Origin of the sequence: Psychrobacter fulvigenes (assembly GCF_904846155.1) — a bacterium.
In the GTDB taxonomy this organism is placed as follows: Bacteria; Pseudomonadota; Gammaproteobacteria; order Pseudomonadales; family Moraxellaceae; genus Psychrobacter; species Psychrobacter fulvigenes.
Window position 1 is genome coordinate 2,940,479 of record NZ_CAJGZP010000001.1, and the last position, 115,343, is coordinate 3,055,821.

The 115,343-nt window shown below is 44.5% G+C and carries 91 protein-coding genes and 1 tRNA gene (2 of these 92 running past the window's edge); 32 read left to right on the plus strand and 60 right to left on the minus strand.

All coding sequences use genetic code 11. The features are described from left to right. Positions 1–872, minus strand: the 5' portion of a protein-coding gene (locus JMX03_RS12450) for an AbgT family transporter (RefSeq protein ID WP_320158306.1). 748 nt of this gene lie to the left of the window's left edge; 872 of the gene's 1,620 nt are visible here — the first part of the coding sequence; the start codon lies at positions 870–872; its stop codon lies beyond the left edge, outside the window. Between the two features lie 310 nt (positions 873–1,182). Beyond that, entirely contained in the window at positions 1,183–1,446 is a 264-nt protein-coding gene (locus JMX03_RS12455) for a hypothetical protein (protein ID WP_201597116.1), read from the minus strand. A gap of 232 nt (positions 1,447–1,678) precedes the next feature. On the opposite strand from JMX03_RS12455, the gene JMX03_RS12460 reads away from it, so the two are divergent. Further along, positions 1,679–2,815 carry an ABC transporter substrate-binding protein gene (locus JMX03_RS12460; protein WP_201597118.1) on the plus strand — a complete coding sequence of 379 codons (1,137 nt, stop codon included), beginning with the start codon at positions 1,679–1,681 and terminating at the stop codon, positions 2,813–2,815. Positions 2,816–2,927: 112 nt separating this feature from the next. On the opposite strand, the gene JMX03_RS12465 is transcribed toward JMX03_RS12460, so the two are convergent. From JMX03_RS12465 to JMX03_RS12515, 11 genes are all read right to left on the minus strand, one after another. Continuing rightward, the gene (locus tag JMX03_RS12465; protein WP_201597120.1) at positions 2,928–4,163 is read right to left on the minus strand and encodes an FUSC family protein; all 1,236 of its coding nucleotides are present in this window, start codon (positions 4,161–4,163) and stop codon (positions 2,928–2,930) included. Between the two features lie 231 nt (positions 4,164–4,394). Then, complete coding sequence (locus JMX03_RS12470; protein WP_201597122.1) at positions 4,395–5,816, minus strand: FAD-dependent oxidoreductase; 1,422 nt, start codon at positions 5,814–5,816, stop codon at positions 4,395–4,397. A 163-nt stretch (positions 5,817–5,979) separates the two neighbouring features. Beyond that, the gene (gltB, locus tag JMX03_RS12475; protein ID WP_201597124.1) at positions 5,980–10,443 is read right to left on the minus strand and encodes a glutamate synthase large subunit; all 4,464 of its coding nucleotides are present in this window, start codon (positions 10,441–10,443) and stop codon (positions 5,980–5,982) included. 653 nt (positions 10,444–11,096) lie between these two features. Next, positions 11,097–12,191 carry a hypothetical protein gene (locus tag JMX03_RS12480; protein ID WP_201597126.1) on the minus strand — a complete coding sequence of 365 codons (1,095 nt, stop codon included), beginning with the start codon at positions 12,189–12,191 and terminating at the stop codon, positions 11,097–11,099. A gap of 332 nt (positions 12,192–12,523) precedes the next feature. Next, on the minus strand, positions 12,524–13,618 hold the full coding sequence (aroB, locus tag JMX03_RS12485; RefSeq protein ID WP_201597128.1) for a 3-dehydroquinate synthase: 1,095 nt from the start codon (positions 13,616–13,618) through the stop codon (positions 12,524–12,526). Between the two features lie 278 nt (positions 13,619–13,896). Then, entirely contained in the window at positions 13,897–14,487 is a 591-nt protein-coding gene (gene aroK, locus JMX03_RS12490) for a shikimate kinase AroK (RefSeq protein WP_201597130.1), read from the minus strand. A gap of 181 nt (positions 14,488–14,668) precedes the next feature. Then, a complete protein-coding gene (pilQ, locus tag JMX03_RS12495; RefSeq protein WP_201597131.1) occupies positions 14,669–17,059 on the minus strand; it encodes a type IV pilus secretin PilQ in 2,391 nt (796 codons plus the stop codon). Positions 17,060–17,086: 27 nt separating this feature from the next. Then, a complete protein-coding gene (locus JMX03_RS12500; protein WP_201573672.1) occupies positions 17,087–17,617 on the minus strand; it encodes a pilus assembly protein PilP in 531 nt (176 codons plus the stop codon). Position 17,618: 1 nt separating this feature from the next. After that, a complete protein-coding gene (gene pilO, locus JMX03_RS12505; RefSeq protein WP_201573670.1) occupies positions 17,619–18,323 on the minus strand; it encodes a type IV pilus inner membrane component PilO in 705 nt (234 codons plus the stop codon). Further along, positions 18,320–18,958 carry a PilN domain-containing protein gene (locus JMX03_RS12510; RefSeq protein ID WP_201597132.1) on the minus strand — a complete coding sequence of 213 codons (639 nt, stop codon included), beginning with the start codon at positions 18,956–18,958 and terminating at the stop codon, positions 18,320–18,322. The genes pilO and JMX03_RS12510 overlap by 4 nt, the downstream gene beginning before the upstream one ends. After that, on the minus strand, positions 18,958–20,013 hold the full coding sequence (locus JMX03_RS12515) for a pilus assembly protein PilM (protein WP_201573666.1): 1,056 nt from the start codon (positions 20,011–20,013) through the stop codon (positions 18,958–18,960). The genes JMX03_RS12510 and JMX03_RS12515 overlap by 1 nt, the downstream gene beginning before the upstream one ends. Positions 20,014–20,205: 192 nt before the next feature. Here JMX03_RS12515 and JMX03_RS12520 point away from each other — a divergent pair, with 192 nt between their 5' ends. Next, positions 20,206–22,848: a penicillin-binding protein 1A gene (locus tag JMX03_RS12520; protein ID WP_201597133.1), complete on the plus strand. Its 2,643-nt coding sequence runs from the start codon at positions 20,206–20,208 to the stop codon at positions 22,846–22,848. Between the two features lie 282 nt (positions 22,849–23,130). Here JMX03_RS12520 and JMX03_RS12525 read toward each other — a convergent pair whose 3' ends face one another. The 15 genes from JMX03_RS12525 to JMX03_RS12595 form a co-directional block, all read right to left on the minus strand. Further along, positions 23,131–23,664 carry a DUF6586 family protein gene (locus tag JMX03_RS12525; protein WP_201597134.1) on the minus strand — a complete coding sequence of 178 codons (534 nt, stop codon included), beginning with the start codon at positions 23,662–23,664 and terminating at the stop codon, positions 23,131–23,133. Positions 23,665–23,830: 166 nt separating this feature from the next. After that, positions 23,831–28,048 (minus strand): DNA-directed RNA polymerase subunit beta', encoded by a 4,218-nt coding sequence (gene rpoC / locus JMX03_RS12530; RefSeq protein WP_201597135.1) that lies wholly within the window; start codon positions 28,046–28,048, stop codon positions 23,831–23,833. Between the two features lie 175 nt (positions 28,049–28,223). Continuing rightward, positions 28,224–32,342, minus strand: a complete 4,119-nt coding sequence (gene rpoB / locus JMX03_RS12535; RefSeq protein WP_201597136.1) for a DNA-directed RNA polymerase subunit beta — start codon at positions 32,340–32,342, stop codon at positions 28,224–28,226. 630 nt (positions 32,343–32,972) lie between these two features. Further along, positions 32,973–33,344 carry a 50S ribosomal protein L7/L12 gene (gene rplL, locus JMX03_RS12540; protein WP_201573656.1) on the minus strand — a complete coding sequence of 124 codons (372 nt, stop codon included), beginning with the start codon at positions 33,342–33,344 and terminating at the stop codon, positions 32,973–32,975. Between the two features lie 126 nt (positions 33,345–33,470). Then, a complete protein-coding gene (gene rplJ / locus JMX03_RS12545; RefSeq protein WP_201573655.1) occupies positions 33,471–33,998 on the minus strand; it encodes a 50S ribosomal protein L10 in 528 nt (175 codons plus the stop codon). 421 nt (positions 33,999–34,419) lie between these two features. After that, complete coding sequence (gene rplA, locus JMX03_RS12550; protein WP_201573654.1) at positions 34,420–35,121, minus strand: 50S ribosomal protein L1; 702 nt, start codon at positions 35,119–35,121, stop codon at positions 34,420–34,422. Next, positions 35,121–35,552 carry a 50S ribosomal protein L11 gene (gene rplK, locus JMX03_RS12555; RefSeq protein ID WP_201573653.1) on the minus strand — a complete coding sequence of 144 codons (432 nt, stop codon included), beginning with the start codon at positions 35,550–35,552 and terminating at the stop codon, positions 35,121–35,123. The genes rplA and rplK overlap by 1 nt, the downstream gene beginning before the upstream one ends. Before the next feature lie 94 nt (positions 35,553–35,646). Continuing rightward, entirely contained in the window at positions 35,647–36,177 is a 531-nt protein-coding gene (nusG, locus tag JMX03_RS12560; RefSeq protein WP_201573652.1) for a transcription termination/antitermination protein NusG, read from the minus strand. Positions 36,178–36,247: 70 nt separating this feature from the next. Further along, a complete protein-coding gene (gene secE, locus JMX03_RS12565) occupies positions 36,248–36,733 on the minus strand; it encodes a preprotein translocase subunit SecE (RefSeq protein ID WP_201573651.1) in 486 nt (161 codons plus the stop codon). Positions 36,734–36,786: 53 nt separating this feature from the next. Continuing rightward, positions 36,787–36,862, minus strand: a tRNA-Trp gene (locus tag JMX03_RS12570). Positions 36,863–37,245: 383 nt separating this feature from the next. After that, a complete protein-coding gene (gene tuf / locus JMX03_RS12575) occupies positions 37,246–38,436 on the minus strand; it encodes an elongation factor Tu (RefSeq protein WP_201573650.1) in 1,191 nt (396 codons plus the stop codon). Between the two features lie 221 nt (positions 38,437–38,657). Then, a complete protein-coding gene (fusA, locus tag JMX03_RS12580) occupies positions 38,658–40,784 on the minus strand; it encodes an elongation factor G (protein WP_201597138.1) in 2,127 nt (708 codons plus the stop codon). Positions 40,785–41,153: 369 nt separating this feature from the next. Continuing rightward, positions 41,154–41,627: a 30S ribosomal protein S7 gene (gene rpsG, locus JMX03_RS12585; RefSeq protein ID WP_201573646.1), complete on the minus strand. Its 474-nt coding sequence runs from the start codon at positions 41,625–41,627 to the stop codon at positions 41,154–41,156. Between the two features lie 202 nt (positions 41,628–41,829). Continuing rightward, a complete protein-coding gene (gene rpsL / locus JMX03_RS12590) occupies positions 41,830–42,204 on the minus strand; it encodes a 30S ribosomal protein S12 (RefSeq protein ID WP_201597139.1) in 375 nt (124 codons plus the stop codon). 380 nt (positions 42,205–42,584) lie between these two features. After that, positions 42,585–43,748 (minus strand): EcsC family protein, encoded by a 1,164-nt coding sequence (locus JMX03_RS12595; RefSeq protein ID WP_201597141.1) that lies wholly within the window; start codon positions 43,746–43,748, stop codon positions 42,585–42,587. A gap of 524 nt (positions 43,749–44,272) precedes the next feature. Between JMX03_RS12595 and JMX03_RS12600 the strand changes: the two genes are divergently transcribed. Together JMX03_RS12600 and JMX03_RS12605 are read left to right on the plus strand one after the other, a co-directional pair. Continuing rightward, positions 44,273–45,523, plus strand: coding sequence for a beta-ketoacyl synthase N-terminal-like domain-containing protein (locus JMX03_RS12600; protein WP_201597144.1), 1,251 nt, complete (start codon positions 44,273–44,275; stop codon positions 45,521–45,523). Positions 45,524–45,526: 3 nt separating this feature from the next. Next, entirely contained in the window at positions 45,527–47,236 is a 1,710-nt protein-coding gene (locus JMX03_RS12605) for an anthranilate synthase component I family protein (protein WP_201597145.1), read from the plus strand. Between the two features lie 27 nt (positions 47,237–47,263). Here the strand turns inward: JMX03_RS12605 and JMX03_RS12610 are convergent, their stop codons facing one another. From JMX03_RS12610 to JMX03_RS12650, 9 genes are all read right to left on the minus strand, one after another. Continuing rightward, entirely contained in the window at positions 47,264–47,785 is a 522-nt protein-coding gene (locus tag JMX03_RS12610; protein WP_201597147.1) for a DUF523 domain-containing protein, read from the minus strand. A gap of 9 nt (positions 47,786–47,794) precedes the next feature. Beyond that, a complete protein-coding gene (gene hisC, locus JMX03_RS12615; protein ID WP_201597149.1) occupies positions 47,795–48,910 on the minus strand; it encodes a histidinol-phosphate transaminase in 1,116 nt (371 codons plus the stop codon). Positions 48,911–48,999: 89 nt separating this feature from the next. Next, positions 49,000–50,295, minus strand: coding sequence for a histidinol dehydrogenase (gene hisD, locus JMX03_RS12620; RefSeq protein WP_201597151.1), 1,296 nt, complete (start codon positions 50,293–50,295; stop codon positions 49,000–49,002). 350 nt (positions 50,296–50,645) lie between these two features. Continuing rightward, positions 50,646–51,341: an ATP phosphoribosyltransferase gene (gene hisG / locus JMX03_RS12625; RefSeq protein WP_201573623.1), complete on the minus strand. Its 696-nt coding sequence runs from the start codon at positions 51,339–51,341 to the stop codon at positions 50,646–50,648. A gap of 168 nt (positions 51,342–51,509) precedes the next feature. Beyond that, positions 51,510–52,778 carry a UDP-N-acetylglucosamine 1-carboxyvinyltransferase gene (murA, locus tag JMX03_RS12630; protein WP_201597158.1) on the minus strand — a complete coding sequence of 423 codons (1,269 nt, stop codon included), beginning with the start codon at positions 52,776–52,778 and terminating at the stop codon, positions 51,510–51,512. Positions 52,779–52,892: 114 nt separating this feature from the next. Next, entirely contained in the window at positions 52,893–53,138 is a 246-nt protein-coding gene (locus JMX03_RS12635; protein ID WP_201598133.1) for a BolA/IbaG family iron-sulfur metabolism protein, read from the minus strand. A 196-nt stretch (positions 53,139–53,334) separates the two neighbouring features. Further along, the gene (locus JMX03_RS12640) at positions 53,335–54,327 is read right to left on the minus strand and encodes an alpha/beta hydrolase (protein WP_227695750.1); all 993 of its coding nucleotides are present in this window, start codon (positions 54,325–54,327) and stop codon (positions 53,335–53,337) included. 207 nt (positions 54,328–54,534) lie between these two features. Then, complete coding sequence (locus JMX03_RS12645; protein WP_201597160.1) at positions 54,535–55,416, minus strand: BON domain-containing protein; 882 nt, start codon at positions 55,414–55,416, stop codon at positions 54,535–54,537. Between the two features lie 160 nt (positions 55,417–55,576). Continuing rightward, positions 55,577–56,077, minus strand: a complete 501-nt coding sequence (locus JMX03_RS12650) for a YraN family protein (protein ID WP_201597162.1) — start codon at positions 56,075–56,077, stop codon at positions 55,577–55,579. Positions 56,078–56,266: 189 nt separating this feature from the next. On the opposite strand from JMX03_RS12650, the gene rsmI reads away from it, so the two are divergent. Continuing rightward, positions 56,267–57,217, plus strand: a complete 951-nt coding sequence (gene rsmI, locus JMX03_RS12655) for a 16S rRNA (cytidine(1402)-2'-O)-methyltransferase (RefSeq protein ID WP_406947749.1) — start codon at positions 56,267–56,269, stop codon at positions 57,215–57,217. A 57-nt stretch (positions 57,218–57,274) separates the two neighbouring features. After that, on the plus strand, positions 57,275–58,294 hold the full coding sequence (locus JMX03_RS12660; protein WP_201573581.1) for an adenosine kinase: 1,020 nt from the start codon (positions 57,275–57,277) through the stop codon (positions 58,292–58,294). Between the two features lie 155 nt (positions 58,295–58,449). On the opposite strand, the gene JMX03_RS12665 is transcribed toward JMX03_RS12660, so the two are convergent. Both JMX03_RS12665 and nfuA read right to left on the minus strand, forming a co-directional pair. Next, positions 58,450–59,748, minus strand: a complete 1,299-nt coding sequence (locus JMX03_RS12665) for an O-acetylhomoserine aminocarboxypropyltransferase/cysteine synthase family protein (RefSeq protein WP_201597172.1) — start codon at positions 59,746–59,748, stop codon at positions 58,450–58,452. 195 nt (positions 59,749–59,943) lie between these two features. Next, complete coding sequence (gene nfuA / locus JMX03_RS12670; protein WP_201573570.1) at positions 59,944–60,627, minus strand: Fe-S biogenesis protein NfuA; 684 nt, start codon at positions 60,625–60,627, stop codon at positions 59,944–59,946. Positions 60,628–61,082: 455 nt separating this feature from the next. On the opposite strand from nfuA, the gene JMX03_RS12675 reads away from it, so the two are divergent. The 6 genes from JMX03_RS12675 to JMX03_RS12700 all read left to right on the plus strand — a co-directional run bounded on the left by JMX03_RS12675 (position 61,083) and on the right by JMX03_RS12700 (position 66,897). Next, the gene (locus tag JMX03_RS12675; RefSeq protein ID WP_201573563.1) at positions 61,083–61,430 is read left to right on the plus strand and encodes a carboxymuconolactone decarboxylase family protein; all 348 of its coding nucleotides are present in this window, start codon (positions 61,083–61,085) and stop codon (positions 61,428–61,430) included. 234 nt (positions 61,431–61,664) lie between these two features. Further along, positions 61,665–62,645: an alpha/beta fold hydrolase gene (locus tag JMX03_RS12680; protein ID WP_201597177.1), complete on the plus strand. Its 981-nt coding sequence runs from the start codon at positions 61,665–61,667 to the stop codon at positions 62,643–62,645. An 83-nt stretch (positions 62,646–62,728) separates the two neighbouring features. Beyond that, complete coding sequence (locus tag JMX03_RS12685; RefSeq protein WP_201597184.1) at positions 62,729–63,379, plus strand: dual specificity protein phosphatase family protein; 651 nt, start codon at positions 62,729–62,731, stop codon at positions 63,377–63,379. A 178-nt stretch (positions 63,380–63,557) separates the two neighbouring features. Next, the gene (locus JMX03_RS12690) at positions 63,558–64,616 is read left to right on the plus strand and encodes a bifunctional nicotinamide-nucleotide adenylyltransferase/Nudix hydroxylase (protein WP_201597187.1); all 1,059 of its coding nucleotides are present in this window, start codon (positions 63,558–63,560) and stop codon (positions 64,614–64,616) included. Between the two features lie 32 nt (positions 64,617–64,648). Next, on the plus strand, positions 64,649–66,046 hold the full coding sequence (locus tag JMX03_RS12695; RefSeq protein ID WP_201597189.1) for a nicotinate phosphoribosyltransferase: 1,398 nt from the start codon (positions 64,649–64,651) through the stop codon (positions 66,044–66,046). After that, positions 66,040–66,897: an SGNH/GDSL hydrolase family protein gene (locus JMX03_RS12700; protein WP_201597191.1), complete on the plus strand. Its 858-nt coding sequence runs from the start codon at positions 66,040–66,042 to the stop codon at positions 66,895–66,897. The genes JMX03_RS12695 and JMX03_RS12700 overlap by 7 nt, the downstream gene beginning before the upstream one ends. Positions 66,898–67,080: 183 nt before the next feature. On the opposite strand, the gene JMX03_RS12705 is transcribed toward JMX03_RS12700, so the two are convergent. After that, positions 67,081–67,350, minus strand: a complete 270-nt coding sequence (locus tag JMX03_RS12705; RefSeq protein ID WP_201573543.1) for a type B 50S ribosomal protein L31 — start codon at positions 67,348–67,350, stop codon at positions 67,081–67,083. Positions 67,351–67,951: 601 nt separating this feature from the next. Here JMX03_RS12705 and JMX03_RS12710 point away from each other — a divergent pair. The 3 genes from JMX03_RS12710 (at position 67,952) to JMX03_RS12720 (ending at position 72,463) form a co-directional block, all read left to right on the plus strand. After that, positions 67,952–69,004: a peptidoglycan bridge formation glycyltransferase FemA/FemB family protein gene (locus JMX03_RS12710; protein WP_201597198.1), complete on the plus strand. Its 1,053-nt coding sequence runs from the start codon at positions 67,952–67,954 to the stop codon at positions 69,002–69,004. 72 nt (positions 69,005–69,076) lie between these two features. Next, positions 69,077–70,291, plus strand: a complete 1,215-nt coding sequence (locus tag JMX03_RS12715) for an IS256 family transposase (RefSeq protein WP_201597200.1) — start codon at positions 69,077–69,079, stop codon at positions 70,289–70,291. Between the two features lie 564 nt (positions 70,292–70,855). Next, positions 70,856–72,463 (plus strand): FAD-dependent oxidoreductase, encoded by a 1,608-nt coding sequence (locus JMX03_RS12720; protein ID WP_201597202.1) that lies wholly within the window; start codon positions 70,856–70,858, stop codon positions 72,461–72,463. A 266-nt stretch (positions 72,464–72,729) separates the two neighbouring features. On the opposite strand, the gene JMX03_RS12725 is transcribed toward JMX03_RS12720, so the two are convergent. Further along, positions 72,730–73,407: an LOG family protein gene (locus tag JMX03_RS12725; protein WP_201597204.1), complete on the minus strand. Its 678-nt coding sequence runs from the start codon at positions 73,405–73,407 to the stop codon at positions 72,730–72,732. A gap of 404 nt (positions 73,408–73,811) precedes the next feature. On the opposite strand from JMX03_RS12725, the gene JMX03_RS12730 reads away from it, so the two are divergent. Then, a complete protein-coding gene (locus JMX03_RS12730) occupies positions 73,812–74,795 on the plus strand; it encodes an alpha/beta hydrolase family protein (protein WP_265090481.1) in 984 nt (327 codons plus the stop codon). A gap of 195 nt (positions 74,796–74,990) precedes the next feature. Here the strand turns inward: JMX03_RS12730 and JMX03_RS12735 are convergent, their stop codons facing one another. Continuing rightward, positions 74,991–75,707 (minus strand): putative quorum-sensing-regulated virulence factor, encoded by a 717-nt coding sequence (locus JMX03_RS12735; RefSeq protein WP_201597205.1) that lies wholly within the window; start codon positions 75,705–75,707, stop codon positions 74,991–74,993. 210 nt (positions 75,708–75,917) lie between these two features. On the opposite strand from JMX03_RS12735, the gene JMX03_RS12740 reads away from it, so the two are divergent. Further along, the gene (locus JMX03_RS12740) at positions 75,918–76,508 is read left to right on the plus strand and encodes a M23 family metallopeptidase (protein WP_201597206.1); all 591 of its coding nucleotides are present in this window, start codon (positions 75,918–75,920) and stop codon (positions 76,506–76,508) included. On the opposite strand, the gene phoR is transcribed toward JMX03_RS12740, so the two are convergent. The 3 genes from phoR to dtd all read right to left on the minus strand — a co-directional run bounded on the left by phoR (position 76,505) and on the right by dtd (position 79,076). Next, positions 76,505–77,587, minus strand: coding sequence for a phosphate regulon sensor histidine kinase PhoR (gene phoR, locus JMX03_RS12745; RefSeq protein WP_201597207.1), 1,083 nt, complete (start codon positions 77,585–77,587; stop codon positions 76,505–76,507). The two genes, JMX03_RS12740 and phoR, sit on opposite strands and share 4 nt — an antisense overlap. A 160-nt stretch (positions 77,588–77,747) precedes the next feature. Next, positions 77,748–78,452, minus strand: coding sequence for a phosphate regulon transcriptional regulator PhoB (phoB, locus tag JMX03_RS12750; protein ID WP_201573518.1), 705 nt, complete (start codon positions 78,450–78,452; stop codon positions 77,748–77,750). Positions 78,453–78,620: 168 nt separating this feature from the next. Beyond that, complete coding sequence (gene dtd / locus JMX03_RS12755) at positions 78,621–79,076, minus strand: D-aminoacyl-tRNA deacylase (RefSeq protein WP_201597209.1); 456 nt, start codon at positions 79,074–79,076, stop codon at positions 78,621–78,623. A gap of 118 nt (positions 79,077–79,194) precedes the next feature. On the opposite strand from dtd, the gene asd reads away from it, so the two are divergent. Beyond that, positions 79,195–80,052: an archaetidylserine decarboxylase gene (asd, locus tag JMX03_RS12760; protein WP_201597211.1), complete on the plus strand. Its 858-nt coding sequence runs from the start codon at positions 79,195–79,197 to the stop codon at positions 80,050–80,052. Between the two features lie 211 nt (positions 80,053–80,263). Here the strand turns inward: asd and JMX03_RS12765 are convergent, their stop codons facing one another. From JMX03_RS12765 to fadB, 4 genes are all read right to left on the minus strand, one after another. Beyond that, on the minus strand, positions 80,264–80,866 hold the full coding sequence (locus JMX03_RS12765; RefSeq protein WP_201597213.1) for a DUF1287 domain-containing protein: 603 nt from the start codon (positions 80,864–80,866) through the stop codon (positions 80,264–80,266). Positions 80,867–80,971: 105 nt separating this feature from the next. Further along, on the minus strand, positions 80,972–81,550 hold the full coding sequence (locus tag JMX03_RS12770) for an isochorismatase family protein (protein WP_201597215.1): 579 nt from the start codon (positions 81,548–81,550) through the stop codon (positions 80,972–80,974). A gap of 275 nt (positions 81,551–81,825) precedes the next feature. Continuing rightward, positions 81,826–82,998, minus strand: a complete 1,173-nt coding sequence (fadA, locus tag JMX03_RS12775) for an acetyl-CoA C-acyltransferase FadA (protein ID WP_201597218.1) — start codon at positions 82,996–82,998, stop codon at positions 81,826–81,828. A 229-nt stretch (positions 82,999–83,227) separates the two neighbouring features. Continuing rightward, positions 83,228–85,387: a fatty acid oxidation complex subunit alpha FadB gene (fadB, locus tag JMX03_RS12780; RefSeq protein WP_201597231.1), complete on the minus strand. Its 2,160-nt coding sequence runs from the start codon at positions 85,385–85,387 to the stop codon at positions 83,228–83,230. 587 nt (positions 85,388–85,974) lie between these two features. Here fadB and JMX03_RS12785 point away from each other — a divergent pair. The 3 genes from JMX03_RS12785 to JMX03_RS12795 all read left to right on the plus strand — a co-directional run bounded on the left by JMX03_RS12785 (position 85,975) and on the right by JMX03_RS12795 (position 88,632). Further along, entirely contained in the window at positions 85,975–87,009 is a 1,035-nt protein-coding gene (locus JMX03_RS12785) for a polyprenyl synthetase family protein (RefSeq protein ID WP_201597233.1), read from the plus strand. Positions 87,010–87,046: 37 nt separating this feature from the next. Continuing rightward, positions 87,047–87,862: a DUF72 domain-containing protein gene (locus JMX03_RS12790; RefSeq protein WP_265090482.1), complete on the plus strand. Its 816-nt coding sequence runs from the start codon at positions 87,047–87,049 to the stop codon at positions 87,860–87,862. Positions 87,863–87,924: 62 nt separating this feature from the next. After that, a complete protein-coding gene (locus JMX03_RS12795) occupies positions 87,925–88,632 on the plus strand; it encodes a hypothetical protein (RefSeq protein WP_201597235.1) in 708 nt (235 codons plus the stop codon). Between the two features lie 74 nt (positions 88,633–88,706). On the opposite strand, the gene JMX03_RS12800 is transcribed toward JMX03_RS12795, so the two are convergent. After that, complete coding sequence (locus JMX03_RS12800; protein ID WP_201573479.1) at positions 88,707–89,336, minus strand: superoxide dismutase; 630 nt, start codon at positions 89,334–89,336, stop codon at positions 88,707–88,709. 524 nt (positions 89,337–89,860) lie between these two features. Between JMX03_RS12800 and rdgB the strand changes: the two genes are divergently transcribed. The 6 genes from rdgB to JMX03_RS12830 all read left to right on the plus strand — a co-directional run bounded on the left by rdgB (position 89,861) and on the right by JMX03_RS12830 (position 97,198). Next, the gene (rdgB, locus tag JMX03_RS12805; protein ID WP_201597236.1) at positions 89,861–90,502 is read left to right on the plus strand and encodes an RdgB/HAM1 family non-canonical purine NTP pyrophosphatase; all 642 of its coding nucleotides are present in this window, start codon (positions 89,861–89,863) and stop codon (positions 90,500–90,502) included. A gap of 393 nt (positions 90,503–90,895) precedes the next feature. Next, the gene (gene tig / locus JMX03_RS12810) at positions 90,896–92,239 is read left to right on the plus strand and encodes a trigger factor (protein WP_201597237.1); all 1,344 of its coding nucleotides are present in this window, start codon (positions 90,896–90,898) and stop codon (positions 92,237–92,239) included. Between the two features lie 329 nt (positions 92,240–92,568). After that, a complete protein-coding gene (gene clpP, locus JMX03_RS12815) occupies positions 92,569–93,201 on the plus strand; it encodes an ATP-dependent Clp endopeptidase proteolytic subunit ClpP (protein WP_201598143.1) in 633 nt (210 codons plus the stop codon). Between the two features lie 116 nt (positions 93,202–93,317). Further along, positions 93,318–94,592 carry an ATP-dependent protease ATP-binding subunit ClpX gene (clpX, locus tag JMX03_RS12820; protein WP_201573466.1) on the plus strand — a complete coding sequence of 425 codons (1,275 nt, stop codon included), beginning with the start codon at positions 93,318–93,320 and terminating at the stop codon, positions 94,590–94,592. A gap of 225 nt (positions 94,593–94,817) precedes the next feature. Next, entirely contained in the window at positions 94,818–95,840 is a 1,023-nt protein-coding gene (locus JMX03_RS12825) for an SDR family NAD(P)-dependent oxidoreductase (protein ID WP_201597238.1), read from the plus strand. Positions 95,841–96,247: 407 nt separating this feature from the next. Then, positions 96,248–97,198 (plus strand): c-type cytochrome, encoded by a 951-nt coding sequence (locus tag JMX03_RS12830; RefSeq protein WP_201597239.1) that lies wholly within the window; start codon positions 96,248–96,250, stop codon positions 97,196–97,198. 103 nt (positions 97,199–97,301) lie between these two features. Here the strand turns inward: JMX03_RS12830 and JMX03_RS12835 are convergent, their stop codons facing one another. From JMX03_RS12835 to argS, 3 genes are all read right to left on the minus strand, one after another. Further along, positions 97,302–98,393 carry a PTS transporter subunit IIC gene (locus tag JMX03_RS12835; RefSeq protein ID WP_201597240.1) on the minus strand — a complete coding sequence of 364 codons (1,092 nt, stop codon included), beginning with the start codon at positions 98,391–98,393 and terminating at the stop codon, positions 97,302–97,304. Between the two features lie 125 nt (positions 98,394–98,518). After that, complete coding sequence (locus JMX03_RS12840; RefSeq protein ID WP_201597241.1) at positions 98,519–99,328, minus strand: SPOR domain-containing protein; 810 nt, start codon at positions 99,326–99,328, stop codon at positions 98,519–98,521. 52 nt (positions 99,329–99,380) lie between these two features. Beyond that, positions 99,381–101,210 (minus strand): arginine--tRNA ligase, encoded by a 1,830-nt coding sequence (gene argS, locus JMX03_RS12845; RefSeq protein ID WP_201597242.1) that lies wholly within the window; start codon positions 101,208–101,210, stop codon positions 99,381–99,383. Between the two features lie 577 nt (positions 101,211–101,787). Here argS and JMX03_RS12850 point away from each other — a divergent pair. Next, positions 101,788–102,006, plus strand: a complete 219-nt coding sequence (locus JMX03_RS12850) for a DUF2788 domain-containing protein (RefSeq protein WP_201597243.1) — start codon at positions 101,788–101,790, stop codon at positions 102,004–102,006. A gap of 36 nt (positions 102,007–102,042) precedes the next feature. Here the strand turns inward: JMX03_RS12850 and cmoB are convergent, their stop codons facing one another. Together cmoB and cmoA are read right to left on the minus strand one after the other, a co-directional pair. Beyond that, positions 102,043–103,089, minus strand: a complete 1,047-nt coding sequence (gene cmoB / locus JMX03_RS12855) for a tRNA 5-methoxyuridine(34)/uridine 5-oxyacetic acid(34) synthase CmoB (protein ID WP_201573437.1) — start codon at positions 103,087–103,089, stop codon at positions 102,043–102,045. 62 nt (positions 103,090–103,151) lie between these two features. Continuing rightward, positions 103,152–103,937, minus strand: a complete 786-nt coding sequence (cmoA, locus tag JMX03_RS12860; RefSeq protein ID WP_201597244.1) for a carboxy-S-adenosyl-L-methionine synthase CmoA — start codon at positions 103,935–103,937, stop codon at positions 103,152–103,154. Positions 103,938–104,228: 291 nt separating this feature from the next. Between cmoA and msrA the strand changes: the two genes are divergently transcribed. From msrA to JMX03_RS12875, 3 genes are all read left to right on the plus strand, one after another. Beyond that, positions 104,229–104,750, plus strand: coding sequence for a peptide-methionine (S)-S-oxide reductase MsrA (msrA, locus tag JMX03_RS12865; RefSeq protein ID WP_201597245.1), 522 nt, complete (start codon positions 104,229–104,231; stop codon positions 104,748–104,750). Positions 104,751–104,867: 117 nt separating this feature from the next. Then, positions 104,868–105,548 carry a thiopurine S-methyltransferase gene (gene tmpT, locus JMX03_RS12870; protein ID WP_201597246.1) on the plus strand — a complete coding sequence of 227 codons (681 nt, stop codon included), beginning with the start codon at positions 104,868–104,870 and terminating at the stop codon, positions 105,546–105,548. After that, entirely contained in the window at positions 105,545–106,258 is a 714-nt protein-coding gene (locus JMX03_RS12875; protein ID WP_201597247.1) for a DUF1499 domain-containing protein, read from the plus strand. Before tmpT ends, JMX03_RS12875 begins: the two co-directional genes overlap by 4 nt. A gap of 70 nt (positions 106,259–106,328) precedes the next feature. Here the strand turns inward: JMX03_RS12875 and JMX03_RS12880 are convergent, their stop codons facing one another. The 5 genes from JMX03_RS12880 to JMX03_RS12900 are packed head-to-tail and all read right to left on the minus strand — an operon-like array spanning position 106,329 to position 114,606. Continuing rightward, entirely contained in the window at positions 106,329–109,151 is a 2,823-nt protein-coding gene (locus tag JMX03_RS12880; RefSeq protein ID WP_201597248.1) for a restriction endonuclease, read from the minus strand. 14 nt (positions 109,152–109,165) lie between these two features. After that, positions 109,166–109,831 carry a hypothetical protein gene (locus JMX03_RS12885; protein ID WP_201597249.1) on the minus strand — a complete coding sequence of 222 codons (666 nt, stop codon included), beginning with the start codon at positions 109,829–109,831 and terminating at the stop codon, positions 109,166–109,168. A gap of 30 nt (positions 109,832–109,861) precedes the next feature. Then, a complete protein-coding gene (locus JMX03_RS12890; protein ID WP_201597251.1) occupies positions 109,862–110,887 on the minus strand; it encodes a virulence RhuM family protein in 1,026 nt (341 codons plus the stop codon). A gap of 50 nt (positions 110,888–110,937) precedes the next feature. After that, positions 110,938–112,653, minus strand: coding sequence for a DUF262 domain-containing protein (locus JMX03_RS12895; protein WP_201597253.1), 1,716 nt, complete (start codon positions 112,651–112,653; stop codon positions 110,938–110,940). Positions 112,654–112,671: 18 nt separating this feature from the next. Beyond that, a complete protein-coding gene (locus tag JMX03_RS12900; RefSeq protein ID WP_201597254.1) occupies positions 112,672–114,606 on the minus strand; it encodes a site-specific DNA-methyltransferase in 1,935 nt (644 codons plus the stop codon). A gap of 295 nt (positions 114,607–114,901) precedes the next feature. Here JMX03_RS12900 and JMX03_RS12905 point away from each other — a divergent pair, with 295 nt between their 5' ends. Beyond that, on the plus strand, positions 114,902–115,343 hold the 5' end (the start) of the coding sequence (locus JMX03_RS12905; RefSeq protein WP_201597255.1) for a lytic murein transglycosylase. 1,019 nt of this gene lie beyond the right edge of the window; only the first 442 of its 1,461 coding nucleotides appear in the window; the start codon lies at positions 114,902–114,904; its stop codon lies beyond the right edge, outside the window.

Sequence of the window (115,343 nt, forward strand, 5' to 3'; positions counted from 1 at the left end):
AGCAGTCCCTTTTTCTCAACTGACGATACTTTTTCGATTTGCGTCTCTAATACAGAAGCATCGTCTGCATCGTTAGGATTATATTTGCCCAAGCTTGGCTCAACGATTTTTTCGGTGACAAAATAACCCAGACCACTGATCAAAAAGGTACTGGCGATCATAAAGTACCAGTTGGCCTCTGCGCCAACGGTGTAAGCTGGATCGATGATACGTGCCGCTTCTTGGGTAATCCCTGATAATAAAGGATCTACCGTACCGAGCAATAAGTTGGCACTATAGCCCCCTGATACCCCAGCAAATGCCGCTGCCAAACCTGCTAGCGGATGCCTACCAAGCGAGTGGAAGATAACCGCTGCCAGTGGTATCAATACCACGTAGCCAAGCTCTGCCGCTGTGTTTGACATGATGCCAGCGAACACAATGGTAAAGGTGACCATCTTTTTGGGCGCATTCATGACCAGACCACGCAGGGCGGCTGATATCATGCCAGAGTGTTCAGCGATACCGACACCGAGCAAGGCGACCAGTACCGTCCCAAGTGGCACAAAGCCCGTAAAGTTGGTGACTAAATTCTCAACAATACGTGCTAAGCCTTCACCGTTCAATAGGTTGACGACTTCAATCATACCATCGGCGCTACGACCACTGGTGCCTTCTGGTCTCGGATCAATCACCGATACACCAAAGTAAGACATGACTGCTGAGAGAACCAACAGCAGCACAGACATCCAAACAAACAAAATGACTGGATGTGGCAGCAAATTACCAAGCCACTCCACCCCTTTTAAAAACCGTTGCATGCGAGAGCTTTGCGCTGCTGTATCAAAATTATCCTGTGGCGGACTGCCATCTGGCGAATTACTTCCCTGCATAGCCATTACTCCATTCAAGACCTATGTAAAGTGAGTATGTTTCAAACATATGAAAACGTTAATAAAAGATTGCGATTGAAACATAGTTCAGAAACAGAAACAAACTTTTTTGGCTTATAAAACAAATTGTTTGCAATAGTCGTTAATGTATAAACCAAAGATTAAAGAGCCTCAGACTAAAATAAGAAAAAAAGCGATGGGTTGGAATAACTCCAAACCATCGCCAATCAACAGCATCTGAGAATTAAATCAGTAATAAATAGACATTATCTGTCATAAAACATAGAGCGGCACCTGAGTATTTTGGCATCTAGCGCTTATTTGCTATCAGGCCGTAAGTCCACCCACCGATTTTATAAAACCCTACGATCATGAGCATAAGTACCACAGCCGCCAGCACATAAGCCAACCAGTTTGGCATATTGCTAAGCCAACCAATGGTAAATGCCAGTCCCATGTAAGTCTCAACTGGCCAGTTCAAGATAGGCGTCGGTGAGCCAGAATTAAACAGTGCCATAAAGCCCACTACGCCAAGTAAAGCAGTCAAAACACCGGTACGTTTACGGTTATTCATCTCGTCTCTCTTATAAAATTAGGGTCTGTTGTCATTTTTGGGACATACCTTAGCATGATCAGCAAAAATAGAGTTAGCGAGGTCAATACTATCGCGTTTTTATACTAGGGCGTGTCATACAAGATTTTAGCCATTAAACCCCCAACTGTCATTAGCAAAACTGTATAATTACTCATATAGGGCGTGACTCATACGCCAGTTTTTTTCATCTTACTTAGTTAGGAGAGGTATTTTGCCCCATTTATCATCATCTCACTCAGTCTCACAAACTACCGTTACTCGTGTCGGCAGTCTGCTACCAAAAGCATTATTAGCCATGGCTGTCGGCTTGGCGCTTGCCAGCTGTAGCAACTCGGATAATGCCGCTACTGACAGTACGGCTAGCAGCAATGAAACCCTAAACCTGTATAACTGGTCTGAATATATGCCCCAAGAGATTCTTGACGGCTTTACAGAAGAGACAGGCATTCGGGTCAATTACACCACCTTTGACTCTAACGAAGCGATGTATGCCAAGCTCAAGCTGCTTGATGACTCTAGTCAATATGACTTAGCGGTTCCCTCAACTTACTATGTCGAAAAGATGGCTAATGAAGGCCTATTACAAGAGCTGGATAAATCCAAGCTTAGTAACTTTGAGAATTTGGATACCTCATTTACCAATACTAAAGTCGATCCTGAAAATAAATACTCAATCCCCTATATGTGGGGCAGCACGGGTCTGGCGATCAATGGAGATACTGTCGACCCTGCGACCGTGAATAGCTGGAATGATCTATGGCGTCCAGAGTTTAAAGGTCAAGTCATGCTGATGAATGACATGCGCGAAGTGTTTGCCATGGCACTACTCACCCTTGGCTATTCAGGTAATAGTACCAACCCTGACGAGATCGAAGCCGCTTACAACAAGCTCACCACTTTGATGCCCAATGTCAAAACCTTTAACTCAGATGCTTCACGTATGCCCTATATGGAAGGTGAAACTTCGGTTGGTATGACTTGGAATGGTGAAGCTATCACCGCCAATGATGAAGGTCTGACCAGCTTAGTCTATAAGTATCCTTCTGAAGGCGCCATCTTGTGGATGGACAACTTTGTCATTCCAAAGAACGCCAAGCAGGTAGACGCAGCACATAAGTTTATCGACTATCTACTGCGTCCTGAAAACTCCAAAATCGTCAGTGAAGAGATTGGTTATGCCTCACCAAACGTGGCGGCACGCGAGATGATGCCAGACGAGGTAAAAAACAACCCTACGATTTATCCTCCTCAGGACGTATTGGCCAAAGCTGAGTTTCAAGAAGATGTCGGTGATGATGCCTTACAAGTCTATCAGCAGTATTGGGATAAGCTAAAAACAGGGCGTTAATATATAACAACTATGTATTGACCCTAAATACTAAGATACATCTAAAAACGCTGATCTCATGGTCAGCGTTTTTTTATGGTTCAGAAGAGATGGCTCAGAAAAGTACACTTGGCTACAAACCCAAATCTGTATCTCCACCGTGCTCTTTGATCCTACGACGCTCACGGCGCTGATAACGCAGACCAGAAGCAGAAAACCATTGTTCATTAGTAGACTGTAATAAATCACTCAAGCGCTGCAATTGCGCTTGTAACGTCTGAGTCAACCAAAAATACCCTTGCCACTCAAAAGCCAAGTTTTGCACACTTGGGTAATCCGTCACGACAATATGAGTGATGGGGCAAAACGACTGATCGCTTGGGCTACGCAGTACTGCAGCCATATGTTGCATGGCTTCGGTGAGCTCTTTTTGATAGTGAGTCAGCAGCACATGATTGTTGTCATCGATTTCAATACTGGCTAAGCGCGGTGCCGCACTTAATAGTAAGTCAATCGTACCAATAATGTTTCGATGGGTACGTTGAATACTCTCAATCGTCTCTTTATCGATACCAGACTCACTCGTCGTCGCTGCCATATGCGGACGCACTGCCAGCAGGCGCTTGTTGATTTCCTTTAACTCTCGAATTAAGTCTTTATTAACCGGCACGTCAGGCATGTTACTACTGGCAGGATAAGTAATATCTGGAAAACTGGTGCCTTTGTCATTTTTGGAGGGCTCATACTCGGGAGTATCAGCCTCAATATGCTCACTCACCCCTGCATATAATTTACTACATGCCTCAAGGTTACTGGCTAATAAGAAACGCCACATCAGAGTGGATTTTAGCGGCAGTACTAAAGTGACAGCCACCGCCACCCCTGCTCCTATCAGAATATTAAATGCCCGATATAGACCATCTGTGACGACATTACTTTGATCAGGGCTAGACACAATCATCAGCATGGTAATGCCTGTCAGCAGACCGATATAACCAAGCTGCCTGATGGCGATATAACCGATAATACCGCTAATGATACCAATCAATAAATAGTACAACCACAGCCAGTTTCCTATGTCTTGACTCAGCCATAAGAATCCTAAGCCCACTATCACCCCAAGCAGCGTCCCTAATATGCGCTCCTTAGCTTTGGTATAAATCGCGCCTTGATATTGCAGCAGCCCTAAAATAACGAACACGGTAATGGTTGCCCACTCACCATAGGGTATATGAAAAAGACTGTTTATCAGTAACGCTGCTAAAACAGCAATGCCCAGACGTATCGCATGTAGTATATCTGCATGCTGATAGCGCGCATAAGGCTCAATAAGCGGTGCGGTAAATCGTTGCCAAAGTTTCGGTTTCACACAAGGTATCTCTTTTAATGGTTAGATAAAAATGCAGTCAAGTAATGATCAGCTTAATGTTCATTAGCTTAAACACTTCACTGGGTTTTATCAAAAAAATAACGCCTTTTATCTATTCATGAAGATAAAAGACGCTCAAAAGATAAGAGAAGTTACTCAGCAAAGCATGCTAGCACATATTAAGAAAAAAGCACTTATAAGCTAGCGCATGGCTATCGATAAAGCTGACTATTATACTTCTAAATAATCTAAGATACCCTCTGCCGCTTCGCGACCTTCCCAAATAGCCGTCACGACCAAATCAGAACCGCGAACCATATCGCCGCCGGCAAATATTTTGGGGTTATTGGTTTGGAACTTAAAAGTCTGTTCTTCCTCTGCTAATACCCGACCAGAGCTGTCCATAGTCACCTGTTGCGCCTCAAACCAGTCAGCAGGGCTAGGACGGAAACCAAAGGCCATGATGACCGCATCGCAAGGGATAATCTCTTCAGAGTTGGGAATTGGATCAGGACGACGGCGACCACGATTATCTGGTGCGCCCAAATGCGTCGTAACGACCTTTACCGCATTGACCTTACCGTTTAGACCTATAATTTCTGTCGGCTGACGATTAAATAAGAACTCAACGCCCTCTTCGCGTGCATTGACGACTTCACGACGCGAGCCAGGCATATTTTCTTCATCGCGGCGATAAGCACAAACCACTTTTTCGGCGCCTTGGCGAATACTGGTGCGGTTACAGTCCATCGCAGTATCGCCGCCGCCTAACACCACCACCCTTTTTCCTTTGAGATCGATATATTCTCGAACATCTTTTTCCCAGTCGTTGCAGCGGTTGACGTTGGCAATCAGGTAATCCAGCGCATCATAAACGCCTTCTAACTCCTCGCCTGCAAAGCCGCCACGCATATAAGTATAAGTACCCATACCCATAAATACGGCATCGTACTCACTTACCAGCTCATCAATACTAACGTCGGTACCGATTTCTGTCTCAAGGCGAAACTCAATGCCCATGTCTTCAAAGATGACACGGCGATTGCGCATGACATCTTTTTCCATTTTGAACTCTGGAATGCCAAAGGTTAGCAAGCCACCGATTTCAGGTCGTTTATCAAAAACGACAGGCTTGACGCCATTTCTCACTAAAATATCAGCGCAGCCAAGACCTGCCGGCCCTGCACCAATGATAGCGACTTTTTTGTCCGTCCAAACCACATCAGACATATCAGGTCGCCAGCCAAGTGCAAAGGCGGTATCGTTAATGTACTTCTCAACATTACCAATCGTCACTGCACCAAAGCCGTCATTCAAGGTACAGGCACCTTCGCACAAGCGATCTTGGGGGCAGACGCGCCCGCAAACCTCAGGCAAAGTATTGGTACGGTGACACAATTCTGCCGCTTGAAAGATTTGCCCTTCGGCGGCCATTTTGAGCCAATTGGGAATGTAGTTATGTACGGGACACTTCCACTCACAGTAGGGGTTACTGCACTCCAAACAGCGATGCGACTGCTGCGCGACCGCCTCACTCTCAAATGGTTTATAGATCTCCACAAACTCCGTTGAGCGCGTGGCGATGTCTTTTTTGGTCGGCTCAAGCCGTGGTACATCTAAAAACTGAAAACTATTATCTAAGCGTTTTGCCATGATGCTATCTCTCTATAGTGGGCAGTGACAGTTGACGATGCTTCATCAATCGTGCGCAAAATGTGTCTATTATTGATGAACCTATCATTAATGGATCTATCATTACTGTCACTTACCTGCTGAAAACCTATGTATTAAAACGTCTGTAAAAACCTATTATTGGCTACTGTGGATCAGCCATGGTGGTTTTTAGAAGGCTCGCAATATTTGCCGCTTTTGGCTTGACCAAATAAAACTTGCGAGCATAATGCTCAAAGTCAGCCAGTATGGTCTGACCCCAAGCACTGCCTGTTTTATCTACATGAGTTTCGATCACTTGTTGCAAATGAATCCGATGTTCCTCAGTTTGCTCACTTGAGATACGGTTCAAATCAATCAGCTCATGGTTGCAGCGATCAAAGAAGTCGCCTTCCATGTCAAGCACATAAGCAAAGCCGCCCGTCATCCCCGCACCGAAGTTAAGGCCAGTACGCCCAAGGACAGTAATAATACCGCCTGTCATATACTCACAGCAGTGATCGCCTGTGCCTTCGATGACCGCATGCGCGCCAGAGTTACGCACGCCAAAACGCTCGCCTGCCGTGCCTGCCGCGTATAGCTTACCGCCTGTTGCGCCGTAGAGACAGGTGTTGCCGATGATGGCTGTGTCTTGCGCGCTAAAGCTTGAATCTTTGGGTGGATAAATAACAATCTCACCGCCTGCCATGCCTTTACCGACATAATCGTTGGCATCACCTTCAAGCTCAATATTTAGACCGCCGGCATTCCAGACGCCTAAACTCTGCCCAGCAGTACCAGTCAGATGCAGCTTAATTGGCATATCACTCATACCAAGGTTGCCCCAGACCTGCGCAATCTCACCTGAGATACGGGCGCCGATAGAGCGATCACAGTTACCGACATAATAGCTATAGTCGCCGCCATTACCCTGACGAATATTGAGCAGCATATCATTGATCATCTGCTCCGCCAGCAAGCCTTTATCAAATGGCTCATTACGCTCAACCTGACAAGTCTGCGCTTTACCGCTACTGGCTGGATGGCTAAACAATAACGGCGTTAAATCAAGATGACGCTGCTTATCGGTATTACCTTCTAGCACTTCTAGCAGATCAGTACGTCCGACCAGCTCCTCCATACTACGTACGCCAAGTGCTGCTAGCCATTCACGCGTTTCGGTCGCTACAAACTTAAAGAAGTTAATGAGCATCTCAGCTTCACCGATGAAATGCTTGTCACGTAGTTCTGCTTTTTGAGTGGCGACACCCGTCGGGCAGTTATTAAGATGGCAAATGCGCAAGTATTTACAACCAACGGCAATCATTGGTGTGGTACCAAAACCAAAGCTTTCTGCGCCAAGAATGGCGGCTTTTACCACATCAAGGCCTGTCTTGAGACCACCATCGGTTTGCACACGCACTTTATCACGTAGACCATTGACTCTTAACGACTGATGGGTCTCAGCTAGACCTAGCTCCCAAGGCGAGCCAGCATGATGGATAGATGACAGCGGTGAAGCTGCGGTACCGCCATCATAACCTGAGATGGTAATCAAATCAGCGTATGCTTTTGCCACACCGGTTGCGATAGTACCAACGCCTGGACGAGAGACTAATTTAACTGATACCAAGGCATCTGGATTGACTTGTTTCAAATCAAAAATCAGCTGCGCCAAGTCTTCAATAGAATAAATATCATGATGCGGCGGCGGTGATATGAGCGTCACCCCAGGTACAGAATAACGCAAGCGTGCAATCAAAGCATTAACCTTGCCACCAGGCAGCTGACCACCCTCACCAGGCTTAGCTCCCTGCGCTACTTTAATTTGCATCACTTCAGCAGAGCGTAGATACGCAGGCGTCACACCAAAACGACCAGAGGCCACTTGCTTGATTTTTGAGTTGCGCAGCGTGCCATAACGGACGGGATCTTCACCGCCCTCCCCTGAGTTTGAACGCCCGCCGATGGTATTCATGGCCATGGCAATTGCTTCATGAGCTTCGGGTGATAGTGCCCCAAGCGACATACCAGCAGAATCAAAACGCGATACAATCTGCGAGACATCCTCAACCTCATCGACCGCAATAGCATTGTCAGTTTTGAGCTGCAGTAAATCTCGCAGCGTCGCCACCGGACGGCTATTGACCAAGTCGGCATATTGACGATAATTGTCATAATCGCCAGTACGAACTGCTGCATGCATGCTGTTAATCACATCGGGGTTAAAGGCATGATACTCTTTGTTAAACACAAACTTCAGCAAACCCCCTTGATCCAGTGGCACGCGGCGTTTAAAGGCATTAGCCGCTAGCTGTGCTTGGTCAGCAGCCAAGTCTGCAAAAGTAGCGCCCTTAATGCGACTTTGTACGCCTTTAAAGCATATGCTCACGACTTCTTCAGAGAGCCCAACGGCTTCAAATAACTGCGCGCCGCGATAAGAGACAATGGTAGAGATACCCATTTTTGATAAGATTTTTAGCAGGCCTTTATCCAAACCTTTACGGAAATTAACCCGTGCTTGAATCGGATCGCCAAGTAGCTCACCAGTGGAAACCAAGTCCTCAATCACATCATAAGCTAAGTATGGATAGATACAGGTCGCACCAAAGCCAATCAATACCGCCACTTGATGCGAGTCTCGCGCCAAACCTGTTTCAATGATTAAGTTGGCATCAGTACGAATACCTTGGGCAATGAGATAATGATGCACCGCACCCGTCACCATAATGGCGTTGGCAGGCACTTTATCTGCAGCGATATTTTTATCAGACAATACAATCAGTGTATGACCCGCACGAATGCTGCTCGCCACTTGCTCACAGATAGCAGTGATTGCATCAGATAGCTCTAGGTTGCGATCATAATTTAAGTCAATACGCGCCATTTGAAACGCTGGATCATCCAAGGCTTCAAGCTGCTGCATTTTGCTGGCTGATAGCACTGGCGACGACAAGATAATACGGTGCGCATCTTTTTCTGATGGTGCAAAGACATTGGTTTGAGCACCAAGACAAGTCTGTAGCGACATCACGATAGATTCACGCAGCGGGTCAATCGGTGGGTTGGTCACCTGTGCGAACTGCTGACGGAAAAAGTCACCGACATGGCGAATTTGCTGTGATAGCACCGCCATTGGCGTATCATCACCCATCGAACCAACTGGCTCTTGACCATTTTCGGCATTGGGGCGAATGATTTCGGTACGCTCTTCATTGGTGATGTGATACATTTTTTGCAGTGCTTTGAGCGGCTCACCGCGACATGCCTGCGCTGCTAGCTCTTCTTCTAGACGCTCATCATCGCGGATACGTTTCGCTTCTTCACGCAGCCATTTACGATAGGGATGAGCCTTCTTAAGTAAGGTGGCAATGGCTTTGGTATCTAAAATTTGACCCGTTAGCGTATCAATGACCAGCATTTGACCCGGGCCCACGCGACCTTTTTCCAGTACATCCTTTGGCGCGTAATCCCAGACGCCAACCTCAGAGGCAACAGTGATATAACCGTTCTTAGTCGTCACCCATCGCGAAGGTCGCAAACCATTACGATCGAGCATACAGACCGCATAACGTCCATCTTGAATCACCAAACCTGCTGGCCCATCCCACGCTTCCATATGCTGCGAATAAAACTCATAAAACGCGCGCAAGTCCATATCCATGCTATCGACATTTTGCCAAGCGGGCGGTACCAAAATCGACATCGCATGGAACAGATTCATACCACCTGACATCAGCACTTCAAGCATATTGTCTAAGCTTGATGAGTCAGAGCCAGTACTATTCACGAGTGGGGTTAATTCGTTTAAATTGGGCAATTTGTCTGATTTTAATTTTGGCGTACGTGCTTCAGACCAGTTACGGTTACCTGTGATGGTATTAAGCTCACCATTGTGTGCCAGATAGCGAAATGGCTGCGCGAGCGGCCAACGAGGCAGGGTATTGGTTGAAAAACGCTGATGGAAAACGACAATATGTGAGGCCAAACGCTCATCTTGTAAATCTAAAAAGAACGCTGGCAGATCTGATGGCATTACCAGACCTTTATAAATGATAGTCTGGCAATTCAAGGAGCACACATAAAACAGCTCATCAGCCGCCAAGCGCTGCTCAGCTTTTTTACGAGCGACAAACAACTTACGGTTGAAATCGTCTGCAGCTAGATCATCGGGAGCATTGACAAAAACTTGCTTGAAATCAGGCAGCGTCTCACGGCCAATCTCACCAACGATACTTAAATCAAGCGGTACATCGCGCCAACCAGCAACTTCTAAGCCTTGCGCAGTAATCTCATCGCTTAGTACTTGCTGGCTATGCTTGGCTTTAGCATCATCTAAATTGACGAACACCATGCCTACTGCAAAGTTATCCGTAATGGTTAATTGCTGTTCAGTAGCAATATTTCTAAAAAACTCAGTAGGCTTGGCAAGTAATAGACCACAGCCATCACCAGTTTTACCGTCAGCAGCAACGCCGCCGCGGTGAGTCATACAGCTTAAGCTATGAATAGCGGTTTTTACCAAGTCATGGCTGGCTTCACCCTCAATGTGAGCGATCAAACCAAAACCACAGTTATCAGAGAAGTCATCTGGCGTGGCCAAATGCGTATGGGAGGAAATCATTGACATGGCTAGTCCTTTTTAGTGAACGGGTAACTTATATATCCAATGCGGCACATAAGCTGATACCCGTAGGCAAAGCGGGCTAACTAAATATTCACACAACCGAATAAATAAATGGCGCGTTTAACCATAAGCGCTAGCGCTTAGAAAGTAATTAAATAATGGTCACTTTCTCATTTATTTTATAGCGAAGGGTCACTAGGTCGCTTAGCGTTCAGCGATGATTGAATGGCTAACGGCCTAGTTTTTGGTTGAATTTGAATATAGGACGCTCTATGTTCAAGCGCTTTAACGACCTTAAGAAAGAGAGTAATAAGAGGAGTTGTACCACTTGTCATACGTTCAATTTAAAAAGCAAGTAGGAGCGCTTGAGCAACGGCATCATAATATAGACGCCTTGTATAACTTGTAAGACCTTTTAAATAGATACTACAAATGCGGCCATTTACGATAATTATACAGAACGGCGCCCACAGTTATCTTAGTGAATACTTGACAAAAAATCTAGTCTTTTTTCTGACCTGCTTAGCAAGTGTATGTCCTTTTACTTTATTCGGTCACTCTTAGAAACCCCAAATAAGGGCGATTTTACATCATAAAAAAACCCGCAAGATACTGTCTTGCGGGTTCGCTATAAATCTATACAGGCTCATAAAAAGTTAATCAGTTTTTTGTTCAATCAACTCTTTAATACTGTCGTTGTTGCTTTTAGCACTGTTGTTTTTAGCAGCATCACTATTTGAGCTTTTCGTAGTCGGAGCAGCACTGGTTTTATTATTACTACTGTTATCGTTTGAGCTGTTGCTGTTTTTATCAGCGTTATTACCCGTACTCTTTGATGGTTTGGGTGCAGGTGGCGTAGGTACGACTGGTAGATTTTTTGTCTCTTGCTCAGTTTTACCAGATGCGTCTTCTTTCTTAGGCGCAGCGGGCTCTACTGTTTCACCTTCCGTAACCACTGTCCGTTCTTCATTGACGACTAAAGTGTCGGAAGTATCTTCTGATTCGCGAATGCTCTCAACACTCTTGTTTGTCTGGTTATTGGCTGTCGTATTCTCAACTGGCTCAGCTTCTTGACGGACAGGAACTTCATTCTTGGTAGGCTGCAACCTAACCGAACGCGAACGTCTGGTACTGAGATCCTTAATCGGCTTAGGACGCTCATAGTTATCGATAATACCGACATAGCGGTTGATTTCTTCTGGCAATACACGCACGTTTGCAGGTAAGCCAAAATCTACTAATTTGGCGGCTCCTGCTGCCTCTTGCGGGCTACTCATGAGTCCATAAGTCAGCATATAGCGTATTTGATTGTTATCATCACGATAACGGAAATACGAGAACTTCTTGCGATCATCACGCCCCTCTAAGTAGCTAACAATCACTTCATGTTCAGCGACGTTCATCACTTGCACCGTCCACTTACCTTTGTTAGCGACCAAAAAGCTCTTATCCTTAAACTCGTCAGGATAATTGCGTAAATCACGAATGGTGTCTTCAAAGTTGATGGGCTGCACGTCGGTATCAAGCTCATGCAGAGATTCTATAGATAAAGGCTGTTTAAGCTCAGTACTTAACTCTTCTGGTGCAGATATGGGTGCATTTTCAATCTTGGCACCGATGGCTGGCGTCTGACTGAACATCCAAATCAGCGCGGTGATTACGCCAAGCAGCAACGTCATCATCAACCAAATGAGAGCTTGGCGACGATAGGACTTATTTGCAGAACGAGTCGATGAGCTCGGTGCGGCCATGGATGTTTCCTTTAAAAAATAGAATAAAGCGCGCTAATAATAATGCTAATAACAATTAAAGTATTTATTAGAGGGCTAGCGCTATCATAACACCTGATAGGTTGTCAGCGTTAATTTAGACTACATATGGCTAATGAAAAACACATATATCCTACTTATGAAGACCGAAGCATTCGCTATAGTCAAGGAATTTTAAAATCGCTACAAGGCGACCGACCGCAGATAGTACACTAAGTACATCTAGGGCGGGTAACACCGTAGCGGTTTAAAAGTGCTCCGGCTATACTTAATGACTCGCTACTCAGTCACTCTCAGTTTAACCAAGCGATACTTTAGCCTGCCTGTTGTGACAATACCTCTGTCAGTAATTGCGTATCAAAATCATCTGTTAATACAGCTTGTCCTAATGATTTTAACAAAATCAGACGAATCTGTCCGCTTTTCACTTTTTTGTCATGACCCATAAGATTTAGAGCAACATCGGTGGCGATCGCTGGTGGATTAACGGGCAAGTTGGCCAGTGTCAATACGCGCTTAATACGAGCCACATCATCAAGACTAAGCCAGCCCATTTTTTGCGACAGCTCAGCGGCTTGTACCATGCCAGCAGCAACGGCCTCACCATGCAACCAGTTACCATACCCTTCATGCGTTTCAATCACATGCCCAAAGGTATGACCGAAGTTTAATAACGCGCGTACTCCAGCTTCTCTCTCATCCTGAGCGACGAGGTCAGCTTTATATTCACAGCAGCGCTTCACTGCCTCACCAAGTATTGCCAAATCCAGCGCCAACATGGCAGGTAGATTTACTTCAAGCCACTCTAAAAACTCGATATCCATGATTAGAGCATATTTAATCACCTCAGCCAGCCCTGCCGATAGTTCGCGTGCAGGTAAGGTTTGCAGCGTACTCATGTCAGCCAGTACCATTTGTGGCTGCCAAAAAGCGCCAATCATATTTTTTCCTTGGCTGTGATTGATACCTGTTTTGCCACCAACGCTTGAATCAACCTGTGACAGTAGCGTCGTTGGGATTTGGATAAAACTCACCCCACGCATAAAGCTTGCAGCCGCAAAACCAGCCATATCACCAACCACCCCACCACCAAGCGCAATCAAAGTCACGTCGCGATTAAAGTGTTGTGCCATTAGAGCATCATAGATCTGATTGATGCTGGCTTGGTTTTTGTATTGCTCCCCATCTGGCAAACTGCAGACTGCAACAGTATAGGACTTTGCTAACTGCTCTTGCAGCTGCTGCAAATATAGGGGCGCAACCGTCTCATTGGTGATAATCAATACTTGCTGACCACTAATATAAGGCGCAACCTGCTCTGCCATATCACACTGGTCGGTAATAACTATTGGGTAATCATGGCTTTGAGTATGAACCGTTAAGCCCTCATTAAACAGTGACGTTGCCATAAAGCATTCCTATGTTGTAATCTCTGCTGTATCACTCAAAAGAGACTTTTTCTAAAAAAAGAAAGCCGTTCATCAGAAAATCTTATCTAAACTTAAAAGTTTTTTAGTGACTGCTGTGCTATATAGTCGATCCACTATAAAATAAATACAGTGTTACTGGGATGAATTTTATGCAGCCTCTGGAGTGACGAAGTCGCACAGCAAGCAAAGAAAATTCATCCCAGTAGCACGCCGTAAAAACTGTACTCTTTTTATTTAGGACTCACTATACGCACCCTTTAACTTGGCTTGGTAGCTGACTCTATACACTCACTTGTCGCACTGCTAGGCTTGGTGCTTTTAAGTGCCCAAAATGACTCAAGATGACGCAGTAGCTGACTCACCATATGACGTGGATAAGTGTGCCCAGTCGGCATTATAATATGCGCAACTTCTCGATATAAAGGATCGCGAGTACTGTATAGATTCTGCAAGATTTGCCTAGGATTTGGCTGCTGCAATAGTGGTCGTGACTTATCTTTTGCCGTACGCGCCATTTGTACATCTACAGGCGCATTCAGATACACCACAATACCGCGCTGGTGCAAAAACCTCCGATTGTCAGCGCTCATGACGGCACCGCCGCCAGTTGCAAGGACGATTTGCTTACGCTGAGTCAGCTCGTCGATTGCTCGTGTCTCACGCGCACGAAACCCCGCCTCACCTTCTTTGGCAAATATCCAAGCAATGTCAGCACCCGTTTGCGACTCGACATACCAGTCGCTGTCCACAAACTCACGCCCTAACTGCTTAGCAAGCAATCGGCCAATGGTCGTTTTTCCCGCTCCCATCGGCCCGACTAAAAATACCGATGGCAATTCCTCCAACATAGTACTCACTCAGATAAATCAACTATCATACAACGTCATCGATATTCTGGCTAGTAATGAGCGCCGATTATTATGGATAAAATCCAGTCAATCTGTTGTAATGGACAAAATCCACCTATAAAAAAAGCAAGCCTAAAGATATAGGCTTGCTTTTTTGCTATCAATGTCATTAGACGGCCTATTAATCTAAGCGACTGACACCATCGTTAATCAGCTTTGGTGTGACAAAAATGAGTAGCTCTTCTTTGGCATTACTACGTACATCTCTACGGAACGCACGACCGATATAAGGTAAGTCTCCTAAGAAAGGTACCTTATCTACCCCATTAGATGTACGGTTTTTAAACACACCGCCAAGTACGATTGTTTGACCATCTTCTACAATGACGTTAGTAGAGATAGAGTCTTCCGCAATAGCTACCTGATTATTAATGATGGTTGGTGTGCCGTTGGTAATCAATAGCTGCAGACCAATTTTACCATCTGGAGTAATATTTGGCGTAGCTTCCAAACTCAATGCCGCTTCTTTAAAGCTGGTAGACGTCGCACCACTGGCTGCCGCTTCCTGATAAGGAATCTGCGTACCAGAAGAAACTTTGGCCGTTTGTTTATCCGCTGTCAACACTTTGGGAGTGGAGATGACCTCACCACGGTTATCTGCTTGCAGTGCTGATAACTCAAGATCAAGCATCACATCTGACATGCTGAGCAAACCAAAAGCAATACTGCCCGCTGGATTAGACACTCCTAAGTCGACGTTTAGATTATCAGGACGGCTGATGTCGTATGATGGATAGGATACCGTCTGGCCATTGACTGTCGTTGTTTCTACATCGAAGTCTTTTAGATCCCATAGCGTCTGATTACTACCACCCACTAATAGGTTACGATTATTGGCCGCACCGTTTGATAAGATACCCCAGCGCACCCCAATCTCTTTACTAAAGCTGTCCGTCGCGCTAACAATCCGCGCTTCAATCATGACTTGGCGCACAGGAATATCGATTTTGCTGATCAGTCTATGAATGTTTTCAATACTATCAGCCACATCTTTAATAATAAGCGTATTGGTACGCTCATCAATCGTGACCGTACCACGGTTGGACAATAAGCTACTATTATCATCTACGCCGCGATTGCCACCTGATGAGCCACTACCTTGAGAGATAAGGTTAAACACATCTGAGGCTTTGGCATAGCTAAGACGAATGTATTCCGTACGTAGTGGCGCAAAGGCTTCAACGGCTTGCTGAGCTTCTAGCTCCTGCGCTTCTTGTTGGGCAAGTTCAACCGAAGGCGCAATCAAAATGACATTGCCATTTTCACGTTTACCTAGGTTTTTACTCTTTAAGATGATATCGAGCGCTTGATCCCAAGGCACATTGATAAGACGCAAGGTAATATTACCAGCCACCGAATCACTAGCCACAATATTCATTTCAGTAAACTGCGCTAAGATATCCAGAACGCTGCGAATTTCAACATCTTGAAACTCCATAGACAGCGCTTCACCACTATAGACTTTCTCTTCAAGGGTCGGCTCACGTAATAGCTCAGGTTTGTCGATACTCACGTTAAGCTGATTGCCAGACTGGTAGGCTTGATACTCATAATCACCCGTCATATTGATGGTGATAACCCCATTTTGACCTTGGTTTTTGGTATCGATGCTCTCGACCAGACCACTATTGACGTTAAGGCGGCGCAATAGGTTGCGAGGTATGGTACTACCCGTCATACGCACAACCAGCTTATTGCCTTGGCGTTGTACATCAATAGGAATGGCTTCATTGACTAATGCAATACTAATATTGCCGCCGCCATTGTCACCTGCTGAGAAGTTTAATGCGCTCAAACCATCATAGCTGTACTGCTTACTCACTTGCGAAGCGGCAAGCCTAGGATCTAATAAAGGATTAACACGTACAACCATGGTATCAGTAGGCGCTTTTACCTGTACGGCACCCGAATTCGTAACAATCGGTGTGACACCTGCACTACTGGTCTCAACGATAGGCGTGACGATGGCAGTCGTGGTCAATGCTGTATTATCAGCTGTCCTCATGTTTGCTCTTGCAGCAACTGGTACTTGCGTGACAGCTGGACTGGTCATCACCACTGGCCGGTTAGGATCCGTGATGGTGAGTAGCAGATCATTGCCATCAACAGCGGTGGTATAGTTACCGCTTTGTTTTAGCCCAACAATCAGACGTGTGGTACTGTCATTACTCAAAGTCGTCACTTCGTTAACCATACCAATATTGTAGTCGTTAAATCGGCTAGCCAGACCATTTTGCACTTGCTCGAAATCTAGAACCAAACGGCTTGGGTCATCAAGCTGATAAGCAGCCGGCAATACTGGAGCACCATTAAAACCTAAGCGCATCTGAGTGACGGCAGGCGCGGTTTGTACCACAGAGATGTTATCGATACGCTGGTCAGCATAGGCTGTACTACTGATGCCGACCATACTGACTGCCAATGCAGGTATAGCAAAGCGCGAGGCAGATATGGCGAAAGTAGAGGAAACACGGTTACTCATCGTCATTACCTTGTTATTGCGTACTGTCATTACTTATTCCTCAAAAAATCTGCCAATTTAGTTTATAGGAGAGACCAACGACTGAGGTCTTTCAGTAAACCCTGCGCGGCTGTCTGGCACAATTTCAATCAAATTAATTTGGGTCGGCGTAATCTCAACAATACGGCCGTCGTTTAATCCCATATAGTCACCTACTTTGACACTTGCCACTGAGCCATCTGGGCGCTGGATGAGAGCATACTGCTGCCCTTCAGGAGATATCAACATACCGCGAAACGTTAGCTGTGATAGCTCATATTGCTCAAGCGGCTCTTTGGTACGAGTAATATCAGGGCGCACACCATCCAAAGGAGTGTCTGAGCCTTGCACACTCACAAGGCTTGGTGGTAAAAACGGACTGCGTAGCATACTTGCGCTATAGACAAAGTCATCTACTAGTTCAGCTTTTGGTGGTGGCTCAATCGGCTGCGAGGGTGAGTTACGAATTTCATTCATCGCCTGTTCTGCCATGCCAATGCGATCAGAGCATCCAGTCAGCGTTAAAGCTGCGATGGCGAGTGTCAGAAGGGCTGGTACTTTAGCACTCATATCAATTACCTCCTTCTGTAGCCGCATCAGTTTCAGCGATTTCTTTTGAACGATAAGTTTTGGTCTGTAGCACTAAGTTCAACTCTGGTAACGTATCTAAAGTCGGTTTCGGATTACTGACCTCAAAATCGTGCATGGTAATAATACGTGGTAAGGCTGCAAGCCCACTAATAAAGCTACCGAACTGATGATACTCACCTATAGCGGCAATACGAATTGGCTGCTCAATGAAAAACTCATTTTCAATCTCAGCTTCAACTGATATGTCTTGAAAACGAATATTACTGCCAACACCTGTCATGTTGATGCCTTCTACCAGTTCTGATACCCGAGTATCTTTTGGCAATTGATCAAGCAAGGTATTGAACTCAACATCCATCTGAGCGACCTGTATTTTATAGGCTTCTAAATGACGGGCACGCGACTCTTTTTTACGGTAGCTTTCAAGTAAAACTTGCTGTTCGTTTTCTGCAGCTTTGATCTCATCTATCTTGCTACTGATAGGTAGCGCCCAAGATAAGGCTGCAATAAAAGCAATAATGAAACCAAATATCGTCACTTTGACTGGTATTGGCCAGCTGCCGTAGTTTTCAGTATCTAAAGATTCAAAGCTACGTCGAAAATCATTAAAATCAAATTGCTTTTTATTGCTTTGTTTGGCGGTTTTTTTGGCCTTGATTAGGCTTTTTTTGCGAGTAAGCTTCACAGTTCACCTCCAGTCTTAGCGCCATCATCAGTATTAGCAGTCTGTGACTGAACCTGTGTGGTGATAACAAACTGCACGTAGCTGTCTTCAGGGTATGTTGGACGTGACTGTTTACCAGTATTGAGTGCAGGCGCGGGTTGGTAAGCACTGATATTTTGTTGAATATTGCGTACTGCAGAATTACCCATCCACTTGCTGGCATCTAAGTTTCGTATCAAGCTTGAAACCACATTGGGATTATCTGCCAGGCCCGTTAAGATAAGCGTATTATCTTCACGCTTTAGATTATTTAAATAAAGCGCAGCGGGCATGGCTTTTGCCAGATCATCCCATAAATGTACTGGAACTGGACGTCGACCTTGTAGATCTTGAATGACTTGCATGCGTGAAACAATATCATCGCGGCGTTGCTCTAAGCTATCAATCTCAACAAGCGCAGTGTCTAGGCGAGTGTTTTCTTGAGTGATAAGCGCATTTGCATCACGCTGCTCATCAAGCTCATTATTGAAATAGCTCCATGTTGCGAACGCTGTCAATAGTGCCAGCAAGGTCACGGCAGCCACCAAGGTAATAAACTCTTTATTACGGCGTTCGCGCTCTTCTTGCCGCCAAGGCAGTAGGTTAATACGAGCCATTAGTCAAAGCTCCTTAACGCAAGGCCACAAGCGGCCATTAAACTTGCGGCATCAATTGCCAGTTGCTCATTGTCTATGCTGGGATCTATGGTCATGTTGATAAACGGATTTGCGACAGTCACTGGTACGCCCAGCTTCTGCTGCACCATTCCAGGTAGACCTGGAATAGAGCTACTGCCGCCCGCCAGCACCACTTGATCGATACTATTGTACTGACTCGAAGAAAAATAAAACTGCAACGAGCGAGTAATTTGCTGAATGGTGCTTTCCATAAAGGGCGTTAAGATTTCTGTATAATAGTCATCTGGTAGCACGCGCTCACGCTTATTGATTGTCGCCTCTTCAAACGATAAACCATAGCGGTCTTGAATGGCTTGTGTCAGCTGTAATCCACCAAATAATTGCTCACGGCTATAGACAAACTCACCATCTTTCGCGATATATAAAGTCGTCTGATGATGACCAATATCAACGATAGCAACCAACTCAGGCATATTGGGCAAACTGTCTACCATGAGTTCAAACGCACGCTCAATAGCGTGTGATTCGATATCTACTATCTTCGCTTTTAAACCGCCAAAAATTAGTGCATCAACACGCTGATCGACGTTTTCTGAGCGCGATGCTGCCAGCAAAACCTGTACCAGATTATCATCGAGTAAAGAAGGACCGAGGACTTCAAAATCTAGATTGACCTCATCTAAGGGATAAGGAATATATTGATCTGCATCCAAGCGAATTTGAGCTTCTCTTTCCACATCGCTTAGTTTCATATCCATATCAATGATTTTGGTAATAACCGAGGATCCTGAGACTCCCGTCGCTGCATCACCACCTGCCACCTGACAGCGTGTTGCTAAGCGGGCGATAGCAGCACCGACTTCTTCAGTATCGACAATCAGCTTATCGACAACCGCACCTGGCGACAATCCTTCAATGCCATAACATTTCAGATGGAATCTGCCCTGTTGACGTTGTATGTCGACCAGTTTTACTGAGGTAGCAGATATATCCACCCCAACCAAATGTCGCCCTTTAGAAGAAAGTAGCCTCACAAGCGCTTTACCTTATATAAATTGTACATTCTGATATGTTTTTGTAATAATTGAATACAATACGTTACTTAAATGACAGATTCAAGTGTTTATAGAGACTTATGCGGTAAATTACACTTTTAGTATGACCTGCCTGTTTTGTTCGATGTATAATATATTATTTGCTGCGAATTTTAATCGATAAGTCTGACTATGACCCAAAAAAATGCTACTGCTCGTCTCTTACACTTCTTGGTGGGACTGGTTATTGCTTGCCTAGCACTTGCAGTTATCCTTGCATTAACTGTGCCAATCGGCTTTTACGGTATGGCTATGTATTTAGCACCGACTTTGCCCAGTATTCAAGAAATAAAAACTGCCAGTCTCGAGATGCCTTTGCAGATCTATAGCAGTGATGACAAGCTGATAGGTCAGTATGGTAATCGGTTGTCTCTACCGGTTACCTTTGATGAAATCCCTACAGATTTAACCAATGCCTTCTTAGCAGCAGAAGACTCCTCATTTTTTCAGCATACGGGCATTAGTCTCAAAGGTCTTGGGCGCGCTGTCACGGAAGCAGTCACTGATGATGATACGCAAACAGGCGGCTCTACTATTACCATGCAGGTCGCCAAAAACTACTTTTTGAGCTCTGAGCGTACGTTAAACCGTAAGCTGACTGAGCTTTTCGTCGCCCGTAAAATGGAAGACGAACTCAGTAAAAACGAAATATTGACATTATATGTCAACAAAATATATCTGGGTGAAGGCGCATACGGTATTCGTGCCGCTGCCAAAAAATACTATAGCAAATCTTTAGAAAACCTCACCATTGCTGAGGTAGCCATGCTTGCAGGCCTACCCAAAGCACCTTCGAAGTATAATCCCGTTGCCAACCCAGAGCGCGCACTCACGCGCCGTAACTGGATTATTGGCCGTATGCATGAGCTTGGCTATATCAGCCAAGCGCAATACGATGAAGCGATTGACGCTCCTATCGGACTCAAGCTCTATCAAGAAAAGCTTGATGTAAACATGCCTTATTTGGCAGAAATGACTCGTTATGCACTGGTTAACCGCTATGGTGAACAAGTCGTTAATGGTGGTTGGCGGGTGCGCCTTACTGTTGATAGCGAAGCACAACAAGCCGCTGAATCGGCCGTACTAAAAGGATTGGTTGCATATGATCATCGTCATGGCTGGCGCGGCGCAGAAGCAAATGATGAGCCGCTAGAGAACTTTCGACGCTATGGTGGGATGTATCCAGCCAAAGTCACCAAAGTTAATTCGCGCAGCTTTGAAGCCACCATGCCATCCGGTGAGGACGTTACCGTTAACTGGTCAGGGATGAGTTGGGCACGCAAGTATATCTCCGCCGATCGTATCGGTTACTATCCGAGTAACGCAAGCCAAGTGGTCAGCAAAAACGATATCATTCGCTTAATACCAACTAGCAGCGGTGGTTGGAAGCTGGCACAAATACCTGAGGTTCAAGGCAGCCTAGTCTCCTTAAATCCTGATACAGGGGCTGTAAAAGCACTTGTCGGCGGCTTTGACTTTAATCACAGTAAGTTTAACCGTGCATTACAAGGCTGGCGCCAACCAGGATCAATCATTAAACCACTGGTTTATACCGCTTCTCTAGAAAAAGGCTATCGCCCAGACAGTATCATTTCAGATCAACCTATTCAGGTGGGTGACTGGAAACCAAAAAACTCGGATGGACGCTTTTTGGGAGATATTACTCTCCGCCGCGGGCTATACCTCTCACGTAACCTAGTCTCTATTCGCTTATTACAAGCTATTGGCATCTCTGACGCTCGCGATTTGCTAGATCAGTTTGGACTTGATAAAGAAAAGCTACCAACTACCCTGTCGCTAGCGCTTGGTACTGGGCAAGCAACGCCTCTACAAATGGCGACTGCGTATGCAACTTTTGCCAATGGCGGCCACCGCGTACAGCCTTACTTTATACAACAAATATATAATCACGAAAATGAGTTATTGTTCCAAGCCAATCCACAACAGGCGTGTGCGCTTTGCTTTAACGAACAAATAAAAGATCTTAATCAACAGCTCATTGAAGATCAAAAAGTGGCAGAAGAGGCTGCTAACGAACAATCAGAACTCACCACTGAAGAGCAAGGCTCAGAAGATGGCGAGGTACAAGATGACACAGCAATCAATTTAACGGTTTACGACGCCAGTCCAGAATCAGATCGTTTAAAAGCACCTTTAGTACAATACTCAACAGCCACCCAAGCGCCGCGTATTTTGACACCACGAGTAGCATATGAGATGGCCGATATCTTGCGCGATGTGGTACAGCGCGGTACAGCAACAAGAGCCAAAGCTCTAGGCCGTAGCGATATCGGCGGTAAAACAGGTACAACCAACGAAGCAAAAGACGCATGGTTTGCAGGGTTTCATCCAACCAACGCGACGGTCGTTTGGATGGGCTTTGATCAGCCATCGACACTAGGGCGCCGCGAGTATGGCGGGGTCGCAGCTTTGCCAGTATGGATTGACTTCATGAGAGCGGATCTAAAAGACACACCTTATCAGTGGGTGTCACTCAATAATCGCTCAAAGTCAAAGAAACAAAAGCAGCGTATATTAGAAATGACTGATGACGGTGTTATATCGTCTGATGAAGAAAATATAGACACAGACACAGACACTGCCAAACCAGCCCAGCCAAAAACCCAGCAGCGCAAGCAACCTGAGCCTGAACCAACTGTTGAAGAAAGTGGTAATAACCAACGTAGTAATAATCGTAACACTGCTAATGATAGCGCTCCTCAAAACCCACTGACAGTGACGCCAGTAGAGCGTATGCCCGTGATGCCAGAGTAAGGCAGGTTTTTCTGCCATCAAATACTGTCTGTCTAATGCTGTCCAAATTAAAAAGCTTACTCATTGATCTGAGTAAGCTTTTTTTGATGTATATAACGATTTAATCAGTATAGTCAAGGAATTTTAAAATCGCTACAAGGCGACCGACCGCAGATAATACACTAAGTACATCTAGGGCGGGTAACACCGTAGCGGTTTAAAAGTGCTCCGACTATATTTACTAATCACTGCCTATCAACCACATACTCATTGCATAGATTTTCATTATTCCCTCATTGGTTTTTAAAACTCTACCATGCCAGCACGCAGTTGCTCAATCAGCTCTAACAGCTGCTGACGCCATTCACGTATGGTTGCCTCATCAGGCAGCCATTGATTTGACAGCGTGACCACATTAACGATCAAGTCTCTTGGCTCTTTGCCAGTATCGTTCATACCAACCTCTTCACTGATTGGCCGATCTTTTATAACTGCGTATAAGCAGCGCTGATAAGCACGCACAATATTGGCCAAAAACCCTTGTTGCTGCAACTGTTGCAAACGCTGTATTTCTGGCGATGCTTGGGTACGTGCGCTGAGTTCTTGCTCGATACTCTCTAACGTTGGCACAGTCATATACAAGCTATAGAACTGCGCAAGCTCTTGCATAAAGGCCAAAAAAGATCCGTATAAATGAAAGATAGCCGTTTCACAATGTGCTTGATACAACTGCTTATCATTGCTACTCCCAGCTGCTTGACAGGCGAGACGGCGAAAATATAGCTTTTGATTGGTTCTATCTGCTTGGTATTTGGCAACGCGACTTTTACCAGCCATGTGCTTATCCTCATATTAAATTAAAGACGATTGTAAATCGGCTTGCTCAGTTTACTATTTTTTTTACAGTATAAGGGTGAGTTTTTATTTTTTACGCGCACAAAAAAGCCAGCAACAAGGCTGGCTTTTTATATCAATACTAAAACGTTATAGAACGTGCTGAAGACTAGCTGTCTTGACTAAGCTCTTGCGCAAAGGCTTCATCAAAACTGGCGAAGTCTTTGCTATCGGTACTAGCAGTCATATCAAAAGCAGCATTGATGTCTTTGTCTTGCAGCTTTTGCTCAGACATATCTTTACGAGCTTTATGATAAGCAAGACCCGTACCAGCAGGGATCAAGCGACCAACAACCACGTTTTCTTTAAGACCACGTAGCTCATCACGCTTACCAGTAACAGCCGCCGCCGTTAGTACACGCGTCGTTTCCTGGAAGGAAGCCGCTGAGATGAAGCTTTCAGTGGCCAGACTGGCTTTAGTGATACCTAGTAATTGACGCTCATACTGTACTGGGAACTTATCTTCTGCAACTAGCTTGTCGTTTTCGGCTTTCAAATCAGCATATTCGATCTGATCACCTTTAAAGTGACTAGAGTCGCCAGCATCAGTGACTTCAACTTTACGCAGCATCTGACGAATGATAACTTCGATGTGCTTATCGTTGATTTTTACCCCTTGCAAGCGGTAAACGTCCTGTACTTCGTTTACGATATAGTCAGCAAGCGCAGTCTCACCTTTCAAGCGTAAGATATCGTGCGGGTTTTGTGGACCGTCAGCAATAATCTCACCGCGTGCTACTGTCTCGTTTTCAAAGACGTTGATCTGACGCCATTTCGGGATCAGCTCTTCATGCACTTCGCCATCTTCATTGGTAATGATAAAGCGGTTTTTGCCTTTAGTCTCTTTACCGAAGCTAACGACACCAGTCATCTCTGCCATGATGGCATGATCTTTCGGACGACGGGCTTCAAACAAGTCAGCAACACGCGGTAGACCACCGGTAATATCTTTGGTACCTGACGTTGCTTGTGGTACACGACCTAGGATCGAACCTGCCGCTACTTTTTCGCCATCGCTAACACGAATGATGGTTTCGGCTGGTAAGAAGTAAACTACTTCTTTGCCTTCGTCAGTATTCAAGATAATCGCTGGACGTAAATCTTTAGCTGAGCTTGAACGATCACGTGTCGCTAGAATTTCAAACGAGCTCATACCAGTGGCGTCGTCCACTTTAACTGTCGCTGTCGAGCCATCAATGATATCACTGAAGCGTGCTGTACCCGCAAATTCTGTGATAATTGGATGCGTGTGCGGATCCCATTTTGCGATGGTTTGACCACCTTCGACCTGCTCTTCGTTCTTAACCAATACGCTTGAACCATAAGGAACTTTATAGCGCTCACGCTCACGGCCTAGCTCATCCGTTAACGCAATTTCTGCTGAGCGCGATACAATAACTAAATGGCCATCGATGTGCTCAACAGTCTTCATGTTCTCAAAACGCGCTTGACCGGCATTACGTACAGAGATGCTGTTGTCCACAGACGCTGAGCTTGCCGCCCCGCCCACGTGGAAAGTACGCATCGTAAGCTGTGTGCCTGGCTCACCGATAGACTGAGCAGCCATAACACCGACTGATTCACCGATATTGACTTTATGACCACGAGCAAGGTCACGGCCATAGCACTGTGAACAAACACCATGTGCAACATCACAAGTAATGACTGAGCGTACCCAAATATCATCGATTGCATTGTCATCAAGAATCTCGACCCAATGCTCATCGATCAAGGTACCTGCTGGCACCAATACTTTTGAATCATCATCATTATAAGTCACATCACGAGCAGTGACACGGCCAAGCACTAGCTCACCAAGCCTTTCGATGATCTCGCCACCTTGAATATGCGGTGTCATGAGCAAGCCTTGCTCAGTACCACAGTCTTCGGTAGTAATAACCAAATCTTGTGCCACGTCAACCAAGCGACGAGTCAGGTAACCAGAGTTAGCGGTTTTCAATGCCGTATCTGCTAGACCTTTACGTGCACCGTGAGTAGAGATAAAGTACTGCAGTACCGTCAAACCTTCACGGAAGTTGGCTTTAATCGGCGTCTCAATGATCGAGCCATCCGGCTTTGCCATCAAACCACGCATACCAGCAAGCTGACGAATCTGTGCCGCACTACCACGAGCACCAGAATCTGACATGATGAAGATAGAGTTAAAGGACTTCTGCTCTTCCTCAACACCTTCAGCATTCATGATTTTGTCAGTGGCCAAGTTATCCATCATCGCTTTAGCGACTTTGTCATTGGTACGTGACCAAATATCGACAACTTTGTTATAACGCTCACCAGCAGTCACAAAACCTTGCTCAAACTGATCTTCAATTTCGCGTACTTCACCTTCTGCGGTTTCGATGATCTGTACTTTGCTTGGCGGAATGACCATGTCATCAATACCAATAGACACACCAGATAATGTTGCTTGAGCAAAACCAAGATACATCAATTGGTCAGCAAACATAACACTGTCTTTGACACCCATTTTACGGTAGCACGAGTTAATCAGCTTTGAGATGTTTTTCTTCGTCATCTCCTGATTACACTCATCAAATACCATGCCTTTTGGCATAATATTCCATATCAGCAAACGCCCAGCAACCGTATCTTTTAGGTTGGTTTCTTTGGTGCGATTGCCTTCTTCATCGATATGAGTCTCGGTCACACGTACTTTAATTCTGGCGTTTACATGCAAATCATTCGAACCAATAGCACGCAATGCTTCATTGACTGAAGCAAACACCATGCCCTCACCTTTTGCATTCACCGATGAGCGGCTGATGTAGTACAAGCCCAATACAACGTCTTGTGATGGTACGATGATTGGATCACCGTTCGCAGGTGACAAGATGTTGTTGGTAGACATCATTAGCGCACGTGATTCAAGCTGGGCTTCCAAGGTTAATGGCACGTGTACCGCCATTTGGTCACCATCAAAGTCAGCGTTAAACGCGGTACAAACCAATGGATGCAACTGAATCGCTTTACCTTCAATTAATACTGGCTCAAACGCTTGTAGACCCAATCTGTGCAGTGTTGGTGCACGGTTGAGGAGCACTGGATGCTCACGAATAACCATGGCTAGCATATCCCACACTTGTGGCTCTTCACGCTCAACCATCTTTTTGGCGGCTTTGATCGTCGTTGCCAAACCATGTGATAGTAGTTTGTTATAAGTAAATGGCTTGAATAGCTCTAGCGCCATTTTCTTTGGCAGACCACACTGATGCAAGCGTAGCGTTGGACCCACTACGATGACCGAACGACCAGAGTAGTCAACACGCTTACCAAGTAAGTTTTGACGGAAACGACCTTGCTTACCTTTGATCATATCTGCCAAAGATTTAAGTGGACGTTTATTACTACCAGTGATAGCACGACCGCGACGACCGTTGTCTAGCAAAGCATCTACTGACTCTTGTAGCATACGCTTTTCGTTACGTACGATGATGTCAGGGGCGCTAAGCTCAAGCAAACGCTTGAGACGGTTGTTACGGTTGATGACGCGGCGATAGAGATCGTTTAGATCTGAAGTCGCAAAACGTCCACCTTCTAGTGGTACTAGTGGGCGCAAGTCTGGTGGTAGGACTGGTAAGATGTTCATCACCATCCATTCAGGCTTGTTATGCGAGTCACGGAACGCTTCTAATAGCTTAAGACGCTTAGACATCTTTTTAAGCTTAGTCTCAGAGCCTGTTTGCGGAATCGCTTCACGCAATTCATCAATCTCAAGATCTAGATCGATGTCTTTTAGTAGATCTTGAACGGCTTCAGCGCCCATCTTGGCAACGAACTCATCACCAAATTCTTCAAGCGCACGAAAGTAATCTTCATCATCAAGCAACTGATAGCGCTCTAAGCTAGTTAAACCAGGCTCAGTGACGATATAGCTTTCAAAATATAACACACGCTCAATGTCACGTAGCGTCATATCTAGCAATAAACCAATACGGCTTGGTAATGATTTTAAGAACCAAATATGGGCAACAGGGCTGGCTAGGTCAATATGACCCATGCGATCACGACGCACTTTGGCAGTGGTGACTTCAACACCACATTTTTCACAGATGACGCCTTGGAACTTACGGCGCTTATACTTACCACACAGACATTCGAAGTCTTTTACTGGGCCAAAGATTTTGGCACAAAACAGACCGTCACGCTCAGGCTTAAACGTACGATAGTTAATAGTTTCAGGCTTTTTAACTTCACCATGTGACCATGATTTAATCACGTCTGGTGAAGCCAGTGTAATTTGGATACTATCAAATTCACGGTTACCGCTAGCGGTAGGGCTTTGCATGATATCGAGTAAATCTTTCAAGTTGCTTCTCCGTTATCTTTATAATCATCTGGCCGCGTTATACCACGTTAGGTAACGTCATATAGCAAGATGAATGAAGGCAATGAATAGGGTTGAGATAAATGACTAAAAACAGCAGCAATGAGGCGTGCTGCCTTTAGTGTGACGCCTAAGTTTAAAACATTAATTTTTAAGCTTAGTGGGTTTCTTTTAACTCAATATTAAGACCTAGTGATTTGATTTCTTTGGTTAGTACGTTAAACGATTCAGGCATACCTGGATCCATGTACTGCTCACCATCAACGATGTTCTTATACATACGCGTACGGCCTTCAACATCATCCGACTTCACGGTTAGCATCTCTTGCAAGGTATAAGCGGCACCGTAAGCTTCTAATGCCCACACTTCCATCTCACCAAAGCGCTGACCACCGAACTGAGCTTTACCACCTAGTGGCTGCTGAGTAACCAGTGAGTAAGAACCTGTTGAACGTGCATGCATCTTGTCATCAACCAAGTGGTTAAGCTTGAGCATGTACATATAACCAACCGTCACTTTACGATCAAACTTCTGACCCGTACGACCATCATACAATGTTTGCTGACCATCTCTGTCTAAGCCAGCTAGCTCAAGCAAATCTTTCACTTGATGCTCATGTGCACCGTCGAATACTGCCGTACCCATCGGAACGCCTTCACGTAAGTTACCCGCAAGCGCCATGATATCGTCGTCAGACAGGCTATCAAGATCAACTTGTTCACCACCAACTTTGTTATAGATTTGGTCTAAGAAATCACGCAAATCTTTGATTGCAGCTTGCGCTTTGAGCATACCGTCAATCTTCTCTCCCAAGCCTTTTGCTGCCATCCCTAAATGCGTCTCGAGTACCTGACCGATGTTCATACGCGACGGGACACCAAGCGGGTTTAGGACGATGTCAACGGTATTGCCATGCTCATCGTAAGGCATGTCTTCAACTGGCATGATACGTGATACCACACCTTTGTTACCATGACGACCAGCCATCTTATCACCAGGCTGAATACGGCGCTTAACCGCTAAGTAAACCTTAACGATTTTTTGGACGCCATGTTGTAAGTCATCGCCTGCCGTCAATTTACGTTTTTTCTCAGCGAACTTGGTGTCGATGTCTTTTTGCTTATCGACCAAGTACTCTGCGATTTGCGTCAAACGCTCAGAGATTTCTTCTTCAACTGGCTGAATATCAAGCAAAGTCTCAAGACTCATGTCTTTCATATCAGCAGCTTTCATGAACGTACCAGCTTTTAGACCTGAACCACCGCTGATTTTTTGGCCATCAAGCAAAGTGCTGATACGACCACGTGCCGCTTCTTCAAAGATACGTAGCTCTTCTTTTAAATCTTTACGGTAGCTATCAAGCTGTGACTTTTCAATGGCGCGCGCACGGGCGTCTTTTTCGACACCATCACGAGTAAAGACTTGGACGTCAATGACCGTACCTTTACTTGATGTTGGCACACGCAGTGACGTGTCTTTCACATCAGCCGCTTTTTCACCAAAGATGGCACGTAGCAGTTTTTCTTCTGGCGTAAGCTGGGTCTCACCTTTTGGCGTGACTTTACCCACTAAGATATCGCCTGCGTCAACTTCTGCACCGATATAGACAATACCCGCCTCATCAAGGCTTGATAATGCTGCTTCACCCACGTTTGGAATATCAGCAGTAATCTCTTCCGTACCTAACTTGGTATCACGTGCGACACACGTCAGTTCTTGAATATGAATGGTCGTGAAACGATCTTCTTTTACGACTTTTTCAGAGAGCAAGATTGAGTCTTCGAAGTTGTAACCATTCCACGGCATAAAGGCGATACGGATATTCTGACCTAGTGCTAGCTCACCTAGATCCGTTGAAGGACCGTCAGCCAAGATATCACCTGGGGCTATCTCATCGCCTTGGTTGACGATAATACGCTGGTTGATACAAGTGTTTTGGTTTGAGCGTGTGTATTTGATCAAGTTATAGATATCAATACCTGCTTCACCAGCAGTCATCTCATCTTCATTGACACGTACTACGATACGCGACGCATCAACGTCTTCAATCACACCGCCACGTTTAGCAATCACACAAACACCAGAATCACGTGCAACGTGACGCTCCATACCTGTACCCACTAACGGCTTATCAGCACGCAGTGTTGGAACAGCCTGACGCTGCATGTTCGAGCCCATCAAGGCACGGTTAGCATCATCATGCTCTAGGAACGGAATAAGACCTGCAGCTACCGAGACAACCTGACTTGGCGACACATCCATATGCGTCACTTTTTCTGGCGGCATACGTACAAACTCACCATAGCTACGCACACTGACCATCTCGTCACTGAGCGCGCCATCTTCAGTCATTGGCGAGTCAGCCTGTGCAATCACAGTACCGACCTCTTCAATCGCTGAGAGATATTCAATATGGTCAGTCACTTTACCATCAACCACACGGCGATAAGGGGTTTCTAAGAAACCAAAGCTGTTGGTTTTTGCAAAGGTGGCTAAGGAGTTGATCAAGCCAATGTTTGGACCTTCAGGGGTCTCAATTGGACAGACGCGACCATAATGGGTGTCATGGACGTCACGTACTTCAAAGCCTGCACGCTCACGGGTCAGACCACCTGGTCCTAATGCTGATACACGGCGCTTATGCGTCACTTCAGATAATGGGTTGTTCTGATCCATAAACTGTGACAATTGGCTTGAACCAAAGAATTCTTTGACCGCCGCAGCGACAGGTTTTGAGTTAATCAAATCCTGCGGTGACAAGTTATCAGACTCAGCTGAGCTTAAACGCTCTTTAACCGCACGCTCAACACGCACTAAGCCGACGCGGAACTGGTTCTCTGCCATCTCGCCTACTGAACGAATACGGCGGTTACCTAAATGGTCAATATCATCAACTTCGCCGCGACCGTTACGGATCTCGATCAGCTCTTTTAATACATTGACGATATCGTCGTTGTTTAAGACACTGCGCTCACGCTGGATATCAGGATCGTCTGTATTATCAAAATCAAGCCCTAAACGGCGGTTGAATTTCATACGGCCGACGTTTGATAGGTCATAACGATCTGGATTAAAGAACATGCTTTCAAACAGCTTCTCAGCGGTCTCAACCGTTGGTGGCTCACCTGGGCGCATCACTTTATAGATTTCGATCAAGGCTTCTTCACGGCTTGAAGTGCTATCAGCACGTAGCGTATCAGCGATATAACTACCTTGGTCGATATCGTTGGTAAACAGTATGCTGAACTCTTTGATAGACTCGCTGGCCTCAAACGCGCTCAACTTGACCAATAGCTCATGATCAATAGGCGTATTAGCATGAGCGATAACTTCGTCATTGACGATGATATCTTCTGCTAAGATACGCTCATATAAGTATTCATCAGGTACAGCGATACGCGTCATACCCGCTTCTTCGATCTGACGGATACGGCGGGCATTAATACGTTTGCCCTGCTCAACCAGTACATCACCTTCAGGTGATACGATATCGAACTGTGCCATTTCACCGCGCAAACGATCGGGTACTAAATCAATCTCGAACTGCTCTTCACCCTTGTAAACCGCAACTTTATCAAAGAAAGTCTCTAAGATTTCGGCAGTGGTCAGACCCAACGCACGTAGGATGATAGACGCCAATAGCTTACGACGACGGTCAATACGCGCAAAAACCAAGTCTTTGGCATCGAATTCAAAATCAAGCCATGAACCACGGTATGGGATAATACGAGCGTTATAAAGTACTTTGCCGCTTGAATGTGACTTGCCTTTATCATGGTCAAAGAACACACCAGGTGAGCGATGTAGTTGTGATACGATTACGCGCTCAGTACCGTTAATAATAAAGGTACCGTTATCGGTCATCAGTGGCATCTCGCCCATATAGACGCTTTGCTCACGAATGTCTTTGATCGCCGCTTTACTGTCTTTATCTTTGCTGTCTTTATCTTTGATAATTAAGCGAATTTTGACACGCATCGGTGCAGCAAAGGTTGATCCACGTAAAATACATTCACGCTCATCAAACTCAGGCGTACCTAAGTAATATTCAACGAACTGCAACTCAGCATTACCAGAGTGACTCTCAATTGGGAAAATAGAGGAATACGCAGCTTGCAAACCAGTATTCTCACGAGCTTTTGGCTTTTTGTGCTCTTGCAAAAATTGCTCGTAAGAATCTACTTGGATAGACAGTAAATAGGGAATGTCCATCACAGTGGGCAATTCAGCAAAACTTTTGCGAATACGCTTTTTTTCAGTATAAGAATATGCCATCGAGAGTCCTTACAGTAGACGTGAAAACAAATTGAAAGCGTAACCAGCGTGCATCAAATCAATACCATCTGTATAAACATTGTGCAAACTTGGCGACGAAAACGATAATAAAAGAAACGGTGATGCTCAGTTAATGACTGCTTAATAATTTAATAAACTGTGCATACGTAACACACAACATTGACTTTACACTAATATCTAAATACCACTATATGACAGCTATTACTCTATATTTCAATAACATACGGATTTAATAACCGTAATATTAAGTTTTTGCAATTTTATATAAGTAATGTCGTCACTGATATCTACCGTCGATAAGCTTACGAACTGACAGTAGAGCTATGCTAAAATAATTAAGATCCAAACAAATCAGGTTAAATAAAACGTTATTGCTAATAGGAAGTATACAGACACAAAAAAATGCCAAACATCTCAGGACGTTTAGCCTAAATTAACTGATTTCAAAAACTGGCGTGTTTGCGTGCATGTATATAGTGTGTCCTTTTGATGGGTATCCACCGTTGATGCATACGTATGTTGGCAGACACAAAAGGTCAAGCTGACAATTATAATAAAAAAAAGCTGGTAATGCAAGGCATTACCAGCTTTTTTAGCACAGCGTTAAACTTATTTTAGTTCAACAGTTGCACCAGCTTCTTCAAGCTTCTTCTTCAACTCTTCAGCTTCTGCTTTAGGAGCGGCTTCTTTGATTGGAGCTGGAGCGCTTTCAACCAAGTCTTTCGCTTCTTTTAGACCAAGGCCAGTCGCTTCACGTACTGCTTTAATGACTGCAACTTTCTTCTCGCCAAAGCTGGCAAGAACAACGTCAAACTCATCTTTTTCTTCAGCAGCAGGACCAGCAGCAGCGGCAGCAGGTGCAGCAGCAGCAACAGCAGCTGTTACGCCGAATTTTTCTTCCATGTCGCTGATTAGCTCAACGATATCCATTACTGACATTTCAGCGATTGCGTTTAACACATCTTCTTTAGATAGTGCCATGAGAACTCTCCGTTATCTGATAATATTTGATTGATTTTAATATCGCTTTGACTGCTTGCCAAATTTTCAAATAGTGTTGACAATAAAATACAGACTGCGATGTTAAAGTTACGTTAAAACAAGCAATTAAGCAGCTTCTTTTGCGTCTTTGACTGCTGCTACAGTGCGAACGAACTTGCCAGGAACTGCGTTCATAGTCTGGACAAGCTTGGTCACTGGTGCATTCATAGTAGCCATCAAGATAGAGATTGCTTCGTCGCGAGTTGGAAGCTTCGCTACACGCTCTAATTCTTCAGGGCCAAATAATTCACCACCGACTGATACCAATTTGGTCTCAAGGGCTTTGTTATCTTTACTAAAGTCAAAAATGACTCGAGCAGCAGATCCCAAATCTTCCATAGAGAAAGCCAAAAGTAATGGACCAGTCATACTGTCTGACATGCACTCAAAACTAGTGCCTTCAAAAGCGCGTTTTGCTAGGGTGTTTTTTACCACTTTCAAAACGACGCCTTTTTCACGGGCTTGTTCGCGCAGCTGAGTAAGCTTTGCAACACCAATACCGTGATAATCGGCAGCTACTGCTGAGTAAGCATTAGCAGCAACTTCAGACACTTCAGCCACAACTTGTTGTTTTTGTTCTAGCGTTAATGCCATAAGTTGACTCCTTTAATCTAATCAATCTCGATAAAGCTAAGATTGACTTGATACGACACGTTATCTATAAATCCTACAAACATAGAACCTATCAATAACGACTGATTACGGCACCGTTATCAGAATGACGTTGAGAAATAGGTTGGTATGAATACCGCTCCTATCAACTCATATCAAAATGGGTGGGTCACCGTCTGCGTAGGACAATTAAGATTTTCATCTGTCATCGATTAACAAAACCAGCTTAATACTATTAAAAACAACTCCGAGAAGTTGTAAACAATCTTATTAAACTGCTTTCTACCTACGGTCTTAGACAGCATAGCGGTTGCTACGCTGACCTAATTCTTTAAAATTCGTTTGTGCTTTTATTTAAAATATTTAAACAAGTTGCACTTATTAGCCATCAATAGCTGATTTTTTATTTAGCAAGGCGATATGGAACAGGATCAAGTGTTAGACCTGGGCCCATCGTGCTAGATAATGTCATCTTCTTGATATAAATACCTTTAGAAGTAGCAGGCTTCGCACGCTTTAGATCTGCGACTAGTGCTTGAGCGTTTTGTGCTACTTGCTCAGCAGTAAAGCCAACTTGACCGATAGTGGCATGGATAATACCTGCTTTGTCAACACGATACTGTGCTTGACCAGCTTTTGCGTTAGTAACGGCTTCAGCAACGTTAGGCGTTACTGTACCAACTTTTGGGTTAGGCATTAGACCACGTGGGCCTAGAATAGTACCTAACTGACCAACAACACGCATAGCGTCTGGTGCAGCGATGACAACGTCAAAATCCATGTTACCAGCTTTGATCTCTTCTGCTAGATCTTCAAAACCAACGATGTCTGCACCAGCTTCTTTTGCAGCTTCAGCAGCAGCGCCTTGAGCAAATACAGCAACGCGTTTGGTTTTACCAGTACCAGCAGGTAGATTGGTAGCGCCACGAACCACTTGATCAGATTTACGTGGGTCAACGCCCAAGTTTATCGCGATATCAATAGACTCTTTGAACTTTAGAGGTGGCAAATCATTTAGGATTTGCACTGCTTCTTCAAGCGTGTACTGTTTTTCGTGCTCAATACGGCTTTGAATTTCTTTTTGACGTTTGGTTAGCTTAGACATTATACACCCTCCACGGTAATACCCATTGAACGAGCGGTACCAGCAATGGTACGGACAGCAGCATCAAGATCAGCTGCAGTTAAGTCTGCATCTTTAGTCTTAACGATCTCTTCAAGTTGAGCGCGATCTACTTTACCGACTTTAGCAGTATTTGGTTCGCCTGAACCTTTAGCAATACCAGCAGCTTTGCGTAGCAAAAACGCAGCTGGTGGTGACTTCATGATGAAGGTAAATGACTTATCGCTATAGACAGTGATCTCAGTAGGGATCGGCAAACCTGGCTCTTGATTTGCAGTTGCAGCGTTAAATTCTTTACAGAACGCCATGATGTTCACGCCTTTTTGACCCAATGCTGGACCAATCGGTGGTGAAGGGTTTGCTTTGCCTGCAGGCACTTGTAGTTTGATGTAACCATCAATCTTCTTAGCCATGATACTCTCCTAAATGGGTGATAGCGCCAAATCAAGATTGTATATTCATACAGTGTTGATTAACGGCTCCCCTGTTGATGAAATTTTTAGCGGTTTAGTCTAGTTTTTCAACCTTGCTAAACTCAAGCTCAACCTGAGTTGGCCTGTTAAATACGTTTACAGTAAGCTGTAATTTAGATTTTTCATAATCCACTTTTTCTACCAACCCTTTAAAGTCAGTAAATGGACCGTCGATGACCAATAGCTCTTCACCTGGCTCGAACAGTGTCTTCGGACGCGGCGTCGCTTCAGTCTGATTTAGGCGATTTAAGATACGATCAGCTTCTACCTGCGTGATGGGCGCAGGTACTTCAGGTGTACCGCCAATAAAGCCCATTATGCGCGGACAGTCTTTGACGATGTGCCAAGTATTGTCGTTCATTTCCATCTGGATCAATACATATCCTGGAAAGAACTTACGCTCACTCTTACGCTTCTTGCCGTCTTTCATTTCGACGACTTCTTCAGTAGGTACTAATACATCACCAAATGAATCAGCAAAATCACTACGATTAATACGATCAGTTAGTGAACGTTGTACTTGTTTTTCATATCCTGAAAACGCTTGGACAATATACCAACGCATCTGACGCTCCTGATCATTATAAGTAAGTCATAACTAAGGCTTTGGGTTAAAGGACGCTAATACGCACCTACTAACCAATAAACAAACCCACAAACCAGTTAAAAAAGTTGTCCAACAACCAAATAAAGAACCCAACAATACCAATCACGACAATCACTTGCCATGTATATTGAAAGGTCTCATCTTTACCTGGCCAAGTGACACGGCGTAGTTCAACTGCCGCATCTCTTAATAATATTTTAAAGGCGCGACCTTGATTGGTCAGCGCTAGGCAAACCAGCGCAAATACAGCAAGGGCGACAATAATACCAATACGTACCCAAACATCATTGGCAAGCTGCCAATAGCCAGGTAAATATTGATTAACTAAAGTCGCCCCTATCAAGGCTGCAATGGCCAGTAGCCACAACATCATATCTTTTGCTGATCCAGTCTTCGCAACTTCGACCGCTGTATTTGGGCCGTTGTCTTTGCGCTTATTTTTAGTCAGCATTCCACTAGCCGTCGCCTTGGCATCAGATAACTTAGATTCGAGGTTATCTTGATTATTGCTCATAGAGAACTCGCTTCGGAGAGGGTGGAGTACAACAAAGATATGATATAAAAAGATGGCAGGCGATGTAGGACTCGAACCTACAACCCTCGGTTTTGGAGACCGATGCTCTACCAATTGAGCCAATCGCCTATGGGTGTTAAAGGACAGCATTATACAATAATTAGCATAGAAAGCAAGCTTTTAGGATAAAAACTTCTTATTTAGTCATCAGCTTTTTATTTATTAGAAGTATCACAAGGTCGTATCACTAAAATAAATAAAAAATCAACGCTATGCAGTATCTAATCTGCAGCGCTAATATAACAATCTACACTCAAAATTACAATAGCAACCAGTGAGATTTTATCGCCTGCTTCCTTTACTGACGAACCCCATGTCTATTTCAGTAAAAAACAGCCTTAAATCTTCAATCATTTACCCCTACCCACCTGCATAAAAAAAGCCACCCTTAATCAAGGATGGCTTTTGTTTCGCTACATAACCTCTGTCAGATTACTCTGACTTGGTTAAACTTAGCTAAGTACGTTAGCAACAACACCAGCACCTACAGTACGGCCGCCTTCACGAATAGCGAAGCGTAGGCCTTTGTCCATAGCGATTGGGTGGATAAGCTCTACGCCCATCTCAACGTTGTCACCAGGCATAACCATTTCTGTACCGTCTTGTAATTGGATTGCGCCAGTTACGTCAGTGGTACGGAAGTAGAACTGTGGACGATAGCCGTTTAGGAACGGAGTATGACGACCACCTTCTTCTTTTGACAGTACGTATACTTCTGCGTCAAATTTGGTGTGCGGGGTGATTGAACCTGGCTTCGCTAGTACTTGGCCACGTTGTACGTCTTCACGCTTGGTACCACGTAGTAGTACGCCACAGTTTTCGCCTGCACGACCTTCGTCTAGCAGTTTACGGAACATCTCTACACCAGTACAGGTGGTTTTTTGGGTGTCACGAATACCGACGATTTCGATTTCGTCGCCAACGCGGACGATACCTGATTCAACACGGCCGGTAACAACGGTACCACGACCTGAGATTGAGAATACGTCTTCGATTGGCATTAGGAATGCTTTGTCGACGTCACGCTCTGGCTCTGGGATGTAGGTGTCTAGGATACCTAATAACTCTACAACAGCTGGTTGGCCGTATTTGCCTTCGTCGCCTTTTAGGGCTTGGGTGGCTGAGCCTTTTACGATTGGGGTGTCGTCACCTGGGAAGTCGTAGTCGTTAAGAAGTTCGCGAACTTCCATTTCTACGAGCTCTAGTAGCTCTTCGTCGTCAACTAGGTCGCATTTGTTCATGAATACGATGATGTACGGTACGCCAACCTGACGTGATAGCAGGATGTGCTCACGGGTTTGTGGCATTGGGCCGTCAGTCGCTGATACGACTAAGATTGCGCCGTCCATTTGGGCAGCACCAGTGATCATGTTTTTAACATAGTCGGCGTGACCTGGGCAATCAACGTGGGCGTAGTGACGGGTTTCGGTGTCATATTCTACGTGTGAGGTGTTGATGGTGATGCCACGCGCTTTTTCTTCTGGGGCGCTGTCGATGGCTGCGTAGTCTTTGGCTTCGCCGCCAGAGGTGATGGCTGCTACGGTTGCGATAGCGGCTGTTAGGGTTGTTTTACCATGGTCAACGTGTCCGATGGTGCCGACGTTGACGTGTGGCTTGTTGCGTTCAAACTTGGCCTTTGCCATGAGTATTTCCTCTTTATTTGGGGTCAGTGCTTAGCTCATATTTATACTGTCGCTAAAGCAATTCTAACCACATTAAGATAATTGTTAAAAGGTTGCACATGCAGTGTGCAGATATTATAAGAAAATCATGGCCAATAACAAGTCTTTTCACAAGTTATTGGCTATTAAGTGATGACTATACAAAGGCAAACTTTATATAGTCACCATTAATTGATTTTTACTTACTCTTCTTCGTCTTTACTAGTGAACTTCTTCATGATCTCATCAGCGACAGACTTAGGCGTTTCAGCATACTTTTGGAATTCCATAGAGTATGTTGCACGGCCTTGAGACTGTGAACGAAGGTTGGTTGCATAACCAAACATTTCTGCTAATGGTACTTCAGCACGAATCTGCTTAGTGCCACCAGGTAGATCGTCCATGCCTTGAACCATACCACGACGACGGTTTAGGTCACCCATGATATCACCCATGTACTCTTCTGGAGTCTCTACTTCAACCTTCATGATAGGCTCAAGAAGTGCTGGGTTTGCTGCTAAGAAGCCTTTTCTGAAAGCAATAGAACCAGCCATCTTAAATGATAGCTCATCCGAGTCAACATCATGGTAAGAACCGTCATACAATGTCGCTTTTACGCCAACGATTGGGTAACCGGCCAAAATACCATTCTTCATGCGCTCTTGAATACCTTTGTCAACAGCATTATGGAATTCTTTTGGTACCACACCACCGACAACTTCTTCAGTGAATTCGTACTCAACTTCGCCTGCTGGATCAAGTGGCTCAAGACGTAACCAAACGTGACCGAATTTACCACGACCACCTGTCTGACGTACGAACTTACCTTCTTGCTCAACACCGTTACGAATCGTTTCACGGTACGCAACTTGCGGTGCACCGATGTTAGCTTCAACTTTAAATTCACGCTTCATACGATCAACAAGAATTTCTAAGTGTAGCTCACCCATACCACTGATGATGGTCTGACCTGACTCTTCATCCGTATGAACACGGAATGATGGATCTTCTTTAGCAAGACGACCCAACGCCATTGACATTTTTTCTTGGTCAGCTTTAGTCTTAGGCTCAACGGCAAGACTGATCACTGGCTCAGGGAATTCCATACGCTCAAGGGTGATGACATTGCTTTCATCACATAGCGTATCACCAGTACCAACATCTTTCATACCGACTAGAGCAGCGATATCACCAGCACGAATCTCTTCTAGAGTTTCTTGAGACTCAGCATGCATCTCAACGATACGGCCAATACGCTCACGCTTCATCTTAACTGGGTTATAAACACTATCACCCTGCTTGATAACACCTGAATATACACGTACGAAAGTAAGGTTACCTACGAACTTGTCGTTCATTACCTTAAACGCTAGTGCAGCAAATGGTGCCTCATCAGAAGCTGGACGAGTCGCTTCCGTTTCATCTTTATCATTTAGGATACCTGTAATTTCAGGTACATCCATTGGTGCAGGCATATATTGGATAACTGAATCCAACATCTTTTGTACACCTTTGTTTTTAAAGGCAGTACCACAAAGCATTGGAATAATTTCGTTAGCGATAGTACGCTGACGAATAGCTGCATGAATCTCTTCTACAGTCAGTTCTTCACCTTCAAGATACTTGTCCATCAGCTCTTCGCTAGCTTCAGCAGCACTTTCAACTAGGTTGTTGCGCCATTCTGTTGCTTTTTCTAAAAGCTCAACGGGTACTTCACGCTCTTCGAACTTCATGCCTTGAGAGTCTGCATCCCAATAGATGGCTTTCATAGTGACTAGATCAATAACACCTTCGAAGTCATCTTCTTTGCCAATTGGAATGACAACTGGTACTGGATTACCGCCAAGACGGGTTTTGACTTGTTCTATCACACGATAGAAGTCTGCACCAACGCGGTCCATTTTGTTGACAAAAGCAAGACGTGGAACTTTGTACTTGTTCGCTTGACGCCATACTGTTTCAGACTGTGGCTGAACGCCGCCTACTGCACAATAAACCATGCAGGCGCCATCAAGTACACGCATTGAACGCTCTACTTCGATCGTAAAGTCAACGTGACCTGGGGTATCAATGATGTTAATACGATGCTCTGGAAATTGTTGATCCATACCAGACCAGAAACAAGTGGTTGCAGCCGAAGTAATGGTAATACCACGCTCCTGCTCTTGCTCCATCCAGTCCATTGTTGCTCCACCGTCATGAGTTTCGCCAAGCTGGTGATTTTTACCGGTATAAAACAAAATACGCTCTGTCGTCGTTGTTTTACCAGCATCAATGTGCGCTGAAATACCAATATTGCGATAGCGCTTTAGGGGAGTTTTACGAGCCATAGTTTTTTCCTAGGGAAATTCGTGTATTTATTAATGCCTTGATCTTCTCAACCGCATACTCTTGTACAAAAGCAGTCAGCTTTATTTACTTGCTGATTGATGAACCTAATACGGTCAAAATAAAAGCAAATAATAAGAATATAGTGGCATCGAGTTTGGGACACTTTCTTGTTAGAACAGCATCATGATAGATGTCCGCCATCTCAGTTAACTAATAGACTAAGCTATCTAACAACTGAGTGAATGATGACGGCATCAATAGAACGAATAAACAATAATGTAGCAGTCATAATAACTGTGTCTCATGACCAATCAGCTAAACCTATAACGGCGTCTGATTGACCATGAGTGTCAGCATTAAACTGCTTTTTAGAAACGGTAATGTGAGAATGCTTTGTTCGCATCTGCCATGCGGTGAACTTCGTCACGCTTTTTCATAGCATTACCTTTACCTTCTGATGCATCACTCAATTCGCCTGCAAGACGCAGAGCCATTGATTTTTCAGAACGCTTAGCAGCAGCTTCAGCTAACCAACGCATAGCCAAGGCAGTACGACGGGAGGGGCGTACTTCCATTGGTACTTGATAAGTAGCACCACCAACACGGCGAGCTTTCACTTCAACCATTGGGCGGACGTTTTCAAGCACATCTTCAAAAAAAGATACTGGATCTTCGATGTTACGCTTTTGGCTTACTGTTTCAAGTGCACCGTAAACGATACGCTCAGCAGTAGATTTTTTACCATCACTCATCACGTGGTTGATGAATTTAGCGATGGTTTGGCTACCAAACTTAGGATCTGGAAGGATCTCACGGGTAGCAACGACGCGACGTCTTGGCATAATAATTTTCCTTGTCTTCAGGAGTGTCTGACATTCACAATTCGCACTAGCAATAGTATGCGTGGCGTAGCGGCGATTTGTCAGTCAGCCTTACTGCATGGTGGTATGTCATGGCGGCAAGCTATTTATATAATGAGCTTATCCTGCATGCACCGAACCCATGCACAGTTAATGGGGTGTACAATAAAACGCTAGGCTAATATTAAGCTTTAGGTTTTTTTGCACCGTATTTAGAACGACCTTGTTTACGGTCTTTTACGTCTGCGCAGTCAAGAGCACCACGAACGGTGTGATAACGTACACCTGGTAGGTCTTTTACACGACCACCACGGATAAGTACAACACTGTGTTCTTGTAGGTTATGACCTTCGCCGCCGATGTAGCTTGATACTTCATAACCTGAAGTCAAACGTACACGACAAACTTTACGCATGGCTGAGTTTGGCTTTTTTGGCGTGGTAGTATATACGCGAGTACATACGCCGCGACGCTGTGGGCACGCTTCCAACGCAGGAACTTTTGACTTTTCCTTGATGGATTTGCGACCTTTACGAATCAATTGGTTAGTTGTTGCCATAAGGCATCCTTCTCCCGTTTGGTATAAAACAAAAAAATGGGCTAATCCACCGTCCATCTCACGTCATGCGTGGATTTTTGGGGAACCCATTTTTAGGACAGTGTATTATAAAGATATGTTGCTGATATTTCAACTACTTATAGCGAGTTGTACTTTACAATACTTAAAAGATATGCATTAAGTATACGCTACTACTTGCTTGGTATCTAGTTGAGCATTTGAATGTTCAACAGACCCTATATCTTTGTGAATAATAAATGGTGATATCGTCTGAAATTTCAAGTGATATAAAAAAATCACTTCACTTTGGTTTTTTGCACTACTTTGTCAATGCTACTCTCAGACGATATCTTTATACATTCGTTTTAACCAAAAACTCTCTACTTTTTATTGGTAGCGTTTTCGGTCTCATCTGCTTTTGTTTTTTCTAGCTCTGCATCTGACTTATTTTCTGCCTCATCATCTGATGACTTATCTGTGGGGGCCGCTGCTTCGCTCGCTGTATTGTTATTTTGCTCATCATTCTTCGCTTCGCTGGCATTAGTTTCGTCAGATTTTTTGCTTTCGTCAGATTTGGTTTCACTGACTTTTGCTTCACTGCTACTATCATCAGTGATTTTTGCAAGCTTTGGCTCTGGCGCAAAAGTTGCTTGGGCGACACCAATCACTTCATCAATCAAATGACTATTATAATGCATACCAACGCCTACAGCAGTGATCGGTAGCAGTTTGCGTATCCAAGCCAGATTGATTTGATCCAGATCGACACCGACTTGCCCAGCAACCTTATCCACTTGTTCAGCATAAAAATTCACATTTTGGTTTTTGAGACCTAGGTTTTTCAGCTCACTATGTAGACCACGGCTTTGTGCATTATCGAGTAGTCCTTTACCAACGCCAATCCCTGCGAGCAACGCTTGCTTTTCTTGCATCTTACTCAGGTCTGCACTGGCAAGCAGCTCATAGGCCATTTTTACACCTTGCTTACCCGTTAGTGGACGGTCATATACAGCGGCCAGCTGATAAACAGTACGTAAGGATACCAATAGCAACCATAAGGTATCAGCCAACAAGCCTGGTAAACCCGCCAGTCCAGTGATACCGCCTAATGTGGCCAATGCTCGGTTTTGATTGGCAATGTCAGTTGCTAGCGCATAACGCTCTTCATCATCTAAGTTACTAACGTCAGCAAAACGATGCTCACTTGGCAGATCTAACTGACTCCATCTCGCAGCCAACATAGCCACTTGTGCAAAAGCACCATCAAGAGTGGACTGAAATAAGCTGTTCGGTACGACTTTTTTGGCATACTTACCGTAAGTTGCAAAACGGTTTCCTAAGAGTTGCTGGGTCGCCTTTAAGGTCTGCTCACGAAACAAGTCTTGCTGATAATCATTGTCGCCTAAATCAACCGCTTTATATTGACGAGGCTTACTAGTCTTTGCGTTTGAACTATCAATGAGTGAGCCCATACGCTCAAGATTGTTGCGAGTAAAATGACCTACTGTACTAAGACCGACTGATAAAGTGCTGCGCTTTGCCATCGTTATATCCTTAAAATGATGAAGTTTTTGGTTGATTATTAATTTTTATAGTAAATAGTAAAGAGTACCAATGCAATTGTAAACTTAAAACAAACACCATGAGGTCTATACTCATGATACTGATTGGCACTTTATATTTGAATTGCTGCTTAAGACATTATAATAGCCAAAAACGCCCGCCTGTGTCAGTGCTAACAATGTTATCGTAAACGCAAATTTTATATCCAGAAGTATGATTTATTTTTAGTTGAAGACGTCGTTTAAGTACGCTTTATCTGATGTTTGAATGATAAATTTGCAGCCTTTATACATTATCGCATCCTGAATTGAGGTATCATTAGTCTAATGGCTCAACAAATGCCAATATAACCAACCGTATGTCAATTATCTATATTAACAACTTCGCTAGTGAGCACAGCTTGTCTGATAAACTAGCTACTGGCTAAGCTCACATTTGAATTAATTGATTTTACGTTGATACCAGAAGATTCATCATTATAAAGCACTTAAAGAAGGAATAGAGTATGCGCCGAGTTGTTATCACTGGAGCAGGGATTGTCTCTTGTATCGGACATGATTTAGACACTGTCACGTCAGCGCTGAAACAAGGAAAGTCTGGCATTACTTTTAATGAAAGCTATGCTGAACATGGATTTAAATCGCACGTGAGCGGCAGTATCGATAAAGCTGAGCTTGATACGACTGCTATTGATCGTAAGCTGAAACGGTTTTTTAGTGATGCTAGTCTCTATGCTTACGTGAGCGCCTTAAATGCTATCGAGCACTCTGGTCTATCACTTGAGACCATCAACCATAATCCACGTGTCGCCTTGGTCGCAAGCTCTGGCGGTGCGTCCACTGAAAACATCGTTAATGCGGTAGATGCCATGCGTGAAAAAGGCCTACGCGGTGTCGGCGCGATGGCGGTACCAAAAACCATGGGCAGCTCAGTATCGGCAGCGCTCGCAACGGGTCTTAAAATCCAAGGGGTTTCTTACTCTTTGTCTTCTGCTTGCGCGACCTCAACCCATTGCATCGGACATGCCGCTGAGCTAATTCAGTTAGGCAAAGCTGATGTGGTACTGGCGGGAGGTAGTGAAGCTGAGCACTGGACCCAGTCTTGTATGTTTGATGCGATGGGCGCGGTGAGCACTCAGTATAATGACACACCAGAACAAGCATCAAGAGCCTATGACAAAGACCGTGATGGCTTTGTCATCGCTGCTGGTGGCGCTATGGTGGTGGTTGAAAGTCTTGAACATGCTGAGGCGCGTGGCGCAAATATTTTGGCAGAAATTGTCGGTTATGGTGCCAGCTCAGATGGTGCAGAGATGGTCGCACCAAGCGGTGAAGGTGCAGTGCGCTGTATGCAGCTAGCACTGGCGCAAGCAGGTCTGGAGCGTGTCGACTACATCAATAGCCACGGTACCAGCACACCACTCGGTGATATCACTGAGCTAAAAGCCATTGCTAAAGTATTTGCTTCTGACGATGATACTGACACTAAAAACTCTGTACCACCGATCAGCTCAACCAAATCAATGACTGGTCATAGCCTAGGAGCCGTTGGTGCACAAGAGCTGATCTACTGCCTACTGATGCTCCAAGAAGGCTTCATTGCACCAAGCATCAATATCGACCAGCTCGATGCGGCAGCAGAGCTGTTTGACATCGTCACTGAGCTACGTGAAACCAAGCTAAATACGCTGATGAGCAATAGCTTTGGCTTTGGTGGTACCAACGCTACCTTAATTATAAAAAAGTTTGACGCCTAAGTTATGGTTACACCAATACCTTCTAAAAATGTAGTAAAGCCGACCAACTCTACCGAAACGCCAGCTGAAAAATCCAGCTGGCGTTTTGGCGACTTGTCTGCTGCAGAGCTGTTGCCCAAGCTACAACAGCACTTGATGAAAAAAAACTCTCAGGCAAATTGGCAACTCATCTGGCTAAATAATGATGGACGACCAGTGATTGGCTTGCTACCTAAAATGGCGTGGCGTGTGTATGTTGATGACCAGAATGGTCACAGCCAACCCCGTAGCAATGCCCCTATTCACTCAGCTGCTGACTTGCAAACAGCGAGTAAGCAACCGTCCTTGTATCAAGTCATAAAAACCAGTCGTGATGACACTATCAAAATGACGACAACATCTATGAGCTATGCCAACTGGCAAGAGGAGTTGATTGCTTATAGTCAAAGTTATGACAGTGACCACATCCATAACAGCACTCTGACGATAAGCAACGAAAATGACAACCAGCCCAGCTATCATCACGGTCTTATTGGTTTTATCGGTTATGATATTGCTGCTCATGAGCTGAGCCCTGCTGCTAAGATTGAGTTGGCAGCACAGCCTTGCGCTGTACTGGGGCATTACGATACATACCTCACCCCTTCGGATAAAAAAACGGGATGGACGTTAAATACGATTGATCTAAATCCTGATAGTGAGGCAACACTCGCAGCCCTTGTATCGTACTTAGATACTCTAGACAATGACTTATCCAACACAGAAAACAAAGCTGATTGCCAACCCGCACCCTTAGTATTGAAAGCGCGATGGCATAAAGCTGACTATCAACAGGCATTTGCGCAAACTCAAGACTATCTACAACAGGGCGACTGTTATCAAATAAACCTGACCCAAGCGTGGCAGGGTTGCTTGCTTAACAAGCATAAGAGCTCGACTGCCTATCAAAAAAGCCGCAATGATAAAGCAGTAGCCACGCTGATTGACTACTTACCTGCCCTGCACCGCAATACACAAGCACCATTCGCAGGATACTTAGGAGTTAACAACACTATCAACAGCACTGATAAATCAGCTTTATGCTTTGAGCTATTAAGCTGCTCACCTGAGCTGTTTTTTACCTTTATAAAAGAGCGTGATACGACTGCTCATTATATTCGCACCAAACCCATCAAAGGCACGCGTCCAAGAGGGAGCGATACTGAGCAAGATTTGGCCTTAAAGCAGCAACTGGTAGACAGCGATAAAGATCGCGCTGAGAATGTGATGATTGTTGATTTATTGCGCAATGATTTGGGCAAGTATGCCAAGACTGGCAGTGTGAAGGTGCCGCATCTATTCGCGATTGAAAGCTTTAGCAACGTTCATCATATGGTCAGTACCATTACTGCTGAGCTAAAGCCAGAGGCGCATCCGTTAGCGGTATTATTTGGTAGTCTGCCAGCTGGCTCAATCACTGGCACGCCTAAAAAACGCGCCGTTGAAATCATCTCTGAGCTAGAGGCATCAGCGCGTGGCGCTTATTGCGGCAGCATGGGTTATATGAACTTTGATGGTAGCGGACAATGGAATGTGCTGATTCGTACATTGCAGGCCAATAGCTTAGCAACTGCCGAGACAGAGGTCAGCTTGTGGGCAGGCGGCGGTATCACTGTGGCCTCTGATCGTGACGAAGAGTACCAAGAATGTCTCGATAAGGTTGGCAACTTGTTAAAGGTATTGCTGCAAGAATAGCTATTTTAATAATTAACTGGCTGCCTGCTAGATATCAGTGAGAAGTAATTCAATTTCATCTTCATGAAAAACCTGCACGCCCATGCTCTGTAAGTGCTGCGTCGTTATGCCATTGCCTACACGCAAGCGACCAGTAAAGCTACCGTCATAGATTAAGCCACTGCCACAAGAAGGGCTTTTTGACTTCAGCAATGCGCGCTTGATTCCATGTTGCAGTGCAATATCACCTGCTTTATTTGCACCACCATGAAACGCATCTGTCAGATTTTCTCCTGAGATATTAATAACCTCGATTCGTTCGTCTTGACACACTATTTCTGCAGGCAGACGCGGTGTGGATAACCCACCTAGCAATTCAGGACAAATCGGCACTAAGGTAAAATTGGCGTTTAGCTGAGTCATTAATGCGGCACTTATCTGTGCATGATCACCATCATAACGTACAGGTTGGCCTAACAAGCAGGCGCTGATTAACAGCGCCTGTCTACTATTTTCTTTAGAACAAACCGTTTCTTTAGAGCCGGCAGTTTCTTTGCCACTGATAAGCATGCATTAGCCTTATTCAGTCTGCATGGCAGTAAGTGCACTAATCAAGCGTTCGTTCTGCTCTTGCGTGCCAACAGTAATGCGCAGGTACTCTTTGGTACGGGGTTTGTCAAAATGACGCACAATGATGCCTTGCTCACGTAGCACCTCAGCGACCTCACTCGCATTGCCATCCTGAGGGCGGGCAAATACGAAGTTCGCATGTGATGGCAACACTTGGTAGCCCAAACCAGTAAGCTGCTCCGTCAGCGACTCACGCAAGTCAATGACTTGCTGGCAAGTCTGCTCAAAATAAGGCTTGTCTAACACACTGGCGGTGGCGCCAGCTTGTGCTAGCTTATCTAATGGATAGCTATTAAAGCTGTTTTTCATGCGGGTCAGCGCTTCAATCAATGACGCATTACCGAAGGCCATCCCTACGCGCAGTCCTGCCAGCGAACGCGACTTTGAAAAGGTTTGGGTGACCAATATGTTTTCAAAGTCATTAATCAAGCTTACTGCTGATACCTCTGTCTCGTCACTGTTGGCGTCAGCTTGCGCAAAGTCTATATAAGCCTCATCAATGACAACCACTGAGTTTGAGTGCTCACTGGCAAGCTTACGAATATCTGCCAAGGGTAACAGTAAGCCTGTTGGAGCATTAGGATTGGCAATGATGATGCCGCTACAGGGTTGGCGGTAAGTATCAGGATCAATACTAAAGTCTTCTGCAAGCGCGATCTGTACCAGCTCTATGCCAAAGGTCTGCGCATAAACAGGATAAAAACTATAGCCGATATCTGGTGATAAAACAGGACGCTCTTTGAGGAAGAAGCTGGCAAATACCAAAGCGAGAACCTCATCTGAACCATTGCCTACAAACACTTGGTTGAGATTCAGATTGTATAAATCTGCTAACGCTGTACGCAGCTCATCAGACTCAGGCGCTGGATATAAACGCAGGGCATCGGCTTGCTGAGCTAAGGCGTTCGAGATGGCCTCTACCACCTTAGGTGATGGCGGAAATGGGTTTTCATTGGTATTCAGTTTGCATAAATTATCATGCTGAGGCTGCTCACCAGGTACGTATGGCGACAAGTTACGGGCTGTATTTGACCAAAGTCTGTTGTCTATTTTTTGCTCACTCATAAGTTATCCTAATATTGGCCGCATAAATGATTATAAAATAAGTCTACATATGGCTAATACCGAACCAGCACTAGCCATAGTGAATAATACTACTGATAACGGTAGCGAGCTGAACGGGCATGCGCCTCTAAGTCTTCCCGCTGCGCTAATATGTCTGCCGTCTTAGCCAACGGTTTACTGCCGCTTTCAGTACAATAGATAATCGATGACTTCTTTTGGAAGTCATACACACCCAGTGGTGAAGAAAAGCGTGCGGTACCTGAAGTTGGCAATACATGGTTGGGCCCTGCACAGTAGTCACCGATCGCCTCAGGCGTATGCCGTCCCATAAAGATAGCACCAGCATGGCGAATGTCGCCCAGCAGGCTATCTGGATCATCAACAGACAGCTCTAAATGTTCTGGTGCCACACGGTTGATGACTTCCATACCCTCTGCTCTATCTCTGACTAAGATAAGGGCGCCGCGGTTTTGTAGGGAGTCGCGGGCAATATCTGCTTTTGGCAGTTCTGCCAATGCTTTGTCAATCTCTACTGCTACTGCATCAAGTTGCTCACTACTTGTCGTCACAAAGATGGCTTGGGCAACTCGGTCATGCTCAGCTTGTGATAACAAGTCCATAGCAAGCCAGTCAGCGCGATCATTTGCCGAACCTTCTGCATATACCAACACCTCAGATGGACCAGCAATCATATCAATACCTACTTGGCCAAATACAGCTCGTTTGGCCGCCGCGACGTATTTATTACCAGGGCCAGTAATTTTATCGACTTGCGGAATGGTTTGGGTACCATAGGCTAATGCTGCTACCGCTTGCGCGCCGCCAATAGTAAACACGCGATCGACCTGTGCTAAGTGCGCTGCTGCCAATACTAATGGATTAAGGATACCTTTGGGCGCTGGTACGACCATGATCACTTCTTTAACGCCCGCAACTTTGGCAGGAATGGCGTTCATAAGTACAGAAGACGGATAAGAGGCCAGTCCACCCGGTACATAAATACCAACGCGATCAAGCGGCGTCACTTTCTGACCTAAGCGATTGCCCAGCTCATCCTCATACTGCCAACTCTCTTGCACTTGCCGCTCATGAAAGCTCTGTACCCGCGTTGCAGCTGTCATCAAGGCTGTTTTTACTTCTTCATCTAAGTCTTCAAAAGCTGCAACAAGCGCTTCTTTTGACAGCTCTAACTCCTGCATATTTGTCGCTGGATGCTGATCAAACTTCTGAGTCAAGCCCAGCACTACGCTATCACCATCACGGCGCACTTGCGCGATAATATCATCCACAGTTTTTAATAAATCAGTATCATTAACCGTTTCAAACGCAAGTAGCGTGGTTAGTTGTTGTTCAAAATCAGTATCTTGAGTATTTAACTGGCGCATGACCTAATCCTATGTTTGAGCATAAAACACTACTATAGTCGATTCAATCTAAAAAGCATACAGTGCTGCGAGTGTTGGCTTATATACTATAATCAAGGAATTTTAAAATCGCTACAAGGCACCCGACCGCAGATAGTATACTAAGTACATCTATGGCGGGAAACACCGTAGCGGTTTAAAAGTGCTCCGACTATATTGTCTTATGCAGATTATACTGGGCTTTTACTTTCTGGCAAGCAGAGACAATAAAACCAGTTTAGCACGCTATATCTATTTCTAGGCGCTAAACTGGTTTAAAAATATGCATGACCATACTTGGTATTATCAATGATAAAAATCATCTAAGTTAACTAAGAAGCGGCAGCAATACTGTCTTTAAAGCTCTCAAGAATAGGCTCAAGCAAAGCAAACTTACGCTTGTAGCTGACTTGATTGACAATCAGGCGTGAAGAGACATCACAAATATGGTCTCGTGGCTCCAGACCATTGGCTCTTAGGGTGTTGCCAGTATCGACCACATCGACGATCAAATCGCCCAATCCCACTAAGGGTGCAAGCTCCATTGAGCCATAAAGCTTGATAACATCAACTTGCTGACCTTGACTGGCAAAATAAGCGCGGGCGACATTGACATATTTGGTAGCAATACGTAGACGGCGATTAGGTAAAGGGGCATCCTTGACGCCAGCCGTCATCAGCTTACACTGAGCGATTTGCAAATCTAGTAGCTCGTAGACATGATTGGCACCATGCTCAAGGAGTACGTCTTTGCCAGCAACACCAAAGTCAGCAGCACCATGCTCTACATAGGTCGGCACGTCACTTGCTCGCAAGATAAGCACGCGCACATTTGGGTTTGAGGTAGGAAAAATCAGCTTGCGCGATGCTTCAGGATCTTCGAGTAGCTCAACGCCTGCTGCCTGCAATAACGGCATCGTCTCTTCTAAAATACGTCCTTTAGATAAGGCTAATGTTAAACCTGAAAACTCGTTGTCTACTTCATTTAATAAGCTGCTGTTCTGTAAGCGTTCAGTTTGCTCAGTCATGATGGCATGGTGTCCGTGTACGGTTGGTGTCCCCGATTAGAGGGAAGTATTAATATTTTCACGTGAGTATATTGGCATAGCGTGCATAAAGCTCAAAAGGCACTTTTAAAACACTATAGTTAAAAAAGCAATATTATTTAAAATGGCTTTTGAGCTAATCGTTATAAACTAATCGTTGGTATTGATACGTTCAATATTTACCCCTAACGCACGCAGTTTATTTTCAACATCTTCATAGCCACGATCGATATGGTAAATACGGTCGATGAGACTCTCGCCTTCAGCAGCGGCAGCCGCCATGACTAATGACATTGAAGCGCGCAGATCAGTTGCCATTACAGGCGCTGCGGTAAAGCGCTCAACCCCTTTTACGATGGCCATATGACCATCTACTCTAATTGACGCGCCTAAACGCTTGAGCTCAGGCACGTGCATATAGCGGTTTTCAAAGATATTTTCGATAATGGTACTGGTACCGTCAGCCAGACAGCAGACCGCCATTAACTGCGCTTGCATATCCGTAGGGAAGCCGGGGTGAGGCTGCGTACGAATATCGACAGATTTTGGACGGCCTGTCATCTGCGCACGAATCCAATCATCACCAGTCGTAATCGTTGCGCCCATCGCCTCAAACTTCTCAAGCACTGGGCTGAGTAAAGAAGCATCGGTCTTTTTGGTCAACACATCGCCGCGAGTCATCAAGGCGCCTGCTAAATATGAACCCGTCTCGATACGATCAGCGACCACTGAGTACTCACAACCATGTAAACGCTCAACACCTTCAATGGTCATGGTTGATGTACCAATACCACTGATTTTTGCACCCATAGCGACCAGCATATTCGCCAAGTCGACCACTTCAGGCTCAAGCGCACAATTACCCAGCACTGTCGTGCCGTTGGCAAGTGCGGCTGCCATGATGACGTTTTCAGTACCACCTACTGTAACCATATCAAATGAGTAGTTACAACCGATCAAGCGGCCACCTTTGGGCGCACGGGCTTTTACATAGCCGTTTTCTACGGTGATCTCCGCACCCATCGCTGTAAAGGCTTTGAGATGTTGATCAACTGGGCGTGAGCCGATTGCACAGCCACCTGGCAATGACACTTCTGCTTCACCAAAACGGGCTAGCAACGGCCCTAATACCAAAATAGACGCGCGCATGGTCTTAACCAAGTCATACGGTGCATAATAGTTGTCGATGTCTTTGGTATCACAAGTGACGGTGTCATCTTGTTTTTGGATTTTGATGCCCATACCTGAGATCAGCTCAATCAATGTCCGCACGTCTTGTAGTGAGGGCACATTATGCAGTGTCGTTGGGGTTTCGGCCAATATCATAGCCGCAAGTAATGGCAAGGCGGCATTTTTGGCGCCAGAGATAGTAACTTCCCCTGCGATACGACTGCTACCGGTGATTAAAAACTGATCCATAAAGGTGATAACCTATCTGTATGTGTAAAAAGAATTGCAATGAGCCATGAAGTTAAAAGGTCTAAATCTAGACGCTCTAAATTGAATGGCTGGCCATGCAAAAACCAAAAGCCTCTAACCCTGTGACTGGGTTTCCCACTCTGCAGGGGTTAGTGCTTGAATATTAAGTGCATGTATGTCACCACTGGCAATCTTATCATTTACCAATGCGTAGACCGCCTGCTGGCGTTGTACGGTACGTTTGCCTTCGAAACTGGCATCTACGACGCGTACGTCAAATTTATTGCCTTGATTGGCCGCTTGGATAAAGGCGTCAGGAAAATGCTGCTGCAAAAATGCGATTAGATCGTCAGCGTTCATGCTCATAGAATGTCCTATTATTATATTGAAAATAGTCTCTGTATAGATTGTTAAAAACAACGTCCATACATTATATTAGGGCGTCATTATAACAAGAGTTTGAACATCTTACAGTACTGTCTACCGATAAGCGTAAGTAGTCATCTTTAGATAGTCAATTTACTCTATTAAGCACTTATCAAGCCCGTATCACAGTTTAGTTAAGGGTTTTGTCCAAATAATCCAACACTTGCGCGCGCACATCATTGACCCAGCGTAGTGGCGGTGCCATCGCACCGATACTGGTCGCATGACTGGCACCTTTAATTTCACCAGTCTCAACCGTAGCGCCATAGTCTTTCAGAGCTTGGGTCATTTTGATGGTATTGGTGTCATATACAATCTTATCGTTTTCGGCGGTTAACAATAGATATGGCGGCTGAGCGCCTTGAATTTTCCGATCGGGCATCACCTCGTCAGGGGTGGCATCAGCAGGGAAGGCAATGGCATTGCTAAACTTACGAAAGTCATAGCTATAAGGGCCGGCGATACCGACGACAGCAGCAATATCTTTGGGGCTAATACCATAGGGTGCCAAAAAATCCTCATTTGATACAGCAGCAATGGTATTAAACGCACCAGAGGAATGCCCGATGACCGCTATACGCTGCCTATCAGCATGGAGACTGGCGGCATTGTCATAAGTCCAAGCAATCGCTTTTGCAGTATCTTCAACATAGGCAGGATAGACATAATCAGGCGCTTTACGATGATTAATCACCACCGTAACATAACCTGCTTGAGCGAAACTTTGTCCGACAAAAGCGTAGTCCTCTTTATTGCCATTCTCCCATGAGCCTCCGTGTACGAACACTATTATGGGATAAGTTTCGTCAATCACCGTTTGTGCTTGCATCGCTTGCACTAAAGGTTTTGGGTAGTAAACATCTAAGTCCTGTAGTGGCTCATCACCGTATAAAATGTCTTTGCTAACGCCTACGCCGCCACTAGAGGTAATGCCATTTACCACCGTAAGTGCTGATAACGCCTGTGCTTGCTGTGCACCAAGAGCGACAACCGCCAGAGCCATGACTCCAGCTCCTGCAATCTTTAATGTACGCGGTATCGTGAGTTCGCTGCCTGTAGGCTGATCTGATGTAGCATTGAGATTGGTTTGCTCTAATACATTATTTGAATATGAATCCTTCATAGCCATTGTCCTTATTCATGTATAGCCTAAAGCTGCCAGTATGCTAACTACTTTTGGACTGTTTTATTATTCTATGTCTTCTATAGCTATTATTATCATACTAAAGCGCTTGTAGCATCCAGTGCTGTTCGTGTTATGGCTATTTAGGATTCTTGTGAATGGCGTAAGAAGAGTATGCAAAACCACCCTTAGACACACCAAGCGACTTTATTGATCCTCATACAAGTCAATATAAGGGCTTGGAGATTCTTGGTTTACTCCTTGATTGGGTCCTGAATTAGGCAGTGGGCTGACAGCTTCTGGACTTTGGTTAGGGCTTGCTGGCGCGTCATTGTTTGTTAAATTACTATTTGCTAAGTTAGTTGGCGCGACACTTCTCACAACTGGCGTAGCCAAAGGCGCTTGTGTGCTAGCAGGCTCAGTGACATTACTCTCAAACATGATATCCTCATTGATGATAGGCAAGCCCATTTGATTCACCAAGGTCGTCAGCAATACCAGCTCCGTCACCCCTGCTGTACTATTGGCGATATCAATCAGATGACTTTGCTGAGTGGGTGTCATCCGCCCCATGATGTATACCACGCCATTGTCAGTCACTGCTTTTAGTTGTGAGGTTTTGACACCACTATTTGCCATCGACTTAGCTAAAAGCTTGGAGGTAATATAACCGTCCTGCACGGTCGAGCTATAGCCTTTTGCCACTCCAACATTCAGCTCATTATAGACGCGGCGCACATCTGGCATGGAGCTGACGACTTTTTCTGCTTGTTCTTTTAGCGCCTGCGTTGGGATTTCACCCGTCAGCAACACTTCACTATAAAAACTATGGATGCCCAGGCGACTATTGGCTTGTAGGTTCTCTTGTAAACCGTAGATATTAATCTTTGCTGTGTGTTCAATACTTCGATCCAGCAGACGCTGCGGAATGGTCCGTTCCGTCAATGGCACACCATACGTTCCCTCTGTACTGTTGGTCAGATAGTTGGTGGTGCAGCCTGTACTCACCATACCTGCTACCAACATAGCACCGATCGCGATACGACGCGGTGTTTTCAAAACTGTTGTAAGCGCATGCAACCTTGTCATTCTTTACCTCATCAAGCACAGTCGTTCGTTGGATATTGGATTAAATTGAAATACTTATGATGAAAAACGTCATAAACAGCTACTTTACTGAATTTTTATCATCAGCGGTTAGGTTTTTGGTAACGGTAACTTGTTGGATGCCCTGATTGTAATCTCATCGCTACCACGCGTTTGCTATAAACGCACCTGACAGCCATTCGGGTTGATGAGAGTCAGCCATGTCGTTTCTGCTATTCTCCGCGCCTTTATTATCAGTATTTTTACCTTTAACAGTAGCATAGGAGCTGTCACGAGCAAGATCATAAGCAATGACATCAAACCGGCATTCATAATCTGCATACTCAGGATGCTGCTGCAAAAAGTACTTGGCAGTATTGATAATCTTACGCTGCTTAGTTTTGGTGACACTCAGCGCGGCATTACCAAAGCTTGAGCGCCGGCGTTGACGCACTTCGATAAACACCAAAGTTGACCACGCCTGCCCCACCTCTAACATCACTAAGTCGATCTCTCCCACTTTTGGCTGCTGCCAGTTTTTGGCAATAAATATCAAACCATGGCCTTGCAAAAACTGACTGGCTTGTTGCTCAAAATAACTGCCTTGCCGCTGCTTAGGAGACGACATAACCAAAGGACGATGTTTATGACTATGATTGGTCATGGCAGTGGGCTTTACCTAATTAACATTTCAGAATTATCATAGCACAACATGCTAAACTAGAGCGTATTGAACATTCGCAAATACGCCCTAACTTTTTAAGTGTTTAGCATTTTAATCTCTAAACACTTTGATGATTTAATAACGCCTAATTAATAACGCTAAGAGGTTTTCATGTCTACCCCCACCACGATGCCGGCTTGTCTGTATATCGTTGCTACTCCGATTGGTAATTTAAACGACATGACCCCGCGTGCGATTGATATCCTCAAACAGGTTGCTATCATTGCTTGTGAGGACACACGTACATCAGGTAAATTATTGGCGCATTTTGGTATTGACACTAAAGGTAGTAGCAACAAAGACGACGAAAACCCTGTCAATAAAGCAGTCGATCAAACGACCAACCAAATTAAAAACATCGACACTGCAACAGACAATAAACCTCGCGGCCATAATAAACTGTGGGCATATCATGAACACAACAGCGCCATTCAGACACCCAAAATCATTGAGATGATTCAGCAAGGGCATTCAGTTGCGCTCATCAGTGATGCGGGCACGCCTCTGGTCAGTGACCCTGGCTATCAGTTGGTGCAAGCGGCGCACGCAGCGGGTGTGAGCGTATCACCTGTCGTCGGTGCCTCAGCTGCCATCGCGGCGCTGTCCGTCGCTGGACTGCCCTCGGATCGTTTTAGCTTCATTGGGTTTTTGCCTGCAAAGACTCATGGTCGTCAAAAACAGTTGGCGGCATTAAAGTCACGCACCGAGACCTTGATATTTTATGAGGCACCGCATCGCATCCTAGCCAGCTTGACTGACATGGCTGAAGTCTTTGGTGCTGATCGCAGTGTGGCTTATTGTCGTGAGCTGACCAAAACCTTTGAAACGGTACACAAAACGACTCTTGGAGAGCTTATAGAATTCGTCAAAGCTGACGATAACCAGCAGCGTGGTGAGATGGTAGTGGTGGTTGCAGGTGTGAGCGCCGCGCAAGACGATGATGATATCAGGCTTCACGATAAGCTATTGCAGCGCCTATTAGAAGATATGTCTGTCAAAAAAGCGGCCTCTTTGGCAGCGGATATTACTGGCGTGAAAAAAAACGCGTTATATCAACGCTTACTTGAGCTGCAAGCCTAAAGGCTATATAAAATTTGACCGCTATTTATTTTAAAATTAAAACTGGGGAGATAAACTATGTACGATGTGATGGCAATAGGTAATGCGTTGGTCGACCACGAATATGTGCTGAGCGATGCCGCCTTGGAAGAAACCGAGCTGACCAAAGGCAATATGAATCTAGCGGCATTTGAAGAGCAGCAACAACTACTGGCGTACTTCCAACTCGCCGAAATCCCACCATCAAAACAAGCGGGTGGCGGCTCAGCTGCTAATACTATGTATACCTTTGCAAGCTTAGGTGGTAAGCCATTTTATGCCTGCCGCGTCGGTGATGATCAGCAGGGAGCCTTTTATCTAAAAGATCTCAATGAAGCAGGCGTTGCAACCTCTGAGAAGTCTATCCATAAAGGCGGCGTGACTGGCTCATGCGTGGTGGCCGTGACTGAAGATGGCGAACGCACTATGCAGACCTACCTTGGCACCTCAAGTGACATCACGGCTGAAAATGTCGACTTTGACGCGCTGATGCATGCAGACTGGCTGTACTTAGAAGGCTACCTAGCAATGTCTGAAGGTATTCAACCAGCCATGACTCAGCTGCGACAACAGGCGGGTATTCATGGCGCCAAAATCGTGGTTGGCTTTGCAGATCCAGCGGTCGTCAGGTTTGCAAAAGACGGTTTACTCAATATGTTAGGCAATAAAGTCGAAGTGATATTCTGTAATGTCGAAGAGGCTCGTCTATTTACGGATAAAAAACAAATTAAGGCTGCTGCTCGTGCCTTGCTTGACCACTGCCGAATTGCGGTCGTTACCGACAGTGCCAATGATACGGTTATCGCTCATAAGCCAGATGATGCTGCAGAAATTGCTATTTACCAAGTGCCAACACCCGCCGTAGCGAATGTTATTGATACTAATGGTGCTGGTGACAACTATGCGGGCGCATTTTTGTACGCCCTATCACAGCAATATACTTTACCAGAATGTGGACGCCTCGCTGGTGAGATTGCTTCGCAAGTGGTACAGCAGTTCGGCCCACGCCTAGCGTCAAAGGACTACAGAGATATCGCCCGCCGCGTGTTAACTGCATAGACATCTATTGAATGCCTGCTAGCCATAGATTGATGTCTTTTAAAGATGGACTAGACAGCTAAATTGAACATAAAAAAGCCCATATCAAATGATATGGGCTTTTCGTTTGTTAATGATTAAGTCAATCGCTTCGTTAAACCAACAGCTTTTAAAGCTTAAGCTGAAGCCAACGCCTGCTCTAAGTCAGCTTTGATATCGTCAATATGCTCGATACCAATCGACAAGCGCACCATATCTTCACTGACGCCAGCTTGCGCAAGCTCTTCTTCATTTAACTGACGGTGAGTAGTGGTCGCAGGATGGCTGGCTAGAGACTTTGCATCGCCAATATTGACCAAACGGGTGATGAGCTGTAGCGCATCGATGAAACGTGCACCCGCTTCACGGCCGCCTTTGACACCGAAGGTCAAAATAGCAGATGGCGTGCCTTTCATGTATTTCTGCGCCAACGCATGGTCTGGATGATCTTCTAAGCCTGCATACTTGATCCAAGCGACTTTATCGTGACTCTTCAGATATTCAGCCACCGCTTGCGCATTTTGCACATGGCGCTCCATACGTAAGCTTAGTGTCTCTATTCCTTGGAGAATACTAAATGCATTCAGCGGGCTTAAAGCAGCTCCCGTATTACGTAGTGGCGCAACACGAGCACGGGCGATAAAGGCCGCAGCGCCGACGTCTTTGACGAAGTTTACGCCATGATAGCTCACATCTGGCTCATTCAAGAGTGGAAAACGTTCAGGATAATCGCCCCAAGCAAAGTTACCGCTATCGATAATTGCCCCGCCGATAGAAGTACCCGTACCGCTCATGTACTTGGTCAATGAGTGCACCACGATATCTGCCCCAAACTCGAACGGACGGCAAAGTGCAGGCGTCGCCACTGTATTATCAATGACAACAGGTACCCCATACTCATGAGCGATGTCACTAAGGGCTTGGATGTCAACGATATTGCCTAGAGGGTTACCGATGCTTTCTGCAAAGACCATTTTGGTCTTATCATCGATTAAGTCGCGAATAGATTCAGGGTTGTTATGATCGAAGAAGCGCACTTCAAGACCTTGACGCGGCAAGGTATGAGCAAATAAGTTATAAGTACCACCATACAGCGTCGATACTGCCACGATGTTATCGCCTGCTTCACAGATAGTCTGCACCGCATAAGTAATGGCCGCCATACCAGAAGCGACTGCTAGACCGCCGATACCGCCTTCGAGCGCCGCTACTCGTTCTTCAAGTACCGCATTGGTTGGGTTCATAATACGGGTATAAATGTTGCCTGCGACTTTTAGATCAAATAAGTCTGCACCATGCTGAGTATCATCAAATGCATATGAACTGGTATGGTAAATAGGCACTGCCACAGCTTTGGTAGTAGGCTCTACGGTGTAGCCAGCGTGAATCGCTAGGGTCTCTAAATGCGGTGTGCGCTCTGCTTGCTCATTACTCATGAAGTGCTCCTTAATATAAGTTTGGTATTATCGATACGTTGATTCGCCAATAAAGCATTGGCCATAAAAAAGCTGGGTTAATCATAACCCAGCTTATATATGAATAAAACATCAATTTTTTCATCAGCTAATGACTATTATTCATAAGCAATAAAAGTAACCAGATTTTTAGCGGCTGTTGTTGGTATTTAAACCTTACTTATAATACGCATTTTCAGCGTAAGTATGGTCAGTATCATCAATCACTTGCGTCAGCTCTGGTATCTGCTGCTTAAGCTGTACTTCCACGCCTTGACGCAAGGTCATCTCTACTGCTGAACAGCCTTGGCAACCACCACCGAACTTCAATACTGCGGTTATGCCCACACCTTCTTCTTCAATCAGCTCAAGTAAATCAACCATACCACCATGAGCAGCTAGGCTTGGGTTAATCTCAGACTGCAATACGTAGTTGATCCGCTCTTCGAGACTGGCGTCCTCCCCTACTTTTGGTACTTTGGAGTTCGGCGCACGAAAGGTCAGCTGCCCACCGAAACGATCCTTATTATAGTCGATGACTGCATCTTCTAGATAAGGAACTGAGGATGCTTCAATAAAAGCATCAAAGTCATCATAGCTGAATTTTAAGTCAGCACTGTCCTCTTCACCTGGCTGATTGTACGCCATGCAGCATTCAGCACGCGGCGTACCAGGATGTTCGACGAAAATACGGACACCAATACCATCAGTGCCTTGCTTGGACAACAAGTCGGCTAGGTAAGATTGAGCTGACTCAGTAATGGTAATATTACTTTTTACTTCAGTCTGCTCAGTATCTAACGCTGATTCATAATCAGCGGACTGATCTAATTGGGTATCAGCTTGGTTAAGTTCACTCATAATATTTCCTATGCGTTATGACACTGAATACTATGTCTGGCATAGCTACCGTGTCGTCAATGAGAGATGTATGAAAGTTATCATTCATGCAAGATTATAGTTATATAGGTCTGATGGTGTTGGCTATCAAGTGATGACACCCATTATAACGTAATTGTACGTTAATTCCGACTGCGCTACTGTGATTTAACTGTGACTGCTACTCATGGTTGTTATTTATTTTTCTTAACCTTGTCTGGATAGCTGTATTTTCATTGCTCTTTTATAATACTCATTTTTATCATTTCTATTTACTTAAGGAATAAATCTTAGCAAAAAAACATACCCAATGACACTGAGATTTGAGCACTCAAAGGGGCTATCTCGCTCAATTAACTTGAATTAATATACATTTTTATATATTATAATCTGCATTATTAAATCACTTTTAACTTTGTTTCCCTGAGGAGTTTTTTATGAGTAAATCTTTTAATGACATCACCAAACACGTCTCAAGCAATATGATGAAGCTGCACAAGAATATCCCTGATACCACCAAAGCATTCTCACAGCTCAGTAAAGCGGGAACGGCAGAGGGTGTATTGGACGAAAAAACCAAAGAGCTAATCGCCCTAGCACTTGCTGTTGGCGCACGCTGTGATGCTTGTATCGGCTTTCATACCAAGGCATTGGTCAAACTTGGTGCTACTGAGCAAGAAGTGGCTGAGACCTTAGGTGTCTGTGTGGTGATGGGCGGTGGCCCTTCAATGATGTATGCAGCAGAAGCAGTGGCATCATTTGAAGAGTTTAGTAAAGAGGGTTAAGTTTTAGCAAAGCCTCTACTTAAAAGAAAACATAACTGCCAGTGATTGCATCATTACTGGCAGTTTTTTTGTGCTGGTAATTTTGCTCAAAGCTACTGCTAGACTCGTGAATTATACCAACTGGATATGGCGTGAGTTTAGCGCCAGTGTAGTCTATACTTTTGCTCTACAATTAACACTAACATTGTGAAGCAGTGTCAGTATGCTGCTCATAGTTTGAATGAGACCATCTTTATGATTACAGAAAGTCTAAAGCTAGTAACCACTAAAGATGGCGAGCAAGTAGCTGTCTGGAAAGTTTTTGATAGTCGCGTTTTTAACCATGATACTAGTAATCATAATAGCCGTGATACCGCTAGCTGCCTTACTGCTAACGGGCAGAATATACTACTGACGCATGGAACGTTTTCTGACAAACAGACCTGTCTTAGAATCGCAGAATATTTGGCCAAGCTTGGGCATGCCTGCTATATCATGGAGTGGCGTGGTCATGGCCATAGCCCATTACCAAAAAATGAGTTTAACTTCGAAACCATCGCTACTTATGACTTTGCAGCCACATTCTGTTATTTATTTGATGAGTTGAAACTGGATAACTTGCACTGTGTTACCCATAGCGGTGGCGGCGTTGGCTTGACCATGTTCTTAGTTCAAAACCCACGCTATATCGATAAGGTTAATAGTAGCACTATGTTTGCCTGCCAAGCCTATGGCGCGGTAGTGAGTCGCCAAAATTACGTAAAGATTCTCGCAGCCAAAGTATTTACGCGAGTATTTGGGTACATCCCTGCAAAAAGGCTTAAGCTTGGCCCCGTCAATGAAAACTACTATACAATGAACCAGTGGTATGACTGGAACTTACAAAAGAACTTTCAAAGCAGTTTTATCAAACAAAGTGATAATTTCAAAAGTAACATCATTAGTATTGATGAAGAGTTCAATCATGACGAAAGCTTTGACTATCGACAGCATATGCCCTTGATTACCACGCCTATCTACGCCATCAGTGCCAAAGGTGATAACCTTATCTCTCCAACCCCTGGTTGTCAGCTGTTTTTTGACGACTTTGATAACCCTGCTAGCGTGTTTCGTGAATACTCAATCAGCAACGGTGATTTGGAGGACTATAGCCACAGCCGCATCATGATCAGCCGCAATGCTGCAAAAGAGGTCTGGCCAACCGTCGCCGCTTGGATCGAAAAACATACAAAATGAGGGTCAGGCAGCGGTCATTATACAAATACCGTCAATCTTATAAAAAAGATTATTTTGTAAGTTTTAAATTATTAAGGTCTGCCATGGATCAGCTACCTAGCAAATCACTTACTGCCAACCTTTTTAGCCGGCATTGGCAGCCGCACTATAGATCAGCTTTCGCTATAGGCTTGATAAGTCTGCTAGTAGGCTGCCAAGCGACATCTTGTACCTCATATGACAGCAATAGTGCGCCCTTACCCAGTCGGGCAATCTTAATCGATGACGCCTCTAACTTATATCAGGTTGATGGCTCATTATTTCGAAGTGAGCAGTTGAGCGCCACTGACATCCCATTACTTATCGACAATGACATCGATGCTATTATTAATCTGCGTTTTTTCGGTCGAAATGATAACGATGAGCTATTAAATGATATCGTAAGTCATGCATCTGTAGACTTATACAATCAGCCTCTCAAATCATGGTACGTGACTCCACAAGAGGTGGCGCAGATACTCACTCAAATAAAAGCATTACAAGCGCAGAATAAACGGGTGTTGGTACATTGTTATCATGGCGCTGATCGAACGGGGCTAATCGTCGCTATGTATCGAATCATTGAACATGGCTGGTCGATTGAAGAGGCTAAGCGCGAAATGACTGCTGGTGGATTTGGCTATCATCCCATTTGGATAAATCTTGAAAAAATACTCAATCCTACAACGGTGGCTGCCGTTCGTGCACAGCTATAGATGATGCTTACCAGGGCGTGTAGTACATGCAAAAATCAGCAGTGCCATGGTATTCGTACCATTATGTATCACTAGTGATATTTAGACTTGTCAGCGACTAAACAGCTGTGTCAGTATTGGCATCATTGAATCTTTAAGAATAAAAAATTGGTAATGATGTCGCAAGGAGTTTGCGTTTATGAGTGAGTTAACTGCACAAAGTACAAACAAAAAAAACCAACAGAGTACTAAGCAATATCGTTATTTGGTATTTATCGGCCGTTTTCAGCCGTTTCACTTTGGGCATAAGGCCGTGATTGAGCAAGCTCTAGAATGTGCTGATGAAGTCATTATGCTCATAGGTTCGGCCAACTTGCCACGCAGCTTGCGCAACCCTTTTTCGGTCACTGAACGTACGGCAATGATCAAAGGCGCTTTTTCAGCTGATGAAGCAGCGCGTATTCATTGCGTCGGGCTGGACGATGCGTTATATAACGATACGCGTTGGCTGCAATACGTCCAAGCTGGGGTAAAATCAGTCACTGGTGATCTAGACGCTGATATTGGCTTAATCGGACACTCCAAAGACAACTCATCGTACTATCTGTCACTATTTCCAAACTGGAAATCCCTGTCGGTACCCAATTATAAAAACCTATCGTCAACGCCTATTCGTGAGGGCTACCTCATGGGTGTGTCACCTTGGCTATATACCCCTGAATCCACTCATCAAGTATTGAGCGACTTCAAAAAAACACCTGAATATCAGCGACTGCATGAAGAAGCATGCTTTATTCATGACTACAAAAAACAGTGGGAGTCTGCACCTTATCCACCGATATTTATGACCACCGATGCAGTGGTTGTACAGTCGGGACATATACTGCTCGTAGAGCGGCGTAATCTACCAGGGCGTGGGCTTTGGGCATTACCTGGTGGGTTCGTTGACCAAAAAGAAAACTTGTTTGATGCCTGTATTCGAGAGCTTCGTGAAGAGACTCATTTGCAAGTTTCCGAATTGGCGTTACGTCGTTCTCGCCATAGTCAACATACCTTTGATGATCCATACCGCTCGGCTCGTGGTCGTACCATTACCCAAACGTATTTTTTTCATTTAAAAAATGACCCAAAAGGCTTACCAGAGGTACATGGTGGTGATGATGCATTGAAGGCATTTTGGTTGCCGCTGGCCGAGCTTGACGCCAAGATGATGTTTGAAGATCATTATGCGATTATTATCAAAATGGTTGGGTTGTAGGTTATTATCATTCAAAGAAGAGGGTTTATGCGATGTATAGCAGTAACTTTAACAACCTTATTTTAAATTCAGACAGCTATAAAACCTCACACTGGCTACAATATCCACCTGATAGCCAGTATATGTCTAGCTACGTCGAAGCCCGTAAAGGTGATCACGACGTGGTGTTCTTTGGCTTGCAGGCTTTTATCAAGGAGTATCTGCAAGCACCGATTACCACGGCTGATATCAATGAAGCCGAAATGGTCATTACTGCCCATGGCCTGCCGTTTAATCGTAGCGGCTGGGAGCGTTTGGTCGAAAAGCACGACGGCCGACTACCGATTCGTATTCAGGCCGTGCCTGAGGGCAGTATCGTGCCAGTGTCCAACGTTGTCTGCCAGATTGTTAATACCGACCCTGAGTTTTATTGGCTGCCGAGTTACCTCGAAACCGCTCTCCTGCGTGCTATTTGGTATCCTTCTACCGTCGCAAGCTTGTCTTATTTTTGCAAAAACGTGATCAAATCAGCATTAGAAAAATCTGCCGATAGTACCGATGGATTACCATTTAAGCTCCATGATTTTGGCGCCCGTGGTGGCTCAAGTATGGAGACCATTGCGCTAGGCAGCTTGGCGAATTTAGTCAACTTCTCCGGCACTGATAGCATGACAGCTTTGGTTGCTGCCAGCCGCTGGTATGGCATGGACAAAGACATGCCAGCATTCTCTATCCCTGCAGCGGAGCACAGCACCATGACCGCATGGGGCCGTGAGCGCGAAACACAGGCTTATGCTAACATGCTTGAGCAGTTTGGCGGTGAAGGCAATCTAGTCGCTGTGGTGTCGGACAGCTATGACTTATGGAACGCCATTGATAATATCTGGGGCGACACGCTCAAAGACAACGTCGAAAATATGGGCGGTACATTGGTGATACGTCCTGACAGTGGTGATCCTGCTAAGGTCGTATGCGAAGCACTTACAAGGCTCGCTGTGAAGTTTGGCGCAACCACCAATAGTAAAGGCTACAAGGTATTACCTGATTATGTACGCTTAATTCAAGGCGATGGCATCAATCCGCAAAGCCTTGGTAAGATACTCGATGCCGTTATGAATGCTGGCTTTAGCGCCGACAACGTCACCTTTGGTATGGGCGGTGGTCTACTACAACAGGTCAATCGAGATACCATGAGCTGGGCGATGAAAGCCAGCGCTATCTGTATCGCTGGCACTTGGCAAGATATTTATAAAGACCCCATCACCAGTCAGTCGAAGCGCTCAAAAAAAGGCCGCTTGGCGCTTATTAAAGACAGCAATGGTCAGCTACAAACTATCAAAGAAGATGAGCTGTCAAGCAAACAAGACAACCTATTACGTGACGTTTATGTCGACGGCACCCTATTGATAGAAGACACCCTCACCACTATACGGAAGCGCACAGGATGGTAAACAATTCCAAAATAAAAGCCGCTGCGAAGGATGTGCTACTAGCACCACTCTACCTGAATCAAGGTCACAAAGTGAAACGCGATACTGTTCGCCTTCCAGAGCCAGATGTCGAGCGCGCAGGGCATATTAAGCTAACCCCTAATCTCGATGAGGGTCACAGCTCTGCAAAATCAGCCGCTGCACATTCAGACGCGACAAAGCAAACGCTCAGCCTAATGATCGTTGGTGACTCTGCTGCGGCAGGCGTCGGCACTTTGACGCAACAAGAAGCATTGGCTGGCAGGCTGATACCTGCTTTGCAGCAGCAGCCTTTTATCACGGCTCACTTTGATGAAATTATATGGACACTGCAGGCGACGACTGGACACACTAGCTTTGATATCCTACGCAGGCTTTATATCCTCCCCACTCCTAGCCAGCCAGTGGATGTGATGGTACTGAGCGTTGGCGCTAATGACACTACAGCAAACGTTTCAGAAGGCAAATGGCAACAGCAGCTCGAACAGATCATTGCCATTGCCAAGCGCAAATTTGGTGTGCGCGAGCTGATTTTCTCTAGTCTTCCGCCAATGGCGCGGATGCCAGCCTTGCCTAAACCATTAAATGGTTTTGTCGGTGCCAAATCAGACAGACTTGATCAAATACTACAGCAAGTATGCGCGGCCCATAATGACGTACACTACATGCCAGCCGATTTTGAACGACTGGCGCAAGAGCACTCTAATGGTGTACCGATTGAGGCGAAAGCGATGTTTGCTAGCGACGGCTTTCATCCTAGCAGCTTAACGTATCGTTTTTGGGCGCAGCAATTATCAGAGCTGATTTCACAATTACTAAAGGCTAGATGCTAAAAAGACAATTCTCACTGAGCATAGATGGTTGTAAGCCAACCAAACGTTGAGAACAGAGATTCTAAAGATTCTGCTAAAAGTTAAAGCAAAAAAACCGCTGAATAATCAGCGGTTTTTTTTATTGTCTTGCAACTGCTTGTATACCAACGCTTGAGCAAAATAAGCTCGGGCGTTAAGTAAATATTATTCAGCAGACTTTTTCGCACGGCCACCAAATGCACCAAAGCGCTTGTTAAAGCTAGCAACACGGCCTTCAGTAGACGTTTTACGCTGCTCGCCCGTGTAGAATGGATGCGAAGCACTTGAAATATCAAGTGGGTAGTATGGGTATTCTTTACCTTCATACTCACGAGTTGCTTTTGTCTTAGCCGTTGAACGCGTTAAGAAAAACACGTCAGCGTTGGTGTCGTGGAATAAAACTTCTTGGTAATCAGGGTGAATATCTTTACGCATAATATGCTCTCTATGTCCGATGTATGCACGGTCTATATGATCAACTACTGCATACGTAACTGAGGCACTAAGGACATCTACAAGTCTGGCAATTGCATCACTGGCTTATTCCAGCATCCAACACCATACATCTGCTCGCTTAGCCTTCCCCAGCGGGAAAATTAAAGAGCGATTTTAACGGTTTTTAGCGGTTGGTGCAAGTAAATGTAGCGTAAGTTATCGTTAAAATCAATATAACCTGAAGTGAAGTACCTAAAGCGTGTTTTTATTTTCGAGCCTGTAAATAACCCTTTTCTTTCATCCCCTCTAAACCTATAGTGAGCCACTTTAAAAGATATGGCTCAGCACTTATACCTATCACTATTAGAGTCATTGTTCTTAATAAAATGAGTTTCATTTACCAAAATAATATTAGTGTAAATTAAAATACAGCCACGATTCATATTTGCTTGAATATGTTAACTTTTGTTGGTATGGTGTATATCCGCAATAACAAATACATAAAACCTACCATCTGTATGTTGCTATAAATCAATACCTTAGATAGATAAAGCTCTAAGGTAAAATATCAACTACTAGAGCCTTACAGGAGATTGAATGAATGAACAAGACACATGTCGAGTTAATTGACATAGATGAAAACTGGGATAAAGAAGTTTCAAACTATAACTTTGACATCTATCACTTATCTGCATGGCTTAATACTGCAACTGTGATAGATGGTGGAAAACCTAAAGGTATCATTGCACAATATGAAAATAAAAAAATACTTTTTCCAATAATAGTCAGAAATATCGATAACGAGTATTGGGATGCCACCTCTACTTATGGCTATGGTGGTCCGTTATTTGATAAGACCTTAACAAATAACGATATAGACACAATCTTAGAAGATGTAAGGGTCTTTCTGCATCAGAAAGGTTGTGTTTCTTTATTTATGAGACTACATACCATTATTAATAAAGATTGGCTGCCCACTGTTGGTACCGCATTAACACATGGGTTGACCTTAGCTTCAGATTTGACCAAATCCGAAGATGAGCACTGGAAAGAAACTCAAAACCAGCACCGTAGAGGAATAAAAAAATCATTAAAGATGGGCGTCACGACAGCAATAGAAACGTTTACTGTAGAGCGTGCCATGGTATTTTCAAATATTTATCAAGAAACCATGAAAAGCGTCAACGCTGGTCAATATTATTTCTTCAACGACGATTATTTTTATGATTTATCGAAGAGCCTTCAAGACAGATTGTTGTTAGTGACTGCTTATAAAGACGATCTTGCTATTGCTTCTTCACTTTATACAACCTGTGAAGAATCTGGAATTATGCAGTACCATCTAGGTGGTACACTTGACGACCATAGAAATTTGCAACCCTCTAAGTTGATTACTCATATTGCTAGAGAATGGGGTAGGCAAAATAACTATAAAGTACTTCATTTAGGTGGTGGAGTTGGCGCTAAGCTAGACGCGCTCTACCAGTATAAAAAAGGCTTTAGCTCTCAAGAACTACTCTTTAAAACCTATAGACTGGTGGTTAATACTGATAAATACGAAGAGTTAGTAGCCGATATCGAGCTTGGGGAAGATGAGTTAAGCTCGGATTATTTTCCATTGTATAGGAAAAAAATGGTTCAAGAAAATGCTTAAGAGATGGTTTCATAGCGAGCCTTTCCTAAAAAGTGTGTAACTGCTTATAATCCCCTAACAGGAGAATAAGCAATGACTAACCAATCCGATATCAAGAAACTGGCCGAGCAAATGGCTGGTAGTATGAACAGCTTCGATGACATCAAAGACTTTCAGAAGCAGCTCATGCAGTCGTTTATCGACACCGCTCTTGAAGCCGAGATGGAAGACCATCTTGGCTATCCCAAACATGAGAAGGCGGATAAACCTAATAAGCGCAACGGGCACACTAAAAAGACCGTCCGCAGTGACACAGGCGATCTTGAGATATCCACCCCAAGAGACCGTGATGGCGCTTTTGAACCTGCCTTAGTGCGTAAGCATCAAACCCGTATCTCAGGTCTCGACGATAAAATCATATTCCTTTACGCCAAAGGTCAAACCACCACCGAGATTGTAGAGAGTATCAAAGAGCTCTACGATGTCGACATTTCAAGCAGCTTGGTTTCAAGAGTCACGGACAACATATTAGAGGACATCACCGCTTGGCAGAACCGGCCGCTGAGTAGTGTTTATCCTATCGTCTATTTGGACTGCATCGTTGTGAAGATACGTCAAGACAAGCAGATCATCAACAAGGCGATCTATTTGGCGCTGGGTGTGGGACTTGATGGTAAAAAAGAGCTGCTTGGCATGTGGCTCTCAGAGAATGAAGGCGCTAAGTTCTGGCTAGGCGTTCTCACTGAGCTACAAAACCGTGGGGTACAAGACATCTTAATCGCTTGTGTTGACGGTCTAAAGGGCTTTCCTGATGCCATCAACACCGTTTACCCCAAAGCCAAGGTTCAGCTGTGTATCGTGCATATGGTGCGCTATTCAATGAAGTTCGTACCGTGGACGGATAAAAGGGCGGTAGCCGCTGATTTAAAAGCCATCTACGATGCTAATACTATAGAGCTTGCACAAGCTAACCTTGAGAGGTTCGATGAGACTTGGGGTACACAATACCCGCACGTAGTTAAGTCGTGGCGCAATAACTGGGAGGGCTTAACGGTGTTCTTTGAGTACCCTAAAGACATCAGAAAAGTCATTTACACCACCAATGCGATAGAGTCGCTAAACAGCGTAATTCGGACAGCGATGAATAAGCGTAAGGTGTTTCCCTCCGATCAGGCAGCATTCAAGGTGGTGTACTTAGCAACTCAGCAGGCATCCAAAAAGTGGTCGATGCCAATCCGTAACTGGACGTCTGCTTTGAATCGCTTTATGATTATGTTTGATGACCGTATTAGTAAGCATTTAATCTAAAGGGCAGTTACACAGAATCTGGGATGGGCTCTTCATAGCTAAATATAACTGATGTCTGAGTATGTATCAAAGTACATGTCGGAATAATCAATATAAGCCATGGCTGCTTTAGATATCAGCCGTGGCTTATTTATACCATTCCCAAAAGTTAGAGTAAGCGGAAAACTTTTGCAAGTACTACTCCTAGTAGACTTAGCAAGTTTGACAAAGTTAATCGTACTTTTTGGGCTTGGTATTACTTTAGCATAAGATAATAGCTTTTTTAAATCACAGTAGACCACTCTTATCACCTTTTACCCTCACCCGCGCATACTTAGTCTTCATACCTTTAACTGTTATCTTCCGACAAAACTCATATATCTATTTACATATCTAGCATAAGGCCATTTACAGTGTTTTGTAAAATAGCGCAATAGAACAGCGACCCTCTTCCATAATCCAGAATATAACTTCAACCATTCAAAACGCCTCTTGAACTCAGGTACCATCAGTCACATATCAAGACTACAGATATAGCAATTCAAAGACAGAAAACAATAATCTGGCAAGGATACAATAACGACAATGACTCAACCTTTGACAGACCGAAAGCTTCAATTTACGCAACAGGACGACAGCTCTCATCAAAACACGCACAATCAATCAGCAAAACGTGTTGGTATTTTGGGCGGTGGTACAGCAGGCGCAACAATAGCCATTCGTCTTGCAGCACTGGGTCTTGAAACCTACGTGTTCGAAAAGAAAAGCTCTCTGATTGATGGCCCTCCGATGTGTCATCTGCATGCGGGCGGCAACCTTTACCGTGAGATTTCTGATGAAGACTGCGTTGCATTACTCAAGCAATGCATCGATATATTGCGTCTGTACCCCTATACCGTTGACGTACGTCCGACTGTATTTGCCGTACCGACTCGCGATGAGGGGTTGCCAGAAGACTTGCTACCGCGCCTTGATATCTTAACAGACGCCTATCGCGAATTGATCGCAAAAGATCCAAGCAATGAAGTCTTGGGTAAGCCTGAGAGTTATTATCAGCTCTATAGTCATAAACAATTAATTGAGCTCTCTGAACGTGAGCAAGTCGCTACCCCTAGCAGTGTCGATGAATGGATGATACCGGTTGCCAAATACTTGGATCTCAATAAAGTGAAGTTTCCACTAATTGTGGTACAAGAATATGGTTGGAACATCTTTCGCCTAGCCGCTTCCGCACAGTTGGCGCTAGAAGAATATGATAATGCACATATCTTTACCGATACCCAAGTGCAGCAAGTGGTAGCTGTTGACTGTGACAACTGCTCAAATGCTGACCATCATGTGACTAGATGGCGTATCGACTATCAACTAAATAACAGTGATAACAGCCATGCAAAAGAAGATGCTAAATCTATTGAAGTTGATTATCTGATCAATGCTTGCGGTTTCCGTACTGGCGTGATCGACGATATGGTCGGTGTCGACGTCAAGCGCATGGTAGAGTTTAAATCTTCCTATATTACCCATTGGGGTGATGCTGGCGGACAGATACCTGAGATTATCGTCTATGGTCAACGTGGGACGCCAAATGGTATGGCACAGTTGACCCCTTATCCAGGTGGTTATTTTCAGATTCATGGTATGAGTAAAGCCATTACCTTGTTCGCTGATGGTTTGGTGGCTTCTAACAAATACAGCGCCCAACCCAAACTACCCAATCAGTACGTGCGCTATATCGAAGATGGCTGGGACAAAACTCCGTTACAGGCTCGCAGCCAGCAATCCATTGATTACATCGCTGAGTTTGTGCCGACCTTCAATAGCGCACGCAGCGTTGGCAATGCCCTGTACGGCGGTCAGCAAATTCCTGGTACGGATGATACACTGCGAGTAGCAGATGTGAGCTTATACCCTAATATACGCTATGCACGCGCTGAAAACGTCAAAGCGTCATCGACCTTGATAGCGGCTGATGAAATCGTCGATCAACTCATGGAGATTGGTCTACTAGACCACGACTTGCCAGCCAATCATGATCGTTATTCTCATCGATGGCAGTATCTTGCTCATAATAGTAGCGTGACTGTCGACAAACTGGCGCATACCTTAGCTGCAGCACGTGGATTCCCAGTTGCGATGGCCAAGGTTAATAATAGCGTTGAGCAAGTGACGATAAATAGCTCAGCACCGGTTTAAGCGCTATCTTCGTTTGTAAGAATTACAACTATGATAGCGTGCTGCTGGTATAACTTTTACTCGCTTGCTGTGCGCTGTGCACTCCAGAGGCTTCGTAAAACTCATCCCAGTAGCACTTTATTTCTTATAGTGGATCGACTATAGCATGTGTCTTTAGCTTTCATAATGAACACAAATCATGAGCACAAAAAAACGGGAGCAATGATCTAATCATGGTCATTTACTCCCGTTTTTAATGTTTTGAACGTGTCGTTGATAAACGACTGTTACTTCCCAATCATTTTTTCTGTGTCTACTTCATCATCAATCTTGACTATCATGTGTAGTAAATCAATGGCTTCATCGATGGTGTTACAGACCACCAAACGATCAAGATCCTGCTGCTTCATAAAGCCTTGCTCAGTCGTATACTCTAAATGCTCAATCAGCTTATCGTAAAAGCCGTTAATATTTAGAATAATCATGGGTTTTTCGTGTTGATACAGCTGACGCCAAGTGGCGATTTCCATAATCTCTTCTAGCGTGCCAAGGCCACCCGGTAAGGTGACAAAAGCGTCAGCATATTCTGCCATTACCGTCTTGCGCGTATGCATGGTGTCAGTCAAATGCAAACGTGTCAGCTTTTCGTGAGCGATTTCGTGCTTGAGCATAAAGGTTGGAATCACGCCCACTGCTTCGGCGCCAGCATTGACTACTTCATCTGCCACTGCCCCCATAAGGCCGATACTTGCGCCACCATATACTAAGCCCAAGCCGTTTTCAGCCAATGCTTGACCCAAGTCACGGGCGGCTTTTTCATATACTTCATCATTGCCTGAACGTGAGCCACAATAAACAGCGACCAGTGGCATAGTGAGGGTTGCCTTATCCACTGCTCTTTCAATATGCGTAATATCCTGACTGGTTAATACTTCATAATTTGTATTGTTAATATTCATTTGCATATGGTTTCCTTAAATTTTGTAAAGTGTCATTTTTGCGAGATTGTTATTCGTTATTTATTTTAATAAACATCTATAGTGTTTTAACCAACTGTTTTTATACTCGTCATATCTTTTTATCCGTTTTTTAACGACGTTATCAACGTTATACTAATGACGCACCAGATTAACGAGACAAGCTGAATCAAAATATACCGTGAAGAGTCTGAAAGTCACTCATAAATAAAATACTTTTCTTGCCAGCACCTATACTAACATAAGCCATGCTATCACACGCTAACAACGGTTTATCACTACGCATTTAATACGTTTTTTGTAAACTCCCGAAAGTAAATTAACGCCCATAAACGGCTGCTCATCAATCCTATTAAAAGTGAACAAACCACCAAGACTGTTAGGATATAACAATGCACAACCATCAAATACCGTCCTCTTCAAACCAAAAAGACAATGCCGTGAGTAATACAGTTGCGGCCACTCTCAACACCGATATCGAGAGTCATTCAACAGAAACCCCTTCAATTGAGCGTTATTCTTTGACCATCATGACCGATAGAAACCATCCGCTAGCGGCGACTGTTTATCGCCCTAAAGAGGAGGTAAAAACAGCAGTCATGATCGCTCCAGCCACCGGTATCAAACGTCAGTTTTATCACAATTTTGCTAACTTTTTAGCCCAGCAAGGCTTTGGGGTCATTACCTTTGATAATGAAGGTATCGCTGAATCACTCAGCACTGATTTGGCTAAATGTGACGCTACCCTGATAAGTTGGGGACGTCATGATATGCCAGCCGTCGTTGATGCCTTACAAGATGAGTTTGCTGACGCCAGTTATCACTTAATTGGTCACAGCGCTGGCGGTCAGCTGATTGGTCTCATGCCAAATTACGATGCGATCGCTTCTGTATTCAACGTTGCCTGCTCATCAGGCCGTATCAAAAACATGAACATGCCATATAAAGCAAAAGCAATGGGCTTTATGGATGTCTTTATCCCCATGAGCAACCTAACTCTCGGATATACCGCTTCAGATAAAATCGGCATGGGAGAGCCTTTACCGCGCGGCGTGGCTAGGCAGTGGCGAGAGTGGTGCAATGGCGCAGGCTATATCAAGACTGCCTTTGGCAAAAGCGTACACACGCATTTCTACGATGAGACTAGCATGCCCGCTTTATGGCTCGGCTTTAGCGATGATGATATCGCCAATAGTAAAAATATGGATGACATGATTCGCGTGTTTACCAAAATGCCTGTCGAAAAACGCTTTTTTGAGCCAAAAGACTTTGGGCTGAATAGCATCGGACACATGCGTTATTTTAGTAGTAGAACCAATGCAAAAGCACCACAGCTTTGGCAAATGGCGGTGGATTGGCTAAATAAGCAGCAATAGTCTCAAGGCTATCTTTGATTCATTTAACATATCTAATACCCCATTCTCAACTAACTAAATATATTGGCGTAGGCTGTGGCTTTAGCCCAGCTTGAACCTTTGCAAAAGCAAAATGCTGGGCTAAAGCCACAGCCTACGATAGTCCATAATAAGTTGAAAGTCAGGTATATAATGCCAAGTAACTTTACATAGTATTTATTCTTTTGCGTTGCTAGCTGCTGCTTCTGCTTTGATACGCTTGTTCAAAGCAGAATGTAATGCAGGCGTCAGGTTATGGATGTTACCAAGCATCCATTTTACATAGCTGATTGGCACGTCTTTAATGAGCTTGCCTTTATGCTTTCCAAACGGCATCTTGCTCACAGGATTGGCTTTATTAGAGATAGCATGAGCAGCAGAAAAGTCTGTTGGCGCAATCTCTAAGCGCTCACAGCAAGCCTGATAGAGCAAGTAGCACATACGTGCATCGCCCAGCGCGTCATGAGCCGCAACCGTCATCCTGCTTGCTTCGCCCTTACCTAATAACTGCTCGATACATTTGGACTGACCATAGGCGCTCCATTCTGGAAAGGCCACTCGTGCCAGCCGCACGGTACAGATCAGCTTAGCAGACGGGCTACCAATCACCCGCCAGTCAAAGCGGACGTTATGACCAATCAAGTACGTTGGCAATTCAAACGCTTCCAAATCAAAGCGCTCAAGTCCAGCGACATCATCATCGGTAATGCCATGAATCCTAATCACGACTGGTGAAATAGATCGGCCACTATTAAAGTATTTCATCCACTCATAACCAGTCGCCACATTAATGGTAGCAACTTGGATAGGTCTCGGATCGCGGCCTTGATCGGTTTCGGTATCGATAATAAGCGCCGTATCAACAGCGTTAACAGTTTTGAAAGCGTCAGTCATAGAGTTAACCATAGCAAGTTGGATACAAATGACAGCCAGTTTTCACCATTTAAAACGAGTGTTGTATTCGATGAAGTTATCTCTACTGCCTGTTCATTTATGGGGCTAAAAGCCAAATATAACAACCACATATAACAATGCTATACAAACCTAGCGCCCAAGACTTCTATAATATCAGTGTAAACAATAAAATAAATATAAGAGATGTCGATGCCAGTGACTCAAAAAGAACAGCAACCAAAGCCAAATTTTTTACGCCGTGTATTAAGCGTGCTGATGAAGGCTGCTGTGTTACTAGCGCTACTATTTGTATTCGATAAATTGCTACCAAGCATCAGCCAGCAAACCCAGTCGTTTGTCGTTGCTAAGTGGCAACAGCTCAGTTTATTACAACAAGAGTTACCAACAGAAAACAGCCTGCCCAGCCCGCTACCAGAACAGCACCTAACTGACACTTGGGGCGCAGCGCGTAGCCAAGGGCGCTCTCATGAAGGCATTGATATATTTGCCCCGCGAGGCACACTGATACAGTCAACGACACAAGGCATCGTCAGCAAAGTTGGGGAGAATACTTTGGGTGGGCGCGTGGTGGTGGTCGTTGGGCCTGGCGGTGCAGGACATTATTATGCACATCTAGAAGATTATGCGGATATCAGTCCAAACGATTGGGTGGATGCTGGCGATGTCATCGGCTATGTCGGTGACAGTGGCAACGCCAAAGGCACACCACCACATGTGCATTACGGTATTTATATTAATGGCAGCGCCGTCAACCCGTATCCGCTTTTGCAAAAGGATTAGACCGTAGGAGCGGAGCGCACATGGCTGGCTGGAAATACGGCACTAAAAGTCGAGCCTTTGCCTTCTGTCGACTCAATTTGCAAGTTTGCATCATATTGATATAAGACGTGCTTTACAATGGCTAGTCCCAATCCTGTACCGCCCGTGGCGCGACTGCGACCTTTATCGATACGATAAAAGCGCTCGGTCAAACGAGCGATATGCTGCGGCTCGATACCGATGCCATCATCTTCAACAGCAAACTGGCAGCCTTCTGAGGTTTTTGCCCAACTGATGGTTATGTTGCCACCTTTTGGCGTGTATTTAATTGCATTGATGACCAAGTTGGATAAGGCGCTATTTAAGTACATCTCCGAGCCGTATAACCCATCATAAGTGTCTATCTGCAAGTGAATACTATGCCCATACTCGCTATTATAAGCCTGCGCATCATCATAAATATGAGTGAGCATTTTGGTCATATCAATATAGTGCAGCTCATGGGTCTCTTCGATTTCGATTCGAGACAGCAGCAATAAGTCGTTGACAATCCTATTCATACGCGCTGTCTGCTGGGTCATCAGCTCAAAACCGCGCTGCCAGTGCGGCGGCATATCTGGCTGACCTGAGAAGTTCTCAAGATAGCCCATCATCACTGTCAATGGTGTACGCAGTTCATGCGAGACGTTTGCCACAAAGTCACGACGCATTTCCTCTAAATGATGCAAGCGCGTCACATCGTAGATAATCAATAGCTTTTCGTCACCAAAAGGTGTGAGCTCACATTTGAGATAACGCTTAGGATCTCGCCATGATGTCATATGGACACCATCGTTGGGTGTCGTCATGTTCTGATAGTACTGACGAAATTCAGGAACAGTAATAAAGTCAAAAATACTCTTGCCCTTATCGTTTGATTGCAACAACAATAAGTCCTCAGCAGCCTGATTCCACCATTCCAAACTATCATCGTCATTTAGTAATATCACCGCATCTTGCAATGCCCGTAGTGAACTTCTGATCTTTTTAAGCTGACCCATCACGTCTTGCTGAGCGACTTGATCTTGCTGCATAACCTTTTGTTCATTTTCCATAGTCATCTATCATCCTCACTACTAGCCACTGCAATTGACCTACTACTTTTGGAAACTGCTTTATATAGTCAAGGAGTTTTAAAATCGCTACAAGGTGACCGACCGCAGATAGTACACTAAGCACATCTAGGTCAGGTAACACCGTAGCGGTTTAAAAGTGCTCCGACTATATGTTTTCAACCAGACTAGAGAAGCGATAGCCCGTACCGCGGACGGTTTGGATTAAAGTATCGCAGTCGTGGGGCTTTAATAATTTACGTAAGCGCCTGATGTGTACATCAATGGTTCGATCTTCGATATAGACATTGCCGCCCCAAACCTGATCTAGTAGCTGCGTTCGCGTATAAGCACGCTCTGGATGACTCATAAAAAATGCCAATAGACGATACTCTGTCGGGCCAATCTCAATGGTTTTCCCAGCAGCGGTGACGCGTTGGCTTTTGGGATCTAGGCTCAGCTTACCTACTTCGATGGACTTGTCAGCGCTGAGCGCACTACTGCGACGCAATACTGCCTTGATTCTCGAAATCAGCTCACGTGTTGAGAAGGGCTTGGTCATATAATCATCAGCACCAGCATCAAGACCATGAACCTTACTATCTTCTTCACTTTTGGCCGTCAGCATAATGACAGGTATCTCAGCGAGCAATTCATCATTTTTGAGCATTCGACAAAAATCAATACCGCTTTTGTCTCCTGGTAGCATCCAATCTAATAAGATGAGCGCAGGACGGTGATCAACCACTTGCTGGTGCGCTTCTGACACATCGGCCGCCTGCAAGCTATCGAATCCCGCCATCTCTAATGTCATTACAACCATCTCACGAATCGCAGGCTCATCTTCGACAATCAAAATCTGCTCATTATACATACGACAACCTTGTTATAAAGCGTTGGTAAGGATTATAGGGTGCGAGAATTTAAGGTGCAAAAAAAGACGATAGACACTCGTCAATGTGCGTCTATTAAACGCATTAATTATGACAGTTTGATGACAATTAAGTTTTAAACCACTTTTAGCGATTTAAACCATAGCGATTCACACCACCTCTAATAAAAAGTTCAGCGGCCCATCATTGATGCTTTCTACCTGCATATTGGCACCGAACTGACCAGCTGCGATCTTTGAATACTGGGTCTTGGCATAAGCGACCAGCTGCTCAAACAAAGCTTGGGCAGCATCAGGTGCCATTGCTGGGCCAAAGTCAGGGCGACGGCCTTTGTCTGTCTTTGCCATCAAGGTAAACTGCGGCACCAACAATAACCCGCCAGCAACTTGCTGCACGTTTAGATCTAGCTTGCCATACTTAGCTGGGTCGCTTTCATTCTCAAAAATACGATAGGTGAGGATTTTATCTATCATCCGCTGCGCATTTTGGAAGGTATCATCATGTCCCAAGCCAATATATGCCAGTATACCCTGCTCAATTGAGCCAACACAGCTTTCATCAACAGTGACACTGGCACGATTGACCCGCTGGATAAGTGCTTTCATTGATTACCTCCTTTAACGATTATGGTCATACCCTCAGATGCTGACCATGATAAAATATCAAGATTAATGATTCTCTAGTGCTACTTTCTTATTTTAATAACTATTTTGGTCACCTATCATGAATTTATTTACTACCATTCAACAGTTTGTGCCACAACAAAAAATCAGTAAGGCCGCTGGACGTCTAGCCGCTAGCCGTCATCCAATGGTGAAGCGTGCTTTTATCCGCAGCTTTGCCAAGGCCTATGATATCAGCTTAGAAGATTATGAGCGTCAAAGCCTGAATGCTTATGAGAGCTTTAATGATTTTTTTACTCGTGAGCTCAAAGACGATGCCCGTGCTATCGATACCACCGCACAGGGCATCGTCAGCCCTGCTGATGGATTGATCTCTCAGTTAGGGCAGATACAAGACCACAAGCTACTACAAGCTAAGGGCAGACATTACGACATTGGGCAGCTACTTGCTAATAATGAAGATGGCAACTATTTCGCTGATGGCAGCTTTGCCACCGTCTATCTCGCCCCTAGCAACTATCACCGTGTACACATGCCGTTCGCGGGAACTTTGACCAAGACCCGTTATGTACCAGGCACCCTGTTTTCAGTCAATACTACCACTGCCGCCAATGTTCCTGATTTATTTGCGCGCAACGAGCGTTTGGTTTGTCTTTTTGATACCGAATACGGCAAAGCTGCCGTTGTATTGGTCGGAGCGATGATTGTCGCCGGTATCGAAACCGTAGCCACAGGCAAAATTACGCGCACCGATGATATTCAAGAAGCGGAACACGACATGAAGCTTAAAAAAGGCGATGAGCTTGGCCGCTTTTACCTCGGATCAACTGCGATTGTCGTATTACCGAAAGCCGCCAAAGCTGACTGGCAAGATAATATAATGGCTAATACTGCTGTACAAATGGGGCAATTGCTTGGCTTAGCTAATAACAATATCAGTGTCGAAGAAACTGAGTAATACCAGATCCAAAAAATACGATTAACTTTGTCAAAATTGCTAAGCCTACTAAGTGTAGTACTTGCGCAAGTTTTCCGCATTACTCTAATTTTTGGATTTGGTATAAGCTTAAAAAGATAAAAACCTAAGCGGTAAAAAAGGCCAATAGTATGAGCCATACTATTGGCCTTTTTGTGACCAGACTTTGAAGACTGATAGCAAAAATGGAAAACTAATAGCGAAAATGCTTGGTGATAGGATAAGCAAACAGAATATTTTCTTCTTGCGTACCACGGCCAATATTATGAATAATGAGCGGCGTGCCATTCGCGGCCTTATTATCAGAGACGATACCGATATGGGGTAAGTTACCATTTGGCAGCTGCCAAGTTACAATATCACCAGCTTTAAAACTGTCTTTATCGGTAATAGATAACGACTGGCCGTGACGCTCAAAGTAGACTTCAAGATTGGGCACACGGCGATGATCGATGTTTTTATCGGTTGATTTTAGTCCCCAATGCTTCGGATACGCTGACCAATTCGACTTCATATCATGATTGACCAGTTGCTGCAAATCGATGTTTTGCAAGCGATACGCACGCACTATCATGTCAGTGCAGACGCCAGTCTCTATTGGCACATCTCCGCGAGGAAACGCCAACTTACGATACGCAGGATCGTAGCTGACAGTGACACCGATTTGCTTTTTGGCATCCAGCGCCAGCTTGTTACCACTACTAATAGGACTCGCAGCAACGGTAGGTTGTATGAGCATGACTGACAATACAACGGCTAGAAAACTCTTTGAACCGTAGCGCTTGTTCCTATTCATTCACTCTGCCTTGTTCTGATGGGTATTTGGGTCATGTCATGGTACTTAAGGTGATCATTAAGTACCATTTGATAATTGAAAATGTTTAAACCGTTAGATAGTTATCTACTTAATCAAATTACTAATGGTCTTAAATGCAGGGTCTTTACTGCTACGGCATAGTTCAAACAAGATTGATTCAACCGTCGTTATAACCGCGCCCGCACGGCGGATACGGCGAATGGCTTGCTTTTTATCATAAGGGAACCTTGAGCCAACCGCATCAGCAATGATGACTGGCTGCATACCGTTATCGAGTAGATCAAGCGCTGTTTGCATCACACATACATGAGCTTCGGTTCCGAACAATAAGACGATACTACGGTTTTGCTGCGCAAGATAATTCCATGAATCATCATTATCACAGGCACTAAAAGTCACTTTTTCAAAGCTTTTGGCATTATCACCTTCTAAGACTTCAAGAATCTCGGGTAAAGTATCGCCTAGACCTTTTTTATATTGCTCATTGAGCATAACTGGAATATCAAGCGCTTGCAGTCCCTTAACCAAAGTAATGATCTTTTTGTCAATGTTTTCATTGTCATAGATGTGTGGCGCCAAACGCTCTTGGACATCGATCAGCATGGCTTGCGTGTTTTCACGGGCAATACGATAGGTGCGGTCGGTAATTATAGTAGATGACATAGTACATACACTCCTTGTACGCTTGCAGCAACTGGCTGCAGACCAAATAACGGGTTTACTTATAGTTATAGGATACGCTCTTATTTAGTCATATTTTGTTCAGTCCGTCAATGAACATCCTCTGCAGTAACAACTTATGAACACTGTGTCATCAATAACACACTCTTCTGTGCCCAATAAAAAAGCCCCCAGCCAATAATGAACTGAGAGCTTTTACTAATACAACTATCTATCTTTTACCAAGTCACTGCAAATTGCATTGTAACTCTAAAAGCTTACACACGCTCAATGATAGTAGAGATACCTTGACCAAGACCAATACACATAGTCGCAAGGCCAATTTCAGTATCCATCTGCTCCATTGCGTTTAGCAAAGTAACCGTGATACGCGCACCTGAACAGCCGAGTGGATGACCAAGAGCAATCGCGCCACCATTGATATTGATAATGTCTTGCTTATCCGTCAAGTTCAGCGCTTTTAATACTGATAAGCCTTGTGCTGCAAACGCTTCGTTGAGCTCGATGGTCTGCATATCATCGATGCTCATGCCAGCACGTTTCAGTGCTTTTTGCGTGGCAGGTACAGGACCGTAACCCATGATAGCGGCATCACAACCAGCGACTGCCATGCTACGGATACGAGCACGTGGCTTGAGACCTAGATCTTTGGCTTTTTGAGCGCTCATGACCAACATTGCCGCCGCACCATCAGAGAGTGCAGAAGACGTCGCCGCTGTCACCGTACCGCCTTTTGGATCAAAGGCTGGACGTAGCTTTTGCATTTGTTCCAAGGTGGCATCTGGACGAATCACTTCATCGACGGTACATAACTGCAAGCGTCCAGCTTCATCATGCCCTTCGATACCGACGATCTCATTGTCAAAACGGCCTTCGGTAGTCGCAGCCCATGCGCGGCGATGCGACTCCAGACCAAAGGCGTCTTGCTCTTCGCGGCTGATGTTATTCATACGACCAAGCATCTCAGCCGTCAAGCCCATCATGTTTGAGGCTTTGGCATAGTGCTTAGAAGCCGCTGGGTTTAGATCGATGCCATGCATCATCCCAACGTGACCCATATGCTCAACACCACCGATGATGAAAGTATCGCCTTGATTGGTCATGATTTGCGCAGCGGCAGTATGTAGCGCTTGCATAGATGAACCACATAGACGGTTAACCGTTTGACCGCCAGCTGTCTTTGGAATACCAGCCAGCAGACCGATATTACGGCCGATGTTCATTCCTTGCTCTAGTGTCTGGTTGACACAGCCCCAGATAATATCTTCGATATCATTGGTATCAAAGTCATTACGCTCAACCAACGCACGTACTAGCTCAGCTGATAAATTGTCTGCACGTACATGACGGAACATACCGTTTTTGGTTTTGCCCATCGCTGAACGTACACCGTCTACGATGACCACATCTTTTGGACTTAAAGTTGTCATACTATCTTCCTTTTCAATTTTTATTGTCAGTGTAGTCAGTTCACTTTAATTCTATTAAATCATCCCTATCGCTTAACATACGATGTGTACCTTTAGGCTTGATTTACTGATATTAGAATCTTACTGAACCAACTATAACCGTACGTCTGGCATTGAAGCATGTCGATCACTGAATAGTTGTCGCTCTCAAGAGCAAACGTACGGCACTTATCCTATTTCGGTATGCTCATTAAGCGGTTGGGTAAAAAGTCTCGCCTGCTGCTGCCATGTCGCGAATCTTTTGCGGCGCTTCATAGGCTTTGCCAAGGTGCGCATACTTCTCACAAAGTGCCAAGTAATTCTCTAGGCCCATCTGGTCGATATAACGGCAAGGACCACCACGGAACGGCGGGAAGCCAACGCCCATGATCATCGCCATATCAGCTTCGCTTGGTGTCGCTACGATGTTGTCTTCTAGGCAACGTACGGTTTCATTACAGAAAGCCAGCATGGTACGGTCGATGATGGTTTGATCATCAAACTCTTGCTTGTTGCTGTCAGTGGTTTCTTGCAGCAAGGCATAAGTGGCATCATCAGCGACTTTCTTTGGCTTACCACGCTTGTCCGTTTCATACTTGTAGAAACCAACGCCGTTTTTCTGACCCAAACGCTCGTTCTCGTATAGATGCTTGATGGCACCTTTATAGTCAGGCTTCATGCGATCTGGGAAACCTTCTGCCATGACTTCTGCGCCATGTACACCCGTATCAAGACCGACGACGTCGATTAGATACGCAGGGCCCATTGGCCAGCCGAATTTTTCCATGACTTTATCGACATGAACGAAATCAGCGCCTTCTTTAAGGAGCAAATCAAACGCACCAAAGTACGGGAACAGGACACGGTTGACTAAGAAACCTGGGCAATCATTGACGACGACAGGTACTTTGCCCATTTTGGAAGCCAGCGCAACGGTCGTCGCAATGGCTTCTTCAGATGACTTCTCACCGCGGATAACTTCTACCAGTGGCATACGATGTACTGGGTTAAAGAAGTGCATGCCGACGAAGTTTTCTGGACGCTCAAGTACCGTCGCCAGATGCGTGATAGAAATGGTTGAAGTGTTAGATGCCAAAATCGCATCTTTTTTCACTAAGCCTTCTACTTCTTTTAGTACCGCATGCTTAACTTTTGGATTCTCTACGACTGCTTCGATAACGATGTCAGTATCGCCAAAGTCACCATAATTGAGCGTTGGACGAATACGGCTTAAGGTCTCACCCATTTTGGCTGGCGTCATCTTACCGCGATCAACCATTTTGGCCAAGATTTTGCTGGCCTCACCCATACCCAAATCTACTTGCTCAGATTTGATGTCTTTCATGATGATTGGCAATCCTTTACTGGCTGCCTGATAAGCAATACCGCCGCCCATGATACCAGCGCCTAGTACGGCAGCTTCGTTGATGTCATGCGCTTGCTTGCTGTGTTTTTTCGCTAGTTTTTTGACCAGCTGATCGTTTAAGAACAGGCCCACCAAGCTTTCTGCTTGTGGTGTTTTCGCCGCTTTGGCGAAATAAGTCGCTTCCACTTCAATCGCTTTATCACGTGGCAGATTCACATGCTTTTCAATCGCTTCAATAGCGAGCGCAGGCGCAGGATATTGCTTTGGATTGGCTTTGGCAAAGATCATGCCTTTGGCACTATTGAATGCCATCGCTTGCTCAAGCTGATTGAGCTTAACTGGGTTTAGTTTCTCTTCACGCTTGGCTTGCCAATCAAGCTCACCTGAGATACATCTTTTGACCAGATCTACTGCCGCATCTTGCAAATCATCAGCAGCAACGGTGGCATCAACCAAGCCTAGCTTTAAAGCATCCAACGCTTTTTGGGGCTTACCAGTTGCGATGAGCTCAAGCGCATTATCGATACCGATGACGCGAGTACTACGAACCGTACCACCAAAGCCTGGGAAAATACCCAGTTGAGTTTCAGGTAAACCGATGATTGCCTTATCACTCATGACGCGATATTCACAAACCAAGGTCATCTCACAACCGCCGCCAAGCGCTGCACCATTGATTGCCGCTACTTTTGGGAATGGCAGGTCTTCAAAGCGGTTAAAGGTGTCATTGATACCAATAACCCAATCTTTAATGTCATTTTCTGGCTTCTTAAACGAGCCGACGAATTCAGTGATATCAGCACCAGCGATAAACACGCCTTTGCTTGAGGTAACAATCAAGCCTTTTACATCGTTAGATTTTTCAAGTGCATTTACCGCTTCAGTAAACTGCTTATTGGTTTCAGCATCGAACTTGTTCACGCTCTCATTTTCGGCGTTGTACTGCATGTTGGCGATGCCATCCTCTAGCATTGTCACCGTGATGCGATTTCCTTGGTATACCATTTGAAACTCCTTGCTATGTAATAAAAGCTATGTATTAAAAAATTATAAAAGCTACGTTTTAAACTTAAAAAATAGCCGTTTATTGTTAGTAAAACGAGTAAAATCACTGCCATTCACAGCAGTGGCGATGTCTTTATTATCCAGCGCTCAATTGCATGGCGCGTCGTTATTATCCTGAGGGTTTTCACTTAAGTTTGCATCTAATGACTTAAACACTATGTTTATAGGGCATTAGACCATTTTTGACGTCAATTAGTGTAGGGGATTATGCCCCTGACTGTCACAGCTTAATGCCAGACTCGTAAGTCACTATTAAATCTATGCCAAGTATATCCATGACTATCCTCTACTTTAGGAGAAGCCTTATTTATACTTTTATCAACGTCTAAAACAGGGCTTAAAATATACAAATTATTTAGGGCTAGCTCAATAACTTACTCTCTCATCAAAACATATGCAACCAACAAGTGAAACTGTCAATACGTAACTAATATAAGCCTTCATAAAAGTAGGCGTGTAAGCCATATAAGCTATCATGTTACACTAGCATCATTTCTACTTTTATTCACCTTGTGGTTGGTTGAGTTATGTCTATTTCTTCTGCGCCTCGCTTTGTTCCTTTCACCAATTTTGAGCAGTTTCACAGCGCTTTGCGTACGCAACTGGCGCAAGATATTGATTTATTGTTTGCTTACGCGAATCTGCCAAGTCCGTTGGTTGATGCTTGCCGTTATGTGATGACGGGTCAAGGTAAAGGCGTACGTCCGTTATTGGTTGCGAGTAGCTTTGCCAGTATTGCTACAAGTGTCCATCCGACCGATCTGTTAGCTGACGATGCAACGCTTGCAGCGACAACGGATAGTCTAGAGACACTTTTGGACGATGACTCACGCTACGACATGTGTCGGCGTGCCGCTTTGGCAGTAGAGCTACTACACACCTATTCACTGGTACACGATGACTTGCCTTGTATGGACGATGACGACCTGCGTCGTGGACAGCCGACCGCTCATATCGTCTTTGAAGAATCAACCGCACTGCTAGCAGGCGATGTACTGCAAACATTAGCCTTTGAAGTATTGACTGCCGACCTACCAAGCTTTGCCCCTTTTGATGCCAGTATAGCCAATCAGCTGTTGGCGGTTTTTGCACCGCGTGCGCGACGTATGGTCTCAGGTCAGATGCTCGATCTAAACGCAGAGGCCAGCACTGATATTTCACAAGAAGATTTAGAAGCTATCCACCGTGATAAAACAGGGGCACTCATCGAAGCTGCGATGCTGATGGGCGGGATTTGTGCTGGCGCGACTGCGCCGCAGCGTATTGCGCTACAAGAATGCGCGCAACATATTGGTCTCGCCTTTCAAGTACAAGATGACATCTTAGACGTCACTACAACGACCGATGATTTGGGCAAACCTGCTGGCAGCGATGAAAAGCTAGACAAGTCCACTTATGTAAAGTTGATGGGCGTAGACGCTGCCAAAAGCTACGCGCAGTCACTGTTTGATGACGGACGCGCAGCCATCGTTCGTGAGTTGAGCAGCCGTGAGCTTAATGACAGTGCAGATAATCAAGCGCTTATTGCTCTAATAGAATGGCTCTGGGCACGTAAAAAGTAAGCGCTCGCTATAAGTATAAAAAAGGGCTATATAAATAATGGCAAACCATCTTCCCCGTATTTATCTCGGCACTGGCGGTTATAGCGACACCGACCTACTCGGCACGCTGTATCCAACTGGCACCAAGAAGACGGACTTTTTACGGGAGTACGCCAAGCAATACGGCGCGGTTGAGATTAATAGCACCTTTTATGCACCTATTGGACAAAAAGCTTTTGCGGGTATGGTCAATAAAGCCTATGTGCAGGCGGACAGTGAGTTAAAGTTTGCCGTCAAGCTACATCAAGACTTTACTCATGCACGCAGAGGCACTGCCGAACATGCGCAAGCGTTTCTAAATGCTCTCACGCCACTTATCGAAGCCAACGCTCTAGCACCACTACTGCTGCAATTCCCGCATGGCTTTGATCGTACCCGTGAGCATCGTCTATATCTGGCAAATCTGGTCAGTTGGTTTAAGGACTATCCGTTAGCCGTTGAGTTTCGTCATAACGGCTGGCATACCCCGCAAGTGGTCGATAGCTTTGTCGAGCAAGGGCTGATTTGGTGTAGCGTTGATTACCCCAAAGTCAGCGGTCTACCACCGTCACGGCTGATATTTACCGAGCGCACAGGCTATCTGCGCATGCATGGTAATAATCTAAACTGGTGGGATGCCATGAGCGCAGCCGACCGTCATGATTATCGCTATAGCGAGGCGGAGATGCAGGATTGGGCGCAAGCCATTGCCAATCAGCGTCAGCATTTTGATACGCTCTATATCTTCTTTCAAAATACCGTCAAGGCGCATGCTTATTATAATATTGCGATATTGAGGGAAGCGTTGGGCAATTTTGGGTTTGAGGTGTTGTAGGTTAATAGATTTGTCAGTTTCGACTAATTTTTTGATCTAAGAAACTAAATAAAAGGATGATAATGAGTATTGAGCTTCTACAAACGATGCAATGGTCAAAATTGTGTTGGGATAAAAGTTGGAAATATACTATCGAGTTAGAGGATTTACTACCAGAAGTTGGAAAAAAACATTCTATAAAACTTGAAGATAACGAGTACTATGCTGAGGAAGGAAAAGCTTACATTTTGTGGTTACCGCCACACTCAGAACTCAATGGATGGTGGGATAAACGCCCTTCTGAGATTTTGAAATCTTACGTTCTAGAAGGTACTCTCTCTAACCCTAGTTCAAATTATGAAAAACGCGAATATTTTTTCGATTTTCAAATTTCAGAACGTAAAAGATTAATGGATTTTTTCTTTGAAGCGTCAGAAACTAAAGTATCTTCCTTATACGAGATTGGTCAAATTGATGGTTCTTCAAAACCTCAATGGAAAGAAGCGAAGAGTCTCCAAAAATTTAATCTAGGAGACTACTTATATCTTACTGGAGTAGAGAGTGAGACTCACTTAGAGCTTATACTTTCATCTAAGAACAATAGATTATGTGTACATTATTCCGCCTTTATACCCATGTCTAGTAATTATGAAACTATTATTACGAAATATTATTTAAATTATGAAGAACAAAAATTGATTGAAAGCATTATAGAAAATGCTGTTGAGATAATTGATAACTCAGTGGACGCATTAGAAGGTAATCAAATTCACGGTGCTGAATATTGGTAAAGAATGAAATTCAAACCAAAAAAAAGAACGCCTCTCAGCGTCCTTTTTTTAATCAAATACTTAGTGGTTAAAGATTACTCTTCAACGCCAGCATCTTGACCTTTATATTTTGCGTTTGCGTAGTCCCAGTTCACTAGCTTGTCTAGGAACGTATCAACATAGTCAGGACGACGGTTGCGATAATCGACATAGTACGCATGTTCCCATACGTCACACGTCAATACAGCTACTTGACCGTTCGCTAGTGGTGTACCAGCGTTACCAGTCTTAGCAATTGATAGTTTGCCGCCTACTTTGTCAGCGACTAGCCATGCCCAACCTGAACCAAACTGAGTCAATGCTGCGTTTTTGAACTCTTCACGGAACTTATCATAGCTACCGAAATCTTCTTCGATTTTGGCTTTTAGATCGCCCGTTGGCTCGCCACCACCATTATCTGGAGTCATACAGTTCCAGTAGAACGTGTGGTTCCATACTTGTGCTGCTTGGTTAAACATACCTTGCTTGCTATCATCATTTGCTGTTGCTTCGATGATTTCTGGCAGTGTTTTGTCTTCTAGGCCAGAACCAGGTAGCAATTCGTTTAGCTTGTTTACATAAGCTGCATGGTGCTTATCATGATGGTATTCTAGAGTTTCGGCACTGATATGTGGTTCAAGGGCGTCTTTTGCATACGGTAGGTCTGGTAGAGTAATCTTTGACATAATTATTTTATCCTTGCTTATTTGGCCACTCATATTTTGGCTATCTTAAAAAAAGATACAACAAAATATCGAGCTAAATTGGCTGAGTTTATTGTTAATGAATGTTTATTATTGCTTGATGTGCTATTGCGCACCAAAATGAATCTAAGTAACAAAGAGCAATAAGTAACTTCGTACTTATTGTATTGTTAACTTTAAATTCACAAGCGATAAGCTATAATTCACTGTAGCTTGATAACCATTATAGCAATAGTAACCGACAATATCAGTTACCGAATGTTATAGACAGCGGTTACTTGGTACTAATTTGTCAAAATCCAGTGAAAACTTGCAGAAATTAAGTACTTTCTGACCAAATTTGACAATAACTGCCCTAAAGCAAAAGCTGCTCTAGGATAAGTGCTATCCTAACAAGTCATCTGCTGACTATTCACTGTGACAATCCTATACTAGATAATGGTGAAAATACAACCACAGTATCAAGCTATCTATATCATTCATTCTTATATTTACGGACATATTTTATGAGCGCTGCTGTATCGTCATCCGCATCTAGCCACAACCAATGGGTACTCGCCAGTAATAACAAAGGCAAACTTGCAGAGTTACAAAGGCTTTTCGCTGAAGCTAATCTTGGTATTAGCATCGTACCTCAAGGGCAGCTGGACATCGAAGATGCGGTTGAAGATGGTTTAAGCTTTGTCGAAAACGCCATTATTAAAGCGCGTCACGCCAGTCGCATCAGCGGATTGCCTGCGATTGCTGATGATTCAGGTCTGTGCGTGCCAGTACTCGGCAATGCGCCAGGCATCTACTCTGCCCGTTATGCTGGCGAACACGGCAATGATACGATGAACAACGCCAAACTCATCGCAGACTTACAGCCTATTCGTGAGCAGCAACCTGACGCTCCTATTAAAGGGATGTTCGTTTGTGTATTGGCACTGGTACGCCATGCTGATGATCCACTACCCATTATCGCGCAAGGTTTATGGCAGGGTGAGATTTTAGCGTCGTTACAGGGCGATGGCGGCTTTGGTTATGACCCACTGTTTTGGTCGCCCGAGCTGCAAGCAACGGCTGCAAGCTTAAGCGCTGCTGAAAAGAACAGCATCAGCCATCGTGGACAAGCTATTCAGAAACTTTTAGCACAGTTGCCTTTATAGAATGTACCCTATATAGAATGAACAGTATTATAAGGACGGTTTCCTTTAATGCTATTTTAGCTAACTGAATTAAAAACTTGCCGACTTAACTGCTACAAAGTGAATCGACCGTAAACAGATAACTTTTACTTTAATTAACAGATAGATTATACTGTTCTACTTTTAAAATTTTATTGTAAGAAGCCAATTGTCTTTACCGCCTATGAAAGAGCGTGATTATTCAAGCGCAGTAGGTAAAATAGCTGGCGACTTATTATTGATATTCGATGCCAGATAGTGCCATTCGCATTATCTGGTTATTAATGTCCCCTATTCATTCCAATGGCAATCAGCCACCCTGCACGCTTTGAGGACTGATTGTTTGTTATTTTAACCATTAAAGGTGTAATCAACATGGCTACAGATTTACAGATCACAACCAACAAGCTGTCTGAAAAAGAAACTCAGCTGACTGTTAAAGTTCCCGTTGAAAAAATTCAAAACAAAGTCGAAGGCCGCATTCGCCAAGTTGCGAAAACTGCCAAGATTGACGGTTTCCGCAAGGGTAATGTGCCGATGTCACATATCCGCTCTCAGTACGGTGCTGGCATTCAGCAAGAAGTGATCAACGATGTGATCCGTGATACCGTATTTGAAGCCATCAAAGCTGAAGACGTGCGTGCAGTAGGCATGCCAAATATCGACGACGTAAAACTTGAAGATGACTTCTTGGTTTATCAAGCGACGGTTGAGATCTTCCCTGAAATCGACGTGCAAGGTATCAATGAGATCGAAGTTGAGCGTCATACTGCGTCTGTGCAAGACGAAGACGTTGACACTATGATTGAAAACCTACAAAAGCAGCGTGCTGAGTTCGTTGAGAAAAAGGGCATGGCGGCCAAAGACAACCAAGTCACTTTTGACTTTGAAGGCTCTATCGATGGTGAGAAATTCGAAGGCGGCTCAGCTGAAGACTTCAAACTCATCATGGGTAGCGGTCAGATGATTCCAGGCTTTGAAGATGGCATCAAAGGCATGAAAGCGGGCGAAGAAAAAGTCATCGACGTGACTTTCCCAGAAGACTACCAAGCTGAAAACCTAGCAGGTAAAGAAGCTCAGTTCAAAATCAACGTAAAATTAGTTGAAAGATCTAAGATGCCTGAAATCGATGAAGAGTTCCTTGAGCTGTTCGGCGTAAAAGAAGGCGGTGTTGAGAAGCTTAAAGAAGACGTACGCAAAAACATGGAACGCGAAATCAAAAATGCTGCGCGTAGCCAAGTTAAGCAAGCGACTTTTGATGCATTATTAGAAAGGAATGAATTCGATGTGCCTAACGCTATGCTAGAGCAAGAAATCGACCGTCAACGCAACATGATGATGCAGCGTTTCTCTCAGCAGTTTGGTGCCAGTGCTGACAGCTTTGATAAAGACATGCTGCCTAATGAGCTATTTGAAGAGCAAGCATTACGTGCTGCCCGTCTTGGTATCATCGTAGCCCGTGTCATCGATACGCAAAATCTAGAAGTGGATCAAGACCGCGTTGAAGCCTTTATCAAAGAAGCGGCAGAAAACTACGAAGATCCAGCAGAGGTAATCGAGTACTACACCAATGACAAGCAGCAACGTGCTAACATTGAGTCTGTGGTTCTAGAAGACCAAGTGGTTGATTATCTGATTGATCAAGGTACCGTCACTGATAAAGAAGTCAGCTACCAAGACCTACTGGCTGCTCAGCAACAGCAGCAGCAAGGTATGTAATCCAGCGTATTCGCGCTACTGATTTGGAATTTATGATGAATGCCCTAACAACTCGTTAGGGTATTTTTATTCGTGGATTATGTGCTAACCCCTTGATAAAGGTATACAGACCCCTTATTAATAAGGGATAATTGCTCACATAGCCACGTTTACTACTATAATCATAACCACACTATAACCATATCAGCTACATACTGACTGATTCTTTTATTGATTAGTATCTAGGTATTTACCTTATATAGCCCTTTATTTTATACACTTCCTTATTTATAGGACATTTTATGACAGATTATGATCGCATTACGTCTAACCCTCACTTTGATACTTTAATGAGTGCACACAATGCTCAAGGTGCCCAAAATGCTCAAAACGCCTTAGTACCGATGGTTGTCGAACAATCCTCACGCGGTGAGCGCTCGTTTGATATCTTCTCACGTCTATTACGTGAGCGCGTTATCTTTTTGACGGGTCAAGTCGAAGACAATATGGCCAACTTAATCGTGGCGCAGCTGCTATTTTTGGAAGCTGAAAACCCTGATAAAGACATCCACTTGTATATCAACTCACCAGGTGGTGTGGTGACAGCAGGTATGGCAATTTATGACACCATGAACTTCATCAAGCCTGACGTGTCTACTATTTGCCTAGGTCAAGCTGCCTCAATGGGGTCGTTCTTGTTGTCTGCTGGTGCAAAAGGCAAACGCTATGCCCTTGCAAACTCACGAGTCATGATTCACCAACCATTGGGCGGTTTCCGTGGTCAAGCTTCGGACATCGAAATTCATGCCCGTGAGATCATTGAGCTAAAAGCCAAGCTGAATCGTCTACTCGCAGAGCATACTGGTCAGCCTGTTGAGCGCTTGGATAAAGACACCGACCGCGATAATTTTATGAGTGCTGAAGCTGCCAAAGACTACGGCTTAGTTGATGAAGTACTAGAGCGCCGCCCTGCTTTTTTATAAAGACAGTCGCTCTATCGCTCAGCAATATGAGACAAATAATAATACCAATTCAGAAAACTAAAGACTAAGGCGTTTTTTGGATTGGTATAAGCTTTAAATTTTAGGAGTGCCTTTATATGGCAGAAGATAATAATCCGCAGTGCTCGTTTTGCGGTAAAGCCAAAAGCGAAGTCAAACAACTGATCGCCGCTGACGATGCCAATATCTGTAATGAGTGTATTGAACTATGTACTGACTTAATCGCTGACAGCGCCGAAGAGGGTGATGACGATAGCGAAATTGATACTTCTTGGGTCAATAAAAAGCTACCAACCCCCAAGGAGCTGCGTGCCAAGCTTGATGAATATGTCATCGGACAGGACGCAGCCAAAAAAGCCTTGGCTGTTGCGGTTTACAACCATTACAAACGCCTCAAAGTCAGTCAAACACTCGCAAAAGACAGTAAAAAAGCCAAGATTGGCGCTGATGATGCGATGGTAGAGCTCGCTAAAAGTAACATCTTGCTCATCGGTCCAACGGGCTCGGGTAAGACCTTACTGGCGCAAACTTTAGCACGTCTGCTTGATGTGCCGTTTGCGATGGCGGATGCCACGACCTTAACCGAAGCAGGCTATGTCGGTGAAGATGTGGAGAATATCGTACAAAAGCTGCTGCAAGCTTCTGACTATGATGTGAGCAAAGCTGAGCAAGGCATCATTTATATCGATGAGATTGACAAAATTAGCAAAAAAGGCGACAACCCGTCTATCACGCGTGATGTGTCAGGCGAAGGTGTACAGCAAGCCTTGCTAAAGCTTATCGAAGGTACGGTTGCCGCTATTCCTCCTCATGGTGGACGTAAGCATCCGCAGCAGGAGCTGATTCAAGTTGATACCAGCAACATCCTTATTATCGTTGGTGGTGCATTTGCTGGTCTTGATAAAGTCATTCAGCAGCGTACTGAAAAGACAGGCATTGGCTTCAATGCCGATGTTAGCTCAAAAGATGACAGCCGTCGCAGCTCAGATTTATTGCAACAAGTAGAGCCTGAGGATTTGATTAAGTTTGGTCTCATTCCTGAGCTGATTGGTCGTCTGCCAGTCCTCGCTGCGTTACAAGAGCTTGATGAAGAGGCCTTGGTACAGATTCTCACAGAACCAAAAAACGCGCTTGTGAAGCAGTACAAATATCTGTTCGATATGGAAGGCGCTGAGATCACCTTTACTCAAGAAGCACTGGACGCGATCGCCAAAAAAGCAATGGCGCGCAAAACAGGGGCTCGTGGGCTGCGCTCTATCTTAGAGAACGCTCTGCTTGAGACCATGTACGAGCTACCATCGATGGAAAATGCAAAGCTGGTCACTGTCGATGAAGCCGTTATCAACGAAGGCAAAACACCGAAAGTTGCGTAGTCTGCTTTTTCTTAGTCTGACTTTATACCAATCTAGTCTATAAAAATGGCGTCTGGCATCATTGCTAAGACGCCGTTTTTATATCTGTGATTTGCAAAACCTTTAAATAAAGTGACATGTGCGTTTATCAATCGTTCTGAGTACTGCATACAAATCATGCTAAGGTAAACCTTAAAAGCTTTACTTTAAATCCATCAATATCAATGATACAAAGGACTGTTTATCATGGCCAATACCATTACTGCAATATTGCAGAAGCGCACTCCCCTGCTTGCAAACCTTTTGCCAACCACTGCTAATGATACCGATATAAAAGACTACTATCACAACCATGTCGCTGCTATCACTGGTGCAGGCTCTGGGATGGGCCGTGCCCTTGCTATGCATTTGGCCAAGATGGGCTGCCACGTGGCGCTATCAGACATCAACGCCGAACAGCTCGCAGAAACCCAAGATCTGCTCGTCGGTTACGATATCAAGGTCACCACTACCGTACTCGACGTTTCGGACAATAAAGCCGTTGAAGCATGGGCGGACAGCGTGATGAGCGAGCATGGCAAAGTGAACTTTATCTTTAACAATGCTGGAGTTGCGCTATATTCTACTGTCGAAGGTAGCAGCATTAGCGAGCTTGAATGGGTGATGGATATCAATTTTTGGGGCGTAGTTTACGGTACCAAAGCCTTCTTGCCATTGATTAAAAACAGCGTAAAACTCAGTGAAACCGATAACGATGGCAATCAGAACAATAAATCACGTCAGTTCAATGAGCATGGTCATATCATCAACATCTCAAGTTTGTTTGGCTTGACGGCCCAGCCTTCACAGTCTGCCTATAATGCCAGCAAATTTGCCGTGCGCGGCTTTACCGAAAGCCTGCGTCAAGAGCTTGATATCCAGTGCTGCGGCGTGTCAGCGACCTGCATCCATCCAGGGGGTATCAAGACCAATATCGCCAATAGTGCCCGTGGCAATAATAGTATAAATGATATCGGTATGCGCGCTGGCCCCAAAGCCATCAAGAGCTTTAATAAGCTTTTGAAGTTCGACGCCAACGAGGCTGCTTGGATTATCTTGCAAGCGGCAGCGACAAATCAGCCGCGCTGTTTGATTGGCAACGACGCCAAGATGATCGATGCAGTGCAGCGTGTCTTTCCAGCGCGTTATAGCAAGGTACTGAACGACGTCAATAAGCTCTCGCGTAAGCTAAAACCACGCCGCAATAAAAAACCCAGCGCCACGACATAATCTGTTTTAGCAACATTACGCAATGAAAAAGCGCTCAAACACCATCCGTGTTTGAGCGCTTTTTTTGTATAGTCAAGGAATTTTAAAATCGCCACAAGGCGACCGACCGCAGATAGTACACTAAGTACATCTAGGGCGGGTAACACCGTAGCGGTTTAAAAGTGCTCTGACTATAGATAAGCTATTAGGGCGTATTTTTTATATTTAGTAACGTTAATTCGCATCGTGCTCGCAGTTAAAAACACTATACGTATTTGTATTTGATACAATCATGTCGCTTGAATCTTACTGGTTGATTACCCATTCAACCTTTTACGCAAAAACTGAGTTTATAGCTGTGACTATGACAAATAATTTATCATAAAACTATAGAGTTACATATTACTTTTTATAATAAGGTTATTCCAATGAAAACACTTTTACGGGCCAAGCCTTCTCCTTCCCTTCTTATGGCTGCTATCCTCGCTATCGGTGCTACCAGCATGACAGCTTGTAGCGATTCAGGCACAAAAGCCGTTGACCGTGTCGAAGAAGCTGAGGCCTTAGCACGAGTAAAGTCACTCGAATCACGCGCCGCAGCAATCAAAGACGAGATGGCGGCCAACCCAGGTGCCAAGCTGAATATCAGTATGCCAGCTGAGTCAACTATCCCTGACGACGAGTATGGCGCTGCCGTGCGCCGAGGGTTGGAGCTTGCCAACCATACCTATCGCGAGCTTCCCAACAATGTTGGCAATCAACTTAACTGTACCAGCTGTCATCTGAGTAATGGTTCAGAAGCTTATGCTGCACCATGGAATGGCTTGCCAGGTATCTTTCCTATCTATCGCGGACGTGATGCACGTGTTAACTCGCTGCAAGAGCGCATTAATGGGTGTTTTCAGCGTTCAATGAATGGTGCGCCATTAGATATGGACTCAGACGAGATGAACGCCTTTATGTCTTATATGACGTGGTTGTCACAAGATATGCCGATTGGTATCTCTCCAGAAGGTCGCGGCTTTGTAAAAATTGACAATACGCTAACACCAGATCCTGAAAATGGTAAAAAGCTATTTGCCGAGACTTGTGTCTCCTGTCATGGTGAAGACGGTGAAGGCCAATACAATGACGACGGCACTTATATATATCCAGCGATTGCAGGAAGCAACTCTTTCAACGATGGCGCTGGTATGGCACGTACTTACAAAGCCGCTGCCTTTGTAAAAGGTAAAATGCCATTTGGTCAAGGTAATACCCTAACGGACCAAGAAGCGATTGATGTTTCAAGCTACTTTACTCAGTTGCCACGCCCTGTCAAAGCCAATAAAGACAAGGATTGGCCAAAAGGCGGTGCACCGGTAGACGTGCGTCGTTAGAATAAAACCAATCAGCAATAACGAATACTTTTCATACAAAAAGCCCAGTTCAAAGTTGAACTGGGCTTTTTTAATCATTAACATCATTAAAAAACAGCAAAGCTTAAGGTAGCTTCATATCACCAGCCACAAGCCAGCCCATACGCCGCATCATATAAGCAACACCCCAAGCGATTATCGCTGGTAAGACAAACATCAAAAGAATGATTGCCGTCCACATCTGAGTACTACTCATTAGTCCCTGCGACGCCTCAATCACCCCAAACACACCGACCAATCCAGCCGTTCCCATGCCCGCTCCTGTCGCCGTACAAGCAAGCCCAAACCCTACCGTCGCGATAGGGCCAACGATGGCACTGGCAATCACTGCTGGCAGCAATATAAGTGGTTTTTTGAGCACATTGGGTATTTGTAGCATACTGGTACCCAAACCCTGAGAGACCACGCCGCTCATGCCATTGTCTTTGAAACTTGCAACCGCAAATCCAATCATATGTGCTGCACAGCCAACGACAGCAGCGCCGCCAGCCAAGCCGCCAAGCCCAATAGCAATACAAATTGCGGCGCTCGAGGTTGGCAGCGTCAGTAAGATACCAACCACCACTGCAATCACTATACCCATCAATAACGGCTGTAGCTCTGTGGCAGCTTGAATACCTTGCCCAATCGCATTCACAGCAGCAACCACTGGTGGATTAAGTAGCGCACATACCAATAAAGCCACCGCACAGACCAATAATGGAATCAGCAAGATATCAAGCTTCGTCTTGCCCGCGACCCAAGTCCCTGCTCGATAAGCAAATACTGATGTCAAATAAGCGCCTATCGGATTACCGGGTAATGCAAGGAAAGTTGCAGGTCCAGCTTCTTGCGGGATAAACAGTGTCCCTGCCATCAGCGCTTCAGAATGCGCTCCCAGCATACCCGCCACCAAACAGCTGAGCATCACCAGCGTCGGCGCTTTGAGATAATAAGCGATACCCACGCCAATACCTGCACCCATCATGATCGATGCCAGTTTACCGACCGCGATTAATGCAGGCAGCTGCACCCACCCCCCGATTTGCGAGATAATCAATCCTGCAATGAGAGTAACAAACAACCCTAACGCCATACCAGTAAAGGCATCGATAAAGTACTTTTGAAAAAATGCTTTAACAATGCCGTGGGGTGCTGCTGAGTTAGATACAGTCATAGCCATACTCTTTGTAAAATTTGTGATGAGATATAAGAAACCAACAGAATAGAATTACTAAAAATAAGAGATAAAAAAAGCGTCATGGCGACGCTTTTTTTATTAATAAACCATCAAAACTCACTCTAGCGGCGCTGTTCAACGATAATAGAATCAATGCCGTTATTTTGTAGACGCTGCTGAGCACTGGTAACCGCTTGACGGTTGCTCATAGAGCGCGAAATCACCTGATAAATAGGTAAGCCATTGGCCGTGGTGTTTTTGAGCACTTTGGCATCGACGCCCGCCATCAGTACTTGCGCACGGCGACGATCCGCTTCATCAGCATTGCCAAAGCTATTGATCTGTAAGATATAAGTCGTAGCAGGGGCAGCTTGCTGGACACTGGCAGTCCCCGCACCGGCGTTATTTGCAGTGTTGCTATTGCTGGTGGTTGGCGTACCGTCATAAGTCGCGTTTTCTTCAACAATAACGATTTCATCACCGCCATCGCTAGCAGCGTTATTACCACGGCTAGGCTCTATAGTCGTATTTTCAGAAACACCAAGGTTATCCGTGTCTTCATTACGACTGCCCAAAGTATCTTCAGGTTGAGTAACGACCACGTCTGGCTCAAAAGCACTGATATCACCTATGCGATCATTGCCCGTCTCGCCGATGTCTTCATCAGGAATGGTGGCCATCTCTTGATTTGGCAAGATTTCATAAAACTCATAATCGCTATTATCCGTATCTGTCTCAACGCGCGGTTGCACTTGCCGATCAGCGTCAGCCGCAGTATCACTACCAGCAGGACTGAAGTCAAAGAGTGGTGACAGATACAAAAACACCCCTATCATCAGGGTCAAAACCGCCCCGACAAACATCCACAGTAAGCCTGATACACTACTTGATTTACGTTTTTCAGTGGCGCCTTTGGGTTTTTTGGCTAACATGGATCTCTTTCTCCCTACTGAATCTATGATTGACAGTTACTTTTTTAATCTACTACATACTAGTCGGTGCCGACAAGCCTAATAAACTCAGCCCATTAGCCAATACCTGCTTTACTGCTTTTGACAAACGCAAGCGCGCTTGCATCATATCAAGCTCTGCCTGACTGGGTATCTCACCTGAGGTCAAGCTCACTGGCAAGATGCGATTGGTGACATACCAGCCGTGATACAGTGCTGCCAGATCTTTTAGGTAGTTAGTCAGTACATGCGGCTCGTAACCTGTCGCTGCGCGAAGCAACGTCGCTGGATAGCCAGCCAATAATTTGATCAGCTCATCCTCATTAGGTTCACTGAGCAGGTTTTGCTGCTGTGCCCCTACCGCATCGTCTACAGCCAGACCGCTGGCTTGCAGCTTCTCTAGCACTTGGCAGACACGCGCATGGGCATATTGAATGTAATAGACCTGATTGTCTTTACTTTGTGATTTGGCAAGCTCTAAATCAAAGTCAACATGCACTTCAGGCTTACGCGCCACATAATAAAAACGCGCAGGATCATTACCTACTTCATGACGTAAATCACGCAAGGTCACAAACTGACCTGAACGTGAAGACATCGGTACTTTTTCATCCCCGCGCCAAAGTGCGACAAATTGCACCAGTACCACATCGAGACGGTTATCATCTATACCTAACGCTGATAGAGCAGCCTTGACGCGCGGCACGTAACCATGATGGTCTGCCCCCCAGACGTTGATAACCTTGTCAAAGCCGCGATCAAACTTATTCTTATGATAGGCAATATCAGAGGCGAAATACGTCGTTTGACCATTGGCGCGGCGTACCACACGGTCTTTTTCATCGCCAAAATCGGTCGATCTAAACCAAATATTGCCATCTTTTTCGTACAAATAACCTTTTTCATCTAAAATTTGCAGTACTGGCTCAATCTCATTATCAATCGATCTTTCACTGAACCAACACTCATAGCGTACACCAAACTCATTTAAGTCGTCTTTGATATCAGCCAAAATACTGCTAAGCGCTGCATTTAAAAACAGCTCATAGCCATTGCCCAGCAAGGATTTGCTATTGGCAATCAGCCCATCGATATGTGCTTCCTTGTCACCCGATACCAGCTCTTTTTCACCATCAGCTTTGATCTCAAACTGCGCATCTTCTGGCACGCCTTTAGCGACTTGCTCAAAGCTATGCACATAGCTGGCGCCATGCTGCATCTTAAGCGTCTCTGCAATATCACGGACATAGTCTCCCTTATATGCATTAGACGGGAACGTTACCTGCTCACCATTGACTTCAAGGTAACGCAAATACGTGCTCGTGGCCAAAATATCCATCTGCCGGCCAGCGTCATTGACGTAATATTCACGAGTAACCTCGTAACCGACAGCCTCGAGCAAGTTTGACAAGCTCATACCAAATGCTGCACCGCGACCATGACCGACATGCAGGCTCGACGTTGGATTGGCTGAGACAAACTCAACTTGGATTTTTTGCCCATCAAACTGATCGCTTAAACCAAAGCGGTCTTGCAAGTTAAATATGTCTTCTAATACCGCAAACTTAGCGTCGCTATTTAAAAACACATTGATAAAGCCAGGACCTGCAATCTCTATTTGGCGAATATCTTGATTTTCAGGCAGCGCATTGACGATTTTTTCAGCAAGCTGACGTGGATTGGTCTTAGCAGCTTTTGCAGCAGTGAGAGCGATATTACTGGCAAAATCACCGTGGCTAGCATCCTTTGTGCGCGTGATCTGGCTATTATTCTGCCAATCAGCAGGTAGAGCACCTTCAGTTTGTAAGGTTTGGATAGCTTGTGCAAATAGCGTGGCTAAGGTATCAATTTGGGCTTGTGACATAGGGTTATAAACTCAGTTAAATAAATAACAAAAACGGTGTGAAAATGGTGTGAATGTATGCAGTCGATAACTGCTTATTATAATAGCGAATGACTTCGTAGGGGAATAATTAACACAAAAAGATAAGCAACCTATAAATATAACAATGTTTGCGCTGTATTGCACCATTTACGGTGAAATTAGCGCCAAAAGACAACACTTTGCCCACTTATAAAATGATGAGTACCTTTATAAGACAGATTGATTGTAGGGTTACTGTTGTCTAGAACTTAGCAGTAGTTTATACCCAACGCATTCCACGTTATAATGACGGTTTGTATTGCTGCCTTTCTATTTATTTTACATTCGTTTGCTTGATTGCCACTTATTTTGTGAGTAGTGGTAATTTTTTGAGTCATCGTTATTAGAAAACCCATAAAACAATCGAACCAAAACCAATAGATGCCGCGTTACTATAGTCAAGGAATTTTAAATCGCTACAAGGCGACCGACCGCAGATAGTACACTAAGTACATCTAGGGCGGGTAACACCGTAGCGGTTTAAAAGTGCTCCGACTATACTTTATAGGACAATGCCATGTTTGCTATTGCTGCCAGTACCGTCACCAGTTGGGGACTGTACGTATTACTACCGATATTCATTGCATTCTTGTTTTTTATTATGTGGGATATCTCCAAACAATCTGACGCTGGGCGCGCTGGAACTTTTTGGATATTTTTAGCCTTGGGTGCAGGCTTTGTGGGTTTCTTACTCAAGCTTTTACTAGAAGTCGCCTTTAAAAAGTGGCTGATTTGATCAGTCTTTTTAGCGCACTAGGCTTCAAAATCAATGTTATTTCTTGGCAATGATGGTCGCACGCATCGGTGCAGGATAGCCTTCCACGGTCTTTGTAGAGTCATTGGGATCTAAGAAATCTGCTAACGAATGATAAGTCATCCATTCGGTTTTGCGCTGCTCCTCAGTCGAAGTCACTGCCACATCCACGCAACGCACGTCAGTGAACCCTGCTTTTTCTAACCAACCGATTAATGCCGCCACCGATGGTAAGAAATATACGTTATTCATCTGCGCATAGCGGTCATGCGGCACCAGTACGGTATTGGCATCGCCTTCAATGACTAAGGTCTCAAGTACTAGCTCTCCGCCTTTTACCAGTTGCCCTTTGAGCTGTTGCAAATGCTCAAACGGTGACTGACGGTGATACAGCACACCCATGCTAAATACCGTATCAAATAGCTGACTGTGCTCAGGCAAGGCTTCAAGCGGTACGGGAATATAATGGGTACGGTAGCGGCCTGTCTCATGAGCGTCTGCCGTACCAACAAAATGACGAATCGCCATAAACTGATGGTAAAACAAGCAAGATGGATCAATGATGATCACCGTATCCGCGCCTGCCCCTGCCATACGCCAACCATGATAACCAGAGCCGCCACCCACATCGAGTACACGCCGACCTTTTAATGTGCCCAAATGCGGTGCGACTCGCTGCCATTTCCAATCACTATGCCATTCGGTATCGATCTTAATACCTGACTCATCATCGCCAATCTTACCACCAATTTGAAACGGCCCTTTACGCCACGGCATCAGCTGCTTGAGCAGTGCTGTCGTTTGTTTGCGCTGAGACTCATTAAGACTTGCCTCAATCGTTAACGTATCGCTGTTGAGATTGACATTATTGACGGTTAGTTCTGGCAAACGCGCCACCGACGCTTGGTAAGCAGGCGCGTGCGCATAGTTGGCTTTGTCTTTGATATCACCCAGCCACGTTGGTAATTGCTTGAGCCACTCATAAGCACTTGGCTGCTGCTGCGCCAGTGCTAGCAAGGTTAAATACAGTTCACGTTCGGCGTGGAGAATAGTGTCGTTAAGCATAAAAGCGGATTACCATGTTAATCAAAGGATACTGTAAAAGACGGTATTGCCAAGAATGGTTTTTATTTAAACGCCACAATCGACACAAAGTTTAAAAACTGAAACCACGTCAAATGACGCTGAAAACCCACTTGTGCCAGACGCGCATGATGCTCGTCTAAGGTATCGGTAATGAGGACGTTTTCTAGCGCATTACGTTTGCCACTGATTTCCATCTCGGTATAACCGTTGGCACGTTTAAAATCATAATAACGTTCAACCAACCACGCATCGTACTGCTCATCAAAAGCATGGGTCTTTTCGGTCAGCACCAGTATGCCGCCCTCACTCAGCGCGTTATAGATAGTTTCTAATACCGCCACCCTATCTGCAGCTGGTAAAAACTGTAAGGTTAAGTTTAAGATGACCATGTCACATGGCTCAAGCTTGACGTCGCGGATATCAGCAGTGATGACTTCAATATCATGTTCAGGATAATTATCCTTAAGTAAAGTATTCGCTTCAGTTGTCATCGCCGGTGAGATATCTATCGCTTTAATCTGCAAATCTTGCGGCTCAAACTCGCCCGCCAGTGTCATGCTTGCTGCGCCAAGTGAGCAGCCCAAATCATAAATTCGGCTGACACGCTGACCACTATCGCTCTGCTGGCGATACTTACAATGACGACGGGCAAATATAGGCAGCATCGCCAACACTTGACCATAACCAGGAACACTGCGGCGAATCATATCGGGGAAGCACGCCACCACTTGCTCATCGAAAGAAAAGCGCGCCGCTTTATCAAGTGGCGTGGTGAATAGAGTATCGTGTTTGATAGCAGGCTTAGATTGGCTCATGGTGCGACTCATTTTTGATTTTTGGTTTCCATAATGGAACTTTGATTGGGAAGTGTTCAGAAAATTCGATTGATGCCATTAGCCCAGAGCAGACTAACGTAGCAAAAGCCCATTATAACATTACTGTTTGTTACTTATCGCGTTTGGCTCACCTGCTAAGCTGATTAGCAAGCGCTGAGGCTAAAAAATTATTGTAAGCAATAAGTTATCAAAAGTAATCCGTCATTGAAAAATGAAAGCATTACAACCAAATAAAGACCTTAGCTCACCTTTATAGCAACAGATATAATAATAGGGAAAATTATGCAAACCATTATATTAGGCGGTGGCTGCTTTTGGTGCACCGAATCAGTATTTTTATCCGTAAAAGGCGTACAATCTGTCGTGTCAGGCTACATGGGTGGCGATGCGGTATCTGCCAACTATGAAGCGGTCTGCAGTGGCGATACCGGACACGTTGAAGTTATCAAAGTTGAGTTTGATGAATCTATCGTACCGTTAGAAGTGATACTCGATGTGTTTTTTGCCACCCATGATCCCACCACGATGGATCGTCAAGGCAATGACGTCGGTAGCCAGTACCGCAGCGTGGTGTTCTATACTGATGAAGATCAAAAACCAACCGTCGATCGTACGATTAACAAATTGCGTGATATGGGCGTCAATGTGGTCACAGAAGTCCATCCTGCTGTAGAATTCTATGCTGCTGAGGATGAGCATCAAGACTTCTTTAACAGAAATCCAGGCCAGGCCTATTGTAACTTTGCGATACCGCCAAAGCTTGCCAAAATGCGTAAAGAATTTAGTCAATACATGGTCAGCTAAAAATTTACAGATATTCTTGTACGCTACAAAAGCCAAGGGTTAAGACGCTTGGCTTTTTTGTTGCGTTTGGCGGTATGATAGTCAGCAATAACAAATTTTAGAGTTGGGAACAATCTTATGAATCCAGAGTTTTGGCAATCGCGTTGGGGTGAGGGTCGCATAGGCTTTCATAAGTCTGAGGTCAATCCGCTGTTACTCAAATACTTTACAGCCTTACAGCTAAAAAAAGGTAGCCGAGTATTAGTACCTTTAAGTGGTAAATCCATAGATATGGCGTGGCTAGCTCAGCAAGGTTATGAGGTCGTCGGTATTGAGCTGGTCGAATCCGCGGTGCAAGCATTCTTCGCTGAGCAAAATATCTCGCCAACTATACATCAGCATGCGGATAATCCAGCTGTTAAATATTATCAGGGTCAGCTTGCAAAGCAAACCATCACGCTATGGGTCGCTGATATTTTTGCACTGACAGCTGAGGATGTCGGTAACGTTGATGCGGTTTATGATAGAGCAGCCTTGATTGCTTTGCCAACCGACATGCGCCTACGATATAGCGAGCAAATGCGACAGCTCAGCAATAATGCCCCTCAATATATCATTACTCTCAATTACGACCAAAGTAAGAAGGACGGGCCGCCATTCTCAGTGAATAGTGATCAAATACAGCAGTATTATTGCAATTATTATCAAATCACCGAACTGGCAAATGAGCACACCACCATAAGATCTGCACCTGAGATAACAGTGACGGAGCACGTTTGGTTATTGAACGCAGCTAATGATAGTAGTGAACTCTCATGAAAACTTTAATCAGCTTAGTAAGCTTCATTGGCTTTTTACTGGTGATATTGCCTGGCCCATTATACAAATACGGCATCGTAGATTTGGGTACTGCGTTTGCAGGGTTTACCTTAGGAATGATGGCTGGCGGTGCTGCGTTGATCATGCTGTTATTACAAGCGTTATTCAAACGTCAAACGCTCACACTTGGCAGTGCCATCATCACCGTTATGTTCTCCGCTATCGCTATCATTATGCCGCTCAGCATGTTGAGCAAAGCCAAAAGCGTGCCGCCTATTCACGACATCTCAACCGACCTGAAAAGTCCGCCTGAGTTTGTGGCCATTATCCCACTACGCGCTGATGCTCCCAACCCTGCTACCTACGCTGGCGAGGACACCGCAGAGCAACAGCGAGAGGCCTATCCTGAGCTGCAAACATTGACCTATTCGCAATCAAAGTCTCAACTGGTAGAAGCTAGTGAGCAAGCCGTCAATAATTTAGGCTGGGAGTTGGTTAATATTGATGCTAATAACGGCATTATTGAAGCGACCGACACCACCGTTTGGTTCGGCTTTAAAGATGATATCGTAGTGCGTATCAATGATGATGGCAGTGAACGTCTGGTCGATATTCGTAGTAAATCACGTATTGGAAAGAGCGACTTGGGTAAAAATGCCGAGCGCATTCATGCCTTGATTAAAGAGTTGGATGATGTTTTGGGGAAGTAGTTGGGTTTGAATAATTATGTAAACGAGCTAATTCTAAATCAGCATAGAGCTAGCTCGTTAAACTTAAAACTCACAACTGCGCTACCTTCTCCACCACCTTAAAGCTCAGATCATTATCTAATGCTTTAAAGTGCGCCTTACCGCAGCGGATCTTTTGTTGTTGCGGTAGCGGCAGTTTAGCAATATCTACCGCGTATCCTGTTGCGCTTTTGCCACCTGTATTCTTAGTTTCAGCAACGAAGTACAGCTGGCTTACTTCCTCATCGTCCTCTTTGATCACCGCCCAGTCAGGATTATAGCTCCCTAGCGGCGTGTTAATCTTAAACCAATTGGGCAGTTTAAAATAAAAGCGTACGCTCTGCATACTCTCGCAATCTTGAGCAAATTGATGTTCAGTATTTGAGTCCAGCGGTATCAAGTTGTCAAAAATTGTTTTATGCGCATCGGTGACATCGAAATGATAGTCGCTGACATAGACGTCTGTTGGCTGAGCCTCTAGCCTATCTAACAATTTCTGAGCATAAATTTGACCATTTTTTTGATACTCAATGCCTTTTACCATGAAGTCAGTCTGGGCTTGTTTAATAATCGCTACCAAGCGCTCTAGAAAAACTTGGGGGTTGATAAGCATTTCATCGATACGCTCGCTTTGGCGCAATATCTCTATCAAGGTGGCACGAGTCAGCTTGGTATGACGAGCCAGATAAGCCAAGATATCAGGCAGTTGCCACGTGGGTTGGGGCACGTTTGAGTCAGCATCAGTGTCGCTACCATCATAGCTATTATCCGTTGTATAATGCTGGCGTTGACTATTGACGGCCAACAAACTGCTCTCCACGCCTTGTTCACTCATCGTAAGGCGTACTTTGTTAGCCTGAACTTGCGGTGCGACTATTTCTGCCATATCGGCTATCAGTTCAATAACGGCAGTGATTAATTCATCAGTATTAAAGCGTACTTGATACTGAGTCTTTTGTTTAATCTTATCCCAAATGGCTTTGAAGTTATCATCGAGCATAAAGCCTTTACGATAACGAACGGCTTGCTTGTGCGCTTGATTTTTTACCCGCCCTGCGAAGCTCACACCGCAATCATCTTGAATCTCATTTTGCAGACTTTTAGCAAAGTCATCATAGCTTTCGTTGGCGACGACGGTCAGTATATTGATTTGCTTGTCATAGACTCTATGACCATCTGCACCGACACATAGACGCAGACCACGACCGATTTCTTGGCGTTTTTTTAGGGTAGATTTGGTCTCGTTAAGAGTACATATCTGGAACACATTGGGATTGTCCCAGCCTTCACGCAATGCCGAATGGCTAAAGATAAACTGCAGCGGATTATTTAGATTGAGCAGCTTTTCTTTATCTCGCATGATTAGGCTATAAGTATCATCATCGCCCTTAGTGTTACCAGAGGTGTCTTTAGCGCGTCCCTTTTTATCGACAGAAAAATAACCGTTATGAATATCGCTCACCCCAGCCTGATAGTGCGCCGCTAATTGTTGTTTTAGATCACGATATTTAGGCTTGTCTAATAACGTCTGATATATCTCTTCAAACCACTGGGCAAATTTACCTGAGCGCGTATAGCCGTCTGTTTGGTTAACTAAATAGTTATCGACACGGTCAATAAACAACAAGGACAATACTTTAATCCCTTGCGGCAATAGTTTGCGTTGCTTGTCCAGATGCGCTTCAATGGTGCGCTCAATTTGATAACGCATAACGCTATCACTCATGCCACCAGTTTGCTGACCCTTATAAATCACCACACCATTATCAAACTCAATGTAGCCCTCCACAGCGTTAATGCCGTTGACGATATAGCCATTGGCATATATTTCACGCTCGGTCTTTTTATACAAATCATCGTTGTCACTGATGCTGATGGTTTTCTTTTTGACCACGCCCTTGACGTTGGCATAGACGCTGACCTTGGCAGTGATTTTGGTCTTTTTGGGCGTGATATCTAGCAGCTCGATATAAGCCTCATTAAAGGCGTCATCGCTCATCACCGAATCGACTTCGATTTGCTTGACCAAACCTGCATCATAGGCTTTGACTGGGTTTAGGCTATAAAGCAAATGACGGCTGTACTTGTGCGTCGCTGAATAGCGCAAGGTTATCAGCGGCTGCAGGCTAGCTATAGCGTCCAAGCGCTTAGCGGTCTCCATATTTTGCGGTTCATCGACGATGACGATAGGATGGGTCGCTTGGATATATTCAATCGGGGCAACGCCTTGTTCACGGACTTGGTTGATGATGTTTTCGTCTTTGGCAAAAGCGTCAATGTTCATCACGAGGATTTGCACGGTTTGACTGGTGGCAAAGTCGCGTAGACTATTTAGATTTTTGCTATCGTATATCCGCGCGTCCACGCGGGTATTGTCATACAGGGCGGCAAAATGCGCTTTGGTCATCTCGATAGACTTCATTACGCCTTCACGAATCGCTACTGACGGTACGACGATCACAAACTTACGCATGCCATAAGTCTGATACAGCTCGTAGATGCTGCGCAGATAGACGTAAGTCTTGCCGGTGCCCGTCTCCATCTCAATTGAGGCATTGAGCCCATATCTAGCAAGGTTTTTGTCGTCGTCGTAGAGCGTGGTTGACGGCTCGATATTATGCTCACGCTGCACGGCTTGGATATTATCCAGCACTTGCTCATCGCTAATAATGCGCTGATTGGCGATGGCCTGACTGCTGATTTGCTGGCTAATCACTGAGGCACTATTAGCGACATTGAAAGGTGGCTTTAATTCAAAACTTTCAATAAACGAGCTAACATCCAGCTGTGACAGCTGCCCACGAAAGATATCGACCACGGCATTGATAGCGTGGCTTTGGTGTTCAAGGTTGGGTTCAAAGGTAAGGGTTATCATGATGGTTTTGGCACTTAGTTAAAAAAATTGAGTAGATTTCTGAAACTTGGAACATAAGCTACTAATGCTCCTAACGTAGTTAAAGCTGCTCCATATAGAGCTAGGGATATACTAAAACTTTCTCGCTTTTTCTTTTCACCAGTTAGCTCTTTAATTCTTTCAGCTAATCTATATAAAGTATTTGCATTTTCAGGCGATAAATTCTTCTTAATTTGATAGAGTTCTCTATTCGCATCAGGTGATAAGTTCATAAACACTTCTTCAAAATCAAAAGTTTTCAATAAATCTGTGAAATAATTGAACTTCTTAAATTTATAGTCATGACAGCTTAATGCTACTATTTCAGTCTTACTCTCATTTATTACTAAATTTTTATTAGTTGGCAAACTTTTATCCGTTTCATTGTTACTCACCTTTCTCAATTCTTTGAATGATACATTTACGAGTTCTTCAAACACTCTTCTTAAATTTTTAATTTCAACTTTGTTACGTTTTGCGAGTGTAGCGACCAGTTCAACAGTAACAAACTCATAATCATAACGAGAATATATCATCTCAACTAACTTCTTTATGTCTTTACGCCTAAGCCAATCAGTTAAAAGGATTTGGGGAAGTATTGCTATAACGAAAGAGAAAAATACAATCTCTACGTATAACAATTTTGTCCAAAACTCATCCATAATCAATATACCTATTTATATAGCTGAAATTTAATCAGGCTTTTTATTCAGTTTTTTGATCAGTTTTGCAACTTCCTCTAAAGCTCTATCTGTCTCTGTAGGTTTTGCTAATTCACTTTGTTTGAAGATATCATACTGTCGCTCTGCTGTTTGTTTGGCAATCTTATGTGACATTGAGCCAGCATTGGTAAGAATGTCTCTATCATTTAGCGTTAAGAATCCGTCAAGTTTAGTCAACCAGTCTTCCATAGTCATAGGGACTCGGCGCATGGCTTGACTCTCTGCGAAAACTAAATACTGTTCGGTTAGATTATTTAGAGCGGCTAACTCATCCTCATTTAGATAGTTCTTAGCTATACTTACCTCAGCCTTTTTCGGCAGTGTTCCCTTATCCCTACCTCTCCAATTCGTTAATCCCATATTGGTTTTAGATGCATCTGCACGTCTATAAACTAGCTCTGCTGCTGTATGACCTGTTATAGCCCAATGCATTTTATTTTGCACGGTTTTAAAAAACATCAAACTCAATTCTGAATTGGGGTCATAATCGACGCTAGTGGCGTATATATCAGTAATTTTTTGATAGAAGCGTCGCTCACTGGTTCGAATATCCTGAATACGACGCAATAGCTCATCAAAATAATCAAAAGGTAAATCTGGATTTTTCAATCGCTCATCATCCATCACAAACCCTTTGATTAAATACTCTCGTAAATGCTTGGTTGCCCACTGTCGAAACCTTGTAGCGGTAGCGCTTTGCACTCGATAGCCCACAGAAATAATTGCATCAAGATTGTAGTGTTTAAGTTGTCTCCTTACTTCCCGAGAGCCTTCGATTCGAACTACTAAGAAATCCTTAGTAGTTGCGCTTTCTTCTAACTCACCTTCTTTATAGATATTTTTTAAATGCATTAAAATGTTTTCAGGTGTAGTAGAAAATAAGTCAGCCATAAGTCTCTGTGTTAACCACACTGACTCTTCGAAAAACCGCACATCCAGTCGTGTATCACCGTTTGGCGTTTGATAAATAATTAACTGTGACTGTTGTTCATCCATATCAATATCCTTATTATTTTAAACACACCCAACCACCAGCCCAGCATCCTCTAACCAGACAACTGCGCTATTTTCCAAATACCTGTCGCTTGTTTTGCCATCTGCTGTTGACGGCTATCGATAGTACTTTGCGACCATGTTTTATAACTATCTGCTATATTTTTGGCTATGTCTAAGCTGCTGGTTTGATATATCTTTTGTTTGATCTCATAAGGCTGATTACCAGCATCACGGTTTTTACTGGTCTCAAGCATCATCATATTACCCAGTCGATACACCGTGTTTTCGTGCTCATGATCGTCGATATGTTGCCAATGCTCCTCTGGATGCTCTGGTAGAATGTGTTCAATATTGAACTGCTCATCACTGTCACTGATTGCCATACTACTTACACGTTTTTCTAACTCACATAAGATATAGCGTGCTATTTTTTTATTTCGATTATCCGTCGTTTTTAGCTGTTTTTGGGCAAAAGCTGACTTAAACACGCTATCTATTGGATAGATGACGCTTAGAGCCTGAATGACAGCGCTAGGCGAGTTGAGCTGCGATGTCGCTATTTTTATAGCGACTTCGTTATAGAATCGCTCTTGCTCATTCGGCGGATTATTACAGATAACATTGTAGCGAAATGACAAGACACTAATGGCGCGTAATATAGCCAAAAACCCTTGTCTATCCGTACCATAGAATCTCTCGTAGCTTGCGAGCAGCATAGATAAAGGTTGCTTGACTCTGAACATAGTGAGCTGAGTCAGATATCTTGATTCCTCAGGTGTCCAGCGCGGATCTTGAGCATCTCTTAGCGCGGTATAAGCGTCAGCGGAGAGTTCGATTTTCTTTACTAGTTCAAACGCAGCGCTTTTATTCTTGATGTTTTTGCGTATGGTCTTGAATAGCTCTGTCTTGCGTACCAGCTTATGCTGACTGTTCCAATACACCCGTAAAAACTCAGGAAAGCTCTCGCTCCCTAATAGGCTAATGATGCGCTCCCAACGCTCCTCTAAATGCTGTACTTGCGTATTGTGCATATCATCGACACTGGCAAGCGAAAATAGATAGTTTTTTAACAGATCGGTAGAAGACAGGCGCACGCCGCGTGCGTTTAGCGTCTCAAACACCTTAAAAGCATTAAGCTCATCACTGACGGTAATAACGGTAAAGAATAGCTTATCGACAAGGGTATCCAAAAACTGAGCAAATTGCTCACCACTATCTTTACGCATACCGACACGCGCCTTAATTCTGGTCTTAAACCAGTCAAAGGCTTTGCGGATTTTGTGCTCAGAAGCATGAAGTCCACGCTGAGGCAGTTTATCTAAGGTAATTAAATGATTACGATAAAACTTATCATTATGGCGGTTCAGTTGCAATTTTGGGTTTTCGATCAAAGTCACAGGATCTGTATAGCCAATATAATTGCTTTTGAGTTGAGTCAAACGCTGCTGGTTACGATCAGCATCCATATCTTTATCAATCAAATCTTGGAGCACGCTCAGCCCTGATAAAATCATAATACTAATGGTCGTCAGCCGTTGTTGCCCGTCTATAATGTCGAACTGCTTACTGTCTTGAGTTTGTAGCACCAAATAACCCATATAATGCGCAGGTTCTGGGTCTTCACCGAATAACGCTTCAATATCTTGCCACAACTCATCCCATTCAAGCTCTGACCATGAGTAGTCACGTTGAAATGGCGGCACACGATAGCGCAAGCCATTGCCCAACAACTGACGAAAAGTACTGTTTGTCGTATTAAAGTTCATATCCATACCCTCATTATTCTAAACACACCCAACCACAAGCCCTGCATCCTCAAACTGCAACACAATATTCGCCTTGTTAGCGTCGTCGCTAAAGGCGCGATCCATAATCAACGTTTTATTCGGCGCGCTTGCGATAATTTGCGTGGCTTTATCAGTGGTCATATCGTTTAGAACTATCACTAGGCTCATTGATGTGCCCGCGCTATCTGAACTGTCAGCATCATCATTACTATAAGGTAACGCATCGTTTTGGGTGACCAGATGATAGCCGTCAGCTTCTATGCTAGTGGCGGTCAAAGTATAGCCTTCTTTGAGCATCAGCTCGGTGATGATACCGTCAGTGGTGGCATTATCGCTGATAGGGTCAAGGTGTTTCTCAAGCTGCGCCATCAGACTATCGGCATCGTAACTGGCAGGCTGCTGCCACGGTATAAAGTTACTGTCAGCAAGTTTGTACGCCTTAAAACCAAAATCAAGCGCCTTGCTATCGACGGATTCAGGCAGTTCGGCGATAATATGAGCAGCGGCACGGCGGATACGCTCTTTGGAGATCTCGGCGATATTGCTGAATCCTGCTTTATAAGCCTCGCTATCTGCTTCTGTGGCTTCAGGAATTTGTACCATGATAAATTTTCGATTCAAATTATCATCAGAATTTAGTTCTAACACTGACTGCGCTAATGCTGAAGTACCCGCAAAGAAATCTAAATAGATTCCTTCTTTTTCATCAGTCATTTGTATAAGAGTTTTTAGAAGCTCTACTGGTTTTGGAGTATCGAAAACAGCAACCCCTTCAAATAAACTTTTTAAGTTGTTTTTGGAGGATTCATTTGTTCCATTCATTTCTGCAAATAGGATGCTTTCTGGCGTCAAACCTCGTTCTTTAGCATTCAAATAGGTTTTTACTCTTGGAACACCATCGCCACTTTTTCCAAACCAAATTCTATTATCATCAATCGCTAGATTCATTTCCGACTTTGTATATAACCAACAACGACCACTCTGTAGCTTGTGCACTTTCCCATTAGGTGCTGTTAATTCATAGAACTGACTTTTAGTTCCATGACCAGCTTGTGCTGTAGCAGGATCAGATTTCCATAATCCTCTAGGATCGTTATCAGGATTCTTATAACTTGATAAAGCTTTTTCTGTCATAGGCAGCTGTTTTAAAGCTTTATCCACTATCATATCGGATCTCCTATAACAGAGTATATAATCATGCCTATTTGAAACTACCTTTCTATTTTCTCTATTCGTTCTTTTTTCCCAAATAAAATTAGCAATAAAATTTTCTTCCCCAAATATCTCATCCATCAGCAAGCGCAAATTTGCCACTTCATTATCATCTATTGAAACGAATATTACCCCATCATCACGCAGTAAGCTTTTTGCCAGCGCCAACCTTGGATACATCATATTCAGCCAATTGCTATGATACTGACCGTTTTCTTTTCGATTTGATTGCATCCCATCCGAATGCGTCAGATTACCGTCCGCATCGGTTTGCCCTGCCCGCGCCTTATAGTCCGCAATGCTCTCACTAAAATCGTCGGCATAGACAAAGCGGTCATTGCCCGTATTGTATGGCGGGTCGATATATATCATCTTAATGCGGCTGTGATAGCTCTTTTGTAATATCTTCAGCACCGCCAGATTATCGCCTTCAATAAATAAATTTTGCGACGTATCAAAATCGACCGACTCATCAGGTGCGGGCACTAGCGTCTGACTGGTTGGCGTTTTTAGCTCCCGATAGACCTGATGCTTGCCCGCCCAGCTTAGCCCATACGCCTCTTGCGCGGGTGCAATATCTTGCTCGGACAGCAGCGCGGTGAGTTTATGGATATCGAGCTGATCCTCACTGAACGCCTCTGGCATTAACTGCTTGAGCTTGGCAAGGGTCATTTGTTGCGGGGTCTGGCTGGTAGGATGTATCGGATTACTCATAGTCATGGCTACAATGTTCGTTGAAGGACAATATTATTGAATTATAGAATCGTTAGAATTTGAACAGTATAGCAATGCCTTGCCAAATAATGCGACTTTATTAACCGATCAAACGACAGTAAATGACGCTTTCCTTTTCACCCAAACCCTCTCCTAACCTCACGCCACCGTCAATTTATAGTAACAGCGTACTTCGATACCTTTTCTTTACTATGTAGATTGGTTACTCTTAGCCATTATCATTGGTATACGCTTTGCTCCACTTTATTAATGGCCATTTTGACGTTTATAGGATATTTTCATGCGTTTGACTCAGCTCTCCACTCTCTCTTTACTTACAGCTGCTATCGGCTTTAGTCTTGCCAGCACGGCGCAAGCTGCTCGTCCACCTGCGCCAAACTTATCCAATGCTGAGTTTCAGCAATGTCTTGATAGACTAAAAAACTCTAGCAAGTTTCGCGGTGTAGATAGTTTCACCTTTAACAACCATCGTCCAGCCCAGCCTGACCCTAGCGTCATTCAGTCGTTAAACTATCAGCCTGAGTTTCAAAAAGACGTCTGGGATTATTTATCGGTACTGGTAGATAAAGAACGCGTCGAAGACGGAATCCGTGCCAAGCGTCAATGGGGTGACACATTACGCCAAATCGAATCTCGCTATGGTGTGAAGCCTGAGCATGTACTCGGCGTGTGGGGCGTAGAGTCAAACTTTGGTCAGACATTGGGCAAAAAGCCATTGTTTG

What these genes read in the sequence shown, in the direction of transcription:
- JMX03_RS12455 (WP_201597116.1), bottom strand. Translation starts at nt 1,446, where the DNA reads ATGAATAACCGTAAACGTACCGGTGTTTTGACTGCTTTACTTGGCGTA.
- JMX03_RS12470 (WP_201597122.1), bottom strand. Translation starts at nt 5,816, where the DNA reads ATGGCAAAACGCTTAGATAATAGTTTTCAGTTTTTAGATGTACCACGG.
- gltB (WP_201597124.1), bottom strand. Translation starts at nt 10,443, where the DNA reads ATGTCAATGATTTCCTCCCATACGCATTTGGCCACGCCAGATGACTTC.
- JMX03_RS12480 (WP_201597126.1), bottom strand. Translation starts at nt 12,191, where the DNA reads ATGGCCGCACCGAGCTCATCGACTCGTTCTGCAAATAAGTCCTATCGT.
- aroB (WP_201597128.1), bottom strand. Translation starts at nt 13,618, where the DNA reads ATGGCAACGTCACTGTTTAATGAGGGCTTAACGGTTCATACTCAAAGC.
- aroK (WP_201597130.1), bottom strand. Translation starts at nt 14,487, where the DNA reads ATGTTGGAGGAATTGCCATCGGTATTTTTAGTCGGGCCGATGGGAGCG.
- pilQ (WP_201597131.1), bottom strand. Translation starts at nt 17,059, where the DNA reads ATGACAGTACGCAATAACAAGGTAATGACGATGAGTAACCGTGTTTCC.
- JMX03_RS12500 (WP_201573672.1), bottom strand. Translation starts at nt 17,617, where the DNA reads ATGAGTGCTAAAGTACCAGCCCTTCTGACACTCGCCATCGCAGCTTTA.
- JMX03_RS12510 (WP_201597132.1), bottom strand. Translation starts at nt 18,958, where the DNA reads ATGGCTCGTATTAACCTACTGCCTTGGCGGCAAGAAGAGCGCGAACGC.
- JMX03_RS12520 (WP_201597133.1), top strand. Translation starts at nt 20,206, where the DNA reads ATGACCCAAAAAAATGCTACTGCTCGTCTCTTACACTTCTTGGTGGGA.
- JMX03_RS12525 (WP_201597134.1), bottom strand. Translation starts at nt 23,664, where the DNA reads ATGGCTGGTAAAAGTCGCGTTGCCAAATACCAAGCAGATAGAACCAAT.
- rpoB (WP_201597136.1), bottom strand. Translation starts at nt 32,342, where the DNA reads ATGGCATATTCTTATACTGAAAAAAAGCGTATTCGCAAAAGTTTTGCT.
- rplL (WP_201573656.1), bottom strand. Translation starts at nt 33,344, where the DNA reads ATGGCACTATCTAAAGAAGATGTGTTAAACGCAATCGCTGAAATGTCA.
- rplJ (WP_201573655.1), bottom strand. Translation starts at nt 33,998, where the DNA reads ATGGCATTAACGCTAGAACAAAAACAACAAGTTGTGGCTGAAGTGTCT.
- rplA (WP_201573654.1), bottom strand. Translation starts at nt 35,121, where the DNA reads ATGTCTAAGCTAACCAAACGTCAAAAAGAAATTCAAAGCCGTATTGAG.
- rplK (WP_201573653.1), bottom strand. Translation starts at nt 35,552, where the DNA reads ATGGCTAAGAAGATTGATGGTTACATCAAACTACAAGTGCCTGCAGGC.
- nusG (WP_201573652.1), bottom strand. Translation starts at nt 36,177, where the DNA reads ATGCGTTGGTATATTGTCCAAGCGTTTTCAGGATATGAAAAACAAGTA.
- secE (WP_201573651.1), bottom strand. Translation starts at nt 36,733, where the DNA reads ATGAGCAATAATCAAGATAACCTCGAATCTAAGTTATCTGATGCCAAG.
- tuf (WP_201573650.1), bottom strand. Translation starts at nt 38,436, where the DNA reads ATGGCAAAGGCCAAGTTTGAACGCAACAAGCCACACGTCAACGTCGGC.
- fusA (WP_201597138.1), bottom strand. Translation starts at nt 40,784, where the DNA reads ATGGCTCGTAAAACTCCCCTAAAGCGCTATCGCAATATTGGTATTTCA.
- rpsG (WP_201573646.1), bottom strand. Translation starts at nt 41,627, where the DNA reads ATGCCAAGACGTCGCGTCGTTGCTACCCGTGAGATCCTTCCAGATCCT.
- rpsL (WP_201597139.1), bottom strand. Translation starts at nt 42,204, where the DNA reads ATGGCAACAACTAACCAATTGATTCGTAAAGGTCGCAAATCCATCAAG.
- JMX03_RS12595 (WP_201597141.1), bottom strand. Translation starts at nt 43,748, where the DNA reads ATGGCAAAGCGCAGCACTTTATCAGTCGGTCTTAGTACAGTAGGTCAT.
- JMX03_RS12600 (WP_201597144.1), top strand. Translation starts at nt 44,273, where the DNA reads ATGCGCCGAGTTGTTATCACTGGAGCAGGGATTGTCTCTTGTATCGGA.
- JMX03_RS12605 (WP_201597145.1), top strand. Translation starts at nt 45,527, where the DNA reads ATGGTTACACCAATACCTTCTAAAAATGTAGTAAAGCCGACCAACTCT.
- JMX03_RS12610 (WP_201597147.1), bottom strand. Translation starts at nt 47,785, where the DNA reads ATGCTTATCAGTGGCAAAGAAACTGCCGGCTCTAAAGAAACGGTTTGT.
- hisC (WP_201597149.1), bottom strand. Translation starts at nt 48,910, where the DNA reads ATGAGTGAGCAAAAAATAGACAACAGACTTTGGTCAAATACAGCCCGT.
- hisD (WP_201597151.1), bottom strand. Translation starts at nt 50,295, where the DNA reads ATGCGCCAGTTAAATACTCAAGATACTGATTTTGAACAACAACTAACC.
- hisG (WP_201573623.1), bottom strand. Translation starts at nt 51,341, where the DNA reads ATGACTGAGCAAACTGAACGCTTACAGAACAGCAGCTTATTAAATGAA.
- murA (WP_201597158.1), bottom strand. Translation starts at nt 52,778, where the DNA reads ATGGATCAGTTTTTAATCACCGGTAGCAGTCGTATCGCAGGGGAAGTT.
- JMX03_RS12635 (WP_201598133.1), bottom strand. Translation starts at nt 53,138, where the DNA reads ATGAACGCTGACGATCTAATCGCATTTTTGCAGCAGCATTTTCCTGAC.
- JMX03_RS12640 (WP_227695750.1), bottom strand. Translation starts at nt 54,327, where the DNA reads ATGAAGGATTCATATTCAAATAATGTATTAGAGCAAACCAATCTCAAT.
- JMX03_RS12645 (WP_201597160.1), bottom strand. Translation starts at nt 55,416, where the DNA reads ATGACAAGGTTGCATGCGCTTACAACAGTTTTGAAAACACCGCGTCGT.
- JMX03_RS12650 (WP_201597162.1), bottom strand. Translation starts at nt 56,077, where the DNA reads ATGACCAATCATAGTCATAAACATCGTCCTTTGGTTATGTCGTCTCCT.
- rsmI (WP_406947749.1), top strand. Translation starts at nt 56,267, where the DNA reads ATGCCGGCTTGTCTGTATATCGTTGCTACTCCGATTGGTAATTTAAAC.
- JMX03_RS12660 (WP_201573581.1), top strand. Translation starts at nt 57,275, where the DNA reads ATGTACGATGTGATGGCAATAGGTAATGCGTTGGTCGACCACGAATAT.
- JMX03_RS12665 (WP_201597172.1), bottom strand. Translation starts at nt 59,748, where the DNA reads ATGAGTAATGAGCAAGCAGAGCGCACACCGCATTTAGAGACCCTAGCG.
- nfuA (WP_201573570.1), bottom strand. Translation starts at nt 60,627, where the DNA reads ATGAGTGAACTTAACCAAGCTGATACCCAATTAGATCAGTCCGCTGAT.
- JMX03_RS12675 (WP_201573563.1), top strand. Translation starts at nt 61,083, where the DNA reads ATGAGTAAATCTTTTAATGACATCACCAAACACGTCTCAAGCAATATG.
- JMX03_RS12680 (WP_201597177.1), top strand. Translation starts at nt 61,665, where the DNA reads ATGATTACAGAAAGTCTAAAGCTAGTAACCACTAAAGATGGCGAGCAA.
- JMX03_RS12685 (WP_201597184.1), top strand. Translation starts at nt 62,729, where the DNA reads ATGGATCAGCTACCTAGCAAATCACTTACTGCCAACCTTTTTAGCCGG.
- JMX03_RS12690 (WP_201597187.1), top strand. Translation starts at nt 63,558, where the DNA reads ATGAGTGAGTTAACTGCACAAAGTACAAACAAAAAAAACCAACAGAGT.
- JMX03_RS12695 (WP_201597189.1), top strand. Translation starts at nt 64,649, where the DNA reads ATGTATAGCAGTAACTTTAACAACCTTATTTTAAATTCAGACAGCTAT.
- JMX03_RS12700 (WP_201597191.1), top strand. Translation starts at nt 66,040, where the DNA reads ATGGTAAACAATTCCAAAATAAAAGCCGCTGCGAAGGATGTGCTACTA.
- JMX03_RS12705 (WP_201573543.1), bottom strand. Translation starts at nt 67,350, where the DNA reads ATGCGTAAAGATATTCACCCTGATTACCAAGAAGTTTTATTCCACGAC.
- JMX03_RS12710 (WP_201597198.1), top strand. Translation starts at nt 67,952, where the DNA reads ATGAACAAGACACATGTCGAGTTAATTGACATAGATGAAAACTGGGAT.
- JMX03_RS12715 (WP_201597200.1), top strand. Translation starts at nt 69,077, where the DNA reads ATGACTAACCAATCCGATATCAAGAAACTGGCCGAGCAAATGGCTGGT.
- JMX03_RS12720 (WP_201597202.1), top strand. Translation starts at nt 70,856, where the DNA reads ATGACTCAACCTTTGACAGACCGAAAGCTTCAATTTACGCAACAGGAC.
- JMX03_RS12725 (WP_201597204.1), bottom strand. Translation starts at nt 73,407, where the DNA reads ATGCAAATGAATATTAACAATACAAATTATGAAGTATTAACCAGTCAG.
- JMX03_RS12730 (WP_265090481.1), top strand. Translation starts at nt 73,812, where the DNA reads ATGCACAACCATCAAATACCGTCCTCTTCAAACCAAAAAGACAATGCC.
- JMX03_RS12735 (WP_201597205.1), bottom strand. Translation starts at nt 75,707, where the DNA reads ATGACTGACGCTTTCAAAACTGTTAACGCTGTTGATACGGCGCTTATT.
- JMX03_RS12740 (WP_201597206.1), top strand. Translation starts at nt 75,918, where the DNA reads ATGCCAGTGACTCAAAAAGAACAGCAACCAAAGCCAAATTTTTTACGC.
- phoR (WP_201597207.1), bottom strand. Translation starts at nt 77,587, where the DNA reads ATGACTATGGAAAATGAACAAAAGGTTATGCAGCAAGATCAAGTCGCT.
- phoB (WP_201573518.1), bottom strand. Translation starts at nt 78,452, where the DNA reads ATGTATAATGAGCAGATTTTGATTGTCGAAGATGAGCCTGCGATTCGT.
- dtd (WP_201597209.1), bottom strand. Translation starts at nt 79,076, where the DNA reads ATGAAAGCACTTATCCAGCGGGTCAATCGTGCCAGTGTCACTGTTGAT.
- asd (WP_201597211.1), top strand. Translation starts at nt 79,195, where the DNA reads ATGAATTTATTTACTACCATTCAACAGTTTGTGCCACAACAAAAAATC.
- JMX03_RS12765 (WP_201597213.1), bottom strand. Translation starts at nt 80,866, where the DNA reads ATGAATAGGAACAAGCGCTACGGTTCAAAGAGTTTTCTAGCCGTTGTA.
- JMX03_RS12770 (WP_201597215.1), bottom strand. Translation starts at nt 81,550, where the DNA reads ATGTCATCTACTATAATTACCGACCGCACCTATCGTATTGCCCGTGAA.
- fadA (WP_201597218.1), bottom strand. Translation starts at nt 82,998, where the DNA reads ATGACAACTTTAAGTCCAAAAGATGTGGTCATCGTAGACGGTGTACGT.
- fadB (WP_201597231.1), bottom strand. Translation starts at nt 85,387, where the DNA reads ATGGTATACCAAGGAAATCGCATCACGGTGACAATGCTAGAGGATGGC.
- JMX03_RS12785 (WP_201597233.1), top strand. Translation starts at nt 85,975, where the DNA reads ATGTCTATTTCTTCTGCGCCTCGCTTTGTTCCTTTCACCAATTTTGAG.
- JMX03_RS12790 (WP_265090482.1), top strand. Translation starts at nt 87,047, where the DNA reads ATGGCAAACCATCTTCCCCGTATTTATCTCGGCACTGGCGGTTATAGC.
- JMX03_RS12795 (WP_201597235.1), top strand. Translation starts at nt 87,925, where the DNA reads ATGAGTATTGAGCTTCTACAAACGATGCAATGGTCAAAATTGTGTTGG.
- JMX03_RS12800 (WP_201573479.1), bottom strand. Translation starts at nt 89,336, where the DNA reads ATGTCAAAGATTACTCTACCAGACCTACCGTATGCAAAAGACGCCCTT.
- rdgB (WP_201597236.1), top strand. Translation starts at nt 89,861, where the DNA reads ATGAGCGCTGCTGTATCGTCATCCGCATCTAGCCACAACCAATGGGTA.
- tig (WP_201597237.1), top strand. Translation starts at nt 90,896, where the DNA reads ATGGCTACAGATTTACAGATCACAACCAACAAGCTGTCTGAAAAAGAA.
- clpP (WP_201598143.1), top strand. Translation starts at nt 92,569, where the DNA reads ATGAGTGCACACAATGCTCAAGGTGCCCAAAATGCTCAAAACGCCTTA.
- clpX (WP_201573466.1), top strand. Translation starts at nt 93,318, where the DNA reads ATGGCAGAAGATAATAATCCGCAGTGCTCGTTTTGCGGTAAAGCCAAA.
- JMX03_RS12825 (WP_201597238.1), top strand. Translation starts at nt 94,818, where the DNA reads ATGGCCAATACCATTACTGCAATATTGCAGAAGCGCACTCCCCTGCTT.
- JMX03_RS12830 (WP_201597239.1), top strand. Translation starts at nt 96,248, where the DNA reads ATGAAAACACTTTTACGGGCCAAGCCTTCTCCTTCCCTTCTTATGGCT.
- JMX03_RS12835 (WP_201597240.1), bottom strand. Translation starts at nt 98,393, where the DNA reads ATGACTGTATCTAACTCAGCAGCACCCCACGGCATTGTTAAAGCATTT.
- JMX03_RS12840 (WP_201597241.1), bottom strand. Translation starts at nt 99,328, where the DNA reads ATGTTAGCCAAAAAACCCAAAGGCGCCACTGAAAAACGTAAATCAAGT.
- argS (WP_201597242.1), bottom strand. Translation starts at nt 101,210, where the DNA reads ATGTCACAAGCCCAAATTGATACCTTAGCCACGCTATTTGCACAAGCT.
- JMX03_RS12850 (WP_201597243.1), top strand. Translation starts at nt 101,788, where the DNA reads ATGTTTGCTATTGCTGCCAGTACCGTCACCAGTTGGGGACTGTACGTA.
- cmoB (WP_201573437.1), bottom strand. Translation starts at nt 103,089, where the DNA reads ATGCTTAACGACACTATTCTCCACGCCGAACGTGAACTGTATTTAACC.
- cmoA (WP_201597244.1), bottom strand. Translation starts at nt 103,937, where the DNA reads ATGAGTCGCACCATGAGCCAATCTAAGCCTGCTATCAAACACGATACT.
- msrA (WP_201597245.1), top strand. Translation starts at nt 104,229, where the DNA reads ATGCAAACCATTATATTAGGCGGTGGCTGCTTTTGGTGCACCGAATCA.
- tmpT (WP_201597246.1), top strand. Translation starts at nt 104,868, where the DNA reads ATGAATCCAGAGTTTTGGCAATCGCGTTGGGGTGAGGGTCGCATAGGC.
- JMX03_RS12875 (WP_201597247.1), top strand. Translation starts at nt 105,545, where the DNA reads ATGAAAACTTTAATCAGCTTAGTAAGCTTCATTGGCTTTTTACTGGTG.
- JMX03_RS12880 (WP_201597248.1), bottom strand. Translation starts at nt 109,151, where the DNA reads ATGATAACCCTTACCTTTGAACCCAACCTTGAACACCAAAGCCACGCT.
- JMX03_RS12885 (WP_201597249.1), bottom strand. Translation starts at nt 109,831, where the DNA reads ATGGATGAGTTTTGGACAAAATTGTTATACGTAGAGATTGTATTTTTC.
- JMX03_RS12890 (WP_201597251.1), bottom strand. Translation starts at nt 110,887, where the DNA reads ATGGATGAACAACAGTCACAGTTAATTATTTATCAAACGCCAAACGGT.
- JMX03_RS12895 (WP_201597253.1), bottom strand. Translation starts at nt 112,653, where the DNA reads ATGAACTTTAATACGACAAACAGTACTTTTCGTCAGTTGTTGGGCAAT.
- JMX03_RS12900 (WP_201597254.1), bottom strand. Translation starts at nt 114,606, where the DNA reads ATGACTATGAGTAATCCGATACATCCTACCAGCCAGACCCCGCAACAA.